At 71.5% G+C, this 113,712-nt stretch carries 99 protein-coding genes and 2 pseudogenes (1 of these 101 only partly in view); 49 read left to right on the top strand and 52 right to left on the bottom strand.

The genetic code is table 11. From position 1 onward, the window contains the following. The first annotated feature begins 619 nt into the window (after positions 1–619). Complete coding sequence (locus tag K1J60_RS25295) at positions 620–1,186, top strand: Uma2 family endonuclease (RefSeq protein WP_152169612.1); 567 nt, start codon at positions 620–622, stop codon at positions 1,184–1,186. Between the two features lie 608 nt (positions 1,187–1,794). On the opposite strand, the pseudogene K1J60_RS25290 reads toward K1J60_RS25295, so the two are convergent. After that, positions 1,795–2,514, bottom strand: a pseudogene (locus tag K1J60_RS25290) (tyrosine-type recombinase/integrase); the annotation flags it as partial. A gap of 267 nt (positions 2,515–2,781) precedes the next feature. On the opposite strand from K1J60_RS25290, the pseudogene K1J60_RS46075 reads away from it, so the two are divergent. Beyond that, a pseudogene (locus K1J60_RS46075) lies at positions 2,782–2,937 on the top strand (GNAT family N-acetyltransferase); the annotation flags it as partial. A 183-nt stretch (positions 2,938–3,120) separates the two neighbouring features. Here the strand turns inward: K1J60_RS46075 and K1J60_RS25285 are convergent. Then, positions 3,121–4,116, bottom strand: a complete 996-nt coding sequence (locus K1J60_RS25285; protein ID WP_220648175.1) for an Lrp/AsnC family transcriptional regulator — start codon at positions 4,114–4,116, stop codon at positions 3,121–3,123. Between the two features lie 124 nt (positions 4,117–4,240). Here K1J60_RS25285 and K1J60_RS25280 point away from each other — a divergent pair, with 124 nt between their 5' ends. The 3 genes from K1J60_RS25280 (at position 4,241) to K1J60_RS25270 (ending at position 7,729) form a co-directional block, all read left to right on the top strand. Beyond that, on the top strand, positions 4,241–4,459 hold the full coding sequence (locus K1J60_RS25280) for a hypothetical protein (RefSeq protein ID WP_220648174.1): 219 nt from the start codon (positions 4,241–4,243) through the stop codon (positions 4,457–4,459). Between the two features lie 142 nt (positions 4,460–4,601). Beyond that, positions 4,602–5,921, top strand: a complete 1,320-nt coding sequence (locus tag K1J60_RS25275; protein ID WP_220648173.1) for a glycine cleavage T C-terminal barrel domain-containing protein — start codon at positions 4,602–4,604, stop codon at positions 5,919–5,921. 161 nt (positions 5,922–6,082) lie between these two features. Further along, the gene (locus K1J60_RS25270) at positions 6,083–7,729 is read left to right on the top strand and encodes an MFS transporter (RefSeq protein ID WP_398683297.1); all 1,647 of its coding nucleotides are present in this window, start codon (positions 6,083–6,085) and stop codon (positions 7,727–7,729) included. A gap of 715 nt (positions 7,730–8,444) precedes the next feature. Here K1J60_RS25270 and K1J60_RS25265 read toward each other — a convergent pair. Continuing rightward, positions 8,445–9,518 (bottom strand): Clp protease N-terminal domain-containing protein, encoded by a 1,074-nt coding sequence (locus tag K1J60_RS25265; RefSeq protein WP_259407909.1) that lies wholly within the window; start codon positions 9,516–9,518, stop codon positions 8,445–8,447. A gap of 307 nt (positions 9,519–9,825) precedes the next feature. Between K1J60_RS25265 and K1J60_RS25260 the strand changes: the two genes are divergently transcribed. From K1J60_RS25260 to K1J60_RS25245, 4 genes are all read left to right on the top strand, one after another. Then, complete coding sequence (locus K1J60_RS25260; RefSeq protein ID WP_220648172.1) at positions 9,826–10,524, top strand: hypothetical protein; 699 nt, start codon at positions 9,826–9,828, stop codon at positions 10,522–10,524. An 81-nt stretch (positions 10,525–10,605) separates the two neighbouring features. Next, positions 10,606–10,899, top strand: a complete 294-nt coding sequence (locus K1J60_RS25255; protein WP_220648171.1) for a zinc-ribbon domain-containing protein — start codon at positions 10,606–10,608, stop codon at positions 10,897–10,899. Between the two features lie 217 nt (positions 10,900–11,116). Further along, complete coding sequence (locus K1J60_RS25250) at positions 11,117–11,257, top strand: hypothetical protein (protein WP_220648170.1); 141 nt, start codon at positions 11,117–11,119, stop codon at positions 11,255–11,257. Between the two features lie 79 nt (positions 11,258–11,336). Further along, the gene (locus K1J60_RS25245) at positions 11,337–12,452 is read left to right on the top strand and encodes an alpha/beta hydrolase family protein (protein ID WP_259407908.1); all 1,116 of its coding nucleotides are present in this window, start codon (positions 11,337–11,339) and stop codon (positions 12,450–12,452) included. A gap of 27 nt (positions 12,453–12,479) precedes the next feature. Here K1J60_RS25245 and K1J60_RS25240 read toward each other — a convergent pair whose 3' ends face one another. From K1J60_RS25240 to K1J60_RS25225, 4 genes are all read right to left on the bottom strand, one after another. Next, positions 12,480–13,259 (bottom strand): hypothetical protein, encoded by a 780-nt coding sequence (locus K1J60_RS25240; RefSeq protein ID WP_220648169.1) that lies wholly within the window; start codon positions 13,257–13,259, stop codon positions 12,480–12,482. A 38-nt stretch (positions 13,260–13,297) separates the two neighbouring features. After that, the gene (locus K1J60_RS25235; RefSeq protein WP_220648168.1) at positions 13,298–14,245 is read right to left on the bottom strand and encodes a sigma-70 family RNA polymerase sigma factor; all 948 of its coding nucleotides are present in this window, start codon (positions 14,243–14,245) and stop codon (positions 13,298–13,300) included. Further along, a complete protein-coding gene (locus K1J60_RS25230) occupies positions 14,242–14,493 on the bottom strand; it encodes a hypothetical protein (protein WP_220648167.1) in 252 nt (83 codons plus the stop codon). Before K1J60_RS25230 ends, K1J60_RS25235 begins: the two co-directional genes overlap by 4 nt. Before the next feature lie 526 nt (positions 14,494–15,019). After that, positions 15,020–16,210 (bottom strand): MFS transporter, encoded by a 1,191-nt coding sequence (locus K1J60_RS25225; protein ID WP_220648166.1) that lies wholly within the window; start codon positions 16,208–16,210, stop codon positions 15,020–15,022. A 125-nt stretch (positions 16,211–16,335) separates the two neighbouring features. On the opposite strand from K1J60_RS25225, the gene K1J60_RS25220 reads away from it, so the two are divergent. The 4 genes from K1J60_RS25220 (at position 16,336) to K1J60_RS25205 (ending at position 20,897) form a co-directional block, all read left to right on the top strand. Next, positions 16,336–17,352: an ArsR family transcriptional regulator gene (locus K1J60_RS25220; protein ID WP_220648165.1), complete on the top strand. Its 1,017-nt coding sequence runs from the start codon at positions 16,336–16,338 to the stop codon at positions 17,350–17,352. Between the two features lie 44 nt (positions 17,353–17,396). After that, a complete protein-coding gene (locus K1J60_RS25215; protein WP_259407907.1) occupies positions 17,397–17,903 on the top strand; it encodes a glutathione peroxidase in 507 nt (168 codons plus the stop codon). A gap of 107 nt (positions 17,904–18,010) precedes the next feature. Next, positions 18,011–18,877 (top strand): MerR family transcriptional regulator, encoded by an 867-nt coding sequence (locus tag K1J60_RS25210; RefSeq protein WP_220651685.1) that lies wholly within the window; start codon positions 18,011–18,013, stop codon positions 18,875–18,877. 340 nt (positions 18,878–19,217) lie between these two features. Next, complete coding sequence (locus K1J60_RS25205) at positions 19,218–20,897, top strand: hypothetical protein (RefSeq protein ID WP_220651684.1); 1,680 nt, start codon at positions 19,218–19,220, stop codon at positions 20,895–20,897. A 121-nt stretch (positions 20,898–21,018) separates the two neighbouring features. Here the strand turns inward: K1J60_RS25205 and K1J60_RS25200 are convergent, their stop codons facing one another. After that, on the bottom strand, positions 21,019–24,003 hold the full coding sequence (locus K1J60_RS25200; protein ID WP_220648164.1) for a D-alanyl-D-alanine carboxypeptidase: 2,985 nt from the start codon (positions 24,001–24,003) through the stop codon (positions 21,019–21,021). A 286-nt stretch (positions 24,004–24,289) separates the two neighbouring features. Here K1J60_RS25200 and K1J60_RS25195 point away from each other — a divergent pair, with 286 nt between their 5' ends. The 3 genes from K1J60_RS25195 to K1J60_RS25185 all read left to right on the top strand — a co-directional run bounded on the left by K1J60_RS25195 (position 24,290) and on the right by K1J60_RS25185 (position 27,018). Further along, the gene (locus tag K1J60_RS25195; RefSeq protein ID WP_033531862.1) at positions 24,290–25,048 is read left to right on the top strand and encodes a GOLPH3/VPS74 family protein; all 759 of its coding nucleotides are present in this window, start codon (positions 24,290–24,292) and stop codon (positions 25,046–25,048) included. A 586-nt stretch (positions 25,049–25,634) separates the two neighbouring features. Continuing rightward, positions 25,635–26,492, top strand: coding sequence for a helix-turn-helix domain-containing protein (locus K1J60_RS25190; protein WP_033531861.1), 858 nt, complete (start codon positions 25,635–25,637; stop codon positions 26,490–26,492). Positions 26,493–26,826: 334 nt separating this feature from the next. Next, a complete protein-coding gene (locus K1J60_RS25185; RefSeq protein ID WP_033531860.1) occupies positions 26,827–27,018 on the top strand; it encodes a DUF397 domain-containing protein in 192 nt (63 codons plus the stop codon). Between the two features lie 137 nt (positions 27,019–27,155). Here K1J60_RS25185 and K1J60_RS25180 read toward each other — a convergent pair whose 3' ends face one another. Then, the gene (locus tag K1J60_RS25180; protein WP_220651683.1) at positions 27,156–28,031 is read right to left on the bottom strand and encodes a hypothetical protein; all 876 of its coding nucleotides are present in this window, start codon (positions 28,029–28,031) and stop codon (positions 27,156–27,158) included. 98 nt (positions 28,032–28,129) lie between these two features. Between K1J60_RS25180 and K1J60_RS25175 the strand changes: the two genes are divergently transcribed. Both K1J60_RS25175 and K1J60_RS25170 read left to right on the top strand, forming a co-directional pair. Further along, positions 28,130–28,918 (top strand): SDR family oxidoreductase, encoded by a 789-nt coding sequence (locus tag K1J60_RS25175; RefSeq protein WP_220648163.1) that lies wholly within the window; start codon positions 28,130–28,132, stop codon positions 28,916–28,918. A 241-nt stretch (positions 28,919–29,159) separates the two neighbouring features. After that, positions 29,160–30,737 (top strand): sodium:solute symporter family protein, encoded by a 1,578-nt coding sequence (locus tag K1J60_RS25170; protein ID WP_220648162.1) that lies wholly within the window; start codon positions 29,160–29,162, stop codon positions 30,735–30,737. 62 nt (positions 30,738–30,799) lie between these two features. On the opposite strand, the gene cpt is transcribed toward K1J60_RS25170, so the two are convergent. The 4 genes from cpt to K1J60_RS25150 form a co-directional block, all read right to left on the bottom strand. After that, positions 30,800–31,399: a chloramphenicol phosphotransferase CPT gene (cpt, locus tag K1J60_RS25165; RefSeq protein ID WP_220648161.1), complete on the bottom strand. Its 600-nt coding sequence runs from the start codon at positions 31,397–31,399 to the stop codon at positions 30,800–30,802. A gap of 37 nt (positions 31,400–31,436) precedes the next feature. Continuing rightward, on the bottom strand, positions 31,437–31,916 hold the full coding sequence (locus tag K1J60_RS25160) for a GNAT family N-acetyltransferase (RefSeq protein WP_220648160.1): 480 nt from the start codon (positions 31,914–31,916) through the stop codon (positions 31,437–31,439). A gap of 525 nt (positions 31,917–32,441) precedes the next feature. Beyond that, the gene (locus K1J60_RS25155; RefSeq protein ID WP_220648159.1) at positions 32,442–33,557 is read right to left on the bottom strand and encodes an ADP-ribosylglycohydrolase family protein; all 1,116 of its coding nucleotides are present in this window, start codon (positions 33,555–33,557) and stop codon (positions 32,442–32,444) included. A 303-nt stretch (positions 33,558–33,860) separates the two neighbouring features. Beyond that, positions 33,861–36,671: a tetratricopeptide repeat protein gene (locus K1J60_RS25150; RefSeq protein ID WP_220648158.1), complete on the bottom strand. Its 2,811-nt coding sequence runs from the start codon at positions 36,669–36,671 to the stop codon at positions 33,861–33,863. Positions 36,672–36,811: 140 nt separating this feature from the next. Here K1J60_RS25150 and K1J60_RS25145 point away from each other — a divergent pair, with 140 nt between their 5' ends. After that, complete coding sequence (locus tag K1J60_RS25145; RefSeq protein ID WP_220648157.1) at positions 36,812–37,333, top strand: DUF2165 domain-containing protein; 522 nt, start codon at positions 36,812–36,814, stop codon at positions 37,331–37,333. A 74-nt stretch (positions 37,334–37,407) separates the two neighbouring features. On the opposite strand, the gene K1J60_RS25140 is transcribed toward K1J60_RS25145, so the two are convergent. Both K1J60_RS25140 and K1J60_RS25135 read right to left on the bottom strand, forming a co-directional pair. Next, complete coding sequence (locus K1J60_RS25140; RefSeq protein WP_220651682.1) at positions 37,408–39,498, bottom strand: LamG domain-containing protein; 2,091 nt, start codon at positions 39,496–39,498, stop codon at positions 37,408–37,410. 158 nt (positions 39,499–39,656) lie between these two features. Then, positions 39,657–42,260, bottom strand: a complete 2,604-nt coding sequence (locus K1J60_RS25135; RefSeq protein WP_220648156.1) for a bifunctional FO biosynthesis protein CofGH — start codon at positions 42,258–42,260, stop codon at positions 39,657–39,659. Between the two features lie 434 nt (positions 42,261–42,694). Between K1J60_RS25135 and K1J60_RS25130 the strand changes: the two genes are divergently transcribed. Further along, the gene (locus K1J60_RS25130) at positions 42,695–45,064 is read left to right on the top strand and encodes an immune inhibitor A domain-containing protein (protein ID WP_220648155.1); all 2,370 of its coding nucleotides are present in this window, start codon (positions 42,695–42,697) and stop codon (positions 45,062–45,064) included. Positions 45,065–45,176: 112 nt separating this feature from the next. On the opposite strand, the gene K1J60_RS25125 is transcribed toward K1J60_RS25130, so the two are convergent. Next, complete coding sequence (locus K1J60_RS25125; RefSeq protein ID WP_033531853.1) at positions 45,177–46,034, bottom strand: LLM class F420-dependent oxidoreductase; 858 nt, start codon at positions 46,032–46,034, stop codon at positions 45,177–45,179. Positions 46,035–46,161: 127 nt separating this feature from the next. Next, on the bottom strand, positions 46,162–47,031 hold the full coding sequence (locus tag K1J60_RS25120; protein WP_220648154.1) for a serine hydrolase domain-containing protein: 870 nt from the start codon (positions 47,029–47,031) through the stop codon (positions 46,162–46,164). A gap of 194 nt (positions 47,032–47,225) precedes the next feature. Between K1J60_RS25120 and K1J60_RS25115 the strand changes: the two genes are divergently transcribed. Next, on the top strand, positions 47,226–48,761 hold the full coding sequence (locus tag K1J60_RS25115; RefSeq protein WP_220648153.1) for a CehA/McbA family metallohydrolase: 1,536 nt from the start codon (positions 47,226–47,228) through the stop codon (positions 48,759–48,761). Between the two features lie 164 nt (positions 48,762–48,925). Then, positions 48,926–49,756 carry an SAM-dependent methyltransferase gene (locus K1J60_RS25110; RefSeq protein WP_220648152.1) on the top strand — a complete coding sequence of 277 codons (831 nt, stop codon included), beginning with the start codon at positions 48,926–48,928 and terminating at the stop codon, positions 49,754–49,756. A 44-nt stretch (positions 49,757–49,800) separates the two neighbouring features. Here K1J60_RS25110 and K1J60_RS25105 read toward each other — a convergent pair whose 3' ends face one another. Continuing rightward, complete coding sequence (locus K1J60_RS25105; RefSeq protein WP_220648151.1) at positions 49,801–50,730, bottom strand: endonuclease/exonuclease/phosphatase family protein; 930 nt, start codon at positions 50,728–50,730, stop codon at positions 49,801–49,803. Positions 50,731–50,804: 74 nt separating this feature from the next. Here K1J60_RS25105 and K1J60_RS25100 point away from each other — a divergent pair, with 74 nt between their 5' ends. Then, positions 50,805–51,200, top strand: coding sequence for a nitroreductase/quinone reductase family protein (locus tag K1J60_RS25100; protein WP_220648150.1), 396 nt, complete (start codon positions 50,805–50,807; stop codon positions 51,198–51,200). Positions 51,201–51,323: 123 nt separating this feature from the next. Here K1J60_RS25100 and K1J60_RS25095 read toward each other — a convergent pair whose 3' ends face one another. From K1J60_RS25095 to K1J60_RS25080, 4 genes are all read right to left on the bottom strand, one after another. Then, positions 51,324–52,034 (bottom strand): AAA family ATPase, encoded by a 711-nt coding sequence (locus tag K1J60_RS25095; RefSeq protein ID WP_220648149.1) that lies wholly within the window; start codon positions 52,032–52,034, stop codon positions 51,324–51,326. Positions 52,035–52,206: 172 nt separating this feature from the next. After that, positions 52,207–53,064, bottom strand: a complete 858-nt coding sequence (locus K1J60_RS25090; protein ID WP_220648148.1) for a maleylpyruvate isomerase family mycothiol-dependent enzyme — start codon at positions 53,062–53,064, stop codon at positions 52,207–52,209. Between the two features lie 140 nt (positions 53,065–53,204). Then, on the bottom strand, positions 53,205–53,468 hold the full coding sequence (locus tag K1J60_RS25085) for a hypothetical protein (RefSeq protein WP_220648147.1): 264 nt from the start codon (positions 53,466–53,468) through the stop codon (positions 53,205–53,207). Between the two features lie 102 nt (positions 53,469–53,570). Further along, positions 53,571–54,005 (bottom strand): ATP-binding protein, encoded by a 435-nt coding sequence (locus tag K1J60_RS25080; protein WP_220648146.1) that lies wholly within the window; start codon positions 54,003–54,005, stop codon positions 53,571–53,573. Between the two features lie 234 nt (positions 54,006–54,239). On the opposite strand from K1J60_RS25080, the gene K1J60_RS25075 reads away from it, so the two are divergent. The 3 genes from K1J60_RS25075 to K1J60_RS25065 all read left to right on the top strand — a co-directional run bounded on the left by K1J60_RS25075 (position 54,240) and on the right by K1J60_RS25065 (position 56,356). Beyond that, a complete protein-coding gene (locus K1J60_RS25075) occupies positions 54,240–55,091 on the top strand; it encodes a helix-turn-helix domain-containing protein (protein WP_220648145.1) in 852 nt (283 codons plus the stop codon). A gap of 8 nt (positions 55,092–55,099) precedes the next feature. Next, entirely contained in the window at positions 55,100–55,288 is a 189-nt protein-coding gene (locus K1J60_RS25070) for a DUF397 domain-containing protein (RefSeq protein ID WP_220648144.1), read from the top strand. Between the two features lie 93 nt (positions 55,289–55,381). Continuing rightward, positions 55,382–56,356, top strand: coding sequence for a phosphotransferase family protein (locus tag K1J60_RS25065; protein ID WP_220651681.1), 975 nt, complete (start codon positions 55,382–55,384; stop codon positions 56,354–56,356). A 147-nt stretch (positions 56,357–56,503) separates the two neighbouring features. Here the strand turns inward: K1J60_RS25065 and K1J60_RS25060 are convergent, their stop codons facing one another. The 3 genes from K1J60_RS25060 to K1J60_RS25050 form a co-directional block, all read right to left on the bottom strand. After that, the gene (locus K1J60_RS25060; protein ID WP_259407906.1) at positions 56,504–57,100 is read right to left on the bottom strand and encodes a hypothetical protein; all 597 of its coding nucleotides are present in this window, start codon (positions 57,098–57,100) and stop codon (positions 56,504–56,506) included. 222 nt (positions 57,101–57,322) lie between these two features. Next, a complete protein-coding gene (locus tag K1J60_RS25055) occupies positions 57,323–57,697 on the bottom strand; it encodes a hypothetical protein (protein WP_220648143.1) in 375 nt (124 codons plus the stop codon). A 150-nt stretch (positions 57,698–57,847) separates the two neighbouring features. Beyond that, on the bottom strand, positions 57,848–58,600 hold the full coding sequence (locus K1J60_RS25050; protein ID WP_220648142.1) for a class I SAM-dependent methyltransferase: 753 nt from the start codon (positions 58,598–58,600) through the stop codon (positions 57,848–57,850). Between the two features lie 319 nt (positions 58,601–58,919). Between K1J60_RS25050 and K1J60_RS25045 the strand changes: the two genes are divergently transcribed. Then, entirely contained in the window at positions 58,920–59,474 is a 555-nt protein-coding gene (locus K1J60_RS25045; protein ID WP_220648141.1) for a hypothetical protein, read from the top strand. Positions 59,475–59,513: 39 nt separating this feature from the next. Here K1J60_RS25045 and K1J60_RS25040 read toward each other — a convergent pair whose 3' ends face one another. From K1J60_RS25040 to K1J60_RS25020, 5 genes are all read right to left on the bottom strand, one after another. Then, the gene (locus K1J60_RS25040; protein ID WP_220648140.1) at positions 59,514–59,951 is read right to left on the bottom strand and encodes a cytidine/deoxycytidylate deaminase family protein; all 438 of its coding nucleotides are present in this window, start codon (positions 59,949–59,951) and stop codon (positions 59,514–59,516) included. Between the two features lie 69 nt (positions 59,952–60,020). Next, entirely contained in the window at positions 60,021–61,511 is a 1,491-nt protein-coding gene (locus K1J60_RS25035) for an aldehyde dehydrogenase family protein (protein ID WP_220648139.1), read from the bottom strand. After that, the gene (locus K1J60_RS25030) at positions 61,508–63,238 is read right to left on the bottom strand and encodes an N-acyl-D-amino-acid deacylase family protein (RefSeq protein ID WP_220648138.1); all 1,731 of its coding nucleotides are present in this window, start codon (positions 63,236–63,238) and stop codon (positions 61,508–61,510) included. Before K1J60_RS25030 ends, K1J60_RS25035 begins: the two co-directional genes overlap by 4 nt. Positions 63,239–63,356: 118 nt before the next feature. Further along, complete coding sequence (locus K1J60_RS25025) at positions 63,357–64,475, bottom strand: LLM class flavin-dependent oxidoreductase (RefSeq protein WP_398683295.1); 1,119 nt, start codon at positions 64,473–64,475, stop codon at positions 63,357–63,359. Between the two features lie 169 nt (positions 64,476–64,644). Continuing rightward, positions 64,645–65,397, bottom strand: coding sequence for an SDR family NAD(P)-dependent oxidoreductase (locus K1J60_RS25020; protein ID WP_220648137.1), 753 nt, complete (start codon positions 65,395–65,397; stop codon positions 64,645–64,647). Positions 65,398–65,592: 195 nt separating this feature from the next. Here K1J60_RS25020 and K1J60_RS25015 point away from each other — a divergent pair, with 195 nt between their 5' ends. Further along, complete coding sequence (locus K1J60_RS25015) at positions 65,593–66,333, top strand: hypothetical protein (RefSeq protein ID WP_220648136.1); 741 nt, start codon at positions 65,593–65,595, stop codon at positions 66,331–66,333. A 136-nt stretch (positions 66,334–66,469) separates the two neighbouring features. Then, positions 66,470–67,261: a hypothetical protein gene (locus K1J60_RS25010; protein ID WP_220648135.1), complete on the top strand. Its 792-nt coding sequence runs from the start codon at positions 66,470–66,472 to the stop codon at positions 67,259–67,261. A gap of 103 nt (positions 67,262–67,364) precedes the next feature. Here K1J60_RS25010 and K1J60_RS25005 read toward each other — a convergent pair whose 3' ends face one another. The 3 genes from K1J60_RS25005 to K1J60_RS24995 form a co-directional block, all read right to left on the bottom strand. Next, complete coding sequence (locus K1J60_RS25005) at positions 67,365–67,925, bottom strand: LuxR C-terminal-related transcriptional regulator (RefSeq protein WP_398683294.1); 561 nt, start codon at positions 67,923–67,925, stop codon at positions 67,365–67,367. A gap of 518 nt (positions 67,926–68,443) precedes the next feature. After that, complete coding sequence (locus tag K1J60_RS25000; RefSeq protein WP_220648133.1) at positions 68,444–69,295, bottom strand: ABC transporter permease; 852 nt, start codon at positions 69,293–69,295, stop codon at positions 68,444–68,446. Then, the gene (locus tag K1J60_RS24995) at positions 69,292–70,263 is read right to left on the bottom strand and encodes an ABC transporter ATP-binding protein (RefSeq protein WP_220648132.1); all 972 of its coding nucleotides are present in this window, start codon (positions 70,261–70,263) and stop codon (positions 69,292–69,294) included. The genes K1J60_RS25000 and K1J60_RS24995 overlap by 4 nt, the downstream gene beginning before the upstream one ends. Before the next feature lie 413 nt (positions 70,264–70,676). Here K1J60_RS24995 and K1J60_RS24990 point away from each other — a divergent pair, with 413 nt between their 5' ends. Beyond that, the gene (locus K1J60_RS24990) at positions 70,677–71,420 is read left to right on the top strand and encodes a hypothetical protein (RefSeq protein ID WP_220648131.1); all 744 of its coding nucleotides are present in this window, start codon (positions 70,677–70,679) and stop codon (positions 71,418–71,420) included. Positions 71,421–71,480: 60 nt separating this feature from the next. On the opposite strand, the gene K1J60_RS24985 is transcribed toward K1J60_RS24990, so the two are convergent. Then, positions 71,481–71,714 carry a GntR family transcriptional regulator gene (locus K1J60_RS24985; protein ID WP_220648130.1) on the bottom strand — a complete coding sequence of 78 codons (234 nt, stop codon included), beginning with the start codon at positions 71,712–71,714 and terminating at the stop codon, positions 71,481–71,483. A gap of 135 nt (positions 71,715–71,849) precedes the next feature. Between K1J60_RS24985 and K1J60_RS24980 the strand changes: the two genes are divergently transcribed. Then, positions 71,850–72,191, top strand: a complete 342-nt coding sequence (locus K1J60_RS24980) for a hypothetical protein (RefSeq protein ID WP_220648129.1) — start codon at positions 71,850–71,852, stop codon at positions 72,189–72,191. Positions 72,192–72,586: 395 nt separating this feature from the next. Here the strand turns inward: K1J60_RS24980 and K1J60_RS24975 are convergent, their stop codons facing one another. The 3 genes from K1J60_RS24975 to K1J60_RS24965 form a co-directional block, all read right to left on the bottom strand. Then, positions 72,587–73,192, bottom strand: a complete 606-nt coding sequence (locus tag K1J60_RS24975; RefSeq protein ID WP_259407905.1) for an ATP-binding cassette domain-containing protein — start codon at positions 73,190–73,192, stop codon at positions 72,587–72,589. Between the two features lie 154 nt (positions 73,193–73,346). Next, entirely contained in the window at positions 73,347–74,249 is a 903-nt protein-coding gene (locus tag K1J60_RS24970; RefSeq protein ID WP_220651677.1) for an LLM class F420-dependent oxidoreductase, read from the bottom strand. Between the two features lie 53 nt (positions 74,250–74,302). After that, positions 74,303–75,586 (bottom strand): amidohydrolase family protein, encoded by a 1,284-nt coding sequence (locus tag K1J60_RS24965; RefSeq protein ID WP_220648128.1) that lies wholly within the window; start codon positions 75,584–75,586, stop codon positions 74,303–74,305. Between the two features lie 188 nt (positions 75,587–75,774). On the opposite strand from K1J60_RS24965, the gene K1J60_RS24960 reads away from it, so the two are divergent. From K1J60_RS24960 to K1J60_RS24950, 3 genes are all read left to right on the top strand, one after another. Next, positions 75,775–78,795 carry an AfsR/SARP family transcriptional regulator gene (locus K1J60_RS24960; RefSeq protein WP_259407904.1) on the top strand — a complete coding sequence of 1,007 codons (3,021 nt, stop codon included), beginning with the start codon at positions 75,775–75,777 and terminating at the stop codon, positions 78,793–78,795. Positions 78,796–79,001: 206 nt separating this feature from the next. Continuing rightward, the gene (locus K1J60_RS24955; protein ID WP_220648126.1) at positions 79,002–79,196 is read left to right on the top strand and encodes a sigma-like protein; all 195 of its coding nucleotides are present in this window, start codon (positions 79,002–79,004) and stop codon (positions 79,194–79,196) included. Positions 79,197–79,303: 107 nt separating this feature from the next. Then, positions 79,304–79,663: a DUF6247 family protein gene (locus K1J60_RS24950; protein WP_220648125.1), complete on the top strand. Its 360-nt coding sequence runs from the start codon at positions 79,304–79,306 to the stop codon at positions 79,661–79,663. A 105-nt stretch (positions 79,664–79,768) separates the two neighbouring features. Here K1J60_RS24950 and K1J60_RS24945 read toward each other — a convergent pair whose 3' ends face one another. Next, a complete protein-coding gene (locus K1J60_RS24945; RefSeq protein WP_220651676.1) occupies positions 79,769–81,415 on the bottom strand; it encodes a fatty acid--CoA ligase family protein in 1,647 nt (548 codons plus the stop codon). Between the two features lie 190 nt (positions 81,416–81,605). On the opposite strand from K1J60_RS24945, the gene K1J60_RS24940 reads away from it, so the two are divergent. The 4 genes from K1J60_RS24940 (at position 81,606) to K1J60_RS24925 (ending at position 84,838) form a co-directional block, all read left to right on the top strand. Beyond that, positions 81,606–82,754, top strand: coding sequence for a lipid-transfer protein (locus tag K1J60_RS24940; RefSeq protein WP_220651675.1), 1,149 nt, complete (start codon positions 81,606–81,608; stop codon positions 82,752–82,754). Positions 82,755–82,766: 12 nt separating this feature from the next. After that, positions 82,767–83,183 carry a Zn-ribbon domain-containing OB-fold protein gene (locus tag K1J60_RS24935; RefSeq protein WP_220648124.1) on the top strand — a complete coding sequence of 139 codons (417 nt, stop codon included), beginning with the start codon at positions 82,767–82,769 and terminating at the stop codon, positions 83,181–83,183. Continuing rightward, the gene (locus K1J60_RS24930; protein ID WP_220648123.1) at positions 83,180–83,959 is read left to right on the top strand and encodes an enoyl-CoA hydratase/isomerase family protein; all 780 of its coding nucleotides are present in this window, start codon (positions 83,180–83,182) and stop codon (positions 83,957–83,959) included. Before K1J60_RS24935 ends, K1J60_RS24930 begins: the two co-directional genes overlap by 4 nt. A gap of 366 nt (positions 83,960–84,325) precedes the next feature. Continuing rightward, positions 84,326–84,838: a hypothetical protein gene (locus K1J60_RS24925; protein ID WP_220648122.1), complete on the top strand. Its 513-nt coding sequence runs from the start codon at positions 84,326–84,328 to the stop codon at positions 84,836–84,838. Positions 84,839–84,948: 110 nt separating this feature from the next. Here the strand turns inward: K1J60_RS24925 and K1J60_RS24920 are convergent, their stop codons facing one another. From K1J60_RS24920 to K1J60_RS24905, 4 genes are all read right to left on the bottom strand, one after another. Next, positions 84,949–85,527, bottom strand: a complete 579-nt coding sequence (locus tag K1J60_RS24920) for a hypothetical protein (RefSeq protein WP_259407903.1) — start codon at positions 85,525–85,527, stop codon at positions 84,949–84,951. A gap of 11 nt (positions 85,528–85,538) precedes the next feature. Next, positions 85,539–86,042, bottom strand: coding sequence for a hypothetical protein (locus K1J60_RS24915; RefSeq protein ID WP_220648121.1), 504 nt, complete (start codon positions 86,040–86,042; stop codon positions 85,539–85,541). Between the two features lie 134 nt (positions 86,043–86,176). Beyond that, positions 86,177–88,006, bottom strand: a complete 1,830-nt coding sequence (locus K1J60_RS24910; RefSeq protein ID WP_220648120.1) for a sensor histidine kinase — start codon at positions 88,004–88,006, stop codon at positions 86,177–86,179. Further along, positions 88,003–88,716: a response regulator transcription factor gene (locus K1J60_RS24905; protein WP_220648119.1), complete on the bottom strand. Its 714-nt coding sequence runs from the start codon at positions 88,714–88,716 to the stop codon at positions 88,003–88,005. Before K1J60_RS24905 ends, K1J60_RS24910 begins: the two co-directional genes overlap by 4 nt. A gap of 109 nt (positions 88,717–88,825) precedes the next feature. Between K1J60_RS24905 and K1J60_RS24900 the strand changes: the two genes are divergently transcribed. Further along, positions 88,826–89,671, top strand: a complete 846-nt coding sequence (locus K1J60_RS24900; protein WP_259407902.1) for a L,D-transpeptidase family protein — start codon at positions 88,826–88,828, stop codon at positions 89,669–89,671. Between the two features lie 120 nt (positions 89,672–89,791). Next, positions 89,792–93,214, top strand: coding sequence for a S8 family serine peptidase (locus K1J60_RS24895; RefSeq protein ID WP_220648118.1), 3,423 nt, complete (start codon positions 89,792–89,794; stop codon positions 93,212–93,214). A gap of 162 nt (positions 93,215–93,376) precedes the next feature. Here the strand turns inward: K1J60_RS24895 and K1J60_RS24890 are convergent, their stop codons facing one another. Both K1J60_RS24890 and K1J60_RS24885 read right to left on the bottom strand, forming a co-directional pair. Next, positions 93,377–95,716 (bottom strand): outer membrane protein assembly factor BamB family protein, encoded by a 2,340-nt coding sequence (locus K1J60_RS24890; RefSeq protein WP_220648117.1) that lies wholly within the window; start codon positions 95,714–95,716, stop codon positions 93,377–93,379. Positions 95,717–96,045: 329 nt separating this feature from the next. Beyond that, positions 96,046–96,966, bottom strand: coding sequence for a VOC family protein (locus K1J60_RS24885; protein ID WP_220648116.1), 921 nt, complete (start codon positions 96,964–96,966; stop codon positions 96,046–96,048). Positions 96,967–97,315: 349 nt separating this feature from the next. Here K1J60_RS24885 and K1J60_RS24880 point away from each other — a divergent pair, with 349 nt between their 5' ends. After that, positions 97,316–97,963, top strand: a complete 648-nt coding sequence (locus K1J60_RS24880; RefSeq protein WP_033525860.1) for a TetR family transcriptional regulator — start codon at positions 97,316–97,318, stop codon at positions 97,961–97,963. Between the two features lie 121 nt (positions 97,964–98,084). Here K1J60_RS24880 and K1J60_RS24875 read toward each other — a convergent pair whose 3' ends face one another. Together K1J60_RS24875 and K1J60_RS24870 are read right to left on the bottom strand one after the other, a co-directional pair. Further along, positions 98,085–98,573: a nitroreductase/quinone reductase family protein gene (locus tag K1J60_RS24875; RefSeq protein WP_220651672.1), complete on the bottom strand. Its 489-nt coding sequence runs from the start codon at positions 98,571–98,573 to the stop codon at positions 98,085–98,087. Positions 98,574–98,596: 23 nt separating this feature from the next. After that, entirely contained in the window at positions 98,597–100,009 is a 1,413-nt protein-coding gene (locus K1J60_RS24870) for an acyl-CoA dehydrogenase family protein (RefSeq protein ID WP_220648115.1), read from the bottom strand. Positions 100,010–100,142: 133 nt separating this feature from the next. On the opposite strand from K1J60_RS24870, the gene K1J60_RS24865 reads away from it, so the two are divergent. From K1J60_RS24865 to K1J60_RS24855, 3 genes are all read left to right on the top strand, one after another. Next, positions 100,143–101,330 (top strand): thiolase C-terminal domain-containing protein, encoded by a 1,188-nt coding sequence (locus K1J60_RS24865; RefSeq protein ID WP_220648114.1) that lies wholly within the window; start codon positions 100,143–100,145, stop codon positions 101,328–101,330. An 84-nt stretch (positions 101,331–101,414) separates the two neighbouring features. Then, complete coding sequence (locus tag K1J60_RS24860) at positions 101,415–101,840, top strand: pyridoxamine 5'-phosphate oxidase family protein (protein ID WP_220648113.1); 426 nt, start codon at positions 101,415–101,417, stop codon at positions 101,838–101,840. A 13-nt stretch (positions 101,841–101,853) separates the two neighbouring features. Further along, a complete protein-coding gene (locus K1J60_RS24855; protein ID WP_220648112.1) occupies positions 101,854–102,582 on the top strand; it encodes a pyridoxine/pyridoxamine 5'-phosphate oxidase in 729 nt (242 codons plus the stop codon). A 13-nt stretch (positions 102,583–102,595) separates the two neighbouring features. Here the strand turns inward: K1J60_RS24855 and K1J60_RS46070 are convergent, their stop codons facing one another. The 5 genes from K1J60_RS46070 to K1J60_RS24830 form a co-directional block, all read right to left on the bottom strand. Beyond that, positions 102,596–102,799, bottom strand: coding sequence for a DUF3500 domain-containing protein (locus tag K1J60_RS46070; RefSeq protein ID WP_259407901.1), 204 nt, complete (start codon positions 102,797–102,799; stop codon positions 102,596–102,598). 97 nt (positions 102,800–102,896) lie between these two features. Then, entirely contained in the window at positions 102,897–103,691 is a 795-nt protein-coding gene (locus K1J60_RS24845; protein ID WP_220648111.1) for a class I SAM-dependent DNA methyltransferase, read from the bottom strand. After that, positions 103,688–104,314 carry a GNAT family N-acetyltransferase gene (locus K1J60_RS24840; RefSeq protein WP_220648110.1) on the bottom strand — a complete coding sequence of 209 codons (627 nt, stop codon included), beginning with the start codon at positions 104,312–104,314 and terminating at the stop codon, positions 103,688–103,690. The genes K1J60_RS24845 and K1J60_RS24840 overlap by 4 nt, the downstream gene beginning before the upstream one ends. Before the next feature lie 24 nt (positions 104,315–104,338). After that, on the bottom strand, positions 104,339–104,767 hold the full coding sequence (locus K1J60_RS24835) for a Zn-ribbon domain-containing OB-fold protein (protein WP_259407900.1): 429 nt from the start codon (positions 104,765–104,767) through the stop codon (positions 104,339–104,341). Between the two features lie 20 nt (positions 104,768–104,787). After that, positions 104,788–105,237, bottom strand: a complete 450-nt coding sequence (locus K1J60_RS24830) for a DoxX family protein (RefSeq protein WP_220651670.1) — start codon at positions 105,235–105,237, stop codon at positions 104,788–104,790. A gap of 424 nt (positions 105,238–105,661) precedes the next feature. Here K1J60_RS24830 and K1J60_RS24825 point away from each other — a divergent pair, with 424 nt between their 5' ends. The 4 genes from K1J60_RS24825 (at position 105,662) to K1J60_RS24810 (ending at position 111,231) form a co-directional block, all read left to right on the top strand. Further along, on the top strand, positions 105,662–106,885 hold the full coding sequence (locus K1J60_RS24825) for a flavin-containing monooxygenase (protein WP_220648109.1): 1,224 nt from the start codon (positions 105,662–105,664) through the stop codon (positions 106,883–106,885). 320 nt (positions 106,886–107,205) lie between these two features. After that, positions 107,206–109,503, top strand: coding sequence for an acetate--CoA ligase family protein (locus K1J60_RS24820; RefSeq protein ID WP_220648108.1), 2,298 nt, complete (start codon positions 107,206–107,208; stop codon positions 109,501–109,503). Positions 109,504–109,576: 73 nt separating this feature from the next. Further along, complete coding sequence (locus tag K1J60_RS24815) at positions 109,577–110,491, top strand: enoyl-CoA hydratase/isomerase family protein (protein WP_220648107.1); 915 nt, start codon at positions 109,577–109,579, stop codon at positions 110,489–110,491. Between the two features lie 65 nt (positions 110,492–110,556). Continuing rightward, the gene (locus K1J60_RS24810) at positions 110,557–111,231 is read left to right on the top strand and encodes a flavin reductase family protein (protein ID WP_259407899.1); all 675 of its coding nucleotides are present in this window, start codon (positions 110,557–110,559) and stop codon (positions 111,229–111,231) included. Between the two features lie 108 nt (positions 111,232–111,339). Here K1J60_RS24810 and K1J60_RS24805 read toward each other — a convergent pair whose 3' ends face one another. Then, positions 111,340–112,587 carry an MFS transporter gene (locus K1J60_RS24805; RefSeq protein WP_259408309.1) on the bottom strand — a complete coding sequence of 416 codons (1,248 nt, stop codon included), beginning with the start codon at positions 112,585–112,587 and terminating at the stop codon, positions 111,340–111,342. A gap of 185 nt (positions 112,588–112,772) precedes the next feature. Here K1J60_RS24805 and K1J60_RS24800 point away from each other — a divergent pair, with 185 nt between their 5' ends. Beyond that, a protein-coding gene (locus tag K1J60_RS24800) for a GlxA family transcriptional regulator (protein ID WP_259407898.1) crosses the window boundary here: on the top strand, positions 112,773–113,712 show its 5' portion. It continues 221 nt past the right edge of the window; 940 of the gene's 1,161 nt are visible here — the first part of the coding sequence; its start codon is at positions 112,773–112,775; its stop codon lies off the right edge, out of view.

The raw sequence follows: 113,712 nt of genomic DNA, 5'->3' as shown, positions 1-113,712 counted from the left end.
GGGGACAGGTACTTGCGTTCCTGGAAGGTGTGGAGAGCTGTCTGGACCGACGGTCGGACGGGGCCACGTCGGTGGAGCCGGCGATCGCACGACAGGACAGACGCCGGACGAGGTGAAGTGCCGACCGTTTCGAATGGAGGAGAAAATGCCGGACCTCAACCTGTCCACTCCCCGGTGCATCGTGCGCAACACACTGGACGAGCCCCAGATCCAGAAGCTGCAGCCGCGCGCCAGCGACAAGTGGGTGCGCGGCATCGGACGGCCCAGGCACCTCGGCGACGCCGTAAGAGTGGCTCTCGCTCCGCCATCACGGCGGCGAGCGACATCTTCTGGGCTCGTTGCAGCCAACGGATCTCGGCCCAGTCCTCCAGTCAGCCTGATCTGCTCACGCCAGAACCATCGAATCCGACCGCGCTTCGGCGTTTCGGTGCGTCCCGCGGTCCGGGTTCTGCGACGGCTCACGTCGCCGAGTGGTGTGGCTGACAAGTCGACCGGCTCGCGTCGTTGCCGGTCGACCGGGGGGGTGGGCGTGAGCGAGATCAGCATGCCGCACGGACGGCAGACAGTACGCTGAATCCTGCGGGATCGGGCCCGCAGCACAGTGTCCGGGAGGTGCTTCATGACGGCCGAGATGGTGGCCCCGGCGTGGATGCATGAGCAGATCACGGCGGAGGTCTACGAGTCCTGGTCCGAGGAGCAGTGCGCCGGTATCGAGATCGTGGACGGGATGGTCGTCGTGAGTCCGAGCGCGTCCAAGCGGCACAACCGACTGGCGCGGATTCTCGCGAACGCCCTGGATGCCGCCGCGGGCCCGGAGTGGAACGCCGACACGGACTTCGACGTCCGGCTTCAGGACGTCCCGCTCACCAATCGTCGCCCGGACGTCGTCGTGTACCGCGCAGACACGATCGACATCACCCCGACCCGCCCTGAACACGTGCTGCTGGTCGCGGAGGTGGTGTCGCCGGGCTCGGAGACCACCGACCGGATCGTGAAGGTCGATCAGTACGCCAAGGCAGGCATCGGCTTCTACTGGCGGATCGAGCAGGCCGCGACAGGCGTGGCTCTCGTCTACACCTACGTTCTCGACCCCGCGACGAAGACCTATCGGGACGGAGACGTCTTCACCGGCGTCCTCAAGGCAGCAGCCCCCTTCCCGGTGGAGATCGACCTCGGCCAGATCTGACCATGCGCCGCTCAGCAGTCGGCAGCGCGTGAGCGATGCGTGAGCGGACGGTCCGCGACAGGGCGGCATGAGCCGGATCAAGTGGCTCGCCGCGCGGCTCTGACCAGGGCAAACAGCACCGTGCGGCAGCGCCAGGCACCACCCGGCAAGGATTCGATCCCACTCCTAAAGCGGGTGTCGCAGGTTCGAATCCTGCCGGGGGCACAGAGAAAGGGCCAGCTCAGGAGGGTTTCCTCCCAGGCTGGCCCTTCGTGGTGTTCGGGGTCGTGCCACACGCGTGCCACTACACGGCAGAGTCCTGGTGTGGGTAGGGGACTGCCTTCGGCACGAAGAGGCTCAGCCGAAAGGTGGTCGGTTGTGTCAGGCGCCCACAGAGCCTGTCCACCCGCACCGCCGTCCAGTCGATCTGGGCGTCCGACGCTCGGAGACGGCGGATATGAGCGTGCCAATCCGACTCGTCCTGGGTTTCGAAAAGCACCTCCCAGCGGCCCGCCTCAGGCGCGAAACGAGCAGCAGCCCGCTGCGTCTCGTCCTGCTGGTGACGTCTTCTCTTGCGCTGCCCTGGCATCTGCCAAGCATCGCCAGCATCGGCCGTGGCAGCAAGACCGTCACCCATCCCCTGGACCGGAGGTCCCTCCCCCACCCTCTCGGATCATGGTCCCAAGCCGGTCGGCGATGGCCCGGTCCCGGTCGCTGGTCATGTGCTGGTCGATCAGCGCGGCCCGGGAGCTGCTGTGCCCCATCCGCGTCATCAGCTCCCGCGTGCCGGCCCCGGCTGTCGAGGCCAGCGTGTTGCCCGTGTGCCGCAGATCGTGGAAGTGCAGCCCGGCCGTGAGGCCCGCGGCCTTTCGAGCCTTGACCCAGTCGTCCCGGAAGTTGCTCCGCCGCAGTTGCCCGCCCTGCGGTACGACGAAGACGTGCCCGTCGCGGCCAGGAGCGGCGAATTGCTCCAGGTGATGCGTGACCGCGTCGAGCAGTTCGGCCGGGAAGGAGACGGAGCGCACCCCGGCTGCGGACTTCGGCGCCTTGTCGAAGAGCCGGCCGTCCTGCAGTTCGGCCTGAGCCCGGCAGACGGTGACGGTCAACCCTTCCAGGTCGATGTCCCGGCGCCGCAGAGCCGCCAGCTCTCCGAACCGCAGGGTGGTGAAGGCCGCCAGGAGCACGAGCAGTCGGTAGCGCGGCGCGATGGAGCCGGCGACGGCGAAAACTTCCGCGACCGTGAGGATCGGCCGCTCGGGCACGTCGTAGCGGTCCGCGCCCTTGATACGGCACGGGTTGCGTCGGATCAGTTCGTCGTCCACGGCCGTGTTCATCAGGGCACGCAGCAACTAATACGCCTGCCCGCGCACGGCGCGGGCGCGCGCCGCCTCTGCGGCGCGGCCTGCCTCCTAATCGGGGCCGGTCCGCGCTCCTGCCTTCGTCCCGCGCGGACCGGCCCCGACACCCCCGCTCGCACACAAACAGCGGCAAGGTGACTGTCGTGGTACAAGCCGCCGCCAGGGAACACCTCTCACCGCTCGGCGAACGCACCAGTTCCGCAGCTGACCGAGACCCCGGCGACGACCCACACACCACGACACCTACCCAAACGCACCCACGTCGTTCTCGTCGCCACGCGCGACGAAACCGTTCGTCACGCTCATGGTCAACCCGGCCGGCGGAGACGGAAAGGTCCACGCGCTCTACAAGTCGTGGGGTACCCGGACGTCGGGCAGAGCCAGCCGTCACCGGCCTCACCGGTTCTCTCCGTGTCCACTGCACCCCGACCGAGGCGACCAGACCGAGCGCATGGAGCGGGCCGAAGATCGCGCCGATGGTGTCCATCATCCGCTCGAACCCATGCGCCCTCCAGGACGCTGGTGAGCGGCCCTCGTGAACGTGCGCTCCACCGGTCCAGCGTGGGCCGTGACCCGGTGAGCGGCAACAGTCGGCTCCTACAGGGGCGTCGGCTGTACGAGGCGGCCGTGGAAGACGAGTGAGGCGGCCTGTTTCAGGCGGCGGACGCGGATGCTGACCTCGTAGGCGTCGATGCCGTCGATGGCGGCGACGCGGGTGGTGAGATAGCGGTAGAAGTCTTCGGCGTCGCGGCAGATGACGCTGACCATCAGGTTGTGCCGGCCGCTGATGGCGCCGGCGAAGGCGACCTCGGTGTGCCGGGCGAGTTCCTCGCCGGCCTGCTTGAGGCGGGCGGGGGCGACGCGCAGCCAGAGGGTGGCGTTGAGGGTGTGGCCCAGGCGCTCGGGCAGCAGTTCCACGTCGTAGAAGAGAGTGCCGGAAGTCTCCAGGGCTTCCAGTCGACGGGCGACGCGCGCGTTGGACCAGCCGGTGAGCTCGGCAAGGCGGGTGTGTGTGGTGCGGCCGTCCTCAGCGAGGGCGTCCAGCAGCGGGGTGTCCTCGTCCGTGGGGGGCCGCGGCGGCCCCGCGGGGGTGGGTGGCCGGTCACCGGTGAGCTGCCGTACCTGGTCGGGGGTGAGGCCGGCGCCGTAGCCGGTCCATTCACTGGTGCCGGTCTCGCCGAAGGGGTGCAGGAGCAGGTCGATGCTGACGTCGAGGACGGAGGCCGAGCGGGGCAGCTGGCGCAGCAGGACGTCGTCGCGCTGAGCCTCGACGGGGGAGCGGATCATGCAGATGATCTCCGAGCCACCGGAGGCGAGGTTGGCATAGGCGATGTCCGGCCGCTTGGCCAGGGAGTCCGCCAGCGGGCCGACCCGATCGGGACGGGAACGGATGCGGGCCACCCAATGGGCCTGCCCGTACACCGCAGGGTTGACCAGGCCGATCACCCGCATCACCCCGCTGCGGCGCAGGGCGTGGTAGCGACGGGCGGCGGTCTGCTCCGACACGCCCGTCACCTCGCCGATGCGCCGGAAGGGGGCGCGGGGCGCACATTGGAGTGCGTGGAGGATTTTCCTGTCCACATCGTCGTTCACGGGGAGAGTTTGTCATCCGGTGGATCAGAGTGGAGGCTTTTGTTCGTCTCGGGCTGCAAAGTTCATGGTCGGAGGCGGCGCGGCGGATGCTGGGGCGTGTCCTTGAGGAAAGGCCGTGACTCCCATGAGCACGCGGTTGGTACCGGCCGTGGTCTGCCTCGGCACGTTCGTCCTGCTGATGCACCTGACCGCGGCGGGTGTGGGGCGACCCCACCAGGCGGCGTCGCGCACCGGTGCCTCCCTCATCCAGCGGGTCGTCGGTGACGTGGCTCCGGTGCCGGCGGCTGTGCTTGCGGGCGTCTGCGGGTCGGCTGCCCGGCGGGGTGTCGCTGCCGCTCCCTGACCGGCCCGGAGCGTCCGCCTCGCATCCCCCGGGCGCTCCGGGCCATGAAGCGGCGCTGTGCCGACGCGCCGACCGCACCACGACACACACGACACACACGACACGCGAGCAGCGCCTGATCATCAGAGAGGCATCCGTCCCCGTGCACTTCACCGTCGACGCCTTCCGCTCGACACCCCCGTTCGACATCCTCGCCAAGCTCTTCGGGCAGCCGGAGCACACCGACTGGCTCGACGAGAGCCTGTCGTGGAAGCAGACCTGTTACATCGGTGACTGGTCGTTCCTGCCGCAGACCCGCTTCCGCGGTCCCGGCGTACCGGAGCTGTTCTCGGGGATCTCGGTCAACTCCTTCCGGAGGTTCCCGGCAGGCGCCTCCAAGCACATCGTGCAGACCAACACGCACGGCCATGTCATGAGCGAGGGCATCCTGACCCGGCTGGACGAGGAGGACTACGTCTTCCACGGGCCGGGTGGCGACTGGGCCCGGTACAACCTGGAGCACGGCGACTTCAAGGCCACTGCCGAGGACGAGGACTGGTTCGTGTACCAGGTCTCCGGCCCCGCCTCGATCCCGCTGCTGCTGGATCTGACCGGCGACGAGCGGCTGCTGGACACCCCCTACATGCATACGGTGCCCATCACCCTCGCCGGGCACCCCGTCCGGGCGCTGCGGCAGGGCATGACCGGCGAGGTCGGGTTCGAGTTGCAGGGCCCGCGCGAGATCGGCGGCGCCGTGTACGACGCGGTCGTTCAGGCCGGGCAGAAGTACGGCATCCGGCGCCTCGGCAACCGGGCCGCGCCCGTCAACCACCTGGAGAACGCGGTTCCCACCCGGAACCTGGACTACCTGCCCGCCCTGTACGAGCCCGAGCAGGCCGACTTCCTCGCCCACCTGCTCGGCTCGCCCTGGCACATCCCGCGGGCGTTCATCGCCGGCAGTTTCCAGGGCGAGTCGCTGCGCGACTACTACCGTGACCCGGTCGAGCTCGGCTGGACCAGGCAGATCAGCTTCGACCACACCTTCCTCGGCGACGCCGTCCTCAAGGAGCGGCTCGCCGAGCCCGCGCGGGTGTTGCGCACCCTGGTGTGGAACAGCGACGACGTCCTCGACGTGCACCGCTCGCTGTACGGCGACGGCCCGCACCACACCTTCATGGACATGCCCCGCGACCTGCGCGGCCACCTGTGGATGGACCGAGTGGAGCGCGGCGGCGTCCCCGTCGGCACGGCCACCTCGCGCGGCTACAGCTACTACTTCCGCAAGATGCTCTCCCTGGCCGTGCTGAACGTCGCCGACGCCGAGATCGGCACGCAGGTCGACGTCGTCTGGGGTGATCCCGGCGACCCGGTCAAGCGCATCCGGGCCACCGTCGCCAAGGCCCCCTTCAAACGCGTCCGTTCACGCGATGGGCTACGCGCCCACCTGGCCGCGTACCGGGCCGGGTCCGGACCGGCCGCGTAAGCCGCGGGAAACCCCACCCACCGACGCCTCCGGGACGCCACCGGCGACATCCCGCAGGTCAGGGCTGCCCGCCCCGGCACGGCAGCCTCCGTGCATCAACCCCTGCCCCACCCAACCGACCGCGGCACACCACGCCGCACGGGAGAAAGCGGAGAATTTCCGTGAACGCCACCACAACGGCGATCAGGCCGACCGACCGGCGGGCGACCACCATCGTCATGGCCTGCCTCGGCGTGTTCGTCGCCTACCTGCCGATCACCACGGTCGCCGTCAGTCTGCCCGCCATCCAGCGGGCCCTGCACACCTCGACCGCCCAACTGTCCTGGGTCCAGGACGCGTTCGTCCTGCCCATGGCCGCGTTCATCCTCACCGCAGGCGTCTTCGGTGACGTCCACGGCCGCAAGAAGGTCTTCCAGGCGGGCATGTTCTTCTGCGCCGCCGGGGCGGCGGTCGCCCTGTGTGCGCAGAACATCCAGATGCTGTGGGCCGGGCAGGCCCTGGCCGGTCTGGGCTCGGCCGCTCTGCTGCCCACCACGCTGGCACTGATCAGCCACGCGGTGCCCGACTTCCGCGAGCGCGGCAAGTTCATCGGCATGTGGGCCATGGCCATGCTCGCGGCGCTGGCCGTCGGCCCGGTCATCGCCGGCGTCGTCCTCGACCACTTCGCCTGGCGCTGGATCTACCTGTTGTCCGTCCCCCTCGCGCTGGTCGCGATGGCCGTCGCCGCCCCGTTGCTGACCGACTCGCGCGCCTCGCACGGACGCAAGCTCGACTGGCCCGGCCAGATCACCGCGGCCGTCGCCGTCACCGCCCTGGTCTACGGCGTGATCGAGGGCGGCGCCGACTCCTTCACCGCCACCGAGGTGGTCGCCGCCCTCGCCCTGGGCGTCGTCGCGCTGATCGCGTTCGTCGTGGTGGAGAAGCGCAGCGACAGCCCCATGCTGGACCTGGCGGTGTTCCGCAGCGCGGCCTTCACCGCCACCGCCCTGGTCGCCCTGATCACCTTCCTCGGGCTGATCGGCTTCTTCTTCGTCCTCAGCCTGTACTTCGGCATGGTGCAGCAGCTCGGCACGCTGGAGGCGGGCGCGCGGCTGCTGCTGGTGCCGGTCGCCGCGATCGTGGCCGGAGCCCCGGCCGGGCGGCTCATGCACCGCGTCCCGACCCGCTGGATGATCAGCGTCGGTCTGCTCCTGATCGCCGGCTCCCTGCTGGCCATGACCAACCTCGACGCCGACACCTCCTACGGCTCGATCGCCTGGCGGCTGATCGCGCTGGGCGTCGGCCTCGGCCTCGTCACCACGCCGATGACGGCCACCGCCGTCGCCGCCGTGCCGCACCATCTGGCGGGCATGGCCTCGGCCGCCAACAACGCCTTCCGCCAGGTCGGCGGCGCGCTCGGCCCGGCCGTCCTCGGAGCCCTGCTGTCCACCCGCGTCGTGGACACCCTGCCCGGCCATCTCTCCGACGCCGGTGTGACCGGCACCCAGGCCCAGGCCATCGTCGCCACCGCGAAGGAGGGCGGCCTGGGCGCGGTCGCCGGGATGGACCTCGGCTCCACGGCCAATCAGGTCTACGGCGCCCTGGGCGACTCCCTCCTCGACGGCATGCGCCTGTGCCTCATCGTGGCAGCCGTCCTGGCCCTGATAGCCGCGGCTTGCGCGGTCGTCCTGCTGCGCCGCCCCGAGCAGCGGACCAGGACCGGCGCGGCGCGGACCGCCTCCGTGGCACAGCACGGCAACCCGGACGCATCCGCCGAGAACACCCAGGCGGCCGGCACCGCCCAGCCCTTGGGACACCGCCGCAGCTGACCGGGCGGCAGAGGGAAGGGCATCACCCGCGCCGGTCACACGGGCCGCGGAAGACGGCTGGGACACGTTCGTGCCGTAATGCGCCGATCAGGCAGAACGGACGCCACACGGCACGGTCGAGCATCACCCGGCCGGGACTCGATCCCACTCCTCAAGCGGGTGTCTCAGCTTCGCACCCTGCCGGGGGCACAGGAGAAGGGCACCTACGGACTCTCGTAGGTGCCCTCATCGATGTGTAGCCGCCGGCCCGCCTGGCAGGGGCTCAGGCGGCGTGCGGGGCTGGGAGTTGGCCGTCCAGGTGAGCGGGACCGTGTCGGCGCTCGCCAGGTCCTTCCGCGGGCTGCCGTCGCTGTGCGTGGCCGGCGCTGAGGGTTCCGAGGGTTCCCGTGTGGTGCGGGCGGAAGCCGACGCCCCACCGCCACCGGAGGGGGCCCGGCAGCGGATGTGGTGAGACCGGCGAGCGCAGGGGCGGATATGCCGCTCTGCTCGTCAACGGCCCCATGGACGAGTACGAGGCGAGGAGCATCACCCTGGAGCGGACCAGGGCGGTTCGCCGTCGGGTGCGGAGCCGCGACCAGCGTGGATGAGGTTCTCGGCACGGACCGGCCCCGGGGCGACGCGCTCGACCGCGCAGAGTCCGAATGTGGCGATCCGAATGTGGCGACAGGGGTGCGACCACGGGAGGGTGGTTGGCGGGGATTGATCAGGTGGCTGGTCAGGGAGTGGGAGGGGTGGTCAGGGCCGTGATCAGTTGGTGGGCTCGGGTCTGTTCGTTCAGGAGGGACTCGACCAACGGGCCCGTGCCCGGGTCGGGTGGAAAGTCGTCCATGGGGGTGGCTGTGGGGGTGGCCGTGGGAGGCGTCTTGGAGGGGGTGGGCCTCGCCAGGTAGTGGGTGAGGGGGTGGGGGTCGGGGAGGAGGTGGACGCGGCTGTCGGTCAAGGCTTTGTGGACCGAGGTGTAGTCGAGGCCGAGGCGGGTCAGGCGTTCGCCGCCCGTGTAGCGGAGGTCCGGGGTGGGGGCGTTCTCTCCCGCGAGATGCGGGTGGTGCAGTGCGACCTCGTGCGTGGCGAGGACCGCCAGGAGGACGTGTTCCGTGCCGACCGCGTCGGCGCCCAGGCGGTGTGCCTGCTCGTACGTCTCCAGGCCCACCCACTGGGCCGGACGCGACGCCCAGTTGATCCCGGAGCGTTTGAACAGCCACCGCTTCCAGAAGGGCAGATGACGGTAGTGGTCACGGCCGAGGAGTCTGTCGCGGGTGGCGTGCAGGAGGGGGCTCAGGCCGTCCGTCGCGCCGTCGCCCGTGCCGTCGAGGCGGGCTCGTACGGCTTGGGGGGTGATACCGCAGGCGCCGAGCAGTTCCACCGCGCGGTTGTCCTCGTCCAGCAGCGCCCGCAGCAGATGCGGTGCGCCGAACTTCGCCGCGCCCTCCCGTTCCGCGTGGCCCATCGCGGTGGTCAGCGCCCTGGCGGCGGCGCCCGTGAAGCGGTCGCGTCGGCCGTCGTCCTCGCCCAGCACCTCCCGCGCGTCGACGCTTTCCTCCGCGCCGTCGGCGGCGGTCCACGCGGCGTCCTGGTCCTGCCTGTGCCGTAACACCGCCAGCAGGGCCGTCTTCGTCGCCCCCTCGCTCGCGAGTGCCTCGCGCGCGGGTCCTCTGGAGGTGGTGATGCCGGCGAGCAGGTGCTCGGTACCGAGCGGGCCCCCGCTGCCCGACTGGGCGCCTCGCGCTGCCCCCAGGATGCCCACGGTGTTCCAGTCGGGCTCCTTGACCGCTTCCATGATCGCTTCCATGCCGCCTTCCCTCTTCTCGCTGGTCCTGACGCCCAGCCTCCCCGAGCGGGGCTGCCGGCCACATCGCCCCCGAGGCGGACCTGGGCGGGCCCGGCGTGCCTCTCTGGTTGCACGCGGCGCGGCTCTGGTTGCGCGCGAGGCGGGTCTGGCCGCACGTGGCGCGGGTCTGGCCGCACGTGACGCGGCCGAGGGTGGACCTCGGCTCGTCGAGGCCTCCACCCCGCCATCACGATCCAGCCACACCCTCTCCAAAAAACCGCGCACGTACGGGATGATTCACCCTTCAACTGCACCGTGTGGGGGGACCATGAGCCACGACATCACGCCACCGCCCATGCCGGGATTCGGGCCGCCGATGCCGCCGCAGCCGCCGAAGCCGCCGAGCGGGAACCGGACGAACCTGATCATCATCGGCTGTGCCGTCGCCGTCGTCGCCAGTGTCATCGGCACGGGCATCGTCGTGACCAACGACGGCGACGGGTCGGCCTCGCCCGCGCCGACGGTCACCGTCACGAAGACGGTCGCGGCGGAGGACGCCGACACCACCGGCGACGACGGCGGCGAGGGGACCGAGGACGCCTCCGAGGACGCGAGCGACACCGCGACCGACGACGACGGGGTCTTCGCCCTCGACGACGAGGTGATCTACGACAGTGACGTAGAGGTCGCGCTCTCCGGGTTCAAGCGCGGGGTGTCCAGCGAGTACGCGGTGCCCGAGAGCACGCCCTACGTCAAGTTCAGCATCAAGATCACCAACGGGTCCGACGTCACGGTCGACGCCAACGAGATGACCGTGAACTGCGCCTACGGCGACCAGGGCAAGGAGGGCGAGGCGATCTACGACGACGGCCTCGACGGACTGCCTGACACCCGTATCCTCGCCGGACGCTCCCTCACCGTTCCGTGGGCCTGTGAACTGCCCAAGGACGAGACGTTCCTCCAGGTCGAGGTCTCCCCCGACTGGGACTCCGAGGAAGCGATCTTCACCGGCGACGTGAAGAAGTGAGGGACGGGCACACTTGAGGGCAGTGCGTACGGTGCGTGCAGCACGCGCGGTGCGTCGTTGGGCACCCCCGGGAAGGATCAGATGTTCATCATCTTCGGCACCAAGGGATACCTGTACCAGCTCGCGATACTGACGCTGGTGTGCGGACAGTGCGGCAACCCCGCCGCGCACACGCTCAGGAAGCGGGTCACGAAGTTCACGCTGTTCTTCGTGCCGCTCATCCCGATCTCGACGAAGTACCAGACGCAGTGCACCTTCTGCGGAGCCGAGCAGAAGGTCAGCGCCGAGCAGGCCGAGCGGCTCCAGGAGCAGAGCGCGGGCGCGCACGGCGGCCAGTCGTACGGCCAGCCGCAGCAGCAGCCGTACCAGTCGTGAGAACGGCCCCGGGGGGTGAAACGGCCCCGGCCGCGAGAACGGGCTGAGTAAGTCAGCTGTGGGGCGACGCTCCTTCCGCCGGAGCCGGCACGGTCGGCACGGTCGGCACGGCCGGCGCGGTCGGCACGGCCGGCGCGGTCGGCGGCGGGCTCGCCGTCCGGGCCCGTCGGCTGTTCACCGGAGCGCCGGAGGAGCCGCGCTGGGCGCGCCCGGCCCTGTGAGCGATCCTCGCCCGAAGGTCGGCAAGCTCCACTTCATCGTGGTCGGCGACAACGACCGGGGCGGCAGCAGCAGCGCCGCCTCCGAGATCGCCGCGTGGGTCAAGCAGAGTGGGTCAAGCAGAACGGCGGTGCCGTGAGCGACCACAGCGGGAGGGCGGGCCCCGGATCCCTTCCGGTCGCCCGCCCCTGCCGTCCCCGGCGCGGGATACTGGCCCCATGCGGTGGCGAGGCCGGGGCGGTGTCTCCGCCGGGCTGATGTCGGTGCCGGCGTCGGTGGTGGCGTCCGTGGTGGCGTCGACCCTGGTGTTCGTACTGGTGTTCGTGCTGGTGGCTCTGGCCGGCTGTGCCGGAGGGGAGCGCGAGGGTGCCGCCCCCACGGCGCCGCCGACCACGGGCCGGTCCCAGGCGACGAGTCCCGATCCACCTCGTACGGAGGCGTCCCCCACCCCCACCCCGACGCCCGTGAACCCGGTCTCGATCCCGGGCCTGATCGCCCGCCCCCACACCGGCTCCGACCTGCGCCTGGGCGCCGTACTGGCCCGTGCCGCCGCGTACACCAGCCACGCCGTCACGTACGAGTCCGACGGTCTGACCATCTCGGGGATCATGAACATCCCCGAGGGCGAGGGCCCCTTCCCGGCGCTGGTGCTGGCGCACGGGTACATCGACCCCGCCGTGTACACCACGGGGCGCGGGCTGGCCCGGGAGCAGGATCTGCTGGCCCGCGAGGGTTATGTCGTCCTGCACACCGACTCCCGCAACCACGCCGGCTCCGACGACGACCCCGACAACGACGTGAACCTCCGCCTCGGCTACACGGAGGACGTCATCGGCGCGGCCCTGGCGCTGCGCGACTCCGGGCGCCCGGAGATCGACGGTGACCGGATCGGTCTGCTCGGGCGGTCGATGGGCGGAGGCGTCGTCTACAACACGCTGGTGGTGGCCCCGGGGCTGTTCGACGCGGCCGTGGTCTTCGCCCCCGTCAGCTCCCGCCCCGCCGAGAACATCGACCACTTCCAGCGCCCCGACGGCGACCCGGTCGTCGCGGAGATCGAGGCCGCGCACGGCACACCCGCGTCGAACCCCGCCTTCTGGCGCGAGATCTCGCCCCTCACCTACGTCGACCGCGTCACCGAGCCGCTCCTCATCCACCACGGCACCGCCGACACCACCTGCCCCCTCGTCTGGTCGGAGCGGACCACGGCCGACTTCGAGGCGGCCGGCAAGGACGTACGCCTGATCAAGTACTCAGGCGAGGGCCACACCTTCGGCCCCCAGTGGCCCACGTCCATGCGCCGCACCCTGGCGTTCTTCGACGAACACCTCCGCTGAAGAGCACTGCCTCTGAAGGGCACTGCCTCAGCCATGGGCCGTCGGCCCCGAGTCGGAGGACTCCCGGGGGCGGCGGGGCAGGCGGGGGGAGGTGGGGTGGAGGGGCGGGGGCGTCATCCAGGAGGCCGCAGCCGAGGCGGCGGCGACGAGGATGCTGATGTGTTCGGCGAAGTCGGGGCCGGGGAGGGGGAGTTCGAAGTCGGGGTTGTCGACGTAGCCGAGGGCGACGGCACCGGGGACGTAGTGCATGACGGCGTCGACGAGTTCGGTGCGGCGGGGCGGGACGGTGCGGTCGAGGTGGGTGAGGGCGCGCAGGACGGTGGGGAAACTGGCGTCGTAGGCGGTGGGGATGCCCGGATCGGGGACGGCCATCAGGGGTTCGGGGGCCGGGCGGGTGGCGATGCTCGTCTGGTCGCGCCACCAGGCCGCCGCGTCGGTGTCGCCCAGGATCAGGTGGTGGAGGTAGAGGCAGTACGAGGCGAGGTCGTCGCCGGCGCCGGCCGCGTACTGCCACCAGGAGCGGGCGCTGTCCCCGGCGTCGGCGAGCTGGAGGATGCAGCCGAGGACGCGGGCGCCGGGCGGTTCCGGCAGGTGCTCGGTGACGAAATCCTGGAGGGCCCGAGGGGTGGTGTGGGTCAGGACCGTCTCGCAGAGGGTGCGCAGATCGCGGGCGGCCATGGTGCTCGTACGGTCGTCGTGGGGACCGGGGAGCGGCAGCAGGGCGTCGTGACGGCGGACGCCGGGGACGACGTCGTGCGGCACGTGCGGCTCTTCGAGGAGCAGGGCACGGGCCAGGAGGGCGTCCATCGGGGACGTCGGAGGCGTCGGGGATATCGGGGTGGGCATCATTCCGGGGTCTCTCCCAGGTCGTTCTGGGGGTGGAGAGCTGCGCTCAGCGTCTTGCGGGCGTAGCGGTCGGCCGTGTGGACCGAGGCGATCGGGACGCCCAGGACGTCGGCCACGGCCGCGTGGTCCATGCCGCGCAGATACGTGAGGACCATGACGTCCAGCTGGTGGGCGGGCAGCCGGCTGATGGCCCTGAAGAGGGCCATCGACTCCTCGATCTGCGCGAACCGCGCCGTCGGCGTCGACAGCAGGCTCAGGGCGACGGTGTCGAAGGCGGTGCGGGTGAGCTCGGGGTGGCCGTCGGTGTGGCGGGCCCGGGCCATGACGCTCGCGCGCAGCACCGACCACGCGAAGGGCACCACGTCGGAACTGGCCAGCGCCTCGTCCCAGCGGAACCACAGCACGTCGAACGTCTCCGACACCGCCTCGCGCGCCTCCTCCTCACCCACGAAGAGCCGGGCGTAGGCGAGATAGGCGGCACGGTTGAGTTCGGTGAACGCTCGATGCTCCAGCGGGGGTACGGTCGGGCCGGTCGACAGGGCCGTCCCGGGGCCGGGCGGCCGGTTCGGGCGCTGCTGGTCCCGGCGGCTCTGGATGCAGCCGTCTATCCAGTCCGGCTTCTTCCGCGCCTCCAGCGCGGCGGCCATCCACAGCCGCCGCATCGGCCAGGTCGGCAGGTCGAGGACGTCCAGCAGACCGTAGGTGATCTCCCAGCGCGGGTAGCGGCCCGTGCCGCGCAGCAGTTCGGAGATCTTCGACTTCGCCCAGCCCGACCGGTCGCTCAGCTCGCTGATCGTCAGGCCGCTGGCCAGGAACCGGATCCGCAGGGGCTCCAGCCAGGCCCGGTGGGCTCTGCCCACACCCTCCGCTATCGGGCCCAGCTTCCGGCCCGGCTTACCCGCCGGCGCGCCCCCTCCGGGCCGCCGCGACAGGGACGGCGGGGTCACCCGAGGCGCTCCTCGTCACCCGGTACGCGCAGGGGTTCGTCGCTCGGCACGGGCCCTGCCGTACCGGTGGTCACCGGCACGGGCCCTGCCGTACCGGTGGCCATCGACGTCACGACCTGTTCCGCGCTCAGGACGAGCGCCGGGACCGCGGCGGCGGCCGCGGCCGTCTCCCCGACGGCGACGAGCACCACGCTCCACCCGAGGACCGTCAACAACACGATGACGGATAAGACTTGCCTTCTGGACATCGGTACCTTCCAAGACATACGTACGTCCGAGAGGTCCCCTCCGCGGTGCCGACGCGTCATCGGGGAGCCGGACGTCAGCATGCTGGGCCCGATCGCCCTGACGCCATGGCCTACGGGAATCGCGGAACAATGCGACCGCCGCGCGACAGCGCGCAAGGTACCGCTCCCCAGCGCACATCAGCCGCGAAACGTGTGGCAGTACAGGCTTTCGGGGCGAAGTTCCCTCTTCCCCGGTCGCCCGGCCCGACGGTCCGCATGATGGAGACCGCAGGCGCCCCGAGCGCCGGAACCTTCCCGTCCGGGAAGTCCTGCCCCTCGTGCCGATCAAGAAGGGGCAGCCCGCTCCCGCCCTGTCCGGTCAGGACGGGTGGGAGCGGGCGGGAGCAGGTGGGAGCGGGCGAAAACGGGTGGGATCAGGCGAGAACGGGTCGGAGCGGGCGGGAGCGGGCGGCCTCCCCTCCCGGGTTCCGCTCCGCGGGACACAGCCGCTGTCGGCTGCCGCGGTCTCCGACAGGCGGAAAGGCCGTCAGGACACGGACAGAGGCGGCGTGTGCCCTGCCCGCTCGTCCCGCCCCGCCGCCCACAGCCCCAGCGTCACCGTCCCCGAGGCGACCGCCAGCAGGGTCATCGCCGTTGCCGGGGAGGTCAGTTGAGCCAACGTGCCTGCCAGGGTCGCGCTCAGGCCCTGCCAGGTGAGCATGCCTGCGGAGTGCAACCCCAGTGCGTGGCCCGTGAGTTCGGGTGGGGTCAGGGTGAGGAGGTGGCGCTGCTGGACCAGGCTCGCGCCGAAGCCGACCGAGGCGAGGGTGGCGCAGCACGCCGCCGCGGGGGTCGGCGGGTGGAGGGCGAACAGCAGGTACGGGGTCGCCAGGAGCAGGAGGAGCGGGGTGGCCAGGCGGTCGCGTACCCGGGGCGGGAGGAGGCGGCCGACCGTCACGTCACCGACCAGCATGCCGAGCGCCGCGCAGGCGAAGAGGAGGCCCGCGCGGTCGGGGGCGTACGCGACGAACAGCGACTCGCAGCCGACGACGAGGCCGTTGGGGATCCACAGGCCCAGGAAGAGGCGGCGGCGCGGGGCGGACGACCACAGGAGGGCGTTCGTGCGCCAGGTCTCGGCGACGGACGGGCGTCCGGTGGCCCGTGGGGCGCGGCGGCTCAGGCCGAGGGCGGTACACAGGGCCGCCGCCGCGTACAGGGCCGCCGACACCAGCAGGGTGACCGCCGGGGAGAGGAGGGCCACCAGGGCGCCGCCGGTCGCGTATCCGGCGATCTGCGTCAGGCCGTGCAACATGTTGAACAGCGAGCGGCCGAGCGGATAGCCGTCGCCGGGGAGGATCTCGTTCAGCAGACCCCAGCGGACTCCTCCGCCGAGGGAGGCGACCAGGCCCTGGGCCGCGATCACCGCGAAGACCGTCCACAGGGGCAGGCCGGGCAGGGCGAGGGACGCCGTGCTCGCCGCGAAGACCACGGCCAGACCCGTCGTCGTCGCCCTCGGTGGCAGGCGGTCCGCCGCCGAGAGCAGGGTCGTCGCGCCGATCACCTGGGCGAGGGACGGGCCGAACATGCTGAGGGCGGACAGGAGGGGGGAGCCGGTCGCCGCGTAGACGGAGGTGCCGAGGGCCAGGCCGCCGATCGTGGAGGCCGCGACCTGGAGGGAGGAGGCGACGAAGAGAGGCGTGAACTCCCTTGTACGGAAGAGAGATTGATAGCCGCGCATGGAGAACGAGCCTGAGGCGCGCCGCCCCTCCCCCCGTAATGTTTCGCCCACACGCGAAAGTTCGGCCGGAGTGTCGAGGGCGGGGGTCGGACACGGGCTCGCGCCGCATCTACGGAGGCGTTCCCATGGGCTGGTGGCAGGTCAACGCCGACACCCTCGCCGGCAGCCGGTTCGTCGTCTCGCCGCTCGCGGAGACGTTCGCGAGCCTGAAGATACTGCACGCCGGGACGGGCACGCATCCCGGGGAACAGGCCTGGCTGCGGGCCCATCTCCCGGCCTACCGGGCCGCGTTGGCCGAGGACCCGCTCACCGCCCTGCTGATCCGCGCCGGGCTCGGCCAGGAGTGGATCGCCGACTTCCTCACGCCCGCGCCGCGCGAGGGCGAGACGTTCGCCACCGAGATCGCCCGGGTCCGGGCCGCCGACCCGGCCGCCGCCCGCGCCCACCTCACCCTCTCCCTGCGTGGCCCCCTGCCCGCCGCCCTGCGCCGGGACGACCTGCCCGCCCGTGCAGCCGACCTCCTCACCCACGTGTGGGAGGAGGCCGTACGGCCGTACTGGGAGCGGCGGCGGCGCGTGCTGGAGGCCGATGTGCTCGCCCGGACCGCGCGGTTGGGGCAGGGCGGCTGGGCGGCCGTGCTGGACGCGATGCGACCGGGGATGCGGTGGCTCGGCGAGAACCGGCTCCAGGTCAATCTGCACGAGTACCCGCCGCGGGAGATCTCCGGGGCGCGGCTGGTCTTCGTGCCGGTCACGCCCCAGCGCACGGGGTGGGTGGCGTGGGAGGAGCGCGAGCGGTACGCCGTCGTGTACCCCTGCTCGGGCGTCCTCGCCGACCCCGGCGCCACCCCCACCGACCCCGCCGTCCCCGCCGTCCCCAGCGCTCCAGTCGTTCCCCCCGTCCCGGCCGTTCTGGGTCCTCTCCTCGGGGAGACCCGTGCCCGGGTCCTCGTCCTCCTCGACTCCCCCAAGAGCACGACTCAGCTCTGCGCCCTCACCGGTCAGGGCCTCGGCTCCGTCGGCCGCCATCTGAGGGTGCTGCTGGACGCCGGTCTCGTACGACGCGGGCGGGCCGGCCGCTCGGTGCTGTACGTGCGGACGGCGGCGGGAGAGGTGCTGCTGCGGGCGGGCCGGGGGGCGTGAACCCGACCGGAGAGGGCGTGCGCCACCGGAGATAACATCCGTTTATGACTACTGACAACGCCGCCCCCTCCGTCCTGGACGTGCAGATCGACGCCCTCAAGGGCGGCCCCGCGGACCTCGCCCAGTACGCCGGCCAGGCCGTCCTCGTCGTGAACGTGGCCTCCAAGTGCGGTCTCACCCCCCAGTACACGGGCCTCGAAGCGCTCCAGGCCCGTTACGCGGCGCAGGGCTTCACCGTGCTCGGCGTGCCGTGCAACCAGTTCCTCGGGCAGGAGCCCGGCTCGGCCGAGGAGATCGCGGAGTTCTGCTCGGCGACGTACGGCGTCACCTTCCCGATGACCGAGAAGGTCGAGGTCAACGGGGAGGGCAGGCACGCCCTGTACGAGCGGCTCGTGGACCACGCGGACGCCGAGGGCCACACCGGCGACATCCGCTGGAACTTCGAGAAGTTCCTGATCGGCCGCGACGGCTCGGTCGTCGCGCGCTTCTCGCCGCAGACCGAGCCCGAGTCGGCGGAGCTGGTCGCCGCCGTGGAGAAGGCCATCGGCTGACGCCCGCGGCGCCGCCGTTGACCTTGCCCCTGGGGCAAGGGGCACCGTCCCTCTCGCCGGGCGGAGGGCGCCCGGTGACGGAGGATGCCCCAGTGACCCCCACGGACATGGACGACCTGCTCACCATCGGTGCCTTCGCCTCCCGCGCACGGCTGTCGGCGAAGGCGCTGCGGCTGTACGACCGGCTGGGGCTGCTCCCTCCGGCGTACGTCGACGAGGTGAACGGCTACCGGTACTACCGGGCCGGCCAGGTCGAACGTGCCCGGCTGGTGGCCCTGCTGCGGCAGCTCGACATGCCTCTCGCGCGGATCGCCGAGGTCGTGGGCCTCGTCGAGCGGGACGGCACGCGGGCCGCCGAGCGGCTGGCCGCGTACTGGGCCGGGGCCGAGGAACGGTTCGCGTCCCAGCGGACCCTGGTCGCCTACCTCCGTGGACGGTTGTCAGGAACGGAGTCAGGCATGGAAGAGACGTACGGGGCTTTCACGGTCGAAACGGTCGACATCGGCCCTCAGGTGCTGCTGACCCAGTCACGGCACACCCTCGCGGACGAGCTGCCCGCATGGATCGGGGCGTCGCTCGGACGGCTGGAGGAGGGCGCCGCGGCCTGTGGAGGGGTCACCGGGGCGCCGTTCGTCGTGTACCACTCCGAGGTGTCGATGGAGAGCGACGGGCCCGCGGAGTCGTGTGTGCCGGTGGCCGACGAGGGTGCCGCACGGGCCTGGGCCGCCGAACACGGGCGGGCCTGGGAGACCACGGTGCGCGTGGAGCCGGCGGCGCGGCTCGCGTACACCCGGATCAGCAAGGCCCAGGTGGCCCATCCGCAGATCCTCGCGGCGTTCGAGGCGGTCGAGCGGTGGATCGCCGCGCGGGGTCTGCGGGTCACCGGGCCGTGCCGCGAGATCTACTTCGCGGACTGGGACGCGGCGGGCCCCGAGGACCCGGTGTGCGACGTGGCGTTCCCGGTCGCATCCTGAGCGTGTAGTCCCGGGCCGTGTAGTCCCGAGCCGAGTAGTAGCCGAGCCGAGCGGTAGCCGAGCCGTGTAGTAAGCCGTGTGGTGCCCAAGCCGTGTGGAGCCGTGTGGTGCCGGTACGGCCTAGGGGTTTCCCTACGGCCGTACCGGATCGAGCAGGACCTGTCGGCCAACTGTCAGCGGGTGATTAGCGTCTACACCAACAAACGGACAACACCCGCCCGCACGAGTCGAACGGAACGGAAGAGCCGCAGTGGCCTTTGCCGAGCTGACCCCACGACGACCCGTCTCGCGTGCCGACGGGCCGTCGCCGTCGCGCGAGCCGTGGCGGGAACGCCACCGGGTGCCCCTCACGGCCGCCCTGTGCGCCCTGCCGCTGTACTTCGTGTGGTGGGCGGTCTTCGCGACCGGCGGCGGCGATCTGGCGGCCCAGGTGGCGTGGGCGGAGTTCGCGAAGACGTACCCGGACTCCGCGGTCAACCTGTTCTGGTACGGGGGACTGCACGCGGCGAACTACAGCGTGCTCTCGCCGTATCTGATGGCGGCGCTCGGCGTCGTCCTGGTCACGCTGCTCTCGGGGCTCTCCGCGTCCTGGCTGGTCGGCGAGGTCGTCACCCGAACGGGCGTACGCGCACCGGTTCCTGTCGCGCTGGCGGCGACGTTCTCGCTGTGGTGCCAGGTGGTGTCGGGCCGCTCCACGTTCGTGCTGGGCACGGCCTTCGCGATGGGCGCCCTGCTGGCGGTGGTGAGCGGGCGCACCGGGCGGCACATCGCGGTGGCGGCGGTGTGCGCGACGCTGTCCACGTTGGGGAGCCCCGTCTCCGGGCTTTTCCTCCTCGTGGTCGGCGCCGCGTATCTGCTGTGCCGTGAGTGGGGCCGGGCGGCGGCGCTGCTCGCGCCGCCGGTGACCGTCGTCGCCGTGACCACGCTGCTGTTCCCCTTCGAGGGCGAGCAGCCCATGGCCTTCAGCCGGATATGGCCGCCGGTCGTGCTGTGCGCGGCGGTGGTGCTCGTCGCGCCGAGCGCCTGGCGGGTGCTCCGCCTGAGCGCCGCGATCTACGCGCTCGGCGTGGTCCTCTGCTACCTGATCCCCACCCCCATCGGCACCAACGTCGAACGCCTCCTGGAACTGGCGGGCCCGGCGGCGGCCCTGGCGATCTGTCTGTACCGGGGCGAGTCGCGCACGGCCGACGCCCGCCTCCCCCTGTCCTGGTTCACGCCCCGGCGGCGGACGGTGGCCGGCGCGGTGGCCCTGGTGCTCTCGGTGACCTGGCTGACCGGCAAGACGACCGCCGACATCGTCACCAACACCAAGGTGCCCGAGTGGGCCGTGAAGACCGACGGTGTGGTGAAGGAGCTGAAGCGGCTGGGCGCCTGGAAGACCCGCGTCGAGGTGGTGCCGGCCCGCGACCACCGTGAGGCCGCCATCCTCGCGCCGTACATCAACATGGCGCGCGGCTGGAACCGGCAGGCCGACGTCGAGCGCGGCCGCCTCTTCTACGAGGGTCACGGCGGGACCGAGGTGCCCGAGGGGGCCTTCACGCCGGCCGCGTACAAGGCGTGGCTGTCGCAGTGGGCCGTCGGCTTCGTCGTCCTCGTCAACGGCGAGCCGGACGGGCCCGCCGAGCTCGAACACGCGCTGGTGAGCAGCGGGCCGGACTATCTGGAGCCGGTCTGGCAGGACGCCAACTGGAAGATCTACCGGGTGAAGAACGCGACACCGCTGGTCGACAGGCCGGCCACCGTCGTCAGTGCCGACGGGGCCAACCTCGTGGTCCACATGCCGCGGGCGGGCGAGGTCACCGTCCGCGTCGCCTACTCCCCCTGGCTCTGGGCCGACAACGGCTGCCTCACCGCGGACCGCGAGTCCAACGGCGACCTCACCGAGTTCACCCGCCTCACGGTCCACGAGCCGGGCGACGTACGCATCAGCTCCCAGTACGGCGGGCCGTCACGGACCACTGCCCTGGAGTGCGAGAAGGAAGCGGACGAGAAGGCGGTGCCGGGGGACGGCGAGGAGTAGGGCGGAAGAAGGCGCGGAAGAAGGCCCCACGCGCACGAAAGCGCCCCTTCCGTCGGCATTCGCCGTTATGACGGAAGAGGCGCCTCGGTTTCGGCCGCTCAGCCCACGCGGTTTCGGCCGGTCAGCTCACGCGGGTCAGCTTCGTGAGGAAGCCGGGCTCGGTGAGGGGCTTCTGGAGGGCGACGGGAACCTCGACGCCCTCGCCTGCGCCGTCGCCGACGATCAGTGTGCCGACCACGGTGCCCGACTCCGCCTCGTGCGGGATGGTCGCGCTCGCGTCGAGTTCGAGCTTGACGGTCTTGCCCGCCCAGCCGACCGCCGAGACGTTCTTCGTCGCCACGACCGGGGTGTGGCCGCCGAGCCCGTCGTCGACGTATCCGACGACGTCGCCCTTCTTCAGGATCGTGTCGGAGGTCAGCGCGTCCTGGGCGGCGATCATGGCGGTCTTGCTGACCGCGTTGACCGTGTCGATGATCGGCGGAGTGTGCTGGCCGAGGATCGCGCCGACGACGATCGCCGTCTCACCGCCGACCTCCTGCGTGCCCGCGAAGAGGAGGTTGCCGCCGGCGGCCGTGGTGGAGCCGGTCTTGATGCCGATGGCGTTGTTGTACGGGACGAGCCGGTTGTAGTTGTCCCAGCGCTGGCCCGAGGGGTCGTACCAGACGGGCAGCCTGGTGATGTCCGTCAGGGCCTTCATCTTCACCAGCTCGTTGCCGAGCTTGACCTGGTCCTCGGCGGTGGAGACGGTCGTCTCCTTCAGGCCGGACGGGTCGGTGTACGTCGTGTTCTTCATGCCGAGGTCCTTGGCGGCGGCGTTCATCTTCTTGACGAACGCCTCCTGCGAACCGTTGCTGTCCCAACGGGCGAGCAGTCGGGCGATGTTGTTCGCGGACGGAATCATGATGGCCGCGATCGCGTCGTACTGGGAGAGCTGGTCGCCCTCCTTGACGGTGTTGAGCGTGGACTCGCCGTCCTTGTCGTAGCCGCCCTCGGTCTCCGCCTTGGCGTCGACGGGGATGGTCTCACCCTTCGAACCCGGCTTCATCGGGTGTTCCTTGAGGATGACGTACGCGGTCATCGCCTTGGCGACGGAGCCGATGGCCACCGGCTTCTGTTCGCCGAAGCTGTCCATCGTGCCGATGCCGTTGACGTCCATCCAGCCCTGGCCCTCGTCGGGCCACGGCAGGGAGACCTTGTCGCCCTCGAAGGCGTACGACGCGTCAGCGGTGAGGGCCAGGGCGGGGGTGGGGAGCGGGCGTACAGCCTGTGCGACCGCGAATACGATCACCAGCAGGATCACCAGCGGGGTCCAGATCTTGACCTTGCGGATGATCGTCCGCACCGGCGTCTGGCGCGGTGGGGGCGTGTTCGTCAGCTCCGCCAGCAGGTCCAGCGGCGGCTTCGGGGGCAGCGGCTGCTGCGTCGTCCGCTCCGGGCCCACCTGCGGGATGGTCCGCGTCGCCTCCGCCGGGGCGGGGGGTGCCCCCGCGGGGGGCCTGGGCGTCGTGGACTCGTCCAGCGACTTCAGGGCGACGAACTTGCTGGTGCGCTCGGCGGGGGCGGGGGGCGCGGGCTCGTCCACGCCGACGCCGGCCTGGGCACCCTTGTCGCCGTGGGCACCCTTGTCGCCGTGGGCACCCTTGCCGTCGTCCGCGCCCTTGTCGCCGTCAGCACCGGTGGAGACGTCGGGGCGGCCGGGGCGGGCGTCGGTCTTGGCGGGCTCGGCGTCCCGGGGGGCGGCGTCGGTCTTGGCGGGCCCGGCGTCCTTGGGGACGGCGTCGCCCAGCTTGAGCATGGTGGTGGGCTGGTCCACCGCGGGCACCCTGGGGGCCCGGAAGATCGCGGTCGGCTGGTCCACGGCCCGCCGCGCCTCGGCTCCGCCATCGCCCACCGCGCCCCCACCCGCACCACCCGTGCGACTTTCGTCGTCACCCGCGGGTGGCCCTTGCGGGGCTTCCCCACCGTCGGCGGCCACCGGTTCCTCGTCGGCGGGTTCACGTGCGTCACGGCGGGCTTCGGGTACGTCGTCGGCCGCTTCCGGTGCGCCATCGGCGGGGACCGGTTCGCCATCGGCCGCTTCCGGTGCGCCATTGGCGGGTTCCGGTTCGTCGTCGGCAAACTCGCGCGCGTCGTCAGCGGCTTCGTCCGCGCCACCAGCGGCTTCGCGTACGTCGTCGGCGGCTTCGCGTACGTCGTCGGCTTCCGGTGCGCCATCGGTGACCTGACCGGTGACTTGATCGGTGACATGCCGTACGTCGTCACCCGCCACGCGTGCGTCGCCGGCACCGTGGGGACCGCCGGCAGCGGCCTCTCCCGCGCCGTCAACGGTCTCCCGTCCGTCGGGGGCCCCATCGGCCTCCGGGCCCGCCTCCTCCCCCGCAGCGGCCGCCCGAGCGGCATCGGCGGCCTTCGCGCCGTCCTCGGTCTCGTCTCCGTCGGGGGTGGCTGCGGCGTCGGGCTCAGACGTGGGCGCGGCGGCACCCCGCTCGCGCGGGTGAGCGTCACCACCGTCCTCGTCCTCGTCCTCGTCCTCGACCTCGTCCCCGGCCGCCGGTTCCGTGTCGGTGTCCTCGGAGGCGGCCCTGGTCGGTTCGGGCCCGTCGGCCTCCGTCCGCGTGGTGCCGGCGTCCGCCTGAGCCCCGTGCGAGTCCTCGGCACCCGCCTCCTCGGCACCCGCCTGAGCCGCGTCCGCCTCAGCCGCGTCCGATCCGGCCTCGTCCGGGTGCTCGGCGTCCGTCGCGTCGGATCGGTCGGACTCCGGCTCGTCCCGCCGCGTCCCGGCGGTCCTGGACCCGGCGGTCTTCGCCACCCCTGAACCCGTCGCGTCCGCATCCGCGGCCACGTCCGGTGTCGCGTCGTCCAGCTTCAGGCCCTCCGCCTCCGCCGCCTCAAGGAGCGCTCGGCGGGAGAAGACCGCTGTCGCCTGGTCGGTCTTCGGCGTGGAGGGCCGGGACATCGCGAGGCGTGGGTCCGGGGCGGGCGTGGGGGAGCCGGAGGACTGGCCCGGGACCGAGCCTCCGGGGTCCGGAACCGCTGGCTCGTTCCCCGGCGTCGACTCCGTCGACGACTCGTACCGCTTCGACCTGTCGGGGGACGTGCCCGCCACCGATGCCTCCTCCCGCGCGCCGCCCGTCCTAGGAGCGCGCGCCCAACCGAACCGTGAACCGTGAATCCGCGAATCCGTGAAAACCCGCCGCCCGGACACTAGTCACCGGCGCACCACCGCGCCGCGCCGCTGTCCGAACCATGTACCAGTGTCCTGTGTGCGGGCTTAACCCCTCCGGTAGACGAGAACGACATACCTACCGGTTCCACTACATTCCGGTCACGCACTCTCGACAGACCAATGTGAGAGGGGTCACCCTGTCATTCATCCACGCGGGGAGGCATGGATGGGCATGAGCCGCAGAACACTTCCGGAGGAGCTTCTGCTACTGGCGCTGGACCCGGCCACGGGTACCACCGCACAGCCGCAGTCGCTCGACCTTGGTCTGGCCGGAGCGCAGCTAGTGGAGCTGGCGCTGGCCGGACGGATAGCCCCAGACGGGGATCGTATCGCCGTGGTGTCCCCACGGCCGACTGGAGATCCGACTTTGGACTGCGCGTTGGAGTTGCTGCGAAGGCGTGGCGCTCCGGTACGTGCTATCCACTGGATTGGCGGGCCGCGTCTCGGGCTCCGCCAGACCTACCTCTCGCATCTGGAGCGGTGCGGCATGGTGCATGCCGTGGCGGGCCAGATGTGCGGAGTGCTGCCGACGACTCGCTACCAGGCGAGTCAGACCGAGATCAGCCGGGAGATACGAGCCCGACTGGACTCCGCGATCCGTACCGGCGTCCCGCCGGACCCGCGGACCGCGGCGCTCGCCGCCCTGGCGCACGCGGTCGGCCTCGGCAAGCACCTGTATCCGGGGAACGAGGGACGCTCGTCCCGCTCCCGGCTGCGGGACCTGATCCGGCACGACCCCATGGGTGGCCTGGTGGCCCACGCCGTCATGGACGTGCAGAACGGCGTGGCCGCACAGCCGCGTCGCAGCCCGGCACCGACCGGCCGTCAGGCCGCCCCCGGCGCCAGGCCGCCCGCACCGGAGCCCGCGCGCGGCGTTCCGATGCAGCCACGCCGTGGCTCGATGGCCCGCGTGGTGGCGCACTGAGAACCACCCGCACCACATGAACCACCTGCACCACGCGAACCACCTGCACACGTGAACTACTTGAAGCACCGAAGCACGCGCTGAAGCACGCGCTGAGGCACCGAGGTGCGTGTGGGAGTCGGACCCCAGAGCCGCGGGTCCCGGTCCCACCGCACCACGTGCTCCGCGCATCACGCACCGCTTCGCAACGCACCGCTTCGCAACCGCACCACCCGCACATCGCACAGCCCGCACCACTTGCATCGCAGGCACCGGACCGCTCGCAGGGACCCCAGAACCCGTCCGGGAGCCGCCGGTTCGCGCGGGGCGTGTGCGGCCGTACGTACGGCCGCACACGCCCCGCGCGACCGCATGTCCGCACCCTTCTCGCGCCCTTCTCGCGCCCTTCTCGCGCCTTTCTCGCGCCCCGCTCGCAGGTGTCCCGCGAACATCCGGCGGAGATCCCTCCACGACGGGAAAGCACCGGCGCAAACGGCGCGTGCGCAGCGCATATCCGCTGTTTTCCAGCGGTACTCAGCACCTTGGTGGCAATCTGCTCAGCAACAGATACACAAAGTAGAGGCCCGCAGCCGGAGGTGCACGTCCCGTGGCGTCCAATGTCAATCCCACCGTCAGGCGACGCCGGTTGGGCCAGGAGCTGCGTCGGCTCCGCGAGCTCAAGGGCATGACCGCCGAAGAGGTCGCCGAGCGACTGCTGGTCTCCCAGTCGAAGATCAGCCGCCTGGAGAACGGCCGCCGCTCCATCAGCCAGCGCGACGTCCGCGACCTCTGCGGTGTCTACGAGGTCGAGGACCAGAGAGTCGTCGACTCCCTGATGCAGATGGCCAAGGACTCCCGCCAGCAGGGCTGGTGGCACGCGTTCGGGGACGTACCGTACAGCGTCTACATCGGTCTGGAGACCGACGCGGAATCGCTGCGGGTCTACGATCCCCAGGTCGTCCCCGGGCTGCTGCAGAGCCGCCCGTACGCCGAGGCCATCATCAGAGGCGCGCTGCCCGAGACGTCGACGACCGAGATCGACAAGCGCGTGGAAGTGCGCATACGGCGCCAGGACCGTGTCACCACCGACACCAACCCGCTGCGGCTGTGGACGGTGCTGGACGAGGCGGCCCTGCGCCGCGTGGTGGGCTCCCGGTCGGTGATGCGCGAACAGCTGGAGCACCTCATCGAGTTGTCCCAGGTCCCCCATGTCACGGTCCAGGTGCTGCCGTTCGAGGTCGGAGCCCATCCGGGCATCAACGGCCAGTACGCCATCCTGGAGTTCGTCGACGCGGCCGATTCGAGCGTGGTGTACATCGAAGGGGTGACCAGCGACCTCTACCTGGAGAAGCCGCACGACGTGCAGAAGTACACCGTCATGTACGAGCATCTCCGGGCCCAGGCGCTGAACGTGGAGCAGTCACGGCAGTTCATCGAGAACGTCGCGAAGGAGTACGCGCGCTGATCTCCTCCCGGACAGCGAACTCCCCGACAGCGGACTCCGGACAGCGAACTCCCGGCCGGCGCCTCGCTTCTCGCCCCTCGGAGCGATTTCAGACGCCCTGGAAAGCTCCTGAACGAGGAAGCGCCGGAAGATACACCCTCCACATGGCCCAATGGAAGACCATATTGGAATATGCCACCCGCACGAGTGAATAGTCGCTTCGTCTGCCGATGCTGACGAGTAGCGTCGATCACGCCAGGAGGTCACCAGTCTTGGCGCAAACCGAACCGCGGGCTCCGATGGATCCCGCGGCGCGGCGACAGCAACTCAGCGACGAACCAGCACCGGAGCAGAAATGGCAATTCAGCAAGGCGCCACGGACAGGTGGGTCAAGTCCTCCTACTCCCAGGGAAACGGCGCGTGCGTCGAGATCAAGTCCCCCGTCCTGTCCACCATGGCGGTCCGGGACTCCAAGGTCACCGACGGCCCCACCCTGGCGTTCCCCGCCGACGCGTGGAACACCTTCGTCTCCTCGGTCAAGGCCTGAGACACGGTTCCGGCCCTCGACCGAGCGCCTGAACGACAACTCCACAAGCACCACCGACAGAGCCCTCTCGACCGGCCCGCCGTCCTGGCCGAGGGGGCTCGGCCTTGCCCGGACGTCCCTGGGCCCGGCCAGGGGGCCTAGCGCAGCCGGTCCACGTACCTGTCCGTCCCCGGCACCGTGGGGACGAACGGTGCCAGCAACTCCAGCCTTCCCAGCCCGCCTTCGGCGACCGCCTCCCCCAGTCCGCCGAAGGACGCCTCCCAGCAGTCGCGTGGGTCGGCCTCCAGGAACCAGAGGAGGGTCAGGCGGGTGTCGACACCCTCGACCTGCTTGACGTACGACATCCGGTCGAGGGGCAGCGGAGTGGGCCGGAAGACCGTGACCATCGCGGCCGGTGAACCGGCGAGCCGCTTCGGGAGGTGGCGGGACCGCAGCCACTCCAGCAACTCCGCCCGCTGCTCGGGCCCTTCGGCGTCGACGACCTGGAGCACGAGGCCCGCGTACGGATGGTCGAGGGCGTGGACGTCGCGTGGCCCGGCGGCACCGTCGCGGTAGACGGTCGCCTCGTGGTCCTGGAACGCGGTGAAGACATGCGTACGGTCCTGATAGACGCGCGCGTCGCGATTCAGCCGTTTGTTGATGGCGACGGTCCAGCGCATGTGGTCGTCGTAGCGGCCGTCGGTGATCCAGTACGTGGAGAGGTAGCAGCCGGCGGTGACCGGCTGGGCGATCGCCGACTTCTCGGGGACGCGGAGGAGTTGGAGGTCGCGGGTGGCGACCCAGCGGCGACCGGCGAACATCCAGGGCATGGCCATCGCGCCCGCGTAGTAGTGGTCGTCCTCGTACCAGCGGTTGTACGCGTACTCGTGGCCCGGGTGCGGCTCGACCATCGTGATCAGGGCGTGGCCGGGGCGGACGCCGTAGGGGCCGACGGCGGCCAGTTCGGCGTACGTGGCGCTGCGGGTGTCCTCGCTCCCGCGCTCGCGCCCACTCAGGTGCTTCCCCTCGCCCATGCGCTTCCCCTCGCTCATGTGCTTTCCCTTCCGTCCACCTGCGGTCGCCCATACTCTGACGCTCCGTCAGATAATGTGCCAGAGCCGGGAGGTCTCCGATGTCACTGCTCGCGGGAAGGACCGTCGTCGTCTCGGGAGTCGGGCCCGGCCTCGGCCAGCGGGTCGCGGCCGCGGTCGTACGGGACGGCGGGAACGCCGTCCTGGGCGCGCGTACGGAGGCGAATCTCGCCAAGGCCGCGGCGGACGTGGACCCGGACGGCGCGCACACGGCGTACCGGGCGACCGACATCACCGACGAGGCACAGTGCTCGGCGCTCGCGGCGCTGGCGCGGGAGCGGTTCGGTGGTGTGCACGCGGTGGTTCACGTGGCGGCCTGGGACAGCTACTTCGGAGGGCTGGAGGACGCCGACTTCGCCACCTGGCAGGCGGTCCTCGACGTGAACCTGCTGGGCACCCTGCGGATGACCCGGGCCTGCCTGCCCGGCCTGAAGGCGGCCGGCGGCGGCTCGGTCGTCATCATCGGCACACAGTCGGCGGTGGCCGCGCCCTCACAGGTGCGGCAGGCGGCGTACGCGGCGTCCAAGGGCGCGCTGACCAGTGCGATGTACTCGCTGGCCCGGGAGCTGGGGCCGCACCGGATCCGGGTCAACACCGTGCTGCCGGGCTGGATGTGGGGACCGCCCGTCGAGGCGTACGTACGGTTCACGGCGCACGGTGAGGGCGTGCCCGAGGCGGAGGTGCTGGGCCGGCTCACCGAGCGGATGGCGCTGCCGGAGCTGGCCACGGACGGGGACGTGGCGGACGCGGCGGTCTTCCTGGCGTCCGACCGCGCACGGGCGATCACCGGCCAGTCGCTGCTCGTCAACGCCGGGGAACTGATGCGCTGACCGCGGCGTCGGCCGAGGTGCCGACCCGGGTGCCGACCCGGCCTCGGCCGGTGTTCCGCCGTGCGGCGGCAGTGATCCTTTTCGGCCATTCGAGGTTCATATACATAAACCCAAGTCATCGCCCGGAACTTCTTTACCTCCTCTTGACCTTCCACTTCCTTGCCGTGGGCATGCCACCGAACCCAGAGTTCACATGCCTGACCCAAGTCTGAACCTGGCGGCGGACCCTGGAAGGGGGCCCATGAATAGTCTCGACTGGGCCGTGCTCATCGGCTACTTCGGTGTGATGGTCGCGATCGGCGTCTGGTCGCACAAGCGCGTGGACAACGTCAGCGACTTCTTCACCGCCGGAGGCAAGATGCCCTGGTGGCTCTCCGGCATCTCGCACCACATGTCGGGCTACAGCGCGGTGATGTTCACCGGCTACGCCGGCATCGCCTACACCTACGGCGTCACGTCCTTCGTGACCTGGTCGTTCCCGATCGCCCTCGGCATCGCCATCGGCTCCAAGCTGTTCGCGCCGCGGATCAACCGGCTGCGCTCACGGCTGCATGTCGCCTCCCCGCTCGAGTACCTGAAGAACCGTTACAACCTGGGCACCCAGCAGGCGTTGGCCTGGTCCGGCATGCTGCTGAAGATCGTGGACGTCGGTGCCAAGTGGGCCGCGATCGCGACCCTGCTGTCGGTCTTCACCGGCGTGTCCCTGAACCAGGGCATCCTGATCACCGGCACGATCACGGCCGTCTACTGCACGATCGGCGGACTCTGGGCCGACGCGCTCACCGAGTTGGGCCAGTTCGTCATCCAGCTCCTCGCCGGTATCGCCATGTTCATCGCCGTGGTGGCGAAACTCGGCGACTACGGCGGCTTCTTCGGCGTGTGGGACCACCCGAAGCTGGACGGCCACGCCGAACCGCTGGTGGGCCCCTACGGCACGGTCTTCCTCCTCGCCTTCCTGTTCATCAAGCTCTTCGAGTACAACGGCGGCATGCTCAACCAGGCCCAGCGCTACATGGCCACGGCGACCCCGCACGAGGCCGAGCGCTCCGCCCGGCTGTCGGCCGCCCTGTGGCTGGTCTGGCCGCTGGTGCTGTTCTTCCCGATGTGGATGTCGCCGCTGCTGGTGACGTCGGAGAAGGGCGACGGCTCCGACTCGTACGCCCTGATGACCGAACAGCTGCTGCCGCACGGGCTGCTGGGCCTCGTCATCGTCGGCTTCTTCTCCCACACGATGGCCATGTGCTCGTCCGACGCGAACGCCATCGCGGCCGTCTTCACCCGGGACTGCGCGCCGGTGATCTGGCGCCGGGCGCGAAGCTGGAGCGAGGGGCAGGGGCTGCGGGTCGCCCGGATCACGACGGTCGTCTTCCTCGGTCTGTCCATGGCGGCGGCGACCCAGGTCAACTCGCCCGCCTTCAAGGACATCATCACCGTCGTCATCAAGTGGGTGGCGGGTCTGATGGGACCCATGGCCATCCCGATGATGCTGGGCCTGCTGCGGCCGTTCCGGCGCTCCGGTCCGACGGCGGCGCTCACCAGCTGGGCGTGCGGGCTGTTCGCCTTCTGGCTGGTGAACTACCCGATCCACTGGAGCCTCGACGGCGGCGTGCCCCTGCAGTTCCAGGTGTCCATCCCGCTGGCCGTCTCGTTGGTCCTGTACATCGTCATCGGCTTCATCAAGCCCGAGGACACTCCCGAGCGGCTCGCGATCATCGAGACGATCAACTCGGACGGCGACGGGGACGGCCGGGGCGCGGCCGGGGCCGTGGCCCCCGTGCCGGCCCAGGGCAAGGACGCGTCCAGCCCCAGCGGGGTCTGAGGGCGAGGAAGCCGGCACGGAGGGTGCCGTGAGGGTCGTTCCCGGGGTGACCGGGGCGGCCCTCACGTGGGTCGGCGGACGTGGGCCGCGATCGCGCGGGCGCAGGTCAGGGACTCGGTGTGGGTGGTGTCGACCTCCAGGTCGTAGTGGACGCCCCGGTGGACGAGGTCCGCCTGGGCGACGGCCATGCCCCGGACCCGGTCGCCGCGGGCGATCTCGCGGGCGGCGGCCGCGGTGGGGTCGCAGCGGACGCCTACCCAGAGGACGCCCAGCGGGCCGTCGTGGTCGGACCGGCGGTCGTGGCCGTCGTGGTCGGACCGGCCGTACTGGTCGTCGAAAAGCTTCTGCCAGCGCTGCTGGGAGGCGGCTCCGCCGAGGAAGACGTCGTCGACGATGATGCGGGCGCCCGCGCGGGCCATGGCCACGATGCCCCGGGCCCAGGCCTGTTCCAGGGCGCGGAAGTCCGCTCCGACGGCGACCGCGCCATCGGCGGAGATGTCGAGGCCGCCCTCCGACGTCTGCATCCTCGCGGGCATGGCGTCGATGAGGGAGTCGACCCCGAACGTGAGCCACTGGTCGGGCAGTTCGGCCTGCAAGCACCGGACGATGCCGGACTTGCCCGAGCTGGAACCGCCGTTGAGGATGATCATCTGGGTGGTCATCGGGTCACGGTAGGACGCCTCGGCCACGGCACGAAAGCTATTTCGACGGCGGTGGGAGTGGGAGCGGGCCTGCCGGCCGGGGCGGCGTGCGGACCATGAACACGTCCACCGGGTCCTCGGTCTCCACGTGGAAGCCGTGACGCTCGTAGAGACGTCTGGCCGGGCTGCCCTGGAGGACGTTCAGGCGGACCGGTACGCCGTCGTGGTCGCAACGGGTGAGGAGGGTGCCGAGGACGGCTGTGCCGATGCCGGTGCCCTGGAGGCGGGGGGCGAGGTAGAAGTGCTCCAGCCAGTGCGCGTCGGCGGCCGGGCGGAGGGCCACGCAGCCGGCGAACGTGTCGGCGACCTCGATGATCCAGGTGTGGGCCGGGTCGAACGCGTCGCGGAAGCGGCGGCGGACGCGGTCGGGGTCGTAGCGGCCGAGGCGTTCGAGGTCGGGCCGCATGACCACGGCGCGCAGCTCGGCGACGGGCTCGACGTCCGTCGCCGAGGCCGGACGTATGTTCCAGTCAGCCATGATCACCACGCTACCCGGCCGTTGCGTCGCCGCTGCGCGGGGTTTGCGCCGGGCTTGCGCCGGGCGCTGCCGGGCTCTGTGGGTATTTCGGGTGCGCGTGCGTCGTGGCCGGGCGCGCAGTTCCCCGCGCCCCTCTGGGGTGGGCCGGGGGTGTGAGGCGTGCAGGCACGGCGGGCGTACGGCGTCCGCCGGGCTCCGTGGGTATTTCGGGTGCGCGTGCGTCGTGGCCGGGCGCGCAGTTCCCCGCGCCCCTCTGGGGTGGGCCGGGGGTGTGAGGCGTGCAGGCACGGCGGGCGTACGGCGTCCGCCGGGCTCCGTGGGTATTTCGGGTGCGCGTGCGTCGTGGCCGGGCGCGCAGTTCCCCGCGCCCCTCTGGGGTGGGCCGGGGGTGTGAGGCGTGCAGGCACGGCGGGCGTACGGCGTCCGCCGGGCTCCGTGGGTATTTCGGGTGCGCGTGCGTCGTGGCCGGGCGCGCAGTTCCCCGCGCCCCTTTCGGGTGGGCCAGGGGTGCGCGGGGGCTCTGGGTCAGGCTCGGGGGTAGCGGGTCAGCCAGCCTGGGACCGCTCCGGCGGGGGCGTGGAGGGCCGGGCCCTGGGTCATTTCCAGGGCGAAGTCGTCGGCGAGGACGAGGATGGTGGGGCGGCCCTCCAGTTCGGCGAGCCAGGCCGGCGGCAGGGCCGTCTCCCCGTGGAGGGCGCCGAGGAGGCCGCCCGTCAGGGCGCCGGCCGCGCCCGAAGGGCCCCCGTGGTTGACGGCGAGGCACAGACCCTGGCGGATGTCCTCGCCGACGAGGGTGCAGTACACGGCGACGGCCAGTACCCCGGCGGCCGCGCCGTCGCCGGACAGTCGCTCGACCACGGCGGGGGACGGCGTGCCCTGGCGGACGGCGGTGACGGCCTGCTGGAGGGCCTCGGCGACGGGCTGGTGGCCCGGGCGGGCGGCCAGCAGCACCAGGGTCTTCTGGACGGCGGCGTCGAGGCTCTCGCCGCGCGCGAGGGCGTGCACGATGACGGCGTACGAGCCGGCGGACAGGTACGCGACGGGGTGACCGTGGGTCTGGGCCGCGCACTCGACGGCCAGCTGGAAGACCAACTGGGGCTCCCAGCCCACGAGAAGGCCGAAGGGCGCGGAGCGGGCGGCGGCCTCGGCACCGGACGCGCCGGGGTTCTTGGGGGCGTCGAGGGTGCCCATGGTCCCGTCGCCCAGGCCGAGGAGGCAGATCAGGGAGGGGTCGCGGCGCGCGTAGAGCCACTCCTCGCGCGCGAGCCAGCCGTCGTCCTTGCGGCGTTCGTCGGGCCCCCAGTCCCGCTGGGTCGCCGACCAGCGCAGATACGCCCGGTGCAGATCGGTCGGCGGGTGCCAGACGCCCGTGTCCCGGCGCACCTGGGCGCGGATCAGGCCGTCGACGGTGAACAGGGTGAGCTGCGTGAGGTCGGTGATCGCGCCGCGTCTGCCGTACGCGGAGGCCAGATCGGTCAGCCACTCCGGGCCGTACGCCTCGCCGATCTGCGCCAGGGTGAGCTGGTCGACCGGCGCGCCCAGCGCGTCGCCCATGGCCGCGCCCAGCAGCGTTCCGCGCACCCGGCTGCGGAAATCCTGCTGCTCGACACGCCCCCAGACGGCACCGGCTGTCGCACCCACCCCGGCCTCCTCACGGCCCCTGCCCGATCCGTACGTCAGTACGTCAGTACATCCGTACGCCCGTACGGCTCGACAGTCCAGCACTGTAATAGAACGGGAACGGTCCGTTCAGGGCTCCGGACGAGCCTCAAACGTCTCGTGCACCACAACCCTCGATCTCCTCCAGTCGTCAAACGGGCGGATGCGCACAGCCGCCGTAACCGGGTCCGATTCCCGGAGAACTGGAGAATCCGCGCCCCTGAACAGCAGCCTTCGCGGCGGCCTTCGCGACAGCCTTCGCGGCCACCCTCAAGGCCCCGCTCCTCACCGCGCCGGCCGGCCCGCTGTCGTACGGGCCACCGTCACCGCTTGCGCGGCCCGGGTGTGTACGTCCGCGATCGCCGCGTCGCCGGGCCGCAGCTCCAGGGCCCTCTCCGCGTCGGCCAACGCCTTGTCCGCGTCGCCGAGTTCGAGGTGGAGGGCCGCGCGGTGGCGGAGGGCCCACGGGTAGTCGGGGAGGAGGGCCAGGGCGGTGTCGAGGTCGGTGAGGGCAGCGCCGTGGCGGCCGAGTTTGGCGTGGGAGACGCCCCGGCCGCCGTACGCGGAGGCGTACAGCGGGTTGAGGGCGATGGCCCGGTCGTAGTCGGCCAGGGCCTCCTCGTCGCGGTCGGCACCGCGCAGGGCGTCCCCCCGTTCACAGCGTGGCAGGGGGGCGTCCGGGTCGAGGGCCACGGCGTGGTGCAGATCGGCCAGCTGCCGCTCGTGCTCGCCCCGGGAGCGTCGTACGCGCGCCCGGCGCAGCAGAGCCCAGACGTACGCCCCGTCCAGCTCCAGGGCGCGGTCCAGGTCCGCGAGGGCCTCGTCGAGGCGGCCCTGCGCGTGCCGGGCGGCTCCCCGCGAGGCCCAGGTCGAGCGGCGTACGGGGTCCAGGGCCACCGCCCGGTCGAGGTCGGCGACCGCCGCGTCGGGGTCGCCGAGGAGGCGGTGGTAGTCGCCCCGCAGGACGAGGGTGTTCACGTCGTCGGGGACGAGCGCGTCGGCGCGGTCGAGGTCGGCCACGGCCGCGGCGTAGTCCCCGGTGTGCGCCCGCGCGACCGCCCTGCCCTGCCACGCCGTGACCGAGGCGGGGTCGAGGGCGAGCGCCTGGTCGTACTCGGTCACCGCCCGCTCGTGCGCCCCGTCCCGGTGCAGCGCGCGCCCCCGCAGGGCCCGCGCGTAGGCCTCCCGCCGTGCGTCGAGACCGGCCCGGAGCAGCAGGACACCCAGCGCGTCGTGGACGCCGCCGCGCTCCAGCGCGCCGTGCAGGTCGCGCCCCCAGCGTGCCGCGTCCTCGTCGGCGGCGTCCTGGCCCGCCTGCGTGAGGGCCTCGGCCCACCGCCGGGCCACCGCCTCCCCCTCCCCGCACGCGTCCACGACCGCTCCCAGCACCCCGGCGAGCGCCCCGCGCTCCCCCGCGCACAGCCGGTGGTACGCCTCGGCGAGCCGTAGCTCCCGCCACCGCTCACCACCCCACCGCTCACCGTCCCGCGACTCCCCGCCCGACCGGCCGGCCTCCGCCTCCGCCTCCGCCTCCGCCTCCGTGGCGATCTCGGTCTCCGCCCGCCACCCGGCGAAGGCGTCCGCCAGCCGCCGGTGCCGCTCGCTCCAGCGCCGGGGGGACCGCAGCCGCTGCAGCCTGACCATCGGTGCCCGTACGACGTCGTGGAACACCACCCGGTCCCCGCGATCGGTCACGAAGGGCAGGGCGCGCAGCCAGGCGAACAGCGCGTCCGAGCCGCCGTCGACGTGTCCGTCCGTCCCCGTGCCGGGAGCACCACCGTCGTCCGCCCCCGCCCCCGCGCCCGCGCCCGCGCCCGGGGCACCATCGCCGTCCGAACCTGCGCCCCGGTCCGTCGCTTCACCCGCCCCGGAGACCACGGCCCGGAAGACGTCCGCGTCCAGCCACCGGGGCAGCGCGCAGGTCAGTGCGGCGGCCCGGCGCACCGGGTCCGCCTCCCACTTCAGGAAGCGCTCCACGGCCATCGCACTGGCGTCGCCCGTCTCGGCGAGGTCGTCGAGGTCGGCGGGCCGGGCCTCGGCGAGGGTGGAGACCAGGACGGGCAACCCACCGGTGAGCCGCAGGACTTCGTCGACGACGGGCTCGGCGAGGACGCCCTTGGCGGCGAGGAGGCCGCGTGACTCGGTCTCCGTGAAGGGCCGCAGGGGCAGGTCGAGGACGAAGTCGGTGAGGCCGCCCCAGCGGGCGGCGTCCAACGGGCGTTGGCCCGCCGTGACGAGGACGACGTTGCCGGGGAGGGGGCCGTAGCGGTCGCCGGAGACGAGGTCGTGGAGCCACGGGTCGAGGAAGGCGCCGGTCCGTTCGTAGGTGTCGAAGAGGAGTACCAGCCAGGGCACTTCGGCGGCGACCGCAGCCAAGGCCTCCAACAGCGCGGGTGTGAGGCCGAGTTCCGGGTTGAGCAACAGCTCGGCTTCCTCGTGGCCGCGCGCACGCGATCCGAGTCCCGCTCGCAAACGGGCTGCCTGACGGACGAGTTGAGCCGGATCGACGGCGCCGGCGAAGGGGCCGACCACCGGGACGAGGCCCAACGCGACGAGCGTCGCCCGGGCGGCGGCCAGGCTCGCCGCGGACGGCTCGGCGGTTCCGGTGCGGCCCGACGGTGCGCCCCCGGACCCGCCCTCCTCCCCCGACTCCCCCGACTCCCCCTGCCCTCTCTGCCCGCCCGGCTCGCCCTCCGGCTCGGACAGCGCCACGGCGGCGGCCAGCTCGGCCTCGTACCGTCGCTCCCGGTGCGCGGCCAGCAGCCGTTCCAGCTCCTTGAACCGGTGTCCCTGCCGGGCGAAGCGGTCCGCGATGACGGCCATGGCCTCCGGCACGCTGCCGACGCCGTCGTCGACGTACGCGGTGAGGGCACCGCGCTCCTGGGCGATCTGCTCCAACTCCCTGATCAGGAAGGTCTTTCCGATGCCCGCGTTGCCGTGCGCGTGGAAGAGGAAGCGCCGTCGCTCGTCCTCGATGGGCAGATCGAAATTGGCTCGAAACGCTGCCCGTTCGCTGCCACGGCCGACGAAGCCCTGGCGGGTGCGCCGCCGGATCAGCTCCTGCATCGTGGGAATCGGCGGCTGCGCGCGCCCCATGCGAACTCCTCCGACCATCGTCCGACCATCCATGGATCTCCACGGATCTCCACGGTTTTCCGCCATCGGCGGCTCTCATTGTGATCCAACGCGCCGAAAAACGCCTGGGGATGATCCATGCTCACGCACATAGTTGGACCATGGCTGAATCCCAGACCCCCCGCGGCTCACTTCTCCCCCTTGCCTCCACCCTGCTCGTCGGCACGGTCGCCCTCTACATGGCGCTCGTCGCGTTCAGCAACATCACCGACTTCGGTACGAACCAGCAGTTCGTCCGCCATGTCCTCGCCATGGACACCACGTTCAAGGACGAGGACCTGATGTGGCGGGCCATCGAGTCGAAGGGCGTCCAGGACGCGGCCTACGTCCTCATCATCGTCTGGGAGACCGTCTCGGCCCTGGTCCTGATCGCGGCCACCTACTTCTGGGCCCGCGCCCTCGGCCACCGCACCTTCCACACGGCCCGCCGTTACAGCACCCTCGGCCTCCTCATGGTCCTCCTCCTCTTCGGCGCCGGCTTCATGGCCATCGGCGGCGAATGGTTCGTCATGTGGCAGTCCGGCGACTGGAACGGCCTCGACGCGGCCCTGCGCGTGTTCCTGCTGAGCGGAGTGGTCCTGCTGGTGACGTACCTGCCGACGAACGAGACCAAGGCGAGCTGAAGGAACCAGGCCCGGACGGCCGACCCGCCCACTGCCGGCGGTCGGTGGACCGCCGGCAGTCCGGGAGACGTCGCTCAGCAGAGGCAGGGCTCGGTGCCCCAGCCCAGTCCGTTGATCTGGCTGTCCTTCAGGGCGCCGGCGAACGCGTGCACCTCGTCGACGTCGCCGTGGAGGTACTCGCCCCAGCCGTCGCCGACCTGGGCCCGGCCGACCTGCAACGGGCCGGTGCTGGGCAGGCCGTCCGCGAGGTCGGCCGTGGCCCCGGTGGCGAGTTCACCGTCCAGGAAGAGCTTGATCCTGTCGGTGGCGTCGTCGTAGACGACCGCGATCCGGTGACCCTGCCCCTCGCCGCCGTCGGCCATCGCCAACTGCGCCACGACGGTCTCGGGGGCATCCGGCTCGTCCGCGTTGGGCATGATCAGCTGCCAGGCGTGCGTGGAGGGCTCGTACCGCACCCGGAACACGTCGGTGTGCTCACCGCCCTGGGACAGCACGGTCATCGGGCGGGTCGGCTCGGCGTCCGCGAGGCGTACCACCACGCCGATCGAGAAGCTGTCGGAGGTGTCGACGACGGGCCGCCGGGTGGCCGCGTGCCCGCTCTCGCCGTCGAGCGCCAGATGGCCGTCACCGACGAGCGCGTACGGCACCTCGGGGCAGTCGGGGTCGAGGTCCGGGACGCAGGAGCCGTCCGGGCCGCGGTGGATCGTCGCGCCCGTGCCCAACTGCAGCGGCGTTCCGCCGTCCTGCTCGGGGCTGACCCCGTCCGTCGCGTTCTCCAGCGACCAGTGGCCGAGGGCGCGTGGCTTGCGGTACCCCAGTTCGGCGGCCTCGTCCGGGACGACGACCCGGTCGTGGACCCTGACGTCGCCGAGCTCGCCGTGCCAGCGGTCGTGGTAGCCCTGCCCGTCCCGGGCGCGCCCGATCTGGAAGGCGCCGGCGTCCGCGCCGGGCGCCGCCTCGGTCTTCGTGCCGACCGCCCGGCCGTTGACGTACAGCTGCGCCTCACCGGTCTCGGCGTCGTACACGCCCAGCAGATGGGCCCACTCCCCGGCCTCGGGCGCGCCGCCCGTCATCCGGGCGCCGCCGACGGTGAACGACCAGAGGGGCGCCTCGCCCCGGGCGTCGACACCGAGCGCGAAGGCCGTGGTGTCCCCCGCGTCCTGAGCCGCGACGGTCATGTTCCGGTCGGTCTGCGCGGGCCGCGCCCAACCGCTGACGGCGAACGTCTTCCGGGGGTCGGACACGACAGGGGCACCAGGAGTGAGGTAACCGTGGCTGCTCCCGTCCAGGGTCGCCGTCGAGGCGAGAGCCGTGCCGCCGGGCGCCGGGCCGCCGAAGGTCACGCCCGCGCCGGCCTCGGCGGCGGTGCCGTTCTCGGCCGCGGCTGTGGTCGCACCGGCCGGGTCGGCGAGCTTCCAGTGGGCGACGGGGGCGCGGCCGGACTTCACGTAGAAGCTGTAGGAGGTCTCGCCGCTGCTGCGCCCCGCCCGGTCGATCGCGCGGACCGTCAGCCGGTCGGGCCCCGAGTCGAGCGGCAGGAAGGGGATGGTGACGGCTCCGCCGGGCTCGTCGGGCCGGACGGTGCCGTACGGGCCGCCGATGAAGCCGTACGTGTAGGCCACGACGTCGTCCGAGGGCGAGTCCATGGTGAAGTGGCCGTACACGCCGACGCCGTCCACCCAGAGGACGTCCTGCGGGTACTCGGGCGAACTGACCACTGCCTTCTGCGGGTTCACGTCGTCGATGACGAACTCGCAGGCGGAGCCGTCTCCTTCGGAGCTCCACGGCGACTTCGACGTACCGTCGTCGGCCCGGACGTGCCAGGAGACGACGGTGTTCGCGGGAAGGTCCTCCCACGGCAGCCTGAGGGTGAACGGTGTGCCCGACCACTTCGAGGTGGTCGTCAGGGTCCTGCGCTGCTCGGCACCCTCGGCGTCCGTCCACCAGAACTCGAAGTCCCCGCCGAGGGCGCCACCGCCGGTGTCGTACATGACCGCGTTGACCTGAGGCTGCGGATCGGCGATGTACGCCTTGCGCTCACCGGCTCCGCAGGCCTTGCCGCCCGTCTTCAGATCCCGCACGAGCGGCTGCTCGGGCGGCGGGTTCTCCGCCGCGTGGGCCACTCCGGACGTGGTCGCCATCATGGCCGCCACGGAGCAGCCCATCGCCAGCAGCGCACGGCCGCCGGATCTCTTCAACCCCACCAACTGTCCCCTCCCCTGTGAACCTTCCCCATGACCCGTGGGTCGCACGGGACGGTGGAGGCTAACAGGGGACACAGACACCGTAGAAAGGGTTTTCCGGCCGGTTCGTCGCGGGTGTGTCAGTCCAACACCGGCAGCAGCTCAGGCAGATGACCGTCGGAGACCTGGGCCGCCTTCTGCCGTTCCTCCGGGACGACCCCGTACAGCGTGGTGCGGGGGCGGGCGGGGCGGCCCGCCGTGTCCGCGACGGCGATCAGGTCCCTCACCGACTTGTAGGAGCCGTAGGAGGAGCCGGCCATGCGGGAGATGGTCTCCTCCATCAGGGTGCCGCCCACGTCGTTGGCGCCCGAGCGGAGCATCTCGGCCGCGCCCTCCGTGCCGAGTTTGACCCAGCTGGTCTGGATGTTGGGGATGTGGGGGTGGAGGAGCAGGCGGGCCATGGCGGTGACGGCGCGGTTGTCGCGCATCGTCGGGCCGGGGCGGGAGATGCCCGCGAGATACACGGGCGCGTTGGTGTGGATGAAGGGCAGCGTCACGAACTCCGTGAAGCCGCCGGTGCGTTGCTGGATCCCGGCCAGTGTGCGCAGGTGGCCGAGCCAGTGGCGGGGCTGGTCGACGTGGCCGTACATCATCGTGGAGGAGGAGCGGATGCCCAGCTCGTGGGCGGTGGTCACCACCTCGATCCAGGTCGCCGTCGGCAGCTTGCCCTTGGTCAGGACCCAGCGGACCTCGTCGTCCAGGATCTCCGCCGCCGTGCCGGGGATCGAGTCGAGCCCCGCCTCCTTCGCGGCGGTCAGCCACTCGCGGATCGACATCCCGGTGCGGGTCGCGCCGTTCACCACCTCCATCGGGGAGAAGGCGTGGACGTGCATGCCGGGGACGCGGGACTTCACGGCCCGCGCGATGTCGAAGTAGGCCGTGCCCGGCAGGTCGGGGTGGATGCCGCCCTGCATGCAGACCTCGACCGCGCCGAGGTCCCAGGCCTGCTGGGCGCGGTCGGCGACCTGGTCGAGGGAGAGCGTGTACGCGTCGGCGTCCGTGCGGCGCTGCGCGAAGGCGCAGAAGCGGCAGCCGGTGTAGCAGACGTTCGTGAAGTTGATGTTCCGGGTGACGATGTACGTCACGTCGTCGCCGACCGCCGCCTTCCGGACGTCGTCCGCGATCCGGGTGAGCGCGTCCAGCGCCGGTCCGTCCGCGTGCAGCAGGGCGAGGGCCTCGCCGTCCGTGAGCTTCGTCGGGTCGTCGGCCGCCGTCGCCAGCGCCGCCCGCACGTCCGTGTCGATGCGCTCGGGGGCCATGCCCGGCGCCGCCGCCTCGCGCAGGGCGCCCCAGTCGCCGTAGACGGAGTCGAAGTCCTCGCGGCGGTCGCCGGTACGGCCCTCGGTGTCGATGGCGGTGTGCAGATCCGTACGGCCGGCGGCGACGAAGACCTCCTCGGGCTCCTGCCACGGGTGGCCCTCCACCACCGCGTCCGGCAGCGCGAGCCCCGTCTCCGGGTCCGCGAGGGCCCGCACGTGCGGCAGGAGGCGCGGGTCCAGCCACGGCTCGCCGCGGGTCACGAACTCCGGGTAGACGCAGAGGCGTTCGCGCAGGTCGAAGCCGGCGGCCCGGGACCGCTCGGTGAGTTCCTCGATCTGCGGCCAGGGGCGCTCGGGGTTCACATGGTCGATGGTGAGCGGGGACACCCCGCCCCAGTCGTCGATCCCGGCGCCGATCAGCCGCTCGTACTCGCTGTCGACCAGGTTCGGCGGGGCCTGGATGCAGCCGGCCGGGCCCATGATGTGCCGGGCGACGGCCACGGTGGCGACCAGCTCGTCCAGTTCCGCGTCGGGCATGCCGCGCATCGCGGTGTCCGGCTTGGCGCGGAAGTTCTGGATGATCAGTTCCTGGATGCCGTGGTAGGCGCGGGACACCTTCCGCAGGGCGAAGAGGGACTCCGCGCGTTCCTCGTACGTCTCGCCGATGCCGATGAGGACGCCGGAGGTGAAGGGGACGGAGGAGCGGCCCGCGTCCTCCAGCACCCGCAGCCGGACGGCCGGTTCCTTGTCCGGGGAGCCGTGGTGCGGGCCGCCCGGCTCGGACCACAGGCGGGTGGCGGTGGTCTCCAGCATCATCCCCATCGACGGGGCGACGGGCTTGAGCCGCTGGAAGTCCGTCCACGACATCACGCCGGGGTTGAGGTGCGGCAGCAGCCCGGTCTCCTCCAGGATGCGGATGGAGATGGCCCGCACGTACGCGATCGTGTCGTCGTAGCCGTGCGCGTCGAGCCACTCGCGCGCCTCCGGCCAGCGGTCCTCCGGCTTGTCGCCGAGCGTGATCAGCGCTTCCTTGCAGCCGAGCGCGGCCCCCTTGCGGGCCACGTCCAGCACCTCGTCCGGCGACATGAACATCCCGTGCCCGGCGCGGCGGAGCTTGCCCGGCACGGTGACGAACGTGCAGTAGTGGCACTTGTCCCGGCACAGCCGGGTGAGCGGGATGAAGACGCTCTTCGAGTACGTGATGACGCCGGGCCGGCCGGCCTCCGCCAGCCCCACGTCCCGTACCCGCGCCGCCGAAGCGGCCAGGTCCTCCAGATCCGCGCCGCGCGCCTGGAGCAGCACCGCCGCCTCGCTCACGTCGAGCGCCACACCGTCACGGGCGCGTTTGAGTGCGCGCCGCATCGAGTTCTCGGTGGGGCCGGTGGGTCCGGTGGGTCCGTTTCCGGAGGTCGCGGAAGTCGTCATCCATCGAGCATACGAGCGACCGGATCGGCCCAGACAGCCACGGCGGGCCGGATGGACCGAGTTTCGTTACACGGTGTAATCGGCGACGTCGCGGCAGGCGATCCCGCCGACGACCCGACACCGGCGATAACCGGCCAGAAATAGCTCCCGCGATATCCGTCGAAAGGCCGACCGCAATTACCGGTCGGTAATTACCGAGGGGTAATCGCTGGCCGGTGAGAGACCGGTGAACACTCTGTGCGCAAGCCGAACAATGGCTGTTTTCCTATGCAGTTACTCGTGCCATGCGCGACTGCGAACTTTCTTTTTTTCTCAACTTCCGATCGAATACGTTCACTTGAACCATCACGCGTGTCACAGGCCACGGGCGTCACGGAAGAGGACGGTCCGCCATGCCCGCACGGCCGACCGCGTTCAGGAAGGACCCCCCACAAGTGACCAGCAAGCCCTGGACGTTCAGGGCCGCGGCAACCGGTGTGGCTCTGGCCACCGCCGCGGCGACGTTCACGATGTCCACCGTCACCACCACGCAGGCCGCCGAGGACCACGGGGCAGCCGCGTTCACCGGCCACCGGAGCCCGGCCGACGCCCATGACACCCACGGCGCACACGAGCACGAGCACGGGCACGACCTCGGTAGCCCGCTCAGCAGGACACAGGCCGCCCAGCGCGAGGAGGCCCTGAAGCAGGTCATATCCGGCGACGCCTCCGTCAAGAACCGTGACGGCTCCAAGGTGGTGCGGCTCACGAGCGAGAAGGGCGACCCCAAGTACGTCGAGCTCGGCCGCGAGAAGACCGACCGGATCTTCACGGTCCTGGTCGAATTCGGCGACCAGACGGACAGCACCTACGGCGGCACGCCCGGCCCGCTGCACAACCGGATAGCCAAGCCCGACCGCAAGAAGAACAACACGACGGCCTGGAAGGCCGACTACAACCGCGAGCACTACGAGCAGATGCTCTTCGGCACGGGCAAGAAGACCGAGTCGATGAAGAAGTACTACGAGAAGCAGTCCTCGGGCCGCTACTCGATCGAGGGCGAGGTGGGGGACTGGGTCAAGGTCCCCTACAACGCGGCCCGTTACGGCTCCAACAAGTGCGAGCCCGACACCTGTGTCTGGCAGTTCGTCGCCGACGGCGTCACCGCCTGGGCCGCGCAGCAGAAGGCCGCCGGGCGCACGGACGCCGAGATCAAGACGGACCTGGCGAAGTTCGACGTCTGGGACCGCGGCGACTTCGACGGCGACGGCGACTTCAACGAGCCCGACGGCTACATCGACCACTTCCAGATCGTGCACGCCGGTGAGGGCGAGGAGGCCGGCGGCGGAGCACAGGGCGAGGACGCCATCTGGTCCCACCGTTGGTACGCGTTCAGCGACGACTGGGACAAGACCGGCCCCGAGGGCAACAAGCGCGGTGGCGCCCCGATCGGCGACACCGGCATCTGGGTCGGCGACTACACGGTCATGCCGGAGAACGGCGGCCTCGGTGTCTTCGCCCACGAGTACGGCCACGACCTCGGCCTGCCGGACCACTACGACACCAGCGGCGAGGGCGAAAACTCCACCGGCGCCTGGACCCTGATGTCGGGCGGCTCATGGCTCGGCCGGAGCAGGACCGAGATCGGTGACCTGCCCGGCGACATGACCGCCTGGGACAAGCTGCAGCTCGGCTGGCTGAACTACGCCAAGGCCAAGGCCGGGAAGAAGTCCACGCACACGCTGGGCGTCGCCGAGTACAACACCAAGGACAAGCAGGCCCTCGTGGTCGAGCTGCCCAAGAAGCGGGTGAAGGTCGAGGTCGTGAAGCCCGTGGAGGGCTCGCGGCAGTGGTGGAGCGGCAGCGCGAACAACCTGTCCGCCACGCTGACCCGTTCCGTGGACCTCACCGGCAGGACCGCCGCGGCCCTGACGTTCGACGGCTGGTGGGACATCGAGAAGGACTACGACTACCTCTACACCGAGGTCTCGACCGACGGCGGCGCCACCTGGACCGCGATCGACGGCACCGCCGACGGCCAGCCGATCAGCCGTGACAGCGGCGGCAGGCCCGCCCTGGACGGCACGACGGACGCCTTCAGGAAGCTGTCGTACCCCCTGGACGCCTACGCCGGCCGGAAGATCGACCTGCGCTTCCGCTACAAGACCGACGAGTACGTGGCCCAGAAGGGCTTCGTCGCCGACCGGATCACCGTCACGGCCGACGGCACGCCCCTCTTCTCGGACAACGCCGAGACCGCGGACCCCGCCTGGACGGCAGCCGGCTTCTCCCGCTTCGGCGGCTCCTACACCACGGAGCACGAGCAGTACTACATCGCCGAGAACCGCCAGTACGTGTCGTACGACAAGGCCCTCAAGCTCGCGATCAACTCCACGGCCCCGGGCTGGGTGGAGCGCTACCCGTACCAGAACGGCCTGCTGATCTGGAAGTGGGACACCTCGCAGCTGGACAACAACACCAGCCGGCACCCCGGTGTGGGCCTGCTGCTGCCGGTGGACGCCCACCCGAAGGCCCTGAAGTGGTCCGACGGCGAGCTGGCCGGGAACGACCACCAGACGCACGACTCGACGTTCACCCTGGGCCGCACGGACGCCTTCACGCTGCACTGGGGCAAGAAGGTCACGCTGAAGGTCACGTCGAAGAAGGGCGTGTCGGTCTTCAACGACCGCACCCACACCTACTACGACAAGAACAACCCCACGGGCGGCGTCAAGATCACCAACACCAACACCAGGATCCAGATCGTCAAGGAAGCCAAGGACGGCTCCACGGTCACGATCCGGGTGGGTCCCGCCGGGAAGTGACCGGCAACGCCTGACGGCACCCCGAATCGGCCGCGTCCTCCCGGGAGGACGCGGCCGATGACGTCCGGGCGCTGAGCCCGAGGGGGAGGCGCCGCCCCCTGGCCCCGAGCCCTCAGGCGTCCTTCCCCAGGAACACCGCGTACTCGTCCAGCAGTCCCAGAACCTCGGCCTCGCCCGCCGGGGGCAGCTGCACCACGGCCTCCTCGATCCCCGACTCCGCGTAGTACGCCAGCTTCCCCGCACTCGGCTGCACCGCGTACGGCACCACCTGCAACCCGGCGGGATCGCGCCCGGCGTCCGCCCACGCCGCCCGCAGCACCGGCAGCGCCTCCCCGAGCCCCCGCCCCCCGATCGGCAGCCATCCGTCCGCGTACTCGGCGATGTGCGCGAACAGCTTCGGCCCAGCGGCCCCGCCGATCAGCGTGCGCGGCCCCACCACCGGCCCCCGCGCCTTCTGCACCGGCTTCGGGTACGCGGAGCTCGCGCGCACGCTCCCGAACTCCCCCTCGTACGCCGTCGGCTCCTCCGCCCACAGTGCCCGCATCAGCGCCATGCGGTCCCGCACCAGCTCCCGCCGGGTGCGCCACTCGACCCCGTGGTCGGCGGCCTCCTCGACGTTCCAGCCGTAGCCGAGGCCGAGGGTGAGGCGGCCTCCGGAGAGGTGGTCGACGGTCGCGATCTGCTTCGCGAGGTCGATCGGGTCGTGCTGGGCGACCAGCGTGATCCCGGTGCCGAGCCCCAGCCGCTCGGTGACGGCGGCCGCCTGGCCGAGCGCGACGAAGGGGTCGAGGGTGCGGCCGTACTCGCGGGGCAGGTCGCCGCCGGCCGGGTACGGGGTCGTCCGCTCGACGGGGATGTGGGTGTGCTCGGGGAGGTAGAGCCCCGCGAAACCGCGTTGCTCCAGCTCACGGGCGAGCCGGGTCGGAGTGATCGTCTCGTCGGTGAGGAAGATCGTCACGGAGATGCGCATGTGTCATCTGTAGCCGCTCGGGACAGGGATGTCCATACCGACCGGTCGGCACTTAGGGGAGCCGGCCGGCGGCCGCTCGTGAGGGGCGTCGGCCGGCCGGCACTGCGCGGAGCGGGCCGGCCGGCGCTCAGCGGAGCAGGCCGGCCGGTGGTGGCGTGGCCGTGCGAAGGGCGCGTTCGGCGAGGTCGCCCGTGCCGGCCACGTCGCCGAGGCGGTGGACGAGGACCCATCGACCGTCGTCGTACGCGGCGGCCACGACGGACGAGCCACGGGTGACGCCGTCGTGCCACCGGAGGGAGGGGCCTCCTAGCCAGGAGGGCGCCGGGTCGCCGAACCGGCGTTCCACGAGCAGGGCGACCAGGAGGTCCGCCAGCGACCGACAGCTGGACCACAGCCCGCCGGCCGGCAGGATCGCACCGGTCAGCGTCCACAGGGGACGCGGGCGGCCGAACAGGTCGCGCGGCACGAGCCGTCGCCCCTCCGGTGGGCTCGCCGTCATCGCCCCCGCGCCCAGCCCGAGCGGCACCAGGACGTGCGTGTCCAGCAGTCGCTGGTACGAGCACCCTGTCGCGGTGGTGAGCGCGAGCCCGAGCACGGCGTAGCCGAGGTTGGAGTACTCCTCCCGGCCCGACCGCCCGGCCGTCAGCCGGTCCAGGTCGCGCAGCGACTCCCGCAGGGCCGTCTCCGTGAAGCCGACGTACGGGTCGTCGGGCGGACCGGTGGGCAGGTCGTCGGGCCCCACGGGCAGCCGGGGCAGACCCGAGGTGTGCTCGGCGAGGTGCCGGAGGGTGATACCGGTCCCCCTCGGCACCTCGTCGAGGCACTCCTCCAGCGGGGTGTCGAAGCCCAGGTCCCCCTCCGCCACCAGCCGGGCCAGGACGGTGCCCGTGAGCACCTTGGTGAGCGAGCCGATCTCCACGAACCGGTCCGCGTCGTGGCCATGGGCGACCCGGTCGGTGATACCGGCTCCGCCCAGCAGACAGGTCGGTGTCCACACGCGCGCGCTCTCCCGCTCTCCTCGAAAACTGGCGATTCCCTTCCCTTGCCCCGCAGTTCACCACCGCATACGAAGGTGGCACGCACCACGCCACGCACCACCCCCATGCACCACCGCACACATCGCCACGCACCACGCACCACCGGCAGCACCACCCACGCCATGTCACTCACGACCGACCGGGGAGCAGCAGCATGTGCGACGACCACCACGGTGACGGGAACGGACTCGGAAGGCGCGCGCTGTTCGTGACGTCGGCCGCGGCCGCGCTTACGTTGGGAAGCGTGACCTTCTGGACGAGCGGCGCCGAGGCCGCGGACGGCGAGCAGGAGACAAGGACGATCAGGGGAACCCTCCCCACCGGCTCCCCCGATTTCGTGTATCTGCCGGTCGAAGTACCTTCCGGCGTGAGGGAGTTGAGGGTCTCCTACACCTACGAGAGAACGACCGTCCCGGCCGGCACCATGGGCAACGCGCTCGACATCGGTGTCTTCGACGAGCGCGGCACGGAACTCGGCGGCAAGGGCTTCCGAGGCTGGTCGGGCGGCGCGCGCACCGAGTTCTTCATCCGCTCGGACGAGGCGACCCCGGGCTACATCCCGGGCCCCGTACGCCCCGGCACCTGGCACATCGCGCTGGGCCCGTACACGGTGGCACCGGACGGGCTGCCGTACGAGATCACGATCACCCTCACCTACGGGCGGCCGGGCGCGGTGGTGAAGCCGGTGTATCCGCCGGAGCGGGCCAAGGGCCGGGGCCGGGCCTGGTACCGGGGCGACTGCCATCTGCACTCCTGGTACTCCGACGGCCGCCGTACGCCCGCCGAACTCGCGGCGCTCGCGCGGGCCGCGGGGCTGGACTTCATCAACAGCTCGGAGCACAACACCCAGTCCGCGCACGCCCATTGGGCCGAGCACGCGGGGGACGACCTGCTCATCATGCTGGGCGAGGAGGTCACGACCCGCAACGGTCACGTCGTGGCGCTCGGGATCGATCCGGGCACGTTCGTCGACTGGCGCTACCGGGCGCGGGACAACCGGTTCGGCACGTTCGCGCGGCAGATCCGCCGCGCCGGGGGCCTGGTGGTCCCGGCCCATCCGCACGCCACCTGCATCGGCTGCAACTGGAAGTTCGGCTTCGGCGAGGCCGACGCGGTGGAGGTGTGGAACGGGGCGTACTCGCCGGAGGACGAGGTGGCGCTCGCCGACTGGGACGGCATGCTCGTCGCGGCCGTCCGCGAGGGCCGTCAGGACTGGATCCCGGCGATGGGCAACAGCGACGCCCACCGCGATCCCGACCCCGTCGGCCGCCCCCAGACGGTCGTCCTGGCGGACGAGTTGAGCCGGGAGGCGATCCAGGAGGGACTGCGGGCGGGCCGCTCGTACGTCGCCGAGTCCAAGGAGGTGTCCGTGTCGTTCACGGCGTCCGGGGCGCGGGGCGAACACGCGGGCATCGGTGAGCGGTTGAAGGTGGACTCCGACACCCCGGTCACCGTCCGCCTGGAGGCGACGTGCTCCGCCGGGTGCACCATCCGCTTCGTCACCGACCAGGGCGTCCTGTTCACCTCGGCCGAGATCCCGGCGTCGGGCACCGGCTCGGCCCAGTGGCGCACGACGGCCTCGTACGCGGCGTACGTACGCGCCGAGGTCCGCCGGCCGCCGATCGTCCCGGGCTTCCCCGGCCCGCTGGCGGCCTTCACCAACCCGATCTTCCTCGGGCGGCGGCGATAGCGGTTCGGGCCAGGGCCCTAGGCCAGGGCCCTAGTGCCGCGACAGGCACTAGGTAGGGGGAACCCTCGTACGAAATACTCGTGTTGGGCTTTAGGTTTGGCTCGACACAACACGTGCGTCTGTCTCTGTGCCGACGCACCCGCACGGCGGAGGAGACGGCGCCCATGACCGATCACGCGACAACGCCCGACCCGGCGGTGGCTCCTGCGGCGAAGGAGAAGGTCGACACCTCGGTGCCCGCCTCCGCCCGCATCTGGAACTACTGGCTGGGCGGCAAGGACAACTACCCGGTGGACGAGGCGGCCGGCGACGCGTACGCCGGCGCCTTCCCCGGCATCGTGACCATCGCCCGCAGCAGCCGCGCGTACCTGCGGCGCAGCATCCGGCACCTGGTGGAGGTGGAGGGCGTCCGGCAGTTCCTGGACGTCGGCACCGGGCTGCCCACGGCCGACAACACCCACCAGGTCGCCCAGCGCAGCGCGCCGGAGGCGCGGATCGTCTACGTCGACAACGACCCGATGGTCCTCGCGCACGCCCGCGCACTGCTCTACTCCGCCCCCGAGGGCGCCACCGCGTACGTCGACGCGAGCCTCTACGACACGGACCGCATCCTGGCGGCCGCCGCCGAGACGCTGGACCTGTCCCGGCCGACGGCGCTGATCCTCAGCGGCATCCTGGGTCACGTCTCCGATTACGAGGAGGCCCGTGACATCGTGCGCCGTCTGCTCGCCGGCCTCCCCTCGGGCAGCTACCTCAACATCAACGAGGGTTCCCGGGGCACCGATCCCGACTACGAGCGCGCCCAGGACGCGTACAACGAGACGGGCGCCGTCCCGTACTTCCTCCGCCCGATCGACCAGATCACCGGCTACTTCGACGGACTCGACCTGCTCCCCCCGGGCGTCGTCTCCGTACCCCTGTGGCACCCGGACGACACGACGACGGGCGAGCCGAAGCCGATCGGACAGCACGGCGGGGTGGGCCGGAAGCCGTAGCCGTAGCACGTCGGGCGGCGGGGCCGGGGCCAGGGCCGGGGGTTTCAGTGCGACCCGGCCCCACCGCCGGTCCCGGCCCCGACTCCGGCCCCGGCCCCGGCCCCGGGCGGGGTCCTTGTCGCGCCGTCGTCCGCCAGGTCGGCCACGACGGCCGCGTGGTCGGAGGGCCATACGCCGTCGACGGGGCCGTCGCCCGCCCTCCGTACGGCGCGTACGTGGCCGAGTCCACCGGGCCCCGGCGGTCCGACATGGATGTAGTCGACCCGTACGCTCGGCCCGTACGACCCGGCGACGTACGGGTTGGCGAGGTCCCAGGTGGCCGACGGGGCGCCCGGCTCGGCGTACTCCCAGACGTCGAAGAAGCACTGGCCGGGCACGGCGGGCGCGGTCTTGTAACCGCCGAACAGCCGGATCTCGTCGGAGTCGGGCCAGGCGTTGAAGTCGCCGGTGATCACGGGCGGGTGGCCGGTGTCGCCGCCCCGGTGCCGGGCCACGAACTCGGACAGCGCGGTGACCTGGCGGCAGCGCTGCGCGGATGCGGCGGTCTCGGAGCTGAGGTGGGCGGTGAAGAAGGGGACGGGTGCGCCGGGCGCGTCGAGGAGGGCGTAGAGCGCGCCGCGCCCGCTGCCGCCCTCCGCCGTCGGCAGCCCGATGGCGTGCCGCTCCAGCACGGGCCACCGGCTGAGCACGGCGACACCGATCCGGACACCCGGGTCCCCGATCCGCCGCTGCCAGCGCTCGGGGTCGCCGTACTCGCCCCAGGTCCAGTGCATGCCGAGTTCCCGGGCGAGCCAACCGGCCAGGTTCTCCCGGTTCGTGCCGCTCGCCTCTCCCTCTCCCCCTCCCTCCTGCTCCCAGACCTCCTGCAACCCGACCACGTCGGGCCGCAGTTCACGCAGCACGGCGAGGATCGCCTTCTGCCGCTCCTGCCACGGCCCGAACCGCCACCACAGGTTCCACGTCACGACCCGCACCGACCATCCACCGCCTTCGCCCCGCACCCGATCCTGTACTCCGTACCTCCCACGCCCCGAGGAGAACCACGCCGATGTCCCGCGAAACCGATCGCAAACAGCGCGTCGTGACGGCCTTCCAGCGCCACGTCGCCAACCCGCTCCTGCGCAGGGTGCCGCTCCAGACCGTCCTGGAGACCACCGGCCGCACCTCCGGCCTCCCCCGCCGCACCCCCATCGGCGGCCGCCGTGTCGGCGACACGTTCTGGCTCGTCTCCGAGTACGGCGAGAAGTCCCACTACATCCGCAACATCAAGGCCGACCCCTCGGTCCGCGTCCGCATCCGGGGCCGCTGGCACGAGGGCACGGCCCACCTCCTCCCCGACGACGACCCGATCGCCCGCCTGCGCACCCTGCCCCGTGCCAACAGCGCGGCGGTACGCGTCCTGGGCTCGCACCTGCTGACGGTACGGGTGGATCTGCGCGGCTAGGGTCCGTCCGGCGGCCGGCAGCGGGCGCGGCCGGCCGCCCCAGAGGCATCGACCGGCAAGGGCTCCGGCCGGGTCCGCCCTGACCGGTACCTTGCCCGGGCGAACAGTCGAGGGGGACCGCCCCTACGGTTCGACGATGTGCCGCAGATAGGCGTGCGGGTCGGCGAGATAGCGGCGCCAGTGATCCACGACGCCGAGCTCCCGCCAGGCGACCCTCCGCATGCCGTGCTCGCCGACCTCGACGATGTCCGCGCCCGGCAGGGCGGTCAGCAAGGGTGAGTGCGTGGCACAGATGACCTGGCCGCCCTCCTTGGCCAACCGGTCGATGTGCCCGATCAGTTCGAGGCACGAGGAGAAGGAGAGCGCGGCCTCCGGCTCGTCGAGAACATAGAGCCCGGGGTGCAGGAACTTACCGCGGAATGCCGCGAGGAAGCCCTCGCCATGGCTGACCGAGTCCGGCGACAGTCCCTCCCTGCCCAGGGCGTCCAGCGCGGTCTCGGCCCGCAGGAAGAAGCCCTTGCGGGCCGACCAGCTGGTGGCCATACGGCGCCCGCGCGGGGCCGCGTCGAACCTCATCCGCTCGCCGAGCGCCGACTTGCCACGCGGGGAGGCGTAGCGCCAGTCGTGGGAACCGCCGTAGGAGTCCAGGCCGAACCCCTCGGCCAACGCCTCGACCAGGGTCGACTTCCCCGAGCCGTTCTCACCGACCAGAAAGGTCACCGGCGCGGTGAACCGCAGCCCTTCGTCGAGCAACTGCCGGACGCAGGGCACCGACCAGGGCCAGGCGTCCTCGTCGTGCGAGGAGAGGTGGGCATACGCGCGTTCGACGATCACTCGACCAGTGTCGCGCAGGCGCAGGACACGGACCCAACCCGAAGAGGTCAGCACGGGGGAGACAACTGGCCACCGATGTCACCGGGCGTGATGGCCGTCGGTGGCGTGATGGCCGTCGGTGACGTGATGGCCGTCGGTGACGTGTCCGCCTCGGCGCGCCGATCCACTGGTGTCAGTAGACGATCGACACGATCTGGCAGGCTGCTTCGGCCAGTTCGCGGTCGCCATCGATACGGGCGCGGGCCAGGGCGGTGTCCGGCTGGATACCGCGGGTGCACAGGCGCCATGCGGTCTCCGAGTCCAGGCCGATGAGCGCGGCGGGACGTTCGGTGTCCGGCTCGGCGAGCGACCAGACGTCCCCGGTGGCTGTCGCCGTCCACGTGCCACCGGCCGGGCCGTCGATCCGCACCTGGACCTGAGTACCGACCGGCGCGGCGACCTCGCGCAGGGTGTGGGGCAGGGCTCGCATGAAGGTGTCCAGGACCACGGACAGCAGGCGAGGATCGGGATCGGTGCCCCGGCCGATGGCGTGGCGAATCTGCTGACGATGGGTCCAGAACTCGGTGAAGTCGCGGGCGCTGTCCAGCCACATCGGCGCCGGATCGACGCCGGCCCATGACACTCCCAAGGATGGGGCGTCGGGGGCGGTGGCCTCGAAGAACCGGACGACCTGACCGCCGATCAGGTCGAGGGTGTCGGTGAGGGAGACCGGGCTCACCCGGCGCTGGGCGTCGACCCATTCCTGGTTGATGCGGTGGATGAACGCCTCCAGAGTCTCACCCGGCGCGAAGGTGGGGCCTTCCTGGTGACCGTCGCGGTCGCGGGCAAGCCGGCCGTAGAAGTCTCCCAGGACGTGGGCGGCAAGATCTCGCACGGTCCAGCCCGGCAGCGCCTCCTTGGCCCAGTCGGCGGGCGCCAGGCCACGCAGCGTGGTCATCAGCGTGGCCTGCTCCGGGGCGAACAGGGGGCGGGCATCGATCGGGGCACCCAGCCAGGGATGGCTCGGCACGTCATTGAGCTGGGCATCCATGGCTCAAACCTGGCAAACGAGCGACCGTTTCGCCAGTGAATATCCCACTCAGGCCACACCTTTCGGCTACGTTGCGCAGCCGGGCCTGACGCGAGATCGCGAAACCGGACTGAAGTATTGGCGCGGCGGTTTTGGCCCTGTCAGGTGTCCTCGGGCGCCAGCTCGAACGTGAAGTAGATGCTCAGCGTGTAGGGCTCGTCCTCGTCGTGCGCGAAGTCCCATGACACGTCCACCAGGAAGACGTCGTGCTCCTTCACCCACTCCTGGGCCTTCCTGAAGGCGTCCGCGGCGGTCGCTGCGGGAAACAGCTTCCTCGCCATGGGATGCACCTGGGACTCGGCGTCCGTGTCGTCGAAGCCCTCCGGAACGGCCAGGCAGAGATCGGGATCGGGATCGGGTTTCATGGAGTGCGCCCTTTCCGGTCGGTCGCCGGTACGAGTCGGGCGGAGGCCGACCCTCCGATCCGCGGCGCCGGGTAAGACCGCCGCACGCCCGAAACGGTTGCTTCACCCCTCTACGGCGCCGCAGTCGACCCACAACAACTTCCCGCCCCGCGAGACGCCGAGGTCGCGCAGCACGGACACGCCCCGATCCTCGGAGCAGGCCCGTACGAGACAGAGCCCCCGGCCGCGTTCCGCGTCGGCGTGGACATCGACACGTTCGTGCTCCGCTTCGAACCCGGGCGGCACCCGCCGGTCCCGGTCCCACACCCCCACCCGCAGCCGCCCGCCGATCCCCACCACCCTCAGCGCGTACTCCGCCGTGGTGTGCTGATGGGCGTTCGTCAGCAGCTCCGTGGCCAACAGCTCGGCCACCGGGCCGAGTTCCGCCAGGTCATGCGCCGCCAGCACGGCCCGCAGGGTGGCACGCCCCACTCCGGGGGAGCGCGGGTCGCGGGGAAGGCGCAGGGTGTAGTCGAGCGACGGCGATACGGTGGCCATGGAAGTCTCCGGTCACTGAGGGGAGTTGGATCGTGTCGTTGAGCAGTCGAAGTCGGGGTCGAGCAGTACCCAGTGGCCGTCGCCGCTCCGTCGAGCGGGGCACTTCTGGGTGGGGCGCCTGAGATCGAAGATAGGGCACGAGCAAATTGAATTTGCGGGACAACGAATGACTTCTCTCGATATCCGCTCGTCCGAGTGACCCACCAACTGAACAGACGTCCAGGAGGAGTTCACATGCCCGCACGGCCCCCCATGACCGCCAGGCGACTACGGCTGGCCGTAGAGCTGCGCAAACTGCGCGACCGTGCGGGCATGACGGCGACCGAAGCGGCTCGGGCTCTCGGAACCAGCCAGGGGCAGCTCAGCAATGTGGAATCGGCCCGGTTCGGCGTAAGTCCCGAGCGCATCAGGGCGATGGCCCGCATGTACTCCTGCGCCGACCAGGCTTTCGTCGAGGCCCTGGTGAGCATGGCGACCGACAAGACATTCGGGTGGTGGGAGTCCTACCGCGACGTACTGCCCTCAGGTTTGCTCGACCTCGCCGAGCTGGAACATCACGCCACCGCCATCCGGACCGCGTACACCTCGCACATGCCCGGCCTGTTGCAGACCGCCGATCACGCACGCGAGATCTTCCGCCATGTGATCCCCCCGCCCACTCCGCCCGAGGTCGAGCATCGCGTCTCGCACCGGGTGAAGCGGCAGGGCGTGCTCTACGGGCCGTTCGCCACCCCGTACCGAACCGTCGTCCACGAGGCGGCCCTACGGATGTGCGTCGGCGGGCGCACCGTGGCCGACGCCCAGCTTCGGCACCTGATCGACATGAGCGAGCGGGAGCACATCACGGTCCGCGTGCTCCCCTTCGAGGTGGGCGCGTTCCCGGGTTCGGGACAGTCCATCAACTACCTGGAAGGCCAGGTCCCTCAACTGGACACGGCCCAACTCGACCAGTTCCACGGCCCTGTGATGCTCGACGCCGAAGCACTCCTGGAGAAGTACCGGCGCCTCCTCGACATCGTGGAAGCCACCGCCCTGAGCCCCGAGAAGTCACGCGACCTGATCCACTCCATCGCCCAAAGCCTCTGAGGAGCCCCATGAGCACGCATCACTGGCAGAAGTCGTCCTACTGCCAAGAGGGGGACGCCTGCGTCCACATATCCGCCGACCCCACCACCATCCGCCTCACCGAATCCGCCGACCCCACCCAAGCCGTACTCGACGCCGCCCCCACCGCCTTCGGCGCCCTGTTGCGCTCGCTGAAGGAACGCCGACGTCGCGACTGACATCCTCCGCGTACTGACGGGCTCCCGTGTTCAACTGATCGCCGGACGGATTGTCGGGGCGGAGAGGCGGTTCGGAACGTGGCTTCCAGATCAGTGGCACGGGAGCAGTTGGCGGGTGCGGCGCGGGCCGCGCTGGGCGGCGGACGGCGGCTGGAGGCGGTCGAGCGGGTCGCGGGCGGCAGCAAGAAGGGCGTGTACCGCCTGGTGATGGACGACGCGACGACGGCGATCGCCTACCTGTGGGACGACGCCGAGAACTACTGGCCGGCGGCCGACGGGGACGACGACCTCACCGACCCGTTCTCGCCCGGCCTCGGGCTCGATCTGTTCGAGGCGGCGCACGCGCGGCTGGACGCGCTCGGCGTTCGCGTCCCGGCGATCCGCCTCGTCGACCGCGACGGCGCCCACTGCCCGGCCGACCTCGCGATCGTCGAGGACCTTCAGGGCGAGAGCCTGGAGGAGCTGCTCGCGCGCGACCGGCGGGCGGCCGCTCCGGTCATGGAACGGCTCGCGGAGTCGCTGGAGGCGATGCGGCTGCACCGGGCACCGGCGTACGGCAAGGTCGCCGTGGTCGACGCGGGCGGATCCTCACGCGGTACGTCGTGCGAGGGAGTGGTGCTCGACCGCGCGCTGCGGGACCTCGCCGAGGCAGCCGCCCGCGATCCACGGATCGCGGACGCCCGCGACCGGCTGGAGGAGCGGCTGCTGGGCCTGGCGGCGGCCGTGCGGCCACGCACGGCGTACGCGGTCGTGCACGGCGAACTGGGGCCCGACCACGTGCTGGTGGACGGGGACGGGAACCCCGTGGCGATCGACATCGAGGGCTCGATGTACTTCGACGTCGAGTGGGAGCACGTGTTTCTACGGATCCGCCTGCACGACGCCTACCGGCCCCTGGCGGTGGACGGATTGGACGAGGACCGGCTCGCGCTCTACATGCTCGCGCAGCGGCTCTCGCTGACGGCGGGGCCGTTGCGGCTGCTCGACGGGGACTTCCCCGACCGGGCGTTCATGGCGGGCATCGCCGAGCACAACCTGAAGCAGGCGCTGGAACTGATGCACGTCTGAATTCCCGGGGTCCCAGCCTGTTCGCCGAAGACGGGCTCAGTGAGTCGGTTCTGGGTGGGGCCCGGTAGTTCTCGCCCGAAAGAACAACGCCAAGTGGCTGTGGCCCAGCTCAGGGCAGCCGCAGGGGCCGATATCAGCCGTGTGCGGCTACTTCGTCGGCTGGGCCGCTTCCAGGAGCTGCTTCACCACGGTCGCGTTCTTGCCGTGGGCTTCCTCCTCCAGGCCCTGAAGTCCACCGGCGTTCTCCCCGGTGCTGGTCTTCCCGTCGCTCTCGCCGGTGCCGACCTTTCCGTCGTCGTAGGGCATCGCGTGCGAGGTGGCGCCCCACTTGCCGTCATCGCCCTTCACCAGCAGGGCGATGTACTTGTGGCCCTCCTCGTAGCGGGGCTCGCCCTGCCAGGCGAACTCCCGCTCGCTGCCGCCCTCCCACCACCAGCCCAGGAGCTCGACCGGGTAGGTCTCCGGCGCGGCCTCGGCACCGGGCTTGGACCACAGCACCTGATCGACCTTCATCGTCGCGGTGCGCGGGATGTGCCCTTCACCGTTGTCCTTCTTGTCCTCCGGCAGAGCACCCCTGCGTTCACTGCCGGGCACCATCTCGATCACGACGGCGTGGTCGCCGTGGGTGACCCAGTCGGACGCGGTCAGGGTCGGGAAGGCCACCGACCTGTGGGGCGCGACCGCCGGCGGCCCCTCGTCCCCGCCATTGGCGGTGGCGACACCGGCGAAAGTTCCACCGGCCACGGCAGCCACCGCGACAGCAAGAGCAGTCAAGCGCCCGCGCCGCGTCGCGGGCAGCCACCGCCGCCCCGCAGCGGACTGATCACTCTTCGCACGAAACATGAAACGGCTTCCTCTCATGTGGTCTGGCGCAGCCCGACGCCTCGACCGCCGCTCTCGTAGCTGCCGCAGCCGCCGTCGTCGACGGCCCTCATCGCTCTTGGGCCCCGTCCTGGACGGCATGGGTTACAGAGGCCGAACGGGCGCTGTCATTTCAGTGCGGCTGGGTTTCGCCGGAGTGGGACCCCAGCGGCCAGCCAGCATACGTTCGCCAGAAGTACGCGGCCTGGGCGGTAGTGCAGAGTGACCCCGACCGGGGGTGAGGAGCCTGCTCGGGTGCGCGCGGCCGGACAGCGTCATCATCAGGTTCATCACCTCCCGCGACAGTCCGTCGCAGATCCGGTTCCACGTCTCCCGGTCGCAGCCGCCCTCCCGGTGATAGTCGATCGCGAGCGTGACGCCCTCCATCAGCTTCTTCATCTTCGGGGCAACTCCGCCCAAGAGCTTCTGGATCTGCTCGTCGGTCAGGTCGTTCAGCGGCGGCCCGTCGGCACTCAGCATGGCCGCGACACTACCGATCCGCCCCACGGCTACCGCACCGATTCCCCCGAGATCACCCCTAGATCAGGGGCTACCGCGCGGCCTGGCGTTGTTTTTTCGGCGAGAACTACCGGGACCCTGGGTGATCCGGTACGACGCCCGCTGCGTCCGTCACACCGCCGGCGGCCGACGCGCCACGAACACGAACTCCCGGCCGGGCCGGTCGGGAGCGTCCCGTACGTCCTCCAGCACGTATCCGTGAGCGGCCAGCTCCGCCTCGATCTCGTGCCGCTCGCGGAATCTGAGGGTGGAGTCGGAGGTGAGCTGCTTCTTGTCGCCGTCGAAGGTGTCGAAGGTGTCGAAGGTGTAGTGCCAGCGGAAGGTGACCAATTGGCCGGTGACCTCGGTCAGCTCCACCCAGCTCTCGACCGTGCCGAAGCCCGGCACCTCGGCGACCCCGTACGAGTCCTCGCGATTCCACGCCTCCCAGGCCCGTCTGGCCGGGTCGCGGGTCTCGAAGACCAGGTGGCCGCCCGGTCGCAGGGCCTCGTAGGCGCCCGCGAGCGTCCGCCGCCATCCCTCCGGGTCCGTGATCGCCTGCGCCACGTTGGCCGTCATCGTCACGAGGTCGACCTGGAGCGGGGGAAGAGCCGTCGCGTCCCCGTGGATCCAGCGGACCCGGTCCGCCCCCGGTTTGGCCCGTGCGACATCGAGGGAGGCGCCGGCCGGGTCGATCCCGACGACCTCCACCCCACGGTCCGCCAGCAGCAGCGCGAACACGCCCGTCCCGCAGCCGATGTCCAGCACCTTCCTCGCGCCGAACTCCTCCGCGAGCAGGAGGTAGGCGTCCAGGTCGCCGCGATCGGGGTCGAGCGGGTCGTAGAGCTCGGCCAGCCGCCGGTCGTGGAAGATCTCGTCAGCCATGCGGCCCACGGTAGGGGGCGAGGCCCACCAACGATACGGAGGGCGCCCGCACCCGCGCCTCCCTCCCCCGACCGGAATTCACGCGACACGGCACGACCGCTCTGGAACGCTGAGCCGTCGGAGCCCGGGCGGCGCACAGTCACACACCGGGCACGGAACGCACCCTGCGGAAGCAGGCGCGAGGTATCCCTCACGCCAGGCGGCACGGCAACCTCAAATGCTCCTCTGAACCCGCCTGGCCGCCTTGTTGACCCTCTCGCCCCGGTGTCACGATCACGGCCTCGCCCACCACCAACGGGCCGAATGACGGGGGTCGTTCATGTCACGAGCATCACGCAGGCCGCACCGCGCCCTCACCACCGCCCTGGCGCTCCTCTCGGCAGCCGCACTCCTCTCCACCACCGCCTGCACCTCCGAGACCGGGACCGGGGAACGGCAACAAGGACGGTCGGCCGAGCAGCCACCGACGAAGGCGACAGCGACCCCGGACCCGACCCCGGACTCGGACTCGGACGAGGGCGACGCGCCACGTCAGTTGGCGGATCGGGCCCCTGCCCCCGTGGCCGACCGCGTCGTCCTACGCCAGGACAGGACGCGGGACAGCGCCCACCTGGAGTTCGGGGCGGCGAGGAAGGGTGAGGGCAAGGCCCTGACCGTCGCCGTGAGCTGCGAGGGCAAGGGCACGATCGAGGTCGTACTCCGCCCCACGGGCGCCTCGTTCCCCATGGAGTGCCTCGACGGTGAGGTGACGAGCATCAACAACGAGTTCGACATCGACGACTCGGACCGCGCGGGCACGGTCTCCGTCACCGCCGCACCGGGGGTGCTCTGGTCCCTGTCGATGGGCAGAGGCGCGCCGACCGCCGTCGACTGACGCGGCCGGTGGCCACCGGCCACCGGCCACCGAAGAATGTCAGCCCATGCTGCGCGCCGAGGACTGCTCGTCGTCGAGCTGGTGGTCCGCCCAGACGTAGGTCTCGGGCAGCAGGTCGGTGATGGCGACGGTGCGGAGGTGGTCGCCCTCGCCGACGATGACCTTGAGGGTGGGGAAGTAGTCGAGAAGGACCTGCCGGCACCGGCCGCACGGCGGCACCACCCCTCGGTCGCGGTCGCCCACGGCGACGATCACGTCCAGCTCGTATGCGCCCTGGGCGGCTGCCGTGCCGATCAGGACCAACTCGGCGCAGGGTCCTCCGGTGAAGTGATAGGCGTTCACGGCGGTGACGATCCGGCCGTCCCGGGCGCGGGCCGCCGCGGCCATGGTGTGGTTGTCGCCCCGGCAGCGCGTGCGGGCGACGTGGGCCGCGGCCCGGATGAGTTCGTGGTCGACGGGGTGGGTCTGCGTGGTCATCCGGACAGCCTCACGCGCCCACCCGCTCCAACACCAGCTCCACCGGCTCACCCGGGCTCGACTCGCACGTCACCCCGGCCAGACGATCGCCTGCGTCTCGCTGTACGCGTGCAGCGCGTACGAACCCACGTCGCGCCCCACCCCGCTCTGCTTGAACCCGCCGAACGGGGCCTCCATGTTGCGGCCGACCGTGTTCACGCCCACGCCCCCCGCCCGCAGGCGCCGGGCCACCCGGAAGGCCCGGGCGACGTCGCCGGACCAGACGTAGTCGATGAGGCCGTAGTCGCTGTCGTTGGCGAGGGCGACGGCCTGGTCCTCGTCGTCGAAGGGCAGGACGACGACGACCGGCCCGAAGATCTCCTCGCGGACGACCCGCATGTCGGGGGTGCAGTCCGCCAACAGCGTGGGCGCCACCCAGAAACCCCGCTCGTACGGCGGACGTTCGCCGCCCGCCACCAGCCGCGCGCCCTCCTTGCGGCCCAGTTCGACGTACGACTCGACGCGGTCGCGGTGGGCCGCCGAGATCACCGGCCCGACCACCGTGCCCGGCTCGCGCGGATCGCCGACCGGCAGTCGGGCGGCGTAGGCGGCCAGTCGGGTCACCAGCCGGTCGTACACGCCGCGCTGTGCGATCACCCGCGTCGGCGCCGTGCAGATCTGCCCGCTGTAGAAGGTGAACGTGGTGGCGATGCCGGCCACGGCCGCGTCCAGGTCCGCGTCGTCGAAGACGACCGCCGCGCCCTTCCCGCCCAGCTCCATCAGCTGGCGCTTCATCCCGCGCCCGCACACCTCCGCGATCCGCCGCCCGACCGCCGTCGAGCCGGTGAAGCTCACCATGTCGACGTCCGGCGAGTCCACGGCGGCCTCACCGACCCCCGCCCCCGACCCGCTCACCACGTTCACCACACCCGGCGGCACACCGGCGGCCTCCAGGGCCTCCGCCATGCGGTACACGGAGAGCGGGTCCTGCGGGGCCGGCTTCACGACCACCGTGTTGCCCATGGCGAGGGCGGGGGCGATCTTGCCCGCCGGGTTGGCCCAGGGGTTGTTGTACGAGGTGACGCAGGTGACCACGCCCACGGGCTGGCGCACGGCGAGGGCGCCCATCACGGCCGCCCTGCCGAAGGGCCCGGCCTCGTTGATCTGGGGCGCGATCGGCTCCTCCACCGGCTCCACGCGCGCGTACCGCTGGAACCGGGCGGCCCCCACCCCCACCTGCATGGCCCGCGCCGTCCCGGTCGTCGCACCGCTCTCGGCCTGGGCGAGTTCGGCGTACGGGACGAGGTGGCGTCGTATCTGGTCCGCCGTGCGGGCGAGGATCGCGGCCCGTTCCGCGGCGGGCGTCGTCGACCACGGGCCGAAGGCCTCCCGGGCGGCGGCGGCCGCCGCGTGCACCTGTTCCCGCGAGGCCTCGGGCGCCCACCCGACGACCTCCTCCGTCGCCGGGTCGACCACCTCGTAGTGCCCGCCGTCGGGCTCCACCCAGGAGCCCCCGATGAACAGCCGCCGCCGCTGCGAGGACTGCTCCGCGGCCCCCTCCGAAGACGCCGACCGGCTCACCGCGTACTCACCGTCCGCGTGTCCCGCCCGCTGCGCAGCACCTTGCCGGGCACGGCGCCGGTCACCATGTCGTCGCGGATCGCCTCGACGCCGTTGACCCAGACCGCCCGTACGCCGATCGCCTTGGAGTCGAGGCGCGGGCTGTCGCCCGGCAGGTCGTGCACCAGGGTGGCCTTGCCGGCGTCGACGCGCTCCGGGTCGAAGAGGACGAGGTCCGCATGCCACCCCTCCCGCACCTGACCCCGTTCCCGCAGGCCGAAGAGGCGCGCCGGGTCGTCCGTGAGCATCTTCACCGCCTGCTCAAGACCGACCAGCTTCCGGCCGCGCAGACAGTCGCCGATGAACCGGGTGGTGTACGGGGCGCCGCACATGCGGTCCAGGTGGGCGCCCGCGTCGGAGCCGCCGAGGAGGACGTCCTCGTGCCGCCAGGTCTCGGCGCGCAGGGTCCAGGAGTCGGGGTCGTTGTCGGTCGGCATGGGCCACAGGACCGTACGGAGGTCGTCGGCGGCGCAGATCTCCACCAGGCACTCGAACGGTTCCTGCCCGCGCTCGGCCGCGATGTCCCGCACGACCCGCCCGGTGAGGCCCTCGTTCGCCTCGCTGTAGGTGTCGCCGATGACGTAGCGCCCGAAGTTGGCGAGCCGTCGGAAGACGCCCGCCTCCTTCGAGTCCGCCCTGCGCAGCATCTCCGCCCGCACCTCGGGGTCGCGCAGGCGCTCGATCCGCTCGGGCACCGGCAGGCCGAGGATCGGCCCCCAGCCGGGGATCAGGTTCAGCGCGCAGAACGTGCCCAGCGACATGTTCATCGGCGTGAGGATCGGCATGGTGAGGGCGACGACCCGGCCGCCCGCCTTCCGTGCCCGCTCGCTCGCCTCCAGCTGCCTGGGTACGCGTTCGGGGACGGCCGAGTCGATGGTCAGCACGTTCCAGTTGAGGGGACGCCCGGCGACCGCGCTCATCTCGACGAAGAGGTCGATCTCGTCGTCGCTGAACTGGTCCAGGCACCCGGCGACGATCGCCTCGATCTGGGTCCCCTCGTGCTCGCCGACCGCCCGCGACAGTGCGATCAGTTCGGCGGGCCGAGCGTGCCGTGACGCGACCGGCTGCCCGTCCCCGTCGCTGTGCGTCGAGGACTGCGTGGTCGAGAGGCCCCAGGCCCCCGCCTCCATCGCCTCGTGGAACAGCCGCAGCATGGCGTCCAGTTGCTCGGACGTCGGCTGTCCGCCGATGGCGTCCGGCCCCATCACGTACCGCCGCAGTGCGCAATGGCCCACCATGAACCCGGCGTTGACCGCGATCCGCCCTTCGAGCGCGTCCAGGTACTCCCCGAAGCGGTGCCAGGTCCAGGGCGCGCCCTCCTCCAGCGCGACCAGGGACATCCCCTCGACCTTGGACATCATCCGCCGTGTGTAGTCCGCGTCCTCGGGGCGGGCGGGGTTGAGGGGCGCGAGCGTGAACCCGCAGTTCCCGCCCGCGACGGTGGTCACGCCGTGGTTGAGGGACGGCGTCGCGTAGGGGTCCCAGAAGAGCTGCGCGTCGTAGTGGGTGTGGGGGTCGACGAAGCCGGGGGCGAGCACGAGGCCGGCCGCGTCCTCGGACGTACGGGCGTCTTCGGTGACGGTGCCGATGACGGCGATACGGCCGTCCCGTAGCCCCACGTCAGCGGTGTACGCGGGAGCGCCGGTCCCATCGACGACGGTCACACCTCTGATGACATGGTCGAGCATGCCTCACCCCTCCGGGCGCCTAGTAACGATCGGTTACCGCAGTGCTTTCAGGGGCGCGGGGAACCGCGCGACCAGCCCCCACCGCACCCGCAGCCGCAGCCGCAGCCGCCGTACAACCTCATCCCGCCGCCCGGAACCGCGACGTCCGATGCACGGGATCCGTATCGATCTTCGGAATGACGTGCTCCCCCACCAACCGGATGGTCTGCAGAGTCGCCTCCTTCGGCACTCCCACCGGCAACCCGAAGCTCAACTGGTCCGCCCCGGCCTGCTCCCACCGCTTGCACTGCCGGAACACCTCGTCCGGATCGCCGCAGATCAGCAACTCTTCCTCGATGAGCAGTTCGATGAACTCCTCGTTGTACTCGGGCAGCGTCTCCGGCCACACGGGGAAGCCGTCGGGCCGGGGGAAGGTGTCGTGGTACCGGAAGACGAGCGACGGCAGATAGTGCAGCCCGCCGTTCACGGCGATCCGTACCGCCTCGTCGTGCGTGGGCGCGCAGATCGCGGTCGTCGTCACCATCACGTTGTCGTTGACGAAGTCCCCGACGGGCTCGGCGTCGACGATGGCGGTCTTGTACTTCTCCAGCACCCACTCCATGTCGGAGACCTTCTGCACACTGAAGCCGAGCACCCCGAGCCCCTTGTGTGCGGCCATGGAGTACGAGGGCGGCGATCCGGCGGCGTACCACATCGCGGGGTGCGACTTCCCGTACGGCTTGGGCAGGATCTTGCGCGGGGGCAGCGACCAGTGCTTGCCCTGGAAGCCGACGTACTCGTCCTGGAGCCACATCTTGGGGAACTCGGCGATGGTCTCTTCCCAGATCTCCTTGGTGTAGTTCATGTCGGTCACCCCGGGGATGAACCCGAGGATCTCGTGCGATCCGGCCCCACGCCCGCTGCCGAACTCGAAGCGGCCCTCGGTGAGATGGTCGAGCATGGTGACCTTCTCGGCGACCTTCACGGGGTGGTTGACCTGGGCGAGCGGGTTGAAGATGCCGGAGCCGAGGTGGATCCGGTCCGTCGCGTGCGCCAGGTACCCGAGGAAGACGTCGTTGGCCGACAGGTGCGAGTACTCCTCCAGGAAGTGGTGCTCGGAGGCCCACGCGTACTTGAAGCCGGACTTGTCCGCCTGGATGACGTACTCGGTCTCCTCCATCAGCGCCTTGTGCTCCGCGAGAGGGTCCGTCTCGGCCCGCTTGCCCACGTATCCCTGTACAAAGAGCCCGAATTCCAAGGAGGTTCACCGTCCTCAGCCGTACTCGGCAGTCGTCTCGGCAGTCGTCTCGGCAGTCGTCACGACCGTTTCTGACAGGACGTCAGATCTCGATACGGCCGACTGTTCCACCGGCCCCGTGGAGCGTCAATAGCTGACGCCCCGTCAGCTCCAAGGACTCGGGGCGCGGTCAGAGGCTCACGCCGGCCAGCCAGCCCCCGTCGATCACGAACGGCTGCCCGGTGATGTAGGAGGAGTCGGCGCAGGAGAGGAAGAGAGCGAGGCGGGCGACCTCCTCGGGGCGGCCGATCCGGCCGAGCGGTATGCGCTTGCGGTAGAGCTTGTCGACGGCCTCGGCGGACACCTCGTCGCCCGGGTCGGTCATCGCGGTGTCGATGGAGCCGGGGCAGACCGCGTTGACCCGTATGCCCTTGCGGGCCAGCTCCAGTGCGGCGACGCGGGTGAGGCCGACGATGGCGTGCTTGGTCGCGGCGTACGCGCCGACGTACGCCATGCCCGTCATCCCCGTGTACGAGGCGGTGTTGACGATCGTGCCGCCGCCGGCCGCCTCGATCTCGGGGGCCAGGCTCTTGATGCCGAGGAAGACACCGACCTGGTTGACCCGCACCACCTGCATGAACTCGTCGAGAGGGGTGTCGACGAGGGAGTTGAAGCGCAGCACCCCGGCGTTGTTGACCAGCCCGTCGACGCGCCCGTACGCCCCCTTGGCGGCGGCCACGGCGGCCGTCCAGTCGTCCTCGCGGCTCACGTCCAGGTGGACGTAGAGCGCGCCGATCTCCTTGGCGAGGGCCTCTCCCTGGTCGTCGAGGACGTCGGCGACGACGACCTCGGCCCCCTCCGTCCGGAACAGCCGCACCTCCTGCTCGCCCTGGCCGCGCGCGGCACCTGTGACGAGGACGACACGTCCGTCGAGCTTGCCCATGGGGACTCCCATCGCGGTGTGTTGGTCGAGGTCAGGGTACCGGCAGAGCTGACGGTGCGTCAGGTGTGCGGCAAGGGCTTGCTTTCGTGATCGCAAGTGACCGGAGAGTAGGGACATTTGACTCTGTCCACTGGCTGTACACGGCCCCAATAATCCTCCATCAGAAGGTAAAGCAACCCCCAAGGAGAGACAGTCATGGCAGCCAAGAGGCGCTTCAAGAACAAGAAGGTCCGATACTTGGCGATCGGCGCTTCACTCGTGACCGGCGCGGCCACCGTCACCGTACTACTGCCTTCGGCCAACGCCGCCGACGAGCCGAGTGTCGAGCGGATCATGAGGATGTGCGAAAGGACTGCCGTACTCAACGGCAAGCAGCAGACGACGCGCGATTTCGGGGGCGGCCTCGGGGACGGGTTCGAATCCGACACCTGTGATTTCGTCGAGACGAATTTCGAGGTCTTCGACGGTCCCACGGAGAAGGTCACCGTCGACTTCCCGAACTGCGAGCCGAACGCCACGGAACCGTCGAAGGTGACCACCGAGTTCTCGAAGGCGGTGGGCCAGGGCCAGGGCAAGTACACCGCCACCCAGCAGGGCGCACTCGGTGGGCTTTTCGGAGCCCTGAGCGGCGGTTGGGTGAAGCACAAGGGCACGCTGGACATGACCATCAAGACGGCCACCGCCAGCGAGTCGGAACAGCGGGAGGTCCCGGTCGGCAAGGTCATGCATGTGACGTTCACGCCGAAGATGCAGCGCATGACCGGCGAGTGGCGGGTTCACCTCGACGCCGACCCCGGCAGCTTCGCCGTGAACCCCTCCCCCGAGAAGAACTTCGTGGCGCCGGAGGTCGTCGAGGGCCCGGTCATCCTGGAGAGCGCCGCGGGCACGCCCGGACTCGCGGACGGCACCACCAAGGTCGTCCTGGAGGACTGCTGACCGAAGTCCGACGGCTGACGGCTGACCGTCGACGTGGCCCACCACAGGGGCCCCCTCCCCGCACCACCCCCATCTTTACCGGGACACCCCTCCCACCAGCACTTATCCCCCCTCATCACCCTTGCAGGAGACCCACATGACACGCACCGGGCGCAGCGGCAACCACCGCAGCAAGAAGAAGCGCATCACCCTCGCGCTGGCGCCGGTCGCCGCCCTCGGACTGGCCGTCCCGCTGATGTACAGCGCGGGCGCCGCCACCCCAGACGAGGTGGCCACCGACTGCCGCACGGACTCCGACAAGCTGGAGAACTGCGAGTTCGTCGACGTCCAGTTCAAGGCCAACAGCCTCGGCCCCAACGAGCGGGTCACCTCGGTGACCGACAACTGCGGCGTCAGCACCGCGGCGACGAAGACCTTCAGCGGCACGGCGTCGGTGACCCGCGTCATTCAACTGGAGGACGGTTTCAACACGGACGGCAGCACGAAGCTGGCGAGCTCCGTCTTCGAGATCGGCGTCAAGTTCGCCACACAGGAATTCAACATCAAGCGCGACGACACCACCTCGTCGTTCTCCTTCTCCCGGTCCGACACGGTCAAGGCGGACCACATCGCCTTCTTCATGTGGTCCCACAAGCGCACCGACGTGAGCGGCTTCCTCAAGGCCACCTACAAGGAGGCGCAGGACGGCCAGAAGGTGTTCTTCTCGCCCAGCGAGAACGCCACCAGCGTCCACGTCTTCTACCCGCAGCTCCTGCCGAGCGGAACGCCGGACGGCCGGCTCTGGTTGCGCAATGTGGAGTGCGGGACGCCCCAGGCCAACGGAATCATCAACAGTGAGGGCAGCGTCCGCGCCGAACCCGGATTCGGGGAGGGCGGAGAAAACGTGACCGACATCGAGGTTCCGCTCTCCGACGTCACCATTCAGTAGCGCCCGGAGAAACCCGAGTAATCCCCCGTGCCCTGCGCGGGGGATTTTTGTGCGGTCTCCGAAAAGCGTCTACATGTTCCCGACAGCGGTCAGTCAGGCGTTCTCATACGCGAACACCGGGGGTCGCTCCCAGCCATCTCAGTACGGCCTCCGTGCTCCCCCGGACATCCAGCTTGGCGTAGATGTTGCTGAGGTTGTTGCGGACGGTCTTCTCGCTCAGCGTCAGACGCAGCCCGATCTCCTGGGCGCCGAGGCCGGTGGAAAGAAGGTCCATGATCTGGCGCTCGCGGGGCGAGAGCAGGGAGCGCATGCGCTCCGTCGGCTGCCCCTGGTCCGGGAGTTGTCGTGCCGCGTCGCGGATGGCGGCGCAGGCCACGGGCGAGAAGTAGGTGTGGCCGACCGTGGCGGCCACGACGGCGGAGGACAGCATGCAGGTGCAGTAGTCGCCCTCGACCAGATAGCCGGCCCCGCCCCGGAACACCTCCACCACCGTGTCGGCGTCCTGCCGGGGGCTGACGACGATCACCGGGGCGCTCATGGGGCCCATGGCCTCCAGCAGCCCCGCGAGGGACTCCGACGGGTCCTCGCAGCGCAGGACCACGACATCCGCCTCGGTCTCGCGGAGTTCACGGTAGGGCGGCGGGACGAGGAGCGCGCTGCTCACGTACCGGTCGTCGGGGGCCGGCCAGTCGTCGTGCGGCCACCGGCCCGGGGCACAGGCCAGGGCGACCGACAGGCCCAGGGACGAGGGTGCCGGCCGATGGGGTGGGTGCGCCGCGACGCGGGAGGGGCGTGCGGGACCAGCTGAGACGGGGGTGCCTGCGTGCTGGGACGTTCTGACGTGCCGGGGGGATCGCACCTCGCGTGTCCTTCCGCCGAAGCCATGACTCCCCTACATACGTGACTGCGGCGCCAGTTGTTCGAAGTTTCAAGGACGAACCGCGAAGCTGTCTGACAGGTTGACCGCTCGGACCACCGTGACGGCCGAAACCGGCCTGTCCCGAACTTCGTTGCCGGGCACGGGAGTTAACGGACGAGCTGCGTGGGTGCGCGGAGACAAGGCCGCTCCGGCGGGGTCGGGCCCGGGTGCTCTGACCGCGCAGGATCGCCGCGTTGACGGACGTGGCGGTTCCGCCAGGTCGGACGGCGTCCTGACCAGAAGCCGGTCCGACATCCCGGGCATCAACCGACCCGCTGCATCGCCTTCCTGTGTCGATCCGCCATGGCGGCTCCGGACTCCCGGCGCGCCATCCTGCGCAGGACGGACGGAGCGAGGAGCAGCCCGGCGACCGTCCAGGCTCCGAGCACGCCTGCTGTCTCCAGGTGCCGCCAGGATCCACCGATCTCGGCGGCCACCGCCTCGGCCGGCAGCAACGCGGCCCGGAGACCGAGGCCGAGCCAGTACACGGGGAAGATCTGGCCGACGGTCTGCAGCCACTCGGGCAGCTTCGACAGGGGGAAGTAGATGCCCGAGATCACGACGAGTCCCATCACCGGAAGCATCAGCAGACCGATGGTGCGGGGACTGTCGACGAGCGAGCCGATGACGGCCCCCATCGGCAGGGTTGCCAGGAGACCGAGCGGCACCACCCACAACAGCGTCAGCAGCGGTCCCCCGCCCTGCCGGGCGACCCCGTCGACCAGGAACACACCGACGGCGAAGGGGAGTGCCATGGAGACGAGAGCCGTCCCCGACACCATGATGATCTTGCCGACCAGGTGACCGACCATGCCGTGGGGCACGGCCTTGGCCCGCAGCAGGGTGCCGTCCTCGCGCTCGGCGGCAAGCAGTTGTGCCGTGGTCATCATCCCGGTGAACGCGAGCGTCATCCCCAGCATGCTCGGCAGCATGAACGTGCCGGTCGAGATACCGGCACCCTTCAGCGGATCGTCCCTGACCAGGAACAGCGGCACGATGAGCAGGACCGTCCAGAGCACGTACCCGAAAACGTCCTGGCCGGTGGTGAAGGTCTGCCGGAGTTCTGTCCGGCCGCGCCGCACTCCCGCCTTCGCCGCGTACCACACCGGACTCATCGCGCTTCCTCCCCGAAGGCGTGTGCCGCCCGCTCGCCGGGGACACTCCCCGCCTCCACTTCCCTGACCATCGTCAGGTAGGTGTCTTCCAGGCTCGCCCGGCGCACCTCCAGCCCGCCGATCGCGTCGCCGTGCTCCTCGAACAGCCGACGGACGAACCGGGTGGGCTCGGCCGTCGCCTCCTCGAAGGGCCGCCCGTCCCGCGTCCAGCGCACCGTGGCCTCGGCCGACGCCTGACGGGACAGTTCCTCGGCCGCGCCGTCGGCCACGATCCGGCCGGCGGCCAGGATGAGGATGCGGTCGGCGAGCTTCTCCGCCTCGGCGAGGTCGTGCGTGGTCAGCAGAACGGTGGTGTTCTCGTCCGCGAGGCCTCGCACCAGTCCGTGGAACTCGCTCCTGGCCTCCGGGTCCAGACCCGCCGTCGGCTCGTCCAGGAAAAGCAGTTCGGGTCTGCCCACGATGCCGACGGCCACGTCGAGACGCCTGCGCTGCCCACCGGACAGGGTCCCGACCCGTTTGTTCGCCTGCTCGGTCAGCCCCACGGCGGCGATCAGCTCGTCGACGTCCCACGGCCGCCGTACCAGGGCAGTGGAGTACGGCGCATAGTACGAACCGAGGTGGGCCAGCAGTTCCCGCACCCGCCACTTGCCGTGGTCGCGCCAGGACTGCAACACGATGCCCAGGCGCGCGCGCCATCGCTCGTCCCCGCGCGCCGGATCGGTGCCGAGGACGGTCACGTCACCGGCCGAGCGCATCCGGAAGCCTTCCAGGACCTCAATCGTGGTCGTCTTGCCGGCGCCGTTCGGGCCGAGCAGCACGACGACTTCGCCTCGCCGGGCAGTGAAGCCGACCCCCTTCAGGACCTCCTGGCTGCGGTAGCGCATCCACAGATCCCGTACGTCGATGACCGTGTCACCCTCCGGCACCGGGCTGCTCCCAGCCCCGGATAAGTCATGGCTGATCGCCATCGGCGTTCCCCCGTCCGTCTCGTGGTCCGTCCTCCGGGATCAGGGACCGGAATCCATGCCGACGCCCGTGGTCATGGACGTCTCTACCGACTGGGCTGCTGTCATCGCCTCGCAGCAGCCGTTCGGGCCCTCCCCGGACGAACACGTTACCGAACGGTTCAGACAACTCACGCTGTTCCACCGACCCGGCGAACCTTCCCGGTCACCGCACGAGGGACCGCGGCTGACGCACCGGCACTCATGGACCAGGACGAGTGCGGGACTCGTGCGACGGGTGGGCGGTAGGGTCCGGAGGTGCGTTGATCTGCCGGGCGGTGGCCAAGTGCCGCCGCAGAGGGTGCGGGTGACCCCGACGAGTCTCGGGGCCGCCCGGTTCGGCATACCCGTCCTCCACCCACACCGGAGATCACGCCATGACCGCCCAGCGGCCCCTCATGTCCTATGACGCCTTCGTCGAACTCGCCACCGCCGACCCCGCCGTCGTCGGCCTCGTCCTCAAGGGCTCCCGGGCCCACGAGGGCATGACCACCGAGCACTCCGACCACGACCTGTACGTCGTCCTCGCCGAGGGCGCCGTCACGGCCCTCACCCGGTTCGCGGGGCACCGCACCCCCGAGCTGGATCTCGTCCTCCTCACCCTCGACGAGTTCCGCGCCGCCGGAATGCCCGGCTTCGAGCGGTACGCCCTCGCCCGCGCCCGGGTCGTGCTCGACCGCCTGGACGGAGGGATCGCCCGGATCCTGTCCGCCAAGGCCCGGCTCGACGCCGACGAGGCGGGCCGGGAGGCGGCCGCGTACCTCGACGCCTACGCCAACTCCCTCTACCGCTCGGTCAAGAACGACCGCGACGGCCAGGCACTCGCGGCCCGCCTCGACGCCGCCGACAGCGTCCGCTACCTGCTGGAGCTGCTCTTCGCGCTCGACCGGCGCCCCCGCCCCTATAACAAGTACCTGCGCTGGGAACTGACCCGCTTCCCGCTCCCCGACTGGGACACCGGCCACCTCCTCGACACCGTTTCCCACATCGCGGCGACGGGCGACGTGGCCGCGCAGCGCGAACTGTTCGCCCGGGTCGAGGCCGTGGCCCGGAAAGCCGGGCACGGGGCGGTGCTGGACGGGTGGGGCGAGGACCTTCGCCTGATGCGGCCGCGGCGGTAGCGGCGGCGTGATCACGGTCTCCTACGGGCCTGGGCACCGTTCTGGCCGAGCGGACGCGGGTCACGCCTCCTGATCAACGACGAACGACCCCTGCCCCAGAACTGTACGAAGCCTGCCCTCCGTTCGGAGGGATGCCACCGCCTTCTGCACTGTCGACGCGGCGACGTCGAACTCCGTGGCCAGGTCCACCACAGCGGGGAAGCGGCTACCGGGAGCATACGTACCGGCGTCGATCCGGCGGCGCAGTTCATCCGCGAGCTGGGGCCACACAGGCTTGCCACGGTCAAGATCCATGCTTCGAACGTATGCGTCTTCGCGTAATCGGGCGACCGCGAATGCGCGGATACGCGTATCCTCAGCATAGTCAGAACCCCGGCGGCCTGGCACGGCCCCGGGGCATGGCCCCCAGCTGAAGAGGAGCTGACGACAATGAGCATTATCCACGCGTTCTTGCGTTGGATGCTGGGCATCTTCGTGCCCGGCACCGGCAGGCGACGGAGAGATCTCCGACGCGCCGTTCACCCAACGCCTCTGCCCGAGGCTCCCGTTCCATCCGCGTCGCGGCTCTCGACCCCGCGATCTCCGTACAGCCTGGACACGAACACCCCTCTCGACGGCGCCGCCTCCCCCCTCGTCCGCCCCTACCTCGTCGCCGTCGAGCGGGAGCAGGCGCGGCAGTCGCGGCGGCGGCTCGCGCTGGTGCTCGCCGCCGACTTCGGCATCGACCTCGACCGTCATGTCGTCGGTGCCGAGCAGGTGGTGGCGTGTTGAGGCCGCCGCTGACGGGCGAGGCAGCGCGGTGAAGGCTGGGCGGTACCCCGAGAACGGGGCCTCCCGGTTGACCATCCGCGTCTACCGCGTCGACTCCGACAGTGAGCGCGTCGACTCCGTACGGCAGCTCACGGTCCTGAGGGCCCACGACCCCGAACGTGTTCGGGAGTCGCTCGACTGGCCACCTTGCAGCTGCTCCGGCTGCCGATCCGGGCAACTTCCGAAGCTGCCGTGAGCCGACACGGCCGGCCGCCTGTCCTCTGCCGCGTCGGCGGCATGGGGCAGGCGGCGCCCGCGGAATCCGGGGTCAAACCCTGACGACCTCGATGAGCGGCCCGCAGAGCACGCCGATGTCCTCGGTGCCGGAGGTGAGGGCGGTGACAGGCGCCCGGATGTCATTGCGAGTTCTCGAGCCGCATGAGGACGGAATACGCCGACTCGGCCCGGCGCGCGGGTACGGCGTCGGCATGCGCGTGGTCCAGGAAGCTCTGGGTTGCTCCGTGGTGGCGGATCCGGCCGCCGTCCATCAGGGTGACGGTGTCGGCTTCGTCGGCCAGATCGGCGACATCATGCGTAGACATGAGTACCGGAGTCTTCGCAGAGACCTCACGCAGCACGTCACGGAAGACCGTGCGCTGGTGAGGATCGAGCCCGGCCGTCGGCTCGTCCAACAGGATGACCCGCGCGTCATGAGCCAGGGCACACGCGATACCAACACGGCGCAGTTGGCCACCGGAGAGCTTGGCGGTCTTCTGGTCTGCCTGCTCGGCCAGGCCGACCTGGTCGAGGGTGACTGCTGCGCGCTCCCAAGCACCGGAGCGGCTCTCCCCCTTCAGCCAGGCGATGTAGGCCACATACTCGCGGGCGGTCAATTGCCTTGAGCTGGGCACCCGCTGAGGAAGCCACGCCACGTGACGCCGGAATTCACGGCTGGCGGAGGTCAGGTCCGTGCCGCTGAACAGGACTCTGCCCGAAATCGGGCACCCGTGGCCGTCGGGCACCCACACCAGCGCACGGTGATCCGCGGGCACGACACCGAGCGACGTCGCACGACTGGTCGACGTACGGATGTCCCCGCTGCCAAGCCGGGCGGGCAACGGAACCGCCGTCAGCTGTCCGCTACGCAAGGGCGCCCGTGACAGGGGCGGGCGGCTTCTACAACAGGGGCCCCACCTCGCCCCCGAACGCTCCCATCTGATCCGCGAGTTCACCCACGCCACGGCTCCGGAACCGCACCTGGATCTGATCCACCCCCATCGCGCGGTACGCGCGCAAGGACTCGGCCATCGCGGCCGGGCTCCCGGTGAGGGTGCGCCGCCCGACGTCCCAGGTCGGCTCACCCACGTACAGCGGCTCGGTGATCGCGCCGATGGTGAAGGGGCCGGTGGCGCCCGCCTCCTGCCGTAGTCGGCGGAGTCGGGCGATCTGGGCCGGGAGGCGGTCGCGCGGGTCGCCCTGGGGCAACCAGCCGTCGCCCCGGACGGCGGCCCGGCGGACGGCGGCCGGGGACGAGCCGCCCACCCAGAGGGGCACCCGGTCCTGGGCGGGCCGGGGCATCTGGCCCAAGTCCTCGAAGTCGTACCGCTTGCCGTGGTGGGAGGGGAATTCGTCCGGTCCGAGGGCGGCGCGCAGCGCGTCCACGCACTCGTCCAGCACCGCCCCCCGCCGCTCGAAGTCCACCCCCAACGCCTCGAACTCCTCCCGTACGTGCCCGGCGCCCACACCGAGGATCAGCCGGCCGGCGGAGAGATGGTCGAGGGTGGCGTACTGCTTGGCCGTGAGGAGCGGGTGGCGCAGGCCGACCACCGCGACATGGCTGAGCAGCCGGACCCGTTCGGTGACGGCGGCCAGGTAGGCGAGCGTGGCGACCGGGTCGTACCAGACGGTGCTCATCGCGGGCGCGAGACGGCGCGGGATGGCCACGTGGTCGCAGACGGCGACGTACGCGAACCCCGCCCGGTCGGCGGCCCGCGCGACCTCGGCCAGCTCCCGCGGCCCCGCGTCCGCCTCCCAGGGCTCGGCGTAGAGGGTGCTCTGCGACTGGACGGGGAGCTGCATCCCGTAGCCGAGCGCCACGCCGGTCCCGTTCGACGGGCGTTCCCCGGACCCGCTCAACTCGCGCTCCCCGGCCCCGCCCACAGCCCGTCCTCCGTCAGCCCCAGCAACTCGATCGCGTTCCGCCGCACGATCCGGTCCACCACGTCCGGGTCCAGGTGGCCCATCTGGGCCTCGCCCACCTGGCGGGACTCGGGCCAGGTGGAGTCGGAGTGGGGGTAGTCGGTCTCGTAGAGGACGTTGCCGACGCCGATCGCGTCCAGGTTGCGGAGCCCGAACGCGTCGTCGAAGAAGCAGCCGTAGACGTGGTCGGCGAACAGCTCCGACGGCGGGCGGTGGACCTTGTCCGCGACGCCGCCCCAGCCCCGGTTCTCCTCCCAGACGACGTCCGCGCGTTCCAGGATGTACGGGATCCAGCCGATCTGGCCCTCGGCGTACATGACCTTGAGGTTCGGGAAGCGTTCGAACTTGCCGCTCATCAGCCAGTCGACCATCGAGAAGCAGCAGTTGGCGAAGGTGATGGTGGAGCCGACGGCGGGCGGCGCGTCCGCGGAGGTGGACGGCATGCGGCTGGAGGACCCGATGTGCATGGCGACGACCGTGCCGGTCTCGTCGCAGGCGGCGAGGAAGGGGTCCCAGTCGTCGGTGTGGACGGAGGGGAGGCCCAGGTGCGGGGGTATCTCGGAGAAGGCCACCGCGCGGACGCCGCGCGCCGCGTTCCTGCGCACCTCCGCCGCCGCCAGCTCCGCGTCCCACAACGGGATGAGGGTGAGCGGGATGAGCCGGCCCCGCGCCTCGGGGCCGCACCACTCCTCCACCATCCAGTCGTTGTACGCCCGGACGCCGAGCAGCCCGAGTTCACGGTCCGCGGCCTCGGTGAAGGTCTGGCCGCAGAAGCGGGGGAAGGTCGGGAAGCACAGGGCCGACTGGACGTGGTTGACGTCCATGTCGGCGAGGCGCTGCGGGACGTCGTACGAGCCGGGGCGCATCTGCTCGTAGGTGATGATCTCCAGCTTGATCTCGTCCCTGGAGTAGCCGACGGCGGTGTCGAGGCGGGTCAGCGGGCGGTGCAGGTCCTCGTAGACCCACCAGTCGCCGATGGGGCCGTCGTCGCCGGGGGCGCCCATCACGGGCTTGAACCGGCCGCCGAGGAACGTCATCTCCTTCAGCGGCGCGCGGACCACCCGGGGGCCCGTGTCCAGGTACTTCTTGGGGAGCCGGTCCTGCCAGACGTTCGGGGGCTCCACCGTGTGGTCGTCGACGGAGATGATCTTCGGGAAGGGGGCCGGGGCGGTGGCGGGGCTGTCGGGATCCGTGGCGCTCGTCTCCAAGGTGTCCATGCCCGTTACGGTAGCGCCGATCTGACGGTCCGTCAGTAATGGTTCACCGGCAACCCCCCTGCGAAGAGCCTGTGCAGGCCTCGTGACATCCCTCGCGTCTCCCTGTGATCGACCTCTCGCACGGCTGACGGATCTGCCATGAACAAGGCAAACTGGCCTGGATATCAGAAGGCCTTAGGGGGCTGTCGATGGGCGGTGGACCGGGAGTGCCGGAGGTCGGTGGGCCGCGAGTGCCGGAGCAAAGGACTGCCGTGGACGCCGAGACCGTGCAACCGGACCCCGAAGCCCCGGCCGAGCTGCGTTTCAGCGTGCTCGGACCCGTGCGGGCCTGGCGCGGCGCCGAACCTCTCGCCACCGGTTCGCCACAGCAACGCGCCCTGCTCGCAGCACTGTTGCTCCGCGAGGGCCGTACGGCCACCGCGAGCGAGCTGATCGACGCGCTGTGGGGCGACGAGCCGCCGTCCCAGGCGCTGGCGGCGGTGCGGACGTACGCCTCCCGGCTGCGCAAGGTGCTCTCCCCCGGTGTCCTGGTCAGCGAGTCCGGTGGCTACGCGGTCCGCGCGCTGCCCGCCGGCGCCCTGGACCTCGCCGTGGCCCAGGAACTGGCGACCGACGCGGAGAAGGCCAAGAACTCCGGTGACCTGTGCCGAGCCCGCCGGCTGCTGAACAAGGCGCTCGGGCTGTGGGACGGCGAGGTCCTGGCGAGCGTTCCGGGGCCCTACGCGGAGACGCAGCGGGCCCGCCTCGACGAGTGGCGGCTGCAACTGGTCGAATCACGACTGGACATGGACCTGGAGCAGGGCTGTCACGCGGAGGCGGTCTCCGAGCTGACCGCGCTCACCGCCGCGCACCCGTTGCGGGAGCGACTGCGCGAACTGCTGATGCTGGCGCTGTACCGCAGCGGACGTCAGGCGGAGGCCCTCGCGGTGTACGCGGACACCCGCCGCCTGCTCGCGGACGAACTCGGCGTGGACCCGCGCCCGGGCCTGCGCGAGTTGCAGCAGCGCATCCTGCGAGCGGACCCCGGCCTCGCGGAACCCTCCGCTCCCCTGGCCCCCGAACCGGCCGCCACCCCGGTCCGGCCCGCCCAGCTCCCCGCCACCGTCCCGGACTTCACCGGCCGCGCCTCCCTCGTCGACGACCTCAGCGGGGTGCTGGCGGAGGCCTCCGGCGCGCAGGGCCAGGTGATGGCCGTGTCCGCGCTGGCCGGCATCGGCGGCGTCGGCAAGACGACCCTCGCGGTGCATGTGGCCCACCGGTCCAGATCGGCCTTCCCGGACGGCCAGTTGTACGTCGACCTCCAGGGCGCCGGCTCCCGCCCCGCCGACCCGGAGACCGTCCTCGGCTCCTTCCTGCGCGCCCTGGGCACGGCCGACTCGGCGATCCCCGACTCCCTGGCGGAGCGGTCGGCCCTGTACCGGTCGGTCCTGGACGGCCGCCGGGTGCTGGTCCTGCTCGACAACGCGCGCGACGCCGCCCAGGTACGGCCCCTGCTGCCGGGCACGGCGGGCTGCGCGGCCCTCGTCACCGCCCGGGTGCGGATGGTGGACCTGGCCGGCGCCCATCTCGTCGACCTGGACGTGATGTCGCCCGACGAGGCCCTGCGGCTCTTCACGAAGATCGTCGGCGAGGAGCGCGTCGCGGCGGAACGCACGGCAGCCCTGGACGTCGTCGCGGCCTGCGGCTTCCTGCCGCTCGCCATCCGCATCGCCGCGTCCCGGCTGGCGGCGCGCAGAACCTGGACGGTGTCCGTCCTGGCCGCCAAACTCGCCGACGAGCGGCGCCGGTTGGACGAGCTCCAGGCCGGCGACCTGGCCGTGAAGGCCACCTTCGAGCTGGGCTACGGCCAGCTGGAGCCCGCCCAGGCACGGGCGTTCAGGCTGCTCGGCCTCGCGGACGGCCCGGACATCTCGCTGGCCGCCGCGGCCGCCGTACTGGACCTGCCGCTGGAGGAGACCGAGGACCTCCTGGAGATCCTCGTCGACACCTCCCTCCTCGAATCCGCCGCGCCCGGCCGCTACCGCTTCCACGACCTCGTGCGGCTCTACGCGCGTGCATGTGCCGAGCGGGACGAACAGCCGTCGGGAGAGGAGGAGTCGGGGGAGCGGGAGTCGGCGATGTCACGGCTGCTGGACTTCTATCTGGCGACGGCGACGCGGGTGTACGCGATCGAGCGGCCGGGGGACCGAACCGTCGCGCATCTGGAGCGGAGCCGGTACGACGGCCGGGAGTTCGCCTCCGCCTCGGATGCGCTGGACTGGCTGCACGCGGAGGCGGAGCCGCTGCTCGCCTGCGTTCAGCAGTCGCTCGGAGCGTCCACCCTGCGACGGGCCGTCGACCTGCTGCTGGCCACCATCGATCTGGCGGAGTCCGGGGCCGGTTCCCGCCGCTACGAGACGACCGCGCTCGCCGCACGTGACGCGGCCGCGGCCCTCGGGGACGCGCACGCCGAGACCCGGGCACGCATCACGCTGGCCCAGGTCCTCAGCCAGGCGGGGCGTTTCGAGGAGGCGGAGAGGGAGGCCGAGCGCGCCGATCTCGTGAACCGAACGGCCGACGACCCCTGGACGAGCGGCGCCGCCCCCAACCAGTTGGGGATCATCGCCATCTGCACCGCCCGCTTCCCGGACGCCGAGGTCTTCCTGATCAGAGCCATCGAGGCGTTCCAGGCGGACGGCAACACACCGGGCGAGGCCAGCGCGGTGTGCAATCTGTCCCGTTCCCTCGCCTCGATGGGCCGTACCGCCAGAGCGGTCGATCTCGCGCAGCGAGGCGTGGAGATCTACGACGAGCTGGGGATGTCCGTACGCCTCGCGAACGCCCGCTACGCCTCGGGGATCGTGCTCACGCAGGCGGGCCGGCTCCCGGAGGCCCTGGAGCAGCTCGACGCGGCGCTGCGGATCTTCACCGAGAACCGTCAGCGGCTCTGGGAGGGAACGACCCACTTCCGGGTGGCCCAGGTTCACCTGGCGGCCCGTCGCCCCGCCCAGGCCGCCCGGCACGCCGAACAGGCGCTGTCGATCGGCTGCATCGGCGGCGACTGGATGAGGGCCAACGCCCTGACCCTGCTGGGCAGGGCGTTGATGGCCCTCGGCCAGTCGGACCGGGCCCGCGCCTGCTGGCGTGAGGCGCTCACGATGTACGAGCAGTCCGGCTCGTCCGAGGCCGCGGAGGTGCGCGGCCTCCTCCATCCGCTCGCGGCGGCGTGACACCCCTGGGGCGGGACGTTCATCGAACGTTTATGAGCGGCTGAGAGTCTCAGTCCATCGATCCGTCGCGTCGGGGGGCAGGCGGATCCGCAGGGCCTCATGGTTGACCTGAGGCCGTTCGAAACGCTGGTTCGGCGACCCCCGGGGGAGTCGCCGAACCGGCGCTTCCGCCGAGAAGCACCGTTCACTCACGGGGAGTTCCAGCTATGAGCGAAGAGAAGAAGAAGGACCCGGAGATCACCACGATGGACCAGCACGCGCCCGCCCCGCCGAAGAAGGACGGCGCGATCACGACGATGGACCAGCACGCGCCCGCGCCGCCGAGCGAGGAGCCGGAGATCACCGCGATGGACCAGCACGCGCCCGCCCCGCCCGCCCTCGACCTCGACGGCGGCAAGTAGGCGCACCGGACTTTCCGTACCCACGGGGATCGGCCGCGGTGGCGCGGAGGGGGAGCCACCGCGGCCGAGGTGTGTCCGGGCGAGAGTCCTTTCAGGGGAGGATCAGGATGAGCGCAGCGCAGGCCCGACCGGACGCTCCCGTCACCGCGCGGCCGGAGACGACACCGCCGGCGTTGCGGGCGGCCCTCACGCAGGTGGCCCCTCACCGTCTCGCCGAGATGGACCGGCAGAAGGACGAGGCCATCACGCTGGCGACCCGTACGCGCAGCCTCCGCCCGATCGCCCGGTTCCTCGAAACCTGGGCCGTGGCCATCGAGATCGCCCGCTTCCCCGCCTCCGCCGCGCGCCTGCGCACCGCCGAGCGCACCGCACGCACCGTGGACCCCGACGACCCCGCCTGGCGCGAGGCCATGGACGAGATCCACGCCCTGCACACGGCGGCCCGCAAGGCACTGAGCGACGACTGAACGACGACTCAGCGCGACTGAGCCGAGGCCTCGCCCCACCGGCACGGCCCCTCCCGCCGCCCGGCCCGGCCTGCCCGGCCCGGCCCGCGGCCCTCGGCGCCGCCCTCACCTCCCCCGCAGCTCCCCCTTCACCACCTTCCCGCCGGCGTTGCGCGGCAGTTCGCCCACGAAGTCGACCGCCCTCGGCACCTTGTAGTTGGCCATCTCCCGACGGGACCAGGCGATGAGGTCGTCGGCGGTCACCAGGGACCCCGGGCGGCGGACGACGAACGCCTTGCCGACCTCGCCGAGGCGCGGGTCGGGGACGCCGACGACCGCCACGTCCGCGACATCCGGGTGGAGACCGAGGAGTTGCTCGATCTCGGCGGGATACGCGTTGAACCCGCCGACGATGAACATGTCCTTGACCCGGTCGGTGATCCGCAGGTTGCCGTCCTCGTCCAGGACGCCTATGTCCCCGGTGCGGAACCAGCCGTCGGGCGTGACCGCCCGCGCGGTCTCGACGGGATCCTCGAAGTAGCCGCGCATGACGTTGAAGCCGCGGACGAGGACCTCTCCGGGGGAGCCGGGCGGCAGCGGGGAGCCCAGCGGATCGACGACGCGCACCTCCGCCCCCGGGACCGCCCGGCCCGACGTCGACGCGATCACCGACGGCTCGTCGCCGCGCCGGCACATGGTGACGATGCCGGACGCCTCGGACAGGCCGTACGCCGTCAGCACGGTGTCCACGCGCAGTTCGGCCCGCAGCCGTTCGACGAGTCGGAGCGGGACCACCGCCGCGCCCGTCACCACCAGACGCAGCGCGCCGAGGTCGTAGTCGTCGCGGGCGGGGTGGTCCAGGAGGGACTGGTGCAGGGTGGGCGGGCCGGGCAGGACCGAGACCCGCTCGGCCGCCACGTTGGCCATCGCCGTCTCCACGTTGAACACCGGCTGGGGGATCATCGTCGCGCCCCGCATGAGGCAGGCGATCACCCCGGCCTTGTAGCCGAAGGTGTGGAAGAACGGGTTCACGATGAGGTAGCGGTCGCCCTGCCGGAGGCCTGCCAGCTCGCACCACACCTCGTACGCCCGCAGGGTCTGCGCATGGGTGATCACCGCGCCCTTGGGGCGGCCGGTCGTCCCGGACGTGAAGATGATGTCGGAAGGGGAGTCGCCCGTCAGTCCGTCCGACCGCGCCCGCACCTCCTGCGCGCTCACCCCGTCGCCGCTGGCGAGGAAGTCCTTCCAGGTGCGGAAGTCGGCGGGGGCGTCGTCCGAGAGCACCACCACCTGTTCCAGGTGCGGGAGTCCGGGCAGCGGCCCCGGCCGCTCGCACACACCGTCGGCCCCCGGCGCCCGCAGCCGCCCGGCGTCCGCCCCGGCCGCGCGCCGGAGCGAGGCCACGTACGAGGTCCCGAGGAAGGTTCCGGTGACGAACAGCAGCCTGGCCCGGCTGCGCGCCAGCACGTCCGCCGCCTCACCGCCCTTGAAGCGGGTGTTCAGCGGGACGAGGACCGCGCCCGCCGAGACCGCGCCGAGCGCGGAGACGATCCAGTCGAGGGAGTTCGGGGCCCAGAGGGCGACCCGGTCGCCGGCCCGCACCCCGTTCGCGACGCACGCCGCCGCCGCGCGCTCCACCCGGGCGCCCAGCTCCGCGTACGACACCCGCGTACGCCCGTCGACGACGGCCTCGACCCCGGCGAACCGCCGGGCCGCCGCGCGGACCAGCCCCGGGACGGTCCCCCACTCCAGGTCACCGCGCCGTCCCTCCATGTCACCGCTCACAGCAGGCCTCCGTACCCGAGAACCAGTGTTCAAGTGCCCAAGTGCCCCGGCAGCAGCCGGACATCGGGAGCTGACTACCCGTCAGATTAGCTGTACCCTGACGGACTGTCAGCAGTGACAGCCCCTGTGCGGAGGTATGCTCCGCAACCCTGTGCGGAGGTGTGCCCTTATGGCTCCCATGGCCGTGCTCAAGGACGCGACAGCGATCGTCGGCATCGGCCAGACCCCCTTCGCCAAGCGCCTTCCGGAATCCGAACGGGCGTTGGCGTGCCGGGCGATCCTGGCCGCCCTCGACGACGCCGGGATAGCGCCGGACGAGGTCGACGCGCTCGCCTCGTACACCATGGAGGAGACCGACGAGGTCGAGGTGGCCAAGGCCCTGGGCCTCGGTGACCTCACCTTCTTCAGCAAGGTCGGCTACGGCGGCGGCGGTTCGTGCGCCACGGTCGCGCATCTCGCCGCCGCGATCGCCACCGGTCAGGCCACGGTCGGGGTCGCCTGGCGGTCCCGCAAACGCGGCTCCGGACCCCGCCCGTGGAAGAACACCGCGGTCCAACTCCCCACCCCGGCCCAGTGGACCCGCCCCTACGGCCTGCTGCGGCCCGCCGACGAGATAGCCATGCTGGCCCGCCGCCACATGCACGAGTACGGCACCACCCGCGACCACCTCTTCAACGTGGCCCTCGCCTGCCGCAACCGGGCCAACCAGAACCCCGCCGCGATCATGTACGAACGCCCGCTGACCCGCGAGATGTACATGAACTCCCGCTGGATCAGCGAACCCCTGTGCCTGTTCGACAACTGCCTGGAGACGGACGGCGCGCTGGCCTGCGTGGTGGTCTCCGCCGAGCGCGCCCGCGACTGCCGCCGCACCCCCGTCTACGTCCACTCCGCCGCCCAGGGCCTGCCCGCCCAGCACCACGGCATGGTCAACTACTGGAACGACGACCCGCTGACCGGCCCCGCCTGGACCGCCGCCCGCCACCTGTGGAAACACGCGGACCTCACCCCGGACGACATCGACGTCGCCCAGATCTACGACGCGTTCACCGCCCTGATCCCCCTGTCGCTGGAGGGGTACGGCTTCTGCGCGCGCGGCGAGGGCGGCGCCTTCACCGAGGGCGGCGCCCTGGAGACCGGCGGCCGGCTCCCCCTCAACACCTCCGGGGGCGGTCTCAGCGAGGCCTACGTGCACGGCTTCAACCTGATCACCGAGGGCGTACGGCAGCTGCGCGGCACGAGTACCGCCCAGGTCCCGGGCGCGGCGACCTGTCTGGTGACGGCGGGTGAGGGGGTCCCGACCTCCGCCCTGCTGCTGAGGAACTGAGGAGTCGAGGACATGCTCACACCGGTGGTGGACGACGACGGGGCCCCCTTCTGGGAGTACGCCGCGCGGGGCGAACTACGGATCCAGGCGTGCGCCGACTGCGGCGAACTCCGCTTCCCGCCGCGCCCCTGCTGCCCGCACTGCCGCTCCTTCGCGACCGAGTGGCGCCGGGTCGCCGGCCGGGGCCGCGTCTGGTCGTACGTCCGCCCGCACCCGCCGCTCCTCCCCGACTACGCCGAGCAGGCCCCGTACCACGTGGTCCTCGTCGAACTGACCGACGCCCCCCGCATCCGCCTCGTCGGCAACCTGGTGAGCGGGCCGGACGCCCGCCTGGACTCGGTGCCGGCCGAGCGGATCCGGATCGGGGCGAGGGTGCAGGTGGTGTTCACATCCACCGGCCTCCCCCAATGGGTACTGGAGCGGCCGTGACCCTGCGCACCACGACGGACAAGTCCACGGGCGTGGCCCTCCTGACCCTGGACCGCCCGGAGAAGCTGAACGCGATCGACCTGCCGATGGCGGAACAACTCACCTCGTACTGGCAGGAGTTGAGGTACGACGACTCGGTACGGGCGGTCGTCGTGACCGGCGCCGGCGAGCGCGCCTTCTGCACGGGCCTCGACCGGGACGCGGCGGGAGCCGTCCCGCAGCCGAACTCCCCCTACACGATCGAGGACCCCCTCCTCAGGATCGGTCCCAAGTCCAACGACTGCTGGAAACCACTGATCGCGGCCGTGAACGGCATGGCCTGCGGCGGAGCCTTCTACCTGCTGGGCGAGTCGGAGTTCCTCGTGGCCGATCCGTCCGCCACCTTCTTCGACCCGCACACCACCTACGGCATGGTCAGCGCCTTCGAGTCGATCCTGATGGCCCAGCGCATGCCGTACGGGGAGGCCGTGCGCATGGCGCTGCTGGGCACCGCCGAGCGGATGTCGGCGCGGCGGGCGCACGAGGTGGGGCTGGTGTCGGAGGTGACGGAACCCGGCGGCGCGGTCGCGGCGGCCGTGCGGTGCGCCGAGGTGATCGCCGGCCACTCGCCGGAGGCCGTCGAGGGCACGGTCCGCGCCTGCTGGGCCGCCCGGGAGGCGACGAGGGCGCACGCTCTCGCGTACGCCCCGCACCTGATTACGCTGGGCAACCAACCGCAGGCGCGGCAGGGGGAGTTGTTCGCCGCGCGGCGCAAGGGCGGGCACCGGACACGTTGAGGAGAGACGCATCGATCCGCAGGGCCGGAGACCGACTGCACTGTGCTGCGGTAGGGTCCGCCAACCTTGCCGAACCGATTCACGTCGTCCAGCAAGCCACGGCGCTCGAACCGCCGCAGCGCTCGAGATCGCAATGTCGACAACAAGGGAAATACTGTGCGCAGATCAGGCATCAATGGCGCGGTGGCTGCGGCGATGGCCGCATTCCTTGCCGGCGCGTGCGGGGAAAGCCCCGGAAGGGGGGGTGTGAGTCCTGACGGCGGAAACCCTTCAGCGCACAGCACGACCCGCGGACCGTGGACCGAGGCGGATCTCAAGCAAGTCGCGTTGGGCAGGGGCGACGGTGAGAGGTTCGGCAGCATACCGATGAGCACCAGCCCTTCCGAGAGACGAGCAGATCCCGTCGAGTGCAGCGCGATCGCCCAGACCATCGGGCAGAGCAGCAGTTCCTACGCGGCCAACGCTCGCATCAATCGGCAGTACAGCAGCAGGGGAACCCGCCCCGCGGTCGTCATGACGCTCGCTTCGCACAACCTCGGCGATGCGAAACGAGTGGTGGGGGAATTCCGTACGGCGGCCGAAAAGTGCACCGCCTACCAGGAGGACAGACGGTTCTTCGAGGATGTCGCCATGCGACCCGATCCCGGATACGGGGACGAGTCCGTCTCCCTGCGGTTGGTCGAGTCGGTGTCGTTTCCGGACGGCGTGACGATGCGGGTTCCCCATGCGGTGGTGGTGCTGCGGGAAGGCACCACGATCGCGGTGTTCCACAACTTCCAAAGACAGCGGGCGTCGGACGGGAAGAAGCGGCCCGGCGTTCCGGACCAGCTGGTCAAGGCACAGGTGGAGAAGATCCGAGAGTTCGACGACGCGAAGTAGCGGATGGAAAGGAACGTCGTCCGTCCGCGCCCATGCACGTGGTCCGGCCGGGCGGGCAGCCCCGGGAAGCGGACCGGGCCGAGAGGCAGCGCCGTCCGGGGCGGCCCGGTTCAGCCCCTCGGCTCGGCCTCCGGTTCGGCCTCACAACGGTCGACGGAGGCGGCCAGGGTTTCCTTGGTCATCTTGACCCGGGTGGTCGCCGTGTCACCGGCGGCCACCTCGACCGACCACTCCCCGCTCTCGACCGGGGCTCCGTGCTTGTCCACGAAGGAGACCACGACCCAGAACTCGGCGTCGACCGCGTTGGGGTTGGTCACCTCGACGGTCGCGTACGGCTGCCGCGCGGACGCGCACGTCACCAACCTCACGGTCGCCGACTCCAGTTGCGCCTCGCCGGAGCCCGTGTCCTCGGTGGCGGAGTCGTCGTACGAGTCGTCGTAGCTGTCGTCGTAGTCGTCGTAGTCGTCGTCGCTCTTCCCCAGACCGGACGTGCCACCCGAGGAGGAGGAAGAGGAGGTGTCGTGGTCCTGGGAGGAGGAACTGCAGCCGCCCCCACCGTCGCCGCCGCCGCTGGAACTGCTGCTGCCGCCGCCCGAACCGCGCCCCGTCGAGAACCCGGTCAGCGCGAGCACCACGATCACCGCCATCGACGCGAACTTCAGCCCGCGTACCCGTGTCCGCCCGTGCATGAGAGGCCCCTTCACTCGGCGCTGCGCGAAATGCCGGTCAGCTTGCAGGTGCCGCCGCCCGCCGCGAAGGCGGTGTCGTCCACCGAGCCCGCGACCACCTTGACGGGGAGGACGTCGGAGGAACCGGGCGCCAGGGAGCGGATGGCGCCGCCCTCGGTGGTGGCGACGATCTTGCCGTCGGCGTCCGTGAACTCGACGTCGAACTTGTAGGTGTAGGTGGTGCTGGAGCTGCTGTTGGTGGCACGGACCCGGGCGGCCAGACCGTTGTCGTACTCGCAGGTCTCGATCTTCAGATCCCTGGCGGCACCCCTGGAGCCGGACGTCCCGCCCGTCCCGGTGGTGGTGCTCCCGCCCGTGGTGGTCGTGCCACCGCTGTCACTGCCACCGCTGGAGCTGGACGAGGAGGACGAGGAGGATCCGCCGGAACAGCCTCCGCCGCTGGAGCCGCGGGCCCCGGTGAGAGCGAAGACGGCGATGCCGAAGACGGCGACAGCCCGGACATGACGAGTTTTCACGTTGCTCAACCCCCGTTGAGTAGCGTCGATTTGGTGTCACACCTGCAAACGGCCCACTCACGTGACAGGCGCACGTCACCCTAACAGCACGCGGAGCACCGTGGAGTCCGTGCCGACCGACGCTTGACGGCCTCTCATGGTCGAGGTTCCGCCGGCTCGGGCACACGGGGCAGCCGGACGGTGAACACCGCCCCGCTGCCGGGGGTGCTGTCGACGGTGACGGTTCCGTCGTGTGCCTCGACGAACTGCCGCACGATGGACAGGCCGAGCCCACTGCCTCCGGTGCGTCTGCTGCGGGACTTCTCCGCTCGCCAGAACCGTTCGAAGACATGCGGCAGGTCTTCGGGGGCGATCCCGTGCCCGGTGTCGCGCACGGTCAGGACGGCCTCGTCCGCCGTGTGCCAGGCGCTGAGGGTGACCGTCCCCCGCGCGGGTGTGTGCCGCAGCGCGTTGGAGACGAGGTTGCCCAGGACCTGCCGCATGCGCACCGGATCGGCGTCCATCCAGAGCCCGGGGCCGGCCTCCGCCCGCAGGTGTACGGCCGCGGCTTCGGCGCGGCTGCGATGGGCGGCGGCGACCTGGCCGATCAACTCGTCCGCGGCCAGCGGCTCCCGGTGCAGCCGCACCGTGCCGGCGTCGCCCGCGGCGAGGTCGCGCAGGTCGTCGATGATGTGCTGCAGTTGCAGCGCCTCGTCGTGCAGGGAGGCGATGAGGCCGGGGTCGGGGTCGAGCAGTCCGTCGCGGGTGACCTCCAGCCACCCGCGGATATTGGTCAGCGGGGTGCGCAGTTCATGGGCGATGTCGCTGACCATGGCCTTGCGCTGGGCCTCCATCTGTTCCCGGCGCGCGGTCAGGTCGTTGAAGGCGGCGGCCAGGAAGCCCGTCTCGTCCTTGGTGGTGACGTCGACCCGTGCGTGGTGCTCGGGCGGCTGCCGGGCGGCGGCGGTCAGCGCGCGCAGGGGGCGGACGAGACGGACGGCGACGAGGGCGGTCAGTGCGATCGTGACGGCCAGGACGAGACCGGTGACTCCGATGATCTTGTTCTGGTTGGCGGACGAGAGATCGAAGCCCGACCGCTGCTGCTCGCGGTCGCCGAGGTAGAGGGTCGCCGGTGGGGCGACGTAGGAGTCGAGCTGGGTGCGGCGGGCCGAGTCGAGACAGTTCTGCGTCTGCTGGTCGCCGATCGTCCTGTCGGAGATCCCGGGAACGACGTCGTCGCCGAACAGTGCCCCGAGCGTGGGGTCCACCTTGGGCAGCTCCTTGAAGTCACCCTGGAGGCAGCCGGTCATCAGCTTCCCGAGGGCCACCAGCGCCGTGCGCTCACTGGGCATCACCGCGTCGTCCGTCGCGTCGGCGCATTGCGCGACCACCGCCGCCGAGGTGCCGTCGGCGACGGCGACCGTACGGCCGCTGGGCATCCGCTCGGTGTGGCCACCGCCGCCGAACTTGGTCAGGCACGCCACCCGCCGCCGCGCCGCCGCACTCACCTCACTGACCTCGCCGGAGGACAGCCGATAGGGCCCCACCGCCCGCGGGTCGATGCCGGCGAGCTGGGCGCCGGGCTCGGTGTAGGTGTCCGTACGCAGCGGGTCGACGGTGGCCGAGGCACGGGCGGGCAGCGCGGTGCCGGATGCGGCGGAGTCGGCGATGAGCCGTCCGCCCGCGGTGGTCAGGGCGACGCGCCGGTCCAGGTTGCGCGACAGCGTGTCCACGGTGGACGTGACGCCGTCCCAGTCGGGATGGGCCGCGGCGTAGCCGCTGAGCCGGCGCAGGATGTCGGAGTCGTCGGAGAGCACCTGCCCGCGTTCCTCCTGGATGGCGCGGGTGGTGAGCTGCACGGCGAGCCAGGCGGTGGCGCCCACGGACAGCACCGCTATCGCCACGGAGGTGAGCAGCAGCCGTACCAGCAGACTCCGGTGCCAGGGGATGCGGGCGACGGGCGTCACGCCGTCCGGGCCGGTCATGCGGGGCCCCGGCCGCCCGGGGAACCCGGGCCTTCGACGAGTTTGTAGCCGACGCCGAACACCGTCAGCAGCCGTGCGGGGCTGCGCGGGTCGGGCTCGATCTTCTTGCGCAGGTTCACGATGTGCATGTCGATGGCCCGCTCGGTGGACGCCCGGTCGTGACCGCGGGTGTGTTCCAGCAACTGGCGGCGTGAGAAGACCCGTTCGGGCTCGGCGGCCATGGCGGTCAGGATGGCGAACTCCCCCGGGGTGCAGCCGACCGTCGCGCCGTCACAGGTGACCTCGTGCCGTACCGGGTCGACGGTGACGGCCCCGACCCGCAGCACGGGGGAGTCCTCGACGGGACGCAGGGTGCGGCGCAGCACGATGCGGATGCGGGCCAGCAGTTCCCGGGGGCTGTACGGCTTCGTCATGTAGTCGTCCGCGCCGAGGTCGAGGCCGAGCAGCAGATCGTCCTCGGCGGAGCGGGCCGTGAGCATCAGCACCGGTATGTCCGCGTCCTGGCGCAGCACGCGGCAGACGCCGAACCCGTCGAGGCCCGGCAGCATCACATCGAGGATGACCAGGTCGGGCCGGCGCTTGCGGGCCTCGTCGAGCGCGGCCGGACCGTCGGACACGACGACGGCCGTATGGCCTTCCCTGACCAGGAGCCGGCGGATCAACTCGGCCTGCATGCCGTCGTCTTCGGCGACCAGAATGTATGCGCACACGCAGGTGACCCTAGGCGTGCCGGGGCTTCGCCAGCACGGTGAACGGCCCGTCTGCGGTCCTTCCCACACCCTGACCACTTCCTGATATCCGCGCTCCACGCTGGCCCCCATGCACAGCGGAGAACCCACCCGTCGCACCAGCCCGGCCCGCACCGTCCCGGCCCGGTCCGCCCTGGCACTGCTGTCCGTCTCGTTGTGCCTGCTGGCCGGCTGCGGCACCGGGGGGTCGGACGCGAGGACCCCCGTAGGGGACCCGGCGAAGGCACCCGCACAGGTCGCCCGGGCGGCAGACACCGGTGAAGCAGCGGAAACCGGTGCAAGAAGCAAGGCCGCCGGAGCCGCGGACCCGAGCGCGGCCCCAGCGCCGACCGACCTGCCGGGCCTCGGCCCCCGGACGCTCGCCGAGATCCCCGACAACGCCCGGCAGGTCGTCCTCGTCACCGGAGAGGCCAAGAACTCCCCTGACGCGCACGTGGTGTTGTACCAGCGCACCGACGACGGCGGCTGGGCCGCCGGGAGGACCTGGGCCGCCCACAACGCGCTCAGGGGCTGGACCGACGACCACTACGCGGGCGACCTGCACTCGCCCACCGGTGTGTTCACCCTCAGCGACGCGGGCGGACTGCTCGCCGACCCGGGCACGAAACTGCCCTACGACCGGTCCGGCAGCTTCACCATCGGCGGCACCGGATTCGAGGGCGAGCCGCTCGCCGGCTCCTTCGACTACGTGATCGCAATCGACTACAACCGCAAGCCGGGCACCTCCCCCCTCGACTGGACCCGCCCGCTCGGCGCGAACCGCGGGGGCGGCATCTGGCTGCACGTCGACCACGGGGGACCCACCCACGGCTGCGTGAGCCTGGCGAAGCAGCACATGAAGGAACTGCTGCTCGCGCTCGACCCCGCGCTGCACCCGGTGGCCGTCATGGGCGACCACACGTCCCTCGCACGGTGACAACCACTACCGCGAACGACCAGTCCCGCGAACGACCAGTGCGTCAACGACCAAGCACGAACGAGCGAGCACGAACGAGCGAGCACGAACGAGCGAGCACGAACCGAGAGGAAATTTCAGGTGGAGTCAGGCGCGAGACGAAAAAGCGCGTTGGTCGCGGCGGCGGGGCTGGCCACCACCGCCCTGCTGCTGACCGCCCTCCCCGGCGAGTCCGCCCAGGGGGCCCCGGCCGGTACATCGGCCACCGGGAGTTCCCGGCCCGGTCCGCTGAAGACGGTGACGCTGGTCACCGGTGACCAGGTCAGGGTGGACGGTGCCGGAAAGGTCGCCGGGGTGGTGCGGGCGGAGGGCCGGGAGCGGGTGCCGTTCTCCGTCCGGATGGTCGACGGACACACCCGGGTCGTACCCGGTGATGCCGAACTTCTGCTGGCGCAGGGCAAGTTGGACGCCCGGCTGTTCGACGTGACCCAGCTGGTCGCCGACGGCTACGACGACGCGGGACGCGGCGACGTACCGCTGATCGTCACGTTCAAGGGCAAGAAAGCGCCCTCGATGTCCCCGTTCACCGGGGCCGGGGCCCGGATGGGCCGTGCGCTGCCCGCCGTCAACGGGAAGGCGATGCGGTCCGTCAAGAAGCGCGGCACCGACTTCTGGGACACCGTGACCGACACCGGTGCCGACGCGTTCACCGCCTCGACCGCGGTGGAGAGGGTGTGGCTCGACGGGCGGCGCAGGGCCGTCCTCGACAAGAGCGTCCCGCAGATCGGCGCGCCGACCGCCTGGGCCGCCGGGTACGACGGCACCGGCACCGGCACCAGGATCGCCGTGCTGGACACCGGCGTCGACACGACCCACCCCGATCTCGCGAACCGGGTGGTCGCCGAGCAGGACTTCACCGGTTCCGAGTCCGGCACCGCCGACAAGTTCGGCCACGGCACGCACGTGGCGTCCATCGCGGCCGGGACGGGCGCCGGTCTTCCCGCGGGGGACGGCGGCACGTACAAGGGTGTCGCCCCCGGCGCGAAGCTCCTGAACGGCAAGGTCCTCGACGACTTCGGCGGGGGCTCGGACTCCGGCATCATCGCGGGCATGGAGTGGGCTGTGGCCCAGGGGGCCGACGTCGTCAACCTCAGCCTCGGCCACTTGGACATGCCCGGTATCGACCCGCTGGAGGAGACGGTCAACCGGCTCTCCGCCGAGTCCGACACGCTCTTCGTCATCGCGGCCGGCAACGAGGGTACCGAGGGCGAGTTCGGCGAGGGGACCGTCGGCTCGCCCGGCAGCGCCGAGGCCGCGCTCACCGTCGGCGCGGTCGACGGGGCCGACCAGCTCGGCGACTTCTCCAGCCGTGGCCCGCGGGTCGGGGACGGCGGGGTCAAGCCCGACCTGACCGCGCCCGGTGCCGCCGTCACGGCCGCCGCGGCCGCCGGCAGCGTCCTGGAGGGCTCGAAGCCGTCCCCGGCACCCGGTTACATCACCGTCGGCGGCACCTCCATGGCGACCCCCCATGTCGCGGGCGCCGCCGCCCTCCTCGCCCAGCAGCACCCCGACTGGACCGGCGAGCGCATCAAGGCCGTCCTCACGGGCTCCGCCGACCCGGGCGCGTACAGCTCCTTCCAGCAGGGCACCGGCCGTACGGATCTAGTGCGGGCGCTGGACCAGAGCGTCGTGACCGAGCAGGGGCCGATCAACTTCGGCGCGCACCGGTGGCCGCACAACGACGACGAACCGGTGACCAAGCAGCTCACCTACGAGAATCTCGGTACGGAGCCGGTCACCCTGGACCTCTCCGTCGACGCCTTCTCGGTGGACGGCAAGCCCGCCGCCGAGGGCATGTTCGCGGTGTCCCCCCAGCGGCTCACCGTCCCGGCGGGCGGCAGGGCCAGTGCCGACGTGACCGCGGACACCCGTTCCGGCAGCGCCGACGGCACCTTCGGCGGCTCGGTGTCGGCCGTCTCGGCCGATGACGAGGTCGCGGTGCGCACCGCCGTCGGGGTGCGGCGCGAGGTCGAGTCGTTCGACCTGACGTTGAAGCACATCGACGAGAACGGCAAGCCGGCCGGCGACGCCGTCACCACCGTGGAGGGCCTCGACAGGGACTTCTACACCAGCTACGCCGACGCGGAGGACGGCGAGCTCACGGTACGGCTGCCCAAGGGAGACTACGGCCTCACCGGTGTGGTCCACCCCGACTTCACGTCCTCCACCCAGGCCGTACTGATGCGGCCGAAGCTGACTCTGGACAAGGACACCACCGTCACCGTCGACGCCCGGCAGGCACAGCCGCTGGACATCACCGTGCCCGACACGGCGGCCGAGAACACCGAGGCCACCGTCGCGATCCGCTACGAACGGGCCGCGGGGATGCCCAAGAACACGAGCGGGTACTGGCTCCCGACCTTCCAGGGCATGCGGTTCGGGCAACTCGGCCCCGAGGTGCCCGCCGAAGCCGCGTTCGCCCAGTACTCCGGTGACTGGACGACCCGGGACGACGAGGGCAGGCCGGTCACCTACCACCTTTCCTGGGACCGCCGCGGCGACCTGGGCGGCTTCACCGCCGAGGTGGAGCGGGAACAGCTCGCCGAGGTCGACTTCCAGGCGGGCGCACCCGCCGCGGGCAAGGACGTCCAGGTGGCCGCGAGTCCCCATATGCCCGACGGGGACCTCTTCGGCCGCTACGGCCTGCTGACGGGGAGACTGCCGCTGCGCACGACCACATACATCCTCGACAACGGCGTCAAGTGGTCCTTCGCCGTGCAGCAGAGCAGCGGTGACGGCGCGTTCGAGTACTTGCTCCAGGGGTTGCCCAGGACCTGGCAGGCCGGCCGGAGCCACACCGAGCGGTTCAACGTCGGCGTCTTCGGCCCGGCCCTCGGCGGCGGCGCGGGCTCCGTGGGCTCCGTGGGCTCCGTGGCGACGGGGAAGCCCGGTATCGAGCGGTCCGGGAACGTCGTCACGGCCTTTCTGCCGCTGTTCGGCGACGGCGCCGGGCACTACGACAGCGGCGGTGGATCCGCCTCGGCCGAGCGCTCGCTCCAGGTCGACGGCGAGGAGATCCCCCTCCGCTCCTCCCCGGCCAACAGCATCACCGAGTTCACCGTTCCCGACCGGGCCGGCGCGTACAGGCTGATCCTGGACAACTCCCGTGATCCGGGGCTCTCGACGGTCAGCACCCGTGTCAGGGCGGAGTGGACCTTCCGCTCCGCCAAGACCCCCGAGGGCGAACCGACCGCACTGCCGGTGTCGGTGATCCGCTTCTCCCCCGAACTGTCCCTGGACAGCACGGCGAAGGCGGGCGAGCGGTTCGATGTGCCGTTCGCCGTCGAGGGCGCGGCGGCCGGCCGGCAGCCCGCCAAGCTCGCCTTCGAGGTCTCGTACGACGAAGGCGCCACCTGGCGGTCAGCCGAGGCAGTCGACGGCACCCACCTGTCGCTGGAGCACCCGGCCGAGCCCGGCTCCGTCTCCCTGCGGGCCGAGTTGACCGACGACTCGGGCAACACCCTGGTCCAGACGATCGAGCGGGCCTACCTCATCACCAAGTGAGCTGACGCGGTACCTCTCAACCGGTCCCGTCCGGGGCGGTGTTCGACCACCTTCGACCACCGCTTCGGACGGGACCGAAAGCACGGGCGCCGCGGCCCCTGCTTCTCAGGGGCACTGGGCGCACCGGACGCCGCGACGCCACGGGGATCCATCAGAAAGGCCCTAAGACGTCCGCGCCGTCCCCGTCCCCTTCTCCGCGTCCAGCGCGTACACACAACGGTCCTTGCTGCACGCGTAGACGACGCCGTCCTTGACGACGGGTGAGCCCGTGATCTCGCCGCCTGTGGCGAGCTTCCAGCGCAGCCGGCCGTCGTCGGCCTTCAGCGTGTACAGCAGGTGGTCGGTGGAGCCGAAGTGGATGCGGCCCTCCGCCACCGACGGCGCGCCCACGATCTCGCCGCCCGCCTGGAAGCGCCACTTCGGCGTGCCCGTGACCGCGTCGAGGGTGTAGAGCCCCTTGCCGCTGCCGACATGGACGTGCCCGGCGGCCACGAGCACCGGCTCCAGCGAGGAGCGGGACTCCGTGGCGATACGCCACCGGTCGCGGCCGTCGGTCGCGTCGAGGGCGTAGACCGTGCCGAGGTAGTCGGCGAGGTAGACACCGCCGCCCGTGACGGCGGGACCCGGCGCGAACGTGGGGGCGGACAGAAACACCGCCGGGGCCTCGAAGTGCCAGCGGACATGGCCGCCGGCGATGTCGACGGCGAGGACGCGGCTCCCGGCGGCGATGTAGACGTAGCCGTCGGAGGCCGGGGTCAGCCGAACCGGGACGCCACCGCAGGAGGCCGCGTCGCCGATGGGGTACGACCAGCGCTCCTCACCCGTCCGGGCCTCCAGCGCGCGCAGCCGGGCGTCCTTCCAGATGTACACCGTGCCGTCCTGGACGACCGGCCCGGCCTCCGGGGACTCGAAGTCGGTCTGCGCGCCGGTGAGCTCCCACAGCTTCTGCCCGTTGGACGCCTCCCAGCCCTGGACGCCGCCGCCCCGGGTGGCGGTGACCACGGTGCCCCGGTCGGCCTTCAGCGAGTACACCCAGGCTTCCGTGGACAGCCGCCACAGGTCGGCGCCCTCGCGGGCGTCGAGCGCGAAGAGGGTCGGGCCGTCGGAGGCATGGATACGTCCGTCGGCGACCGCCATCGACCAGGCGACGTCCCGGGTCTTGAAGCGGCGCCGGCCGGTGGCCACGTCCAGGGCGTGTACCTCGAAGGAGGTGACGTAGACGAGGTCACCGGCGACGGACGGGGTGCCCCAGACGTCGTTCGACATGCGGAAACGCCAGGGGCGCCAGCCGGAGGCGGCCGGTTCCGGGGCGGGCGGGGCCACGGCGGGCGCGGGGTCGGCACCGTTCACGCCGGCGCGCGGCCGGGACCAGGACGCGGCGAGACCGGCCTCGGGAGGGGGCGCCTTCACGGCGGCGGCGCGGGCGTCGGCGACGCGCGGACCGGGCCCGATGGGCACCTGACCGCCGGCGAGCCGTACCGGTCCGGTGTCCGGGGCGCCGAGGGAGACGGGCGCGGGGTCGTACGGGGGCGGCGGCGGGGGCACGGGCGCGGGGCGGGCGCCGCCGCCGCTGCGTCCACCGGAGTTCTGCTGCTTGGGCGCCGGGCGTCCGCCGCGGCGGGTCTCGATCAGGCTGACCGTCTTCTCGGGCAGCCACGCCGACGCTGTACCGCTGTCGTCCGAGCCGGAGCCGAAGAGGTGCGGCGCGAGCTGCGCCTGGAGGTCCGCGGGGTTCGGGCGCGCGGTCGGGTCCATCTGCATACAGGACTCGATGAGGGGGCGCAGATCGTCCGGGAGGCCGGAGAGGTCGGGGCCCTCGCGCAGCAGCATGAACACGGTCTCGACGGGGTTGGCGCCGTGGAACGGCGCGTGCCCGGTGGCCGCGAAGACGAGCATCGAGCCGAGCGAGAAGACGTCGCTCGCGCCGGTCACGCTCCGCGAGTCCTTCGCCTGCTCGGGGGACATGTAGGCGGGCGTACCGACGGCGACGTTCGTCATCGTCAGACGCGTGTTCGACACGCCGGAGGCGATACCGAAGTCGATCACACGCGGCCCGTCCTCGACGACGAGCACGTTGGAGGGCTTCAGGTCGCGGTGGACGAGTCCGGCGCCGTGAATGGACTGGAGGGCTTCGGCCACACCCGCGGCGAGCCAGCGGACGGCCTGGACCGGCATGGGCCCGCAGTCGTTCACTATCTCCTCGAGCGAGGGCGCGGGGACGTACGCGGTCGCCAGCCACGGCACGGCGGCACGCGGGTCGGCATCGACCACGGCCGCCGTGTAGAAACCGGACACCGCGCGGGCCGCCTCGACCTCACGCGTGAAACGGACCCGGAAGAGCTGGTCCTCCGCGAGCTCGGTCCGCACCGTCTTGATCGCGACGCGCCGACCCGACGCCGAGCGCGCCAGATAGACCAGCCCCATGCCGCCGGCCCCCAGCCGTCCCAGCACCTCGAACGGCCCGATCCGCCGCGGATCGTGCTGCGTCAGCTGATCCACCACTTGCCCTGCCACCTCCCCGTACGGACCGCGTCACCCACGTTGTGCGCGCGACCCCGTGCAGCGTCTCACCACCGCACCGCCATGGCGGCACGCACCCCGATTCTTCCTGCTACCGGGGGCAGGTGCGAACCCGGGGGCGGATCGGGGTGTCTCAGGACAAAACCACGTTGTCCGCCCCTCGGGAAGTGGGAGCCCGGATGGTGGGACAGCACGACGGGCCGCGTACCACCGGCGCACAACCCCGTACGTCTGCCCGCCCGGCGCCCCCTTCACGCCCCGCGCGACCACCGGACCGCGGGTTGACCCGAGAACTGCCCGCAGCCGCCGCCTCAGCGGTCTTCCCGCTGGTCAGCGTCGCCCTCCGGACCGTTCACCGCGCGTTCCCCCGTCGGCCGCGCCTCGTCCTCGCGCTGGTGGTCCCCCTGTTGCCGGAGTTCGTCCGGACGCTGTTCGACCTGATCCGCCGCCCGCGGGGCCTCCCGCCAGCCGTTGTCGTCCCTCCGCTGGAGCAGCGCAAACGACGCCCCTTGATTGTCCGTGACGACCGCCACATTTCCGTACGAGGTGTCGAAGGGCGGCACCTGCACCCGGCCCCCGAGCCGGCTGACGGTCCCGAGCGCGGCCTCGCAGTCCTCCGTGCCGAAGTGGACCAGGAAGTGCGACGGCATCTCCGCCGGGAAGACGTCCGTGAGCGTGGCGCGGCCGAAGTCGGGGGTGGCGTCCGGGCCGAAGAGGGCGTCGTGGAAGAGGTGCGCGTAGAAGGAGTTGGCCGCCTTGGTGTCGCGGGTGTAGAGCTCGGCCCACGCGAACGTGCCGGGCTCGTGACGCCGACCGAAGCCGTGGTGCGCGGCGGCCTGCCAGAGGCCGAAGACCGCGCTCTCCGGGTCCGTGGCGAGCGCGGCCGTGCCGAGACGGCCGACCGGGGTGGGCGGGGTGATCACCTGGCCGCCGGCCGCGACGATCCGGGCGGTGAGGGCGGCCGCGTCCGGGGTCGCGAAGTGGACCGTCCAGACGGTGGGCAGACGGCCGTCGGGTTTGGGAGCGAGGGCGGCGACGGGGGCGCCCTCGACGCGCGCCCACACCTCGTGCGCGCCGTCTCCGGGCGCCACCTCGAAGGTCCACCCGAAGAGTTCGCCGTAGAACCGCTTGCCCGCTTCCACGTCGGGCAGCTGGGCGTCCACCCAGCAGGGCACGCCCTCGGGATACGGGGCGCTTCCCGTCTCGGCGGCGCCCCCCGTCTCATCGGCCATAGCGCCAACGTAAGCGCGCACGCCCCACCCCGCGCGCCGGGCGCGTCCGACAGCGGGGCGCGCGGGGCGGGGGCGCCCCCAAGGGGCGCGAGGAACTGCGCGACCAGCCCCCACCGAACCCGCACCCGAAAACCCCACCGAGGGGGTCAAAGGGGCGCAGCCCCTCGGTGGGGGCACCTCCCGCTCGCGCGAAGCCGAGAGTGGGGGGAGGGACGGGCAGGGGCGGCGGGGGCGAAAGAAAATGGCCAACCCACTCCCCGCTCACCACGCGAACCCCTTGGTGAAGCCCGTACTCCCCATTTGCAGTCGGCCGAATCGCGCTCCGATCACCCCTCGGTAAGCTGACGGCATGACAGGACAAGTGCGTACCGTCGACGGCCGCGTGGCCGGCCGACGAGGGCAGGCGACCCGGCAGAAGCTGCTCGACTGCCTCAGCGAGATGCTCAGCTCGTCGCCCTACCGGGACGTCAAAGTCATTGATGTCGCCCGGAAGGCGGGCACTTCACCCGCGACCTTCTACCAGTACTTTCCGGACGTCGAGGGCGCCGTCCTGGAGATCGCCGAGCAAATGGCCACCGAGGGCGCCGCGTTGACGAGCCTCCTCGAAGGCCGCTCCTGGGTCGGCAAGGCCGGCTGGCAGACCGCGCAGGAACTCGTCGACGGATTCCTTGAGTTCTGGCGCAAGAACGACGCGATCCTCCGCGTCATCGACCTGGGCGCCGCCGAGGGCGACAAACGCTTCTACAAGATCCGTATGAAGATCCTGAACTCGGTCACCAACTCCCTCTCGGAGACGGTCGCCGAACTCCAGGCCAAGGGCCGCGTCGACAAGGACGTGAACCCGGCGGCCCTCGCCGGTTCCCTGGTCGCCATGCTCGCCTCGGTCTCCGGCCACCAGAAGGGCTTCCAGACCTGGGGCGTGAAGCAGGCCGAACTGAAGCCCAACCTGGCCCTCTTGGTCCACCTGGGCATCACCGGCAAGAAGCCCACCAAGTAGCCAGGAGCCCCCGGGCACGCCCCCGGACGCGATTCCTGTCACGCAGACGGCACCCTCGCCCGAGGAGTGCCGCCTGCCGCGTTCACGGGACCGGGCCCCTGCGACTCACTCGGCACACGGCTCAGCGCCGTACGATCCGGAACACCCGGATCTCCCGGTCGACCCGCGCCTGGTACGTCGAGTACGGCGGCCAGAACCGCAGCAACTCCTGCCAGACGGCGGCCCGTTCCGCGCCCGCCAGCAGGTGCGCGGTGACGGGGATGTCCTGCCCCTTCCAGTTGATCTCGGCCTCGGGGTGGGCCAGCAGGTTGGCGCTCCAGGCGGGGTGGCCCGGGCGACCGAAGTTCGACCCCACGAGAACCCAACTCCCGCCGCCCTCCTCGGGCATACAGGCCAGCGGCGTACGCCGCGGCACCCCGCTGCGCGCGCCGGTCGCGGTCAGGACGACCCCGGGCAGCAGCTGCGCGCTGAGCAGCACGCGGCCCCGGGTGACCCGGTGCACCGCGCGGTCCAGGGCGGGTATGACGTGCGGCGCGACCCGGGCGAACGCGGGTGCCGAGGACACCTTCTGCACCAGCCGTACGCCCATGCCCTTGATCCCCTCGGTCATCCCCGCCGCGCTCCTCGAAGCCATCAGCCCCGCACCTCCTCGCGTACGCCCCGCCCGTCGAGTTCCCGACCACCGGGACCCCGTCCGTCAAACCCCCGACCACCGGGACCCCGTCCGTCAAACCCCCGGCCGACGCGGTCCCGGCCGTCGCCGTCGCGGCCGGCACGGTCCCGGCCTGCGCCCGTGAAGATCCCCGCCGCGTCGGCCGCCCGCCCCCGTAACCGGTGCACCGGCCCGAAGAGCAGTTCGTCCCCCGCGGCCCGCTTGAAGTACAGGTGCGCCTCGTGCTCCCAGGTGAACCCGATCCCCCCGTGGAGCTGGATCCCCTCCCCGGCGGCCACCCGCAAGGCCTCCAGGGCCTGGGCGAGCGCCAGCCCACCGACCCGTTCCGGGCCGGGCACCGGCACGCATCCCCCGTCGCTGCGGCCCTCCCCGGGGGGCTCGGCCGCCGCCCAGGCCGCGTAGTACGCCGCCGAGCGGGCCGCCCGCACCCGTACGTACACGTCCGCGAGCCGGTGCTTCACCGCCTGGAACGACCCGATCGGCCGCCCGAACTGCTCCCGCTGGCGCACATACGCGACCGTCCGCTCCAACGCCCGGTCGGCGGCGCCCACGGCCTCGGCGGCGAGCACGGCGGCCGCCGCGTCCCCGACACCGGCCAGGGCGCCCGGCACGTCCACCTCGTCGTCGTCGCCCAGCAACTCGGCCCGCACATCCCGCAGTTCGAGCCTGGCCACCGGTCGCGTCTCGTCGACGGAAGTCTGCCGCACCCGTACGACCCCGGCACCGGCACCGGCCCAAACGTCGACGCCACCGCCCTCCTCCCTGCCCGCCCGCACCAGGAACAGCAGCGTCCGCGAGCGGGCGTACCCCCCGGCGTGCGCGGCGACGACCAGCAGCCCCGCGCGGTGCCCGTCGAGGACCTGTCCGGCCTCCCCGTAGAGCCGCCACCCGTCCCCGGTACGTCGGGCCTGGACGCCGCCGGCCCGGCCGCCGCCGGACCACGCGCCCCTGTTGTCGGCGGTCAGAGCCAGTGCGGTGGAGAGGGCGCCGCCCGGTACCGCGAGGGCGGCGGTGAGCCGGCCGGAGGCGAGCAGGGGGAGCAGCTCGGCGCGCTGTCGCTCGGTGCCGAGGGCGAGGATCAGGGGGGCGACGAGGACGGACGTGGCCAGCAGCGGAGAGGGGGCGAGCGCCCGCCCCAACTCCTCCGCTGCCAAGGCGAATTCCGTTACCGAGCAGCCGACGCCGCCGTACGGTTCGGGGAGCGCGAGTCCCGGCAGCCCGAGCTGCTCGGAGAGGGCGGCCCACAGCCCGCCGTCGTACCCCTGTCCCGTCCGCACGGCGGCCCGGACCTCCTCCGGACCACAGCGCTTGAGCAGCAACTCCCGCACGGTGCGCCGGATCTCCTCCTGCTCGGCGGTGAAGCGGGCATCCATGGGCGGTCCCCCTTCCGTTCCCCCGGCCACGATCTCCGTATCTGACGGTCCGTCATATTAGGCGGGATGCCGACCGAAGCACAGGGCCGCCGCACAGGTTTGCGCAGCCCGAATCTGATGTACCGTCAGATTCATGACCCCTGCTGCGCCTTCCCCACAGGGACGAAAGGTCGCGGTCGTCGGCGTCGCCCTGTCCGACTGCGGCCGGGTGGACGACGCGACCCCGTACGCGCTCCACGCACAGGCCGCCCGCCGCGCCCTCGCCGACGCGGGGCTGGACCGCACGGCCGTCGACGGCCTGGCATCGGCCGGACTGGGGACGCTGGCGCCGGTGGAGGTGGCGGAGTACCTGGGTCTGCGGCCCACCTGGGTGGATTCCACGTCCGTCGGGGGCTCCACCTGGGAGGTCATGGCGGCGCACGCGGCGGACGCCATCGCCGCCGGACACGCGAACGTGGTGCTCCTCGTCTACGGCTCCACGGCCCGCGCCGACATCAAGGCGGGGCGCCGCACCGGCAACCTCTCCTTCGGGGCGCGCGGCCCGCTCCAGTACGAGGTCCCCTACGGGCACACCCTGATCGCCAAGTACGCCATGGCCGCGCGCCGCCACATGCACGAGTACGGCACCACCCTGGAACAGCTGGCCTCGGTGGCCGTGCAGGCCCGGACGAACGCGGCGGCGAACCCCGAGGCGATGTACCGCACCCCGATCACCGTCGACGACGTGCTGTCGTCCGCGCCGATCGCCGACCCCTTCACCAAGCTGCACTGCTGCATCCGGTCCGACGGCGGCGCGGCGGTCGTGCTGGCGGCCGAGGAGTACGTACGGGACTGCCGGCCGCCGACACCCGTCTGGATCCTCGGCACCGGCGAGCACACCTCCCACACGACCATGTCCGAGTGGGAGGACTTCACCGTCTCCCCGGCGGCGGTCAGCGGGCGCCTGGCCTTCGAACGCGCCGGAGTGCGCCCCGCCGAGATCGACTTCGCCGAGATCTACGACGCCTTCACGTACATGACCCTCGTGACCCTGGAGGACCTCGGGTTCTGTGCCAAGGGAGAGGGCGGGGCCTTCGTGGAGAAGGGCCGCCTGACCCTGACCGGCGACCTCCCCGTCAACACCGACGGCGGCGGCCTCTCCGCCCAGCACCCCGGGATGCGCGGCCTCTTCCTCCTCGTCGAGGCCGTACGCCAGCTGCGCGGCGAGGCGGACGCCCGCCAGATCCGCACCCCCACCGGCGACCTCCCCCGCCTGGCGGTCGCCTCGGGCACAGGTGGCTGGTTCTGCTCGTCGGGAACGGTGGTGCTGGGGCGGGGGTGAGCGGGCCGGAATAGCGGGCGTAGCCGGGGCGCTGAAGCGACTCGGCAGGCGAAGGCGCCCCCGAAACATCCCGGAGGAAGTGACATGGCACTGTCCCGCAAGGAGCGCGAGGAGTTTCTGGCCGAGGCTCATGTGGCCGCGTTGGCGGTGGACGCGGGGGAGGGTCGGGCCCCGCTGACGGTACCGATCTGGTACCAGTACGAGCCCGGGGGCGACATCTGGGTCATGACCGGCCGGGACTCCCGCAAGAACCGGCTGATCCAGGCCGCCGGACGCTTCACCCTGATGATCGACCGCCTGGAACCCACCATCCGCTACGTCTCCGTCGAGGGCCCCGTCACCGACACGGCCCCCGCCACTCTCGACCAGCTCCGGGAGATCTCCGCGCGCTACCTCGCGCCCGAGAAGGTCGACGGCTACGTGGACTTCTCCTCCTCGAACCACGGCGACCAGGTCGTCATCCGCATGCGCCCCGAGCGGTGGGTCTCGTCCGATCTGGGCACGGTGTGAGACCGTCCCACCCATGATCGAGCCCCCTTCCCGGCCCGAGGCCCAGGCCCAGGCCGCGCCCGACCCCGTCCCCGCCACGCCGTCCGAGTTCGTGCAGGCCCTGCGCGGGCTGCGCGTCTGGGATCCGCAGGTCAGCGCTCTGCCCCTGTTCGACCCGGCCACGGCGCCCGCCGAGCCGGTGTCGCTCTTCGCCACCTGGTTCGGGGAGGTGGTGGCGGCCGGGGAGGTGGAGCCGCACACGATGTCGCTGGCCACGGCGGACGCGGAGGGGCGGCCGGACGTCCGTACGGTGATGCTGCACGACGTGGACGCGCGGGGCTGGCACTTCGCCTCCCACGCCGGAAGCCGCAAGGGCCGGCAGCTCGCGCACCGGCCGTACGCGTCCCTCGGCTTCTACTGGCCCCTCCTCGGCCGCCAGGTAAGGGTGCGGGGCCCTGTCACGGTCGAGCCCGCCGAAGTCGCCCACGCCGACCTGCACGCCCGCTCGACGGGTGCGCTGGCCGCCGCTCTCGTGGGTCACCAGAGCGAAGTCCTCTCCTCGTACGAGGAGTTGGAGCGCGCGTCGGAGGCCGCCTGGGCACGGGCCGAGCGGGAACCGGACGTACCCGTGCCCTCCTGGACGGCGTATGTCGTGGAGCCGGACGAGGTGGAGTTCTTCCAGGGGGACACGCGGCGCCGGCACGTACGGCTCGACTACCGTCGGGACGGCGGCGGTTGGGCCACGGAGCTGCTGTGGCCCTGACCCGCGCGGACCGTCAGTGGTCCTTCTCCAGGTGCAGCTTGAGGAGATCGATGCCGTAGTCGCCGCCGTTGGGCGTGCGGATGATGGTGTGGATGTGCTGCTGGGTCGGGGTACCGCCCGGCCCGCCCATGCCGCCACCGCCACCACCGCTTCCGCGGGGGCGGTGGCCGTGAGCGTCGTGGGGGGTGTGGGTGTGGGCGTGGGTGTTCTCCGTCATGCGCCCAAGGTCGGGGGCGGAGCTGAACGGTTTCTGAAGTCCGGCCGTGGACGGCCTGTGCCCGCCCCGCCCGCCTCGGGCGCGGCGCGGACCGCCCTCAGACCTTCTCCCACACGGAGACGTGCTTGGTGCTGTCGTTCGTGAACGGCTCCCCCTTCCACCCCGCCCACCGGTCCCGCAACCGCATCCCGGCCAGCCGGGCCATCAGATCCAGCTCGGCCGGCCAGACGTACCGGAACGGGATCGACCGGTACTGCGTCCGTCCGTCGACGACCGTCACGTGGTGCGACCGCATCCCCTGCGTCGCCACGTCGTACGTGTCGAACCCCAGCCGCGTCGGGCCGACCCGGAACGGCACCGCGTTCTGCCCCGGCGGCAGTCTGCGCAGGTCCGGCACGCCGACCTCGATGACGAAGCGGCCACCCCGCACGAGATGGGATGCGGCGTTGCGGAAGCACTCCACCTGGGCGTCCTGCGTGGTCAGATTGCCGATCGTGTTGAAGACCAGGTACGCGACGGTGAACCCGGGACCGTCGACCCGTGCCGTGGCGAAGTCTCCGATGGTGACACCGATGTCGGCGCCGCCCGGCTTGGCCCGCAACCGCCGCACCATGGCCCGCGACAGGTCGATCCCGTGGACCGGCACGCCCCGCCGGGCGAGCGGCAGCGCGATCCGCCCGGTGCCGACGCCGAACTCCAGCGCCCGCGCGTCCCCTCCCGGCCCGCCCGCGAGACCGGCGATCAGGTCCACCACCGGGTCCACGGCCTCCGGGCCGAACACCTCGTCGAAGGGGTCGTCCGAGGCGTCGTCGTAGTACGCGGCCACGGCTTCCCCGAAGTACCCGTCGGGGTCGTCGACGGTCTCGTACTCTTCTCGGCTCTCCGCGCTCATCGAATCCCCTCCGGGGCCGGGTCGGTGGCCAGTCGTGCGTGCAGGTGGGCGTCCCGGAACGCGTCCTGGCGCCCCTCCTCGAAGGCCGCCCCGCGCATGAGCCCCTCGAAGGCGAACCCGCACAGCTCGGCGATGCGGCAGGACGCGCCATGGCCGACGGCGTGGTCGAGTTCGAGCCGGTGGATGCCGAGTTCGGTGAAGGTCCAGCGGGCGGCGAGGTCGAGGGCCCGGGTGGCGACCCGGCGGCCGCGGGCCTCGGGCAGCACCCAGTAGCCGACGACGGCCCTGCGCATATGCGCGTCGATCCCGCTCAGCCCGACCTGTCCGAGGGTCGCGCCGCTCTCCGCGTCCGTGATCCGGAAGGCCACGGTGGTGCCCTCCGCGTCGGACTCGGCCCGCCGCCGCAGCGACTCCCGGGCGCCCTCGAAGCTCGCGTCCCACACCAGGGGCGTGTTCCACCGCTGGAAGTCGGGATCGGTACGGCCCCGCAACCACGCCTCGACATCGGCGTCGGACTCGGCGTCCCAGGCGCACAGGCGCAGCCCGTGACCGTGCGGCTCGACGGAGGGCGGGCAGGCAGGATCGGGCGACGGGTCGGAGGCTCGCTCATCGGTACGGCTCACGCCCCCATTGAAACGCGCGGCCCTTCACGCCCGCACGCGAAATACGGGCACCACGAAGCCCCCGCTCTCCCGGAAGGCGACGTGGAGCCCCGTCCCCGCCCGCAGTTCCCCGCCCCCGTCCTCCCACTCCACGACCTCGGTCATCATCCGGGGCCCCTCGGCGAGGTCGACGACGGCGGGCACGTAGGGCGTGCGCTCCCCGAAGGGCGGCAGGTCGTTGCGGTGGACGACGGACCAGGTGTAGAGCACGGCGCGGCCGGAGGCCTGCTCCCATCGCACGTCCTCGCTCCAGCAGTAGGGGCAGAACTCGCGCGGATAGTGATGGGCGCGCCCACAGCCCGCCGCCCCGCACCGCCGCAGCAGCAGCCGCCCTTCCGCGGCGGCGTCCCAGTACGTACGACTGAGGCCGTCGACCTCCGGCAGATCGAACCGCACGCCCTCGCCACCCCTCACCACCGGGCTCCCTTCACCCGTCAGAACAAGCCCAGCGCGCTGTCGAGGGACCACGTCTGCCAGGACATCCCGAACAGCGCCACCACCGAGATGAGCGCCATCATCGAGTTCTGCCCCTGCTCGGCCCAGTCGTGGATCATCAGCACGAGATACAGGAGGTTGAGCACCAGACCGCCGACGAGCGCGATCGGCGTGAGGAACCCGAGGACCAGCCCGAGCCCGAGGGCGAGTTCGGCGTAGACGACGACGTAGGCCATGGCCTTCGGCCGAGGCCTGACCACCACGTCGAACCCTCCACGCACCGCTCCCCACCGATGCTTCTCCGCCACCCCCGCCGCCCAGGCGATCCCGGTCCCCTCCGCGAACCAGGCCCTCTTGTCCTTGTGCCGCCAGCTCTCCAGCCACCACAGCCCGAGCCCGATACGCAGCACGGCCACCCATTCGGCACCGCTGAGCCAGATCGTCTCCATGGACATCGCCCTTCCGCACCCACGCGGGTTTCTGACGGTACGTCAGTTCAGCGGACGGGGGGTGGATGCGCAAGAGACGCGGACCGGCCGACGGAACCCGGGGCGTGCAAGTGAGGCCCCGTCCGTCCCGTGTCCTGCCCAGGGCACGAACCCGATCGGCATGGCACGCCCGCACAACTTCGGCCAGACCCCCTGGCCGCGAGCCCGGGGGTGGCCGACCCCGGGAACGCAGGCCCTCCCCCGGCAGGGGGAGGGCCTGCGGCCCACCTGTCTCGCCGTCACCGCGTACGGCCACCACCTCCCCACACTCCGACCCACCTACGTCACCGATCCCACCCACCCCTCCTACACCCGTGATCAATCCGCAACCAATTCCGGTCTTGACCGAGACCCAACAAATGAGGGTGTGAATACGCTCAGGCACATGGCCGACTCCAGTGCATCCGCGGGACCCGCGACCCCTGCCCCCTCCGACCGCCCCGTCTACGTGATCGGCGGCGGACCCGGCGGACTGGCCGTCGCGCACGCGTTGCGGGTCCAGGGGGTGCGGGCGGTGGTGCTGGAGAAGTCGGACGCGGTCGGCGCGTCCTGGCGGCGGCACTACGACCGGCTGCACCTGCACACGACCCGGCGGCTGTCGGGACTGCCCGGCCTGCCCATGCCGCGCCGCTTCGGCCGGTGGGTGTCGCGGGACAACGTGGTGCGGTACCTGGAGAAGTACGCCGAGGTGCAGCAGCTGGAGATCGTGACGGGCGTCGAGGTGTCCCGGGTCGAGCGCACCCCGGACGGCACCGGCTGGCTGCTGCACGCCACCGGCGGCCGCGAGCTGACCGGCGGCGCGGTCGTCGTCGCCACCGGCTACAACCACACGCCCCACATCCCCGACTGGCCCGGCCGGGACTCGTACGGGGGCGAGCTGGTGCACGCCGCCGAGTACCGCAACCCGAAGCCCTACGCCGGCCGGGACGTCCTCGTCGTCGGCATCGGCAACACCGGCGCCGAGATCGCCGTCGACCTCGTCGAGGGCGGGGCGGCGCGCGTAAGGCTCGCGGTACGGACGGCCCCGCACATCGTGCGCCGGACGACCGCCGGGTGGGCGGCCCAGTACACGGCCGTCCTCGTACGACGGCTGCCGGTCGCCCTCGTGGACCGGCTCGCCAAGCCGATGGCGAAGCTCAGCGTGCCGGACCTGTCGGCGCACGGCCTGGCCCGGCCCGACACCGGCCTCTACTCCCGCGTGCGCGAGGGCTCCATCCCCGTGCAGGACGTCGGCCTCATCGACGCCGTGCGCAAGGGGAAGGTCGAGATCGTCGGCCCGGTCGAGGGGTTCGAGGACGGCAAGGTCGTCCTCGGCGACGGCACCCGCGTCGAGGTCGACGCCGTGATCGCCGCCACCGGCTACCGGCGCGCCCTGGAAGGCCTCGTCGGACACCTCGACGTGCTCGACGGACGCGGCAAGCCCGTCGTGCACGGCGCCCGCACCCCCGAGAACGCCACCGGCCTGTACTTCACCGGCTTCACCAACCCCATCAGCGGCATGTTCCGCGAACTCGCCCTCGACGCCGAGAAGATCGCCAAGGCGGTCGCGAAGACCGGCGGGGTCGCCACCCTCGACGCGATCACCGTACGGATCCGCACCGAACGCTGACCGACCGACGGCCGTCGGCGTGAAGACGGCCGTCGGTGGGCAGACGGCCGTCGTCACCCCGGCAGCCGTCGCCACCCCGGCAGCCGTCTGCGCACCGACGGCCGCCCGTCGCACCGACCGGATCGTCACTCATGGACGAACCCGGCCACAGGTCTGACCGCCGCCCCGCGTGGGTACAACCTCCTTACTGCCGCGTAACTTTGCTCGCACACCCATTCCTGACACAGCGTCAGTTCAGTAGTCTGAAATCTGACGTGTCGTCAGAAACGTGTACGTCGCCACGTCACTGAATTGGCTGTCACACAGGAGCGGGCGGACCGATGCTTGGATCAACCCACGGCACCCTCACCACCGACTCCCGCCGGGCCCGGGCCATCGCGTGCGGCGAACACCCCGCACAGGCCGTGCACGGCAGGCCCGCCGAGGCCGGCGACCTGGACGTCAGCGGACGCCCGCTGCACGCCGACGTCCCCGACCTGGACCGTTTCTTCCGCCCGGAGTCCGTCGCCGTCATCGGCGCCTCGGACACGGAGGGCCGGCCGAACAGCGGGATCACCCGGCAGTTGCTCGCCTGGTCCGAACGCGTCGGCGCCCGGTTCCACCCCGTGCACCCCACCCGCGAGTCGGTCTTCGGCATCCCCTGCGCGCCTTCCGTCGCCGCCCTGCCCGAACAGGTCGATCTCGCCGCGCTGCTCGTCTCCGACCCCCTTCCCGTGATCGGCGAACTGGCCGAGGCCAAAGTGAAGTTCGCCGTCGCCTTCGCCTCCGGTTTCGCCGAGACCGGCGCGGAGGGTGCCGCCGTCCAGGAACGGCTGGCCGCCGCCGTGGCCCGAGCCGACGGGCTGCGGCTGCTCGGCCCCAACACCAACCTCAACGCCTTCGAGCGCTTCCGCGACGACCTCGACGGCCCGGCGATCGCACTGATCACCCAGTCCGGCCACCAGGGCCGCCCCGTCTTCTCCCTCCAGGAACTCGGTATCCGCCTCTCCCACTGGGCCCCCACCGGCAACGAGGCCGACCTGGAGACCGCCGACTTCATCTCCTACTTCGCCGAACGCCCCGAGGTCGGCGCCATCGCCGCCTACGTCGAGGGCCTCAAGGACGGCCGCGCCTTCCTTCTCGCCGCCGACCGGGCCGCCCGGCGCGGTGTCCCCGTCGTCGCCGTCAAGGTCGGCCGCACCGAGACAGGGGCCCGCACCGCCGCCTCCCACACCGGCAAGCTCACCGGCGCGGACGCGGTGGTCGACGCGGCGATGCGGCAGTACGGAGTGATCCGCGTCGACGGGCTCGACGAACTCCAGGACACGGCCACCCTGTTGGCGCGGGCCCGGCGCGCGCGCATCCCGGGGTCATCGGCCCCGGGGGCAGCCACACCCACCCCAACCGCGCCGAGGCCGGCCGTGCCGAGGCCCGAAGGCGTCGTCGTCTATTCGATCTCGGGCGGCACGGGCGCGCACTTCGCCGACCTGGCCACCGAGGCCGGACTGCCCCTCCCCACGCTCTCCGAGGCCAAGCAGGCCGAGCTGCACCAGTGGATCCCCGACTATCTGAGCGTGGCCAACCCCGTCGACAACGGCGGCCATCCCGTGGGCGACTGGCGCGGCCCCCGCATCCTCGACGCGATCCTCGACGACCCTGCCGTGGGGGTGCTGATCTGCCCCATCACCGGCCCCTTCCCTCCCATGAGCGACAAGCTCGCCCAGGACCTGGTGGCCGCGGCGGAGCGGACGGACAAACTGGTGTGCGTGGTGTGGGGATCGCCGGTGGGCACCGAGGCCGCCTACCGCGAGACGCTGCTCGGGTCCTCCAGGGTGGCGACCTTCCGCACCTTCGCCAACTGCATCACGGCCGTCCGCGCCCACCTCGACCACTCCCGCTTCACCGCCGCCTACCGCTCCCCCTTCGACGAGGCGCCCCGCTCCACCTCGCCCTCCTTCCGCAAGGCGCAGGCACTGATGCGGCCGGGGCAGCAGCTGAGCGAGCACGCGGCCAAGCAGTTGCTGCGCGCGTACGGCATCCGCGTGCCGCGCGAGCAGTTGGTGACCAGTGCGGCGGCGGCCGTACGCGCGGCGAGTCTCGTCGGCTACCCGGTGGTGATGAAGGCGTCCGGCGCGAGCATCGCCCACAAGACGGAGCTCGGCCTGGTGAAGATCGGCCTGACCTCCGCGAGCCAGATCCGCGACGCCTATCGCGAACTCACCGACATCGCCCGCTACGAGGACGTGTCCCTCGACGGGGTGCTGGTGTGCCAGATGGTCGAACGGGGAGTGGAGATGGTCGTGGGCGTGACCCACGACGACCTCTTCGGGCCCACGGTCACGGTGGGCCTCGGCGGCGTCCTCGTGGAGGTGCTCCGCGACTCCGCCGTGCGGGTGCCGCCCTTCGGCGAGGACCAGGCCCACGCCATGCTCACCGAGCTGCGCGGGCGGGCCCTGCTGGACGGGGTGCGCGGGGCTCCCCCGGCCGACGTGGACGCCCTCGTGGAGGTCGTGCTCCGCGTGCAGCGCATGGCGCTCGAACTCGGGGACCAGATAGCGGAGCTGGACATCAACCCGTTGATGGTGCTGCCGAGGGGGCAGGGGGCGGTGGCCCTGGACGCGCTGGCGGTGTGCCGCTGAGCGCCGACGCACCCGGACGGCGCCCCGCACACCCAGGAGAACCATCACTCCCCGTAAGAATCGGAGCACCCACATGTCCGTTTCCCCCCTTCAACATCCCGAAAAATCCCGTGACTCATTGATACTGCACGCCACTGACAACGCCGTCTCGTGGATCACCCTCAACCGCCCCGAGGCGATGAACGCCATAGCCCCTGAGCAGCGAGAACGCCTCATCCAACTCCTCTCCGAGGCCTCCGCGGACCCCGCCGTGCGCGCGGTGGTGATCACGGGCACCGGTCGCGGATTCTGCGCGGGCGCGGACCTACGGGGGACGGCGACCGGCGGCGGATCCACGGCGGGAGTCGGGTCCACGTCGGGAGACGGCTCCACGTCGGGAGTCGGGCCCACGGGAGGCGGACCCACTGGAGGAGACGGGACGCGGGTGGCCGGTGACGTGGCGCGCGTGATCCGCCTCGGCGCCCAGCGCCTCATCGCGGCCGTACTGGACTGCGAGAAGCCGGTGATCGCGGCGGTGAACGGCACCGCCGCCGGCCTCGGCGCGCACCTCGCCCTCGCCTGCGACCTCGTCCTCGCGGCCGAAGGCGCCCGCTTCATCGAGGTGTTCGTACGCCGCGGCCTCGTCCCCGACGGCGGCGGGGCGTACCTCCTCCCCCGCCTCGTCGGCCCCCAGCGGGCGAAGGAGCTGATGTTCTTCGGCGACGCCCTGCCCGCCGCCGACGCTCATCGTCTCGGCCTCGTCAACCGTGTCGTGCCCGCCGAGGACCTGGAGAAGACGGCCCGCGAGTGGGCCGAACGCCTCGCCGCCGGCCCCACCCGCGCCATCGCCCTGACCAAACACCTGGTCAACACCTCCCTCGACACCGACCGCGCCACCGCCTTCGGCGCCGAGGCCACGGCCCAGGAGATCAACATGACGACGGCGGACGCCCAGGAGGGCGTGACGAGCTTCGTGGAGCGACGGAACCCTCACTACGAGGGCCGCTGACGACCACTGAAGAACCGTGACGGGCCTTCACTTCTGATGCTCCGTCAGTTTCAATGGTCGACGTGATGGGACACGCGGGAATGGCAGCCGCCGCCGTCCGCTACCTGAGAGCGGACCCGGCGAACAGGAGCCGCGGCAAGAGCGCCGCCCGGCCGGTCGTCGAGGCTCTGCCCCGCCCCGAACTGCGCTGCGTCGGCGAGCACGAGCGGGCACCGGTCGACCAGGCCGAGTTCCGGCGCGTCCTCGGGAACTTCGCGACGGGGGTCACGGTGATCACGGCCCCGGGAGCCCCGGAAACCCCGTCGGCCTCGGGAACCCTGGTGACACCGGCCCCGGCCCCCGCCCCGGCCGGCTTCGCCTGCCAGTCCTTCTCGGCGCTGTCCCTCGACCCGCCGCTCGTCGTCTTCATGGTCGGCCGTACGTCGACGACCTGGCCCCGGATCGCCCGCGCGGGTGTCTTCTGCGTGAACGTACTCGGCGCGGATCAGGGCGAGTTGTGCCGACGCTTCGCGGTGAGCGGCGCGGACAAGTTCGCCGGCGTCGCCCACACCCCGGCCCCCGCCACGGGCGCCCCCCGCCTCACCGACGCCCCCGCCTGGATCGACTGCACGATCCACGCCGTCCACCCCGGCGGCGACCACCTGATCGTGGTGGGCCGGGTGGAGGCGCTGGGCGCGGACGCCGACGCGATGTCACCGCTGCTGTTCCACAGGGGACGCTTCGGGGAGCTCAGGGCCTGAGGAAAGGCGGGCGCCACTCCTTCCGGGTGCACGCCACGAACCATGACCTCCTTCGAGCCACTCGACCGCGCAGGCTGAGGCGTCCCCCTGCCGCCCGACCCCGGCAACTCAGGCCACCGCCGCCCCCACCCTCCCCACCGGCCCGCGCCGTATCACCAGCGCCATCAGTGCCGCCGCCGCGCACAGCGCGCCCGAGGCGTACCAGACCACGTCGTAGGTGCCGAAGACGTCGCGGGCGAGGCCGCCGAGGAAGGCGACGAGGGCGGCGCCGACCTGGTGGGAGGCGAGGACCCAGCCGAAGACGATGGCACTGTCCTGCCCGTAGTGCTCGCGGCACAGCGCCATGGTGGGCGGGACCGTGGCGACCCAGTCGAGGCCGTAGAAGACGATGAAGAAGATCATCGGGAGATGGACCGTCGGCGCCAGCAGGATCGGGAGGAAGAGGAGCGAGACGCCCCGGAACGCGTAGTACACCGCCAGCAGTCGCCGTGCGTCGAAGCGGTCCGTGAACCAGCCCGAGGCGATCGTGCCGAGGACGTCGAAGACCCCGATGACCGCCAGCAGCGAGGCCGCCGCCGTGATCGGCATGCCGTGGTCGTGGGCGGCGGGCACGAAGTGGGTCTGGATGAGCCCGTTGGTCGAGGCGCCGCAGATCGCGAACGTACCCGCCAGCAGCCAGAACGGCTTCGTCCGCACCGCCGAGAACAGCACCCTCACCGCCCGCCGCGCCGCCCCCTGCACCGGCCCCGGCTTCGGCACGAACTCCTTCGCCCCGTACGGCTTCAGCCCCACGTCCGCCGGGTGGTCGCGCAACAGCAGCCAGACGAAGGGCACGACGGCCAGCGCGGCGAGCGCCACGGTGACGGAGGCGGGCCGCCAGCCTCGCTCGGAGACGATCCACGACAGCAGCGGCAGGAAGATCAGCTGCCCGGACGCCGAGGCCGCGGTCAGGATGCCCGAGACCAGACCACGCCGTTCGGTGAACCAGCGGTCGGTGACGGTCGCCGCGAACGCCAGCGCCATCGAACCGGAACCCAGCCCCACCAGCAGCCCCCAGCAGAGCATCAACTGCCAGGCCGAGGTCATCCACACCGTCGCACCGGCGCCGACCGCGATCACCGTCAACGCCACCGCGACGACCCGGCGGATGCCGAAGCGGTCCATCAGCGCGGCGGCGAAGGGGGCCGTCAGGCCGTACAGCGCCAGATTGATCGAGACCGCCGACGCGATCGTGCCCCGCGACCAGTCGAACTCCGTGTGCAACGGATCTATCAGCAGACCCGGCAGCGAACGGAAGGCCGCCGCACCGATGATCGTCACGAAGGTGACAGCGGCGACGAACCAGGCGCGGTGCATACGGACCCGGCCGGCACCGCCACCGACGGCACCGCCACCGCCACCGCCGATGTGGGCGTCGGCAGCGTCGCAGGGGCGGGAGTCGGCGGCGGCGTCGTCGGCTGTCTGGGTCATGCCGTCAAGCTTCCGACCTGCGGTCATCCCGGACGAGTGGCCGAAGGGACAGTGTTCGCTAGGATCGGGCCATGACCGCCGTCCCGCCGGCCGAGCACGCCCTCACCCCCGAGCACGCCCTCAGCCCCGAGCACACCCCTCCTGCCGGGCGCACCCCCGCAGCCGCCGGTCGGCCCTCCGCCCGGCACCGCGTCGTGGTGCTCGCCCTCGACGGCCTGCTCCCCTTCGAACTCGGCATCCCGCAGCGCATCTTCGGCAAGGCACGGGACGCGGCGGGACGACCGTTCTACGAGATCGTCACCTGCTCGATCCGGCCGCCCGGCCCGGTGGAGACGGACGCCGACTTCGCGATCCTCGTCCCGAACGGCCCGGAGGCCCTCGCCACCGCCGACACGGTCGTCGTGCCCGCCTCGTACGAACTCGGCCCGGTCCACGAGGAGGGCGTCCTCACCCCCGAACTGGCCGCCGCCGTCGCCCACATCCGCCCCGGCACCCGGCTGGTGTCCATCTGCACCGGCGGCTACGTCCTGGCCGCGGCCGGTTTCCTCGACGGTCGCCCGGCGACCACGCACTGGCACCACGCCGAACACTTCCAGCGGCTCTTCCCGAAGGTACGGGTCGACGCGGACGTCCTCTTCGTCGACGACGGTGACGTCCTCACCTCCGCGGGCGTCGCGGCCGGAATCGACCTGTGCCTGCATCTCGTACGACGCGACCACGGCACCGGCGTCGCCAACGACGTGGCCCGGCGCACGGTCGTACCGCCGCACCGGGACGGCGGGCAGGCCCAGTACATCCGGCGGCCACTGCCCGAGCCGAAGACGGCGACCACGACCGCCGCCCGCGCGTGGGCCCTCGGGCGGCTCCACGAACCGATCCAGCTGCGGGACATGGCCGCACAGGACTCCATGTCGGTCCGCACGTTCACCCGCCGCTTCCGCGAGGAGGTCGGCGTCAGCCCCGGCCAGTGGCTCACCCGGCAACGCGTCGAACGCGCCCGCCACCTCCTGG

The sequence above is a fragment of the Streptomyces akebiae genome (assembly GCF_019599145.1).
In the GTDB taxonomy this organism is placed as follows: Bacteria; Actinomycetota; Actinomycetes; order Streptomycetales; family Streptomycetaceae; genus Streptomyces; species Streptomyces akebiae.
Note: the sequence above shows the minus strand (reverse complement) of the source record. Positions and strands in the feature narration are given on the sequence as shown.

What these genes read in the sequence shown, in the direction of transcription:
- K1J60_RS24815 (WP_220648107.1), top strand. Translation starts at nt 109,577, where the DNA reads ATGTCCGTTTCCCCCCTTCAACATCCCGAAAAATCCCGTGACTCATTG.
- K1J60_RS46070 (WP_259407901.1), bottom strand. Translation starts at nt 102,799, where the DNA reads ATGACGGAGAACACCCACGCCCACACCCACACCCCCCACGACGCTCAC.
- K1J60_RS24940 (WP_220651675.1), top strand. Translation starts at nt 81,606, where the DNA reads ATGGCCGTGCTCAAGGACGCGACAGCGATCGTCGGCATCGGCCAGACC.
- K1J60_RS25260 (WP_220648172.1), top strand. Translation starts at nt 9,826, where the DNA reads ATGAGCCACGACATCACGCCACCGCCCATGCCGGGATTCGGGCCGCCG.
- K1J60_RS24865 (WP_220648114.1), top strand. Translation starts at nt 100,143, where the DNA reads ATGACCCCTGCTGCGCCTTCCCCACAGGGACGAAAGGTCGCGGTCGTC.
- K1J60_RS25075 (WP_220648145.1), top strand. Translation starts at nt 54,240, where the DNA reads ATGCCCGCACGGCCCCCCATGACCGCCAGGCGACTACGGCTGGCCGTA.
- K1J60_RS25030 (WP_220648138.1), bottom strand. Translation starts at nt 63,238, where the DNA reads ATGCTCGACCATGTCATCAGAGGTGTGACCGTCGTCGATGGGACCGGC.
- K1J60_RS25195 (WP_033531862.1), top strand. Translation starts at nt 24,290, where the DNA reads ATGGGCATGAGCCGCAGAACACTTCCGGAGGAGCTTCTGCTACTGGCG.
- K1J60_RS25185 (WP_033531860.1), top strand. Translation starts at nt 26,827, where the DNA reads ATGGCAATTCAGCAAGGCGCCACGGACAGGTGGGTCAAGTCCTCCTAC.
- K1J60_RS25220 (WP_220648165.1), top strand. Translation starts at nt 16,336, where the DNA reads ATGGGCTGGTGGCAGGTCAACGCCGACACCCTCGCCGGCAGCCGGTTC.
- K1J60_RS24960 (WP_259407904.1), top strand. Translation starts at nt 75,775, where the DNA reads ATGGGCGGTGGACCGGGAGTGCCGGAGGTCGGTGGGCCGCGAGTGCCG.
- K1J60_RS24860 (WP_220648113.1), top strand. Translation starts at nt 101,415, where the DNA reads ATGGCACTGTCCCGCAAGGAGCGCGAGGAGTTTCTGGCCGAGGCTCAT.
- K1J60_RS25245 (WP_259407908.1), top strand. Translation starts at nt 11,337, where the DNA reads ATGCGGTGGCGAGGCCGGGGCGGTGTCTCCGCCGGGCTGATGTCGGTG.
- cpt (WP_220648161.1), bottom strand. Translation starts at nt 31,399, where the DNA reads ATGACCACCCAGATGATCATCCTCAACGGCGGTTCCAGCTCGGGCAAG.
- K1J60_RS25210 (WP_220651685.1), top strand. Translation starts at nt 18,011, where the DNA reads ATGGACGACCTGCTCACCATCGGTGCCTTCGCCTCCCGCGCACGGCTG.
- K1J60_RS24820 (WP_220648108.1), top strand. Translation starts at nt 107,206, where the DNA reads ATGCTTGGATCAACCCACGGCACCCTCACCACCGACTCCCGCCGGGCC.
- K1J60_RS25055 (WP_220648143.1), bottom strand. Translation starts at nt 57,697, where the DNA reads ATGCTGAGTGCCGACGGGCCGCCGCTGAACGACCTGACCGACGAGCAG.
- K1J60_RS25240 (WP_220648169.1), bottom strand. Translation starts at nt 13,259, where the DNA reads ATGGACGCCCTCCTGGCCCGTGCCCTGCTCCTCGAAGAGCCGCACGTG.
- K1J60_RS24880 (WP_033525860.1), top strand. Translation starts at nt 97,316, where the DNA reads ATGACAGGACAAGTGCGTACCGTCGACGGCCGCGTGGCCGGCCGACGA.
- K1J60_RS25000 (WP_220648133.1), bottom strand. Translation starts at nt 69,295, where the DNA reads ATGAGTCCGGTGTGGTACGCGGCGAAGGCGGGAGTGCGGCGCGGCCGG.
- K1J60_RS25115 (WP_220648153.1), top strand. Translation starts at nt 47,226, where the DNA reads ATGTGCGACGACCACCACGGTGACGGGAACGGACTCGGAAGGCGCGCG.
- K1J60_RS24875 (WP_220651672.1), bottom strand. Translation starts at nt 98,573, where the DNA reads ATGACCGAGGGGATCAAGGGCATGGGCGTACGGCTGGTGCAGAAGGTG.
- K1J60_RS25140 (WP_220651682.1), bottom strand. Translation starts at nt 39,498, where the DNA reads ATGGGCTGCTCCGTGGCGGCCATGATGGCGACCACGTCCGGAGTGGCC.
- K1J60_RS25295 (WP_152169612.1), top strand. Translation starts at nt 620, where the DNA reads ATGACGGCCGAGATGGTGGCCCCGGCGTGGATGCATGAGCAGATCACG.
- K1J60_RS24985 (WP_220648130.1), bottom strand. Translation starts at nt 71,714, where the DNA reads ATGGATCTTGACCGTGGCAAGCCTGTGTGGCCCCAGCTCGCGGATGAA.
- K1J60_RS25090 (WP_220648148.1), bottom strand. Translation starts at nt 53,064, where the DNA reads ATGGATGCCCAGCTCAATGACGTGCCGAGCCATCCCTGGCTGGGTGCC.
- K1J60_RS25100 (WP_220648150.1), top strand. Translation starts at nt 50,805, where the DNA reads ATGTCCCGCGAAACCGATCGCAAACAGCGCGTCGTGACGGCCTTCCAG.
- K1J60_RS25255 (WP_220648171.1), top strand. Translation starts at nt 10,606, where the DNA reads ATGTTCATCATCTTCGGCACCAAGGGATACCTGTACCAGCTCGCGATA.
- K1J60_RS25020 (WP_220648137.1), bottom strand. Translation starts at nt 65,397, where the DNA reads ATGGGCAAGCTCGACGGACGTGTCGTCCTCGTCACAGGTGCCGCGCGC.
- K1J60_RS25015 (WP_220648136.1), top strand. Translation starts at nt 65,593, where the DNA reads ATGGCAGCCAAGAGGCGCTTCAAGAACAAGAAGGTCCGATACTTGGCG.
- K1J60_RS24885 (WP_220648116.1), bottom strand. Translation starts at nt 96,966, where the DNA reads ATGGCCGATGAGACGGGGGGCGCCGCCGAGACGGGAAGCGCCCCGTAT.
- K1J60_RS25265 (WP_259407909.1), bottom strand. Translation starts at nt 9,518, where the DNA reads ATGGAAGCGATCATGGAAGCGGTCAAGGAGCCCGACTGGAACACCGTG.
- K1J60_RS25225 (WP_220648166.1), bottom strand. Translation starts at nt 16,210, where the DNA reads ATGCGCGGCTATCAATCTCTCTTCCGTACAAGGGAGTTCACGCCTCTC.
- K1J60_RS24830 (WP_220651670.1), bottom strand. Translation starts at nt 105,237, where the DNA reads ATGGAGACGATCTGGCTCAGCGGTGCCGAATGGGTGGCCGTGCTGCGT.
- K1J60_RS25135 (WP_220648156.1), bottom strand. Translation starts at nt 42,260, where the DNA reads ATGACGACTTCCGCGACCTCCGGAAACGGACCCACCGGACCCACCGGC.
- K1J60_RS25125 (WP_033531853.1), bottom strand. Translation starts at nt 46,034, where the DNA reads ATGCGCATCTCCGTGACGATCTTCCTCACCGACGAGACGATCACTCCG.
- K1J60_RS24925 (WP_220648122.1), top strand. Translation starts at nt 84,326, where the DNA reads ATGAGCACCAGCCCTTCCGAGAGACGAGCAGATCCCGTCGAGTGCAGC.
- K1J60_RS25215 (WP_259407907.1), top strand. Translation starts at nt 17,397, where the DNA reads ATGACTACTGACAACGCCGCCCCCTCCGTCCTGGACGTGCAGATCGAC.
- K1J60_RS25045 (WP_220648141.1), top strand. Translation starts at nt 58,920, where the DNA reads ATGTCACGAGCATCACGCAGGCCGCACCGCGCCCTCACCACCGCCCTG.
- K1J60_RS25230 (WP_220648167.1), bottom strand. Translation starts at nt 14,493, where the DNA reads ATGTCCAGAAGGCAAGTCTTATCCGTCATCGTGTTGTTGACGGTCCTC.
- K1J60_RS24900 (WP_259407902.1), top strand. Translation starts at nt 88,826, where the DNA reads ATGCACAGCGGAGAACCCACCCGTCGCACCAGCCCGGCCCGCACCGTC.
- K1J60_RS24965 (WP_220648128.1), bottom strand. Translation starts at nt 75,586, where the DNA reads ATGGACACCTTGGAGACGAGCGCCACGGATCCCGACAGCCCCGCCACC.
- K1J60_RS24825 (WP_220648109.1), top strand. Translation starts at nt 105,662, where the DNA reads ATGGCCGACTCCAGTGCATCCGCGGGACCCGCGACCCCTGCCCCCTCC.
- K1J60_RS24810 (WP_259407899.1), top strand. Translation starts at nt 110,557, where the DNA reads ATGGGACACGCGGGAATGGCAGCCGCCGCCGTCCGCTACCTGAGAGCG.
- K1J60_RS24855 (WP_220648112.1), top strand. Translation starts at nt 101,854, where the DNA reads ATGATCGAGCCCCCTTCCCGGCCCGAGGCCCAGGCCCAGGCCGCGCCC.
- K1J60_RS24910 (WP_220648120.1), bottom strand. Translation starts at nt 88,006, where the DNA reads ATGACCGGCCCGGACGGCGTGACGCCCGTCGCCCGCATCCCCTGGCAC.
- K1J60_RS24990 (WP_220648131.1), top strand. Translation starts at nt 70,677, where the DNA reads ATGACCGCCCAGCGGCCCCTCATGTCCTATGACGCCTTCGTCGAACTC.
- K1J60_RS25085 (WP_220648147.1), bottom strand. Translation starts at nt 53,468, where the DNA reads ATGAAACCCGATCCCGATCCCGATCTCTGCCTGGCCGTTCCGGAGGGC.
- K1J60_RS25280 (WP_220648174.1), top strand. Translation starts at nt 4,241, where the DNA reads ATGAGCACGCGGTTGGTACCGGCCGTGGTCTGCCTCGGCACGTTCGTC.
- K1J60_RS25010 (WP_220648135.1), top strand. Translation starts at nt 66,470, where the DNA reads ATGACACGCACCGGGCGCAGCGGCAACCACCGCAGCAAGAAGAAGCGC.
- K1J60_RS25170 (WP_220648162.1), top strand. Translation starts at nt 29,160, where the DNA reads ATGAATAGTCTCGACTGGGCCGTGCTCATCGGCTACTTCGGTGTGATG.
- K1J60_RS24805 (WP_259408309.1), bottom strand. Translation starts at nt 112,587, where the DNA reads ATGCACCGCGCCTGGTTCGTCGCCGCTGTCACCTTCGTGACGATCATC.
- K1J60_RS24995 (WP_220648132.1), bottom strand. Translation starts at nt 70,263, where the DNA reads ATGGCGATCAGCCATGACTTATCCGGGGCTGGGAGCAGCCCGGTGCCG.
- K1J60_RS25040 (WP_220648140.1), bottom strand. Translation starts at nt 59,951, where the DNA reads ATGACCACGCAGACCCACCCCGTCGACCACGAACTCATCCGGGCCGCG.
- K1J60_RS24870 (WP_220648115.1), bottom strand. Translation starts at nt 100,009, where the DNA reads ATGGATGCCCGCTTCACCGCCGAGCAGGAGGAGATCCGGCGCACCGTG.
- K1J60_RS24955 (WP_220648126.1), top strand. Translation starts at nt 79,002, where the DNA reads ATGAGCGAAGAGAAGAAGAAGGACCCGGAGATCACCACGATGGACCAG.
- K1J60_RS25175 (WP_220648163.1), top strand. Translation starts at nt 28,130, where the DNA reads ATGTCACTGCTCGCGGGAAGGACCGTCGTCGTCTCGGGAGTCGGGCCC.
- K1J60_RS25145 (WP_220648157.1), top strand. Translation starts at nt 36,812, where the DNA reads ATGGCTGAATCCCAGACCCCCCGCGGCTCACTTCTCCCCCTTGCCTCC.
- K1J60_RS24950 (WP_220648125.1), top strand. Translation starts at nt 79,304, where the DNA reads ATGAGCGCAGCGCAGGCCCGACCGGACGCTCCCGTCACCGCGCGGCCG.
- K1J60_RS25110 (WP_220648152.1), top strand. Translation starts at nt 48,926, where the DNA reads ATGACCGATCACGCGACAACGCCCGACCCGGCGGTGGCTCCTGCGGCG.
- K1J60_RS24845 (WP_220648111.1), bottom strand. Translation starts at nt 103,691, where the DNA reads ATGAGCGCGGAGAGCCGAGAAGAGTACGAGACCGTCGACGACCCCGAC.
- K1J60_RS25080 (WP_220648146.1), bottom strand. Translation starts at nt 54,005, where the DNA reads ATGGCCACCGTATCGCCGTCGCTCGACTACACCCTGCGCCTTCCCCGC.
- K1J60_RS25180 (WP_220651683.1), bottom strand. Translation starts at nt 28,031, where the DNA reads ATGGGCGAGGGGAAGCACCTGAGTGGGCGCGAGCGCGGGAGCGAGGAC.
- K1J60_RS25150 (WP_220648158.1), bottom strand. Translation starts at nt 36,671, where the DNA reads ATGGGGCGCGCGCAGCCGCCGATTCCCACGATGCAGGAGCTGATCCGG.
- K1J60_RS24920 (WP_259407903.1), bottom strand. Translation starts at nt 85,527, where the DNA reads ATGCACGGGCGGACACGGGTACGCGGGCTGAAGTTCGCGTCGATGGCG.
- K1J60_RS24935 (WP_220648124.1), top strand. Translation starts at nt 82,767, where the DNA reads ATGCTCACACCGGTGGTGGACGACGACGGGGCCCCCTTCTGGGAGTAC.
- K1J60_RS24970 (WP_220651677.1), bottom strand. Translation starts at nt 74,249, where the DNA reads ATGCAGCTCCCCGTCCAGTCGCAGAGCACCCTCTACGCCGAGCCCTGG.
- K1J60_RS24945 (WP_220651676.1), bottom strand. Translation starts at nt 81,415, where the DNA reads ATGGAGGGACGGCGCGGTGACCTGGAGTGGGGGACCGTCCCGGGGCTG.
- K1J60_RS25070 (WP_220648144.1), top strand. Translation starts at nt 55,100, where the DNA reads ATGAGCACGCATCACTGGCAGAAGTCGTCCTACTGCCAAGAGGGGGAC.
- K1J60_RS25160 (WP_220648160.1), bottom strand. Translation starts at nt 31,916, where the DNA reads ATGGCTGACTGGAACATACGTCCGGCCTCGGCGACGGACGTCGAGCCC.
- K1J60_RS25050 (WP_220648142.1), bottom strand. Translation starts at nt 58,600, where the DNA reads ATGGCTGACGAGATCTTCCACGACCGGCGGCTGGCCGAGCTCTACGAC.
- K1J60_RS24980 (WP_220648129.1), top strand. Translation starts at nt 71,850, where the DNA reads ATGAGCATTATCCACGCGTTCTTGCGTTGGATGCTGGGCATCTTCGTG.